This window comes from Blautia sp. An46, assembly GCF_002161645.1.
In the GTDB taxonomy this organism is placed as follows: Bacteria; Bacillota; Clostridia; order Lachnospirales; family Lachnospiraceae; genus Blautia; species Blautia ornithocaccae.
This window is the reverse complement of sequence record NZ_NFIF01000003.1, coordinates 57,672-173,014: the sequence shown is the minus strand read 5'-3', so window position 1 is coordinate 173,014 and position 115,343 is coordinate 57,672. Positions and strand designations below refer to the sequence as shown.

Genomic DNA, 115,343 nt, shown 5'->3' with positions numbered 1-115,343 from the left:
AGTTTACTTTACAGCTGAAGAAGCAAAAGCTGCTCACGAAGCAGGAGAAAGAGTTGTTCTGGTTCGTCTTGAGACATCTCCGGAAGATATCGAAGGTATGCATGCTTCCGAAGGTATCCTGACAGTCCGCGGCGGTATGACATCTCACGCAGCTGTTGTTGCCCGTGGTATGGGAACCTGCTGTGTATCCGGATGCGGCGAGATCAAGATCAACGAAGAAGAGAAATGGTTTACATTAGGCGGATATACTTTCCATGAAGGAGATTACATTTCCTTAGATGGTACAACAGGTAAGATCTACAAAGGCGATATCAAGACTGTAGAAGCTTCTGTAGGCGGAAACTTTGGCCGTATCATGAGATGGGCTGACCAGTTCCGTAAATTACAGGTTCGTACAAATGCCGATACACCTGCTGACACAGAGAACGCTGTTAAATTAGGCGCTGAAGGTATCGGACTTTGCCGTACAGAGCATATGTTCTTCAACGAAGACCGTATTCCGAAGATCCGTAAAATGATCCTTTCTGATACAGTAGAGCAGAGAGAAGAAGCTCTTAACGAGCTGATCCCATTCCAGAAAGAAGACTTCAAAGCTATGTACAAAGCTCTGAAGGGTCGTCCAATGACCGTTCGTTATCTGGATCCGCCTCTGCATGAGTTCGTTCCTACAGATCCTGATGATATTGCAGCTCTGGCAAAAGATATGGGTCTTACAGCAGAAGAAGTACAGGCTCGCTGCGACGAACTCCATGAGTTCAACCCAATGATGGGACATCGTGGATGCCGTCTGGCCGTAACATATCCAGAAATCGCTAAGATGCAGACAAGAGCTGTCATCGAAGCTGCTATCGAAGTAAAAGATGAAATGGGCTATGACATCGTTCCTGAGATCATGATCCCATTAGTAGGCGAGAAGAAAGAGCTGAAATATGTAAAAGATGTTGTAGTTGCTACAGCAGAAGAAGTTATGAAGGAAAAAGGCGAGTACATCAACTATCATGTTGGTACTATGATCGAGATTCCTCGTGCAGCTCTGACAGCAGATGAAATTGCTGAAGAAGCAGAATTCTTCTCCTTCGGTACAAACGACTTAACACAGATGACCTTCGGTTTCTCCCGTGACGACGCTGGTAAATTCTTAGGTTCTTACTATGAGAACAAGATTTACGAGTCTGACCCATTTGCAAAACTGGATCAGAAGGGTGTTGGCCAGCTGGTTAAGATGGCAGCAGAAAAAGGACGTTCTACAAACCCAACTCTGAAGATGGGTATCTGTGGAGAGCACGGCGGAGATCCTTCTTCCGTAGAGTTCTGCCACAAAGTAGGTCTGAATTATGTTTCCTGCTCACCATTCCGTGTGCCAATCGCAAGACTGGCAGCCGCACAGGCAGCACTGAACAACAAATAATTATTTATTGAATATTGTCCCGAAATAAAATCTGCCCTATCTCTGGCACATGTTGGAGATAGGGCATTTTTGAGTTGTCATATTATCTAAAAAACGTAAAAGATTTTTGAAAAAAAAGGCAAAATGTAAAAAATATATAATCGTGAAAAAAACAGATGAAAAATGTGGAAAAGGGGTGTATTATATAAAAAGAGTATGAACAAAATATTAAAGTTGTAATAAGGAGCCCTCTCCCGAATATATGTTCGGGGGGGGGGGGCAAATTTAGTTTTATGGAAAAGAATATTTTGATCTTAGCAACAACAGGCGGTTTTGTATATAAGTTTGAACTGGAAAATGTGAAAATCCTTCAAAGGCTGGGATATACCGTACATTACGCCGGGAACACTTATGACCAGCACTATTTTTTTGAAGATTCTGTTATCAAAAATACTGATATCCAGGTCCACCATATTGACATTGCAAGATCACCCTACATGCTGAAGAACAACCGGAAAGCATTCTGTCAATTAGTGGAGATTGTAAAGAAATATAAAATACAGGCAATTCATTGCCATACTCCTATGGGCGGCGTTCTGGGCAGACTTATTGGACGGTACTTCAGAGGGGACAAGCTCAGAGTTATTTATACAGCGCACGGGTTTCATTTTTATAAAGGAGCCCCGTTGATAAATAACTCTATTTATTTTGGGGTAGAAAAACTGCTGGCTCCTTATACAGATACTTTAATTGTGATTAATGAAGAAGATTATAGAAATGCCCGACGGTTCCGGCTGAAAAAGGGTGGAAAATGCTATAAAATCCCCGGGGTGGGGCTGGATATGGAACAGTTTTGCCCGATGGAGGAAAAGACCTGCATAGAACAGAGAAGGAAACTGGGGATAGACGAAAAGGATTTCTTCTTTGTTTCTGTAGGTGAACTGAATGAAAATAAGAATCAGGAAATTGTCCTAAAGACACTGCTGCAGATGAAAAAAGAAAACAAAGATATTTCTCATATGAAATACGGAATCTGTGGGGAAGGTTTTTATTTTGAAAGGATACAAAAAGAAATCCGGGAGTGGGGACTTGAAAAAAATGTAATGATGTACGGATATTGCACAGAAGTATGGAAAATCCTGGGATGTGCAGACGCTTCCGTATTTCCTTCCCGGAGGGAAGGACTGGGGATGGCAGGCCTGGAATCCTTGGCTATGGGGGTTCCGGTTATCGCCGCGGATAACAGAGGTACCAGAGAGTATATGGTACATGGGCAAAACGGTTACATATGCAGATGGGACAGCGCAGACGACTTTGCCCTGGCCATAGAAAAAATGAAAAATCTGACCCCGGAAGCAAAACAGAAGATGAAAACTTTCAGCAGAGATTCGGTAGAAAAATTTGAAAAATCGCATACCGGAGAAATTATGGAAAAGATATACAGAGACCTGGATAAACAGTTGGAGTGTGAAGGCGTATATGAAAAAACAAGATTATACAAGACATACGAAAAGGGAAATAAAGATCACTGTTATTATGGGAGTTTATAATCCGAAACAACCGGAATATCTCCTGCAGGCTGTGCAATCCATCATTGGGCAGACCTTTCAGGACTGGGAAATGTTGATCTATGATGATGGATCTGATAAAGAATACATACCGGTGATCCGGAAAGCAGCAGAGCTTGACCCCAGGATACGTTTGATCCGCTGCGAAAAGAATCATGGGCTTGCTTATGCTTTAAATCAGTGTATCAAGCAGGCAAAAGGTCAGTACATTGCCAGAATGGATGATGATGATATTTCAAAGCCGGAGCGCCTGGAAAAAATCTATGATTTTCTGGAGACCCACAGAGAGTATCAGTGGGCGGGGTCTAATTCCGACCTGATCGATGAAAAGGGCGTCTGGGGAAAGGGAAATATGCAGGAAATCCCCGGAAAAGAGGACTATCTTCCTTACTCCCCGTACATACATCCCAGCGTTGTGTTCCGAAAAAAAATCCTGGACAGATTAAAAGGATATAAAGTGGCTTCTGATACAATGCGTTGCGAAGATTATGAATTATTTATGCGGTTATACGAAAATGGCTATCGGGGTTATAATCTCCAGGAGCCTCTTTTTCAGTACCGGGAAGATGATAATGCTTATAAAAAAAGGAAATACTGTTACCGTATCAGGGAGATGAAGATTCGGTATCAGGGCTTTAAAAAGTTAGGAATTTTAAGTATCCGTACACTGCCCTATGTAGTCAAACCAGTGGTCACCGGATTGATTCCCCACAAGACTATAAAATATTTGAGAAAATATGGGAAAAGGGAAGCATATGTCCAAAGATCATGAAACTGTCAGACAAAGAAAATACACAGAAATCGTAGAAATGAGAGATACGGTATTCGGAGGGGTTGAGAACAGAGGGGGAAATATGCTGGAAAAAACAGTGGAAAATGTACTGGGACCGTCGATAAACAGCTTTATTATCTGGGTATTGCAGGAAAGCAGAAAAAACGGGATTCAAAGGCTATATTTCCTGGCCAGGGACGGATACTTGATGTATCAGTGTGCAAGGATATACTGCGAAAAGCAGCAGCTGCCCATAGAATGCAGATATTTAAGCTGCTCCAGGTACTCGGTGCGGATTCCCCTTTTTCATCTGGATATGGAAGAGGCGTTGGAATATGTCTGCAGAGGAGGGATAGATGTGACCCTGGATAAAATTCTGGACCGGGCAGGCCTGACTTGTCAGGAAAAAGCAATGGTGCTGGAATTGCTTCCTGCACCAAAAAAAAACAGGGGGATCATTCCCTATTCGGAGCTGTCCCAGGTAAGGGAAGTTCTGAAGAATTGTCAGTATTTTATGGATTGTATGTATCAACACTCGGTAGAGGCCTATCCGCTTTTAGAGGAATATTTAAAACAGGAGGGGCTGTTGGAAACGAAGAAATCAGCGTTGGTGGACAGTGGATGGGTAGGTTCGATGCAGAAAACATTGAACACCATCCTGGGAAGACTGGGGAGAAAGGAAAAACTTACCGGTTATTACTGGGGACTTTATGAACTTCCCCGGGGAGTAAAAAGAGAAGACTATTTTTGTTACTATTTCAGTCCGGAGAAAGGGCTGAAAGAAAAAGTCTATTTCAGCAACTGCCTTTTTGAGAGCATATTCAGCGCACCCCATGGCATGACCATCGGTTATGAGAAACTCAGGGGGAGGATTTTTCCTCGATACGGAGAGATTGATGAACAAAGACAGGAATTTATGATCTGGCTTAGTGAATACATCAGAGAATATACGAAAAAAGCGGTACGGGCCGTAACAGATCTATACCAGATCGATACGGTCAGATACAAGAAGATAGTAAAAGAACTGCTGCGGCTGTTTATGGGGTATCCTACAGCTTCGGAGGCGGAATTATTTGGAAGCCTGGAATTTTCAGATGACGTTCTGGATAATTCCAGACAGCAGGTGGCGGTAAAGATGACGGAACAGGAAATTAGGGGCAACCATGTCTGGAATAAAGCACTGACTATGCTGGGTATCAGGAAGGGATATATTAAAGAGAGCGCCTGGCTGGAGGGGAGCATAGCCCGGTTGGGGAAAAGAGAAAACTATCATTGGTTTATGTACCGAATGTATAAGTACCTACTTTATATAAGAAAGAAATACTATTATTTGAAAATGAGGGAAAAAGAATGACTAAGGCGGAAAGAAGAGAGCAAAGAAAACAATATCTGTTTGTGATTCATGAACTTGTGACAAGAGAAACAAAAAGAAAATATGCCCGTTCTAAATTGGGAATTTTGTGGAGTGTGTTGAACCCGCTGCTGTCTATGGCGGTGCTGTCCATGATTTTTTCCACGATTTTCAAAAGAAGTATTGAGAACTATCCGATTTATTATTTGACAGGTTTTATCATCTGGAATATGTTTACACTATCTACAACTACAGCTATGACAGCACTGGTAGATAATAAACAGCTTTTGATCAAAGTGAAACTTCCCATGCTGATTTTTCCGATTTCCAGGGTTCTGACAGCACTAGTGAATTTGGGATATTCTCTGATTGCTTATGGGGTGATGCTGGTAGTATTTCAGGTACGCCCTTCTGTCACTATGCTGTTTTTGCCTGTGGTAGTAATCTTTTTACTGTTTTTTGCTTTAGGGATTTCTTATATTCTGTCCGTAGCATATGTTTTTTTTGGCGATATTAAACACTTGTACTCTGTGATTGTAACACTTTGGATGTATTGTTCGGCTATTTTTTATCCGGTAGACGCTATTGACCCTTTGCTAAAAACAATCGTGGAACACAATCCGGTCTACAATTTTATTGCCTGTGCAAGAGATTGTATGATGTATCAGCGGCTTCCAAATTTTCTTGAAGGAACCCAGTTGGTTTTATGGGGAATCGGTATGTATATCGTAGGCTATATGATCTTTAAGAAATTTAGAAATAAAATCATGCAGGTGATATAAAATGAGAAAAATAACAGAAAATAGAAGATACAGAATAATTATATTGCTGCTTTTGGCCTTGATTTTTATTCCGGGCTTTCCAAGCCAGGTCTATGGAGCAGCGCAGGCTTCCTTCGGTTCAGAAAGCTACAGTCCACAGATTGGCCAGGATTTTCCTATGGGAATTTACATTATCGCAGATGAAACGTTTACATCTGGAGAAACAGAGGTCAGATATGATCCGGAAATTCTAGAATATATTTCCGGAGGAGAATTGACTGAAGAAGGGCTGGTGCATCTGTCCTATGTAAATATACAAGGTGGTAAGGGAAGACAGGACATACAGTTCAGACCTAAGACCGGAGGAAAAACAGAAGTTTATATTGAAAGCGCCCAAGCTCTTGGAACAGAGGGAAACCTTCTTGAAATGACAGATATGCAAAGGGTATCGGTGAATATTCCAATTCCGGAATCCTGCAGGCTTTCCGGGGCAAAGCTGAACGGAGAAGATATGAATTTCACAGATGATTCCCAGACTGAACTGTATGGAGAAGTATCGGGAAATATAGAGGAGGCGGAGATACAGGCTATCCCTGTCCAGGAAGAAGCCACAGTTACAGTTGAAAGTAAAAAGCTAGAAAAAGGGGAAAATCTTATAAAGATTTCTGTGACTGATACAGTCGGAAACCAGGCAATTTATAATGCAAGGATACTGCGTCAGGCACTGCCGGAATCATTGCCTAATGAAGAAGAAGAAACGAGAGCGGATATGACAGCAGAAGATCAAACGGATACAGAGGTTATTCATGAGATATCATTTCCGATAGAAAGGCTTTTTATTGTCGGAGGAATTTTTCTGCTTTTGGAGATTATAATCTGTGTGAGTCTTATCATACGGATTCGTAACAGGAGAAAGAAAAGAAGAAGACGCAGACAGAGAGAAGAACAAAGGAGACAGGAAGAGCGGAGAAAAAGCAAAGAAGAATCGATTAAAGAGGAAAAAAGAAAAGCAGAAGAGAAGGAAATGGCGGCGGCTGTTCAGAAAATCATAGAAGAAAAACAACAAGAGGAATCTGGAGAAGAAGAAAACTATGAAATCCAGGTAATAGATGTTACCATGACTTTCCGGATTATTCAGAATGCACCGTCCAGCGTAAAAGAGTATGTAATTAAGAAGATAAAAAAGGAAACCAAATACCGGGAATTTTCCGCATTGAAACATATAAGTTTTAATGTAAAAAAGGGTGAGGTTGTAGGTATTATCGGTACCAATGGTTCCGGAAAGAGTACGATTTTGAAGATTATTTCAGGTGCACTGGCGCCTACTTCCGGTGAAGTGAAAGTAGACAGACGAAAAATCCAGCTTCTGACTTTGGGAACCGGATTTGACTTTGAACTTACGGGAAGAGAAAATGTTTATTTAAACGGGGCAATCATTGGCTATACAAAAGAATATATAGATGAAAAATACGAAGATATCGTTAAATTTGCAGAACTAGAAGGATTTATGGATGAAAAGGTGAAGAACTATTCCTCCGGTATGGTGTCCAGACTGGGATTTGCTATTGCGACTATGCGGGATACACCGGAAATATTGATCTTAGATGAGGTGCTAAGTGTAGGAGATATGTTTTTCAGAAAGAAAAGCGAGGCAAGGATAAAAGAAATGATACATGGCGGTTCCACAGTGCTGATTGTTTCTCATTCTATGGACGTTATCCGCAAGAATTGCGACAAGGTAGTCTGGATTGAAAAGGGCGACCTGAAAATGATTGGAAAACCTGAAGAAGTATGTCCGGCATATGCAAAATTGAACGGATAAAAACAGAGGAAAGATTTGTTATGAAGCTTGGTGATAATATTTATAGTGTACTGGTCAATCAGGTACCGGGGATCAGGCGCAGATACCATAAATACAGAGATGGATTGACGGGGAAAGACAGAGCCCGTGCATGGGGATATTTACTGAAATTAAATCTGGAATATTATCTCCTTCAGAATAAGGAACTGAAAGAACCGACAGAAATGTACCCCGACAAAGGGAAGAAACTGTATACACAGGGAAGCGAGTCATCCCTGTCCAGGCGGGAAAAGCCGGCTGCATTGGCTGAAAAACTGGCTGCATATGATGTGATTTCTTTTGATGTATTTGATACATTACTGCTTCGCCCTTTTTCAAAACCTTCGGATCTGTTTTTTCTGGTAGGAGAAGAGCTGAATTATTTAGATTTTGAACGGATCCGTCGAGAGATGGAGTGGAAAACCAGAGAAAAAATCTGTCAAAAATATAAAACCAGAGAAGTTACTTTTCAGGAAATCTGGGAGGTAATGGAGAAAGAAACAGGAATCCCTGCTACATTCGGAAGCAATTTGGAATGGGAAACAGAAAGAAAATATTGTTTTGCTAATCCATATTTTACAGAAGTCTTTCGGGAACTGCAGAAATATAGAACAAAAATAGTGATCACTTCGGATATGTATCTGAGAAAAGAACAGATTCGGGAATTGTTGGACAAAAATGGATTTAAAGGAATTGAAGAAATCTTTGTATCTTGTGAATACAGAGCGTCTAAAGGAGCGGGTACACTCTATAGGTTCGTTAAAGAGAGAATGGGAAAAAATCTTTCTTATGTCCATGTGGGAGATAACCCATACTCTGATCAGAAAAAGGCGCAGGAAGCAGGATTTTTCGTGATACCCTATCAAAATGTTAATGAATTTGGAGAACGGTATCGTGCCGAAGAAATGTCGCCGGTTACAGGATCTCTGTACAGAGGGCTTGTAAATGCGCATCTGCATAATGGTTTAAAAGAATATTCTATAGAATATGAATTTGGGTTTCTATACGGAGGTCTGTTTGTTCTGGGATACTGTCAGTTTATCCATGAGTATGTGAAGATACATGGAATAGAAAAGATTTTATTTCTGGCGAGAGATGGGGATATCTTAAATCAGATGTATCAGAAGTTGTACCCGGAGGAAAGAGATAAATGCCGCTATGTATACTGGTCCAGACTGGCTGCTGCGAAAATGACGGCAGGATATTTTAAATATGACTATTTTCGCAGGTTCCTCTACCATAAAGTAAACCAATCATACAGTTTGGAGAATATTTTTAGGACTATGGAGTTGGAAGATATGTTCCCGGATTTTCTGCAAGGGCAGGAAAGTATGGACAGAGAAACAGAACTGACAGATAAAAATGTATCAATTATCAAAACTTATTTAATGAAAAACTGGAAGTGGGTTTTGGAACATTACAAAAGGCAGACAGAGGCCGGAGGCATTTATTATAAAGAAGTCCTTGGAGATAGTAGAAAGGCTGTGGCTGTAGACGTAGGCTGGGCAGGAAGCGGAGCTGTAGCATTGGATTATCTGGTAAACAAAGTGTGGAAGCTGGGATGCGATATTGTCGGCATTGTGGCCGGAACCAATACGGTACACAATGGTGCAGAGAGTAACGCCAGCGAATCTTTTCTTTATTCGGGAAAGATAGTCAGCTACTTGTTTTCTCAGAATAAAAATCGAGAGATGTGGAGAAATCATGACTTAAATAAAGGCCATAACATTATTGTAGAAATGTTGCTATGCTCGGAAAAGCCACCTTTTAAGGGATTCAAATTCGGAGAAAAATCTTTTGGAAAACCGGACATAGATAAGCAAGTGGTTTCTGATATTCAGGAAGGGATAAAGGCATTTATTGATTTATCAAAAAACTTAGGCTGGCAGATAGAGGGGGAAGATGTTAATGCGCTGTTTCGATTGATTTATGGAAATAAGAAGTATACAGAGCTGATAAAAGGAAAATCTGAATTTAATCCGAACATTTGATATGGAACTAGAGGAAAATCTGAATGTCTAAGAAGAAAAAGAAAGAAAAAATTTTACTTGTTTCCCATGAAATGTCTTATACCGGAGCCCCCAGGAGCCTGCTTAATATTGCAAAAGTTTTGCGAAACTCAGAAATTGAAGTTACTGTTTGGAGTCTTAAAGGGGGAGATTTTCAAAAAGAATTTGAAAAAGAAAAAATTCCTGTACAGATCATCGGGAACATCGAAGACTATGTATGTGAAATCACAAAATACGATTTAGCGATTTTGAATACTATTTTTACAGCAAAACTAGTGAAATATTTTCAGGAACGGGTCCGTACTATTCTATATATAAGGGAGGCCGAAAATATATCTCTATTGGTCAGAGACTGTAAAATAAGTATGGAAGATATCCGTAGTGCGAAAGAGGCTCTTTGTGTCAGCGAGTATGCCGAAAAATATATCATAGCTCATTGTAATCCTAGAAGTCTGACGGTCATCCGTAATTATGTGAAGGACGAATATGACGGAAGTTTGAATATAGTGCGAAACGGAAGGATCCACTATTTGCTTTCTGGAACATATGAATGGAGAAAAGGTTATGACAGAGCTATTGCGGCTTTTCTCAGTATGCCGGAGAAACTAAAAAAGATTACATATTTGCATATTGTGGGGAGGAAACCTGAGTGGGCGAGAAGATATTGGGAAACTTTAGAGAAATCATATGATGACCGGATTATTGACCATGGAGAAATAGCAGATGAAGAGAAAAGGATAGCGCTTTATCGCAAGATGAATGTGTTTGTAATTGCATCCCTGGATGAATCCTGCTCTCTGGTAGCTCTTGAGGGGGCTATGCTGGGCAAGGCATTGATCATGTCCGAAAATGTAGGAGCACAATATTTAGATGTTAAGAAAAAAGGAATATATCCTACAGATGATGTTGCTATGTTGTGCAGAAAAATGTGTGAACTGACCAGCAGAAGAGAATTGCTGATCCGGGGAATAGAGATGAGAAGAATGTACAAAAAAACTTCAACGGAAAAAATATATGTGGAAAAGCTATGGAAGATCATTAACGGAGGAGCTGTCAAATGAATCCCAAAGTATCTGTAATTATGCCGATATATAATGTGGAAAAATATCTCCAGCAAAGTTTATTAAGTGTTATACATCAGACTATGCGGGATATAGAGATTATTTGCATCAATGACGGTTCGACAGATTCCAGCGGAAAGATATTATCCTATTATTCGGAAAAGGATGACAGGATTAAAATTATTACCACTCCGAATAAGGGGTATGGACATGCCATGAATATAGGGCTGAGAGAGGCCAAAGGCGAATACATCGGGATTGTAGAACCGGACGATTATGTAGATACAAGAATGTTTGAGTATTTGTATGATACGGCAAAATTGCAGGGGACGGATATTGTAAAGGCGGATTTTTACAGGTTTAGCAGAGGGATACATGGGACTCAAAAATTTTTACAGCCAGTGGCAAACGATATAAGATTTTACCATAGGATTGTAATTCCTCAAAAAGAAAACGATTGTTTCCGGAATATAATGAATATCTGGTGCGGTATTTATAAAAGAGAATTTCTTGATTGCAATAATATATATTTTCATGAAACACCGGGAGCTTCTTTTCAGGACAACGGATTTTGGTTTAAGACTTTATGTTATTGTAAAAGACTTTACTATTTGGATATTCCGTTATATATGAATCGCAGAGATAATCCAGATTCGTCAGTTCACAATCCCGGGAATATTTACTGTTGTAATCAAGAGTATAAATTAATAAGGGAATTTCTAAGAAAGAATAAGAGATTAGAGGAAAAATTTTTAGAAGGCTATATGATAAAAAAATATGAAACCTATATGTTTAATATAGGAAGAATACGTGGAGAGCCTTTAAAAAAATATTTAAAAGATTTAAGCGAAGAGTGGAAAACAGACTATGAAAATGGTGACTTAACAGAGGAAGGGTTCACCCCATTTGAATGGAATGTCATAACCCAGATTATGAGAGAACCCGATAAGGCATATGACATATTTAGTGAAAAGAAGGACAAAGAAGAAGTAAATGTAAAGATACAAGATTTACAGTACCAAATAGATGAGATCAGAAAATCTCGTTCTTATAAGATTGGTATGCTGATAACATTTATTCCAAGAAAAATAAGAGAGATACGAAGTAAAGGAGAAAAGTAAAATGAAAGAGATGCGTCAGAAACAAGTTGAGGAGACAAGAAATAAAGTAAAAATTCATCAGTTAATTAATTTTGATAAAGATCCGGAACGAGAGGTAAAAGTATCGATCATTGTTCCTGTTTGTAACGTAGAGCAGTATCTTAGAGAATGTTTGGATAGTGCGATTAATCAGACACTTCAAGAAATAGAAATCATATGTGTCAATGATGGTTCAAAGGATAATTCATTACAGATTTTAGAGGAATATGCGGAAAAAGATACGAGGGTAAAAATTATTGATAAAGATAACGCAGGATATGGTCATGCTATGAATATCGGTATGGATATGGCCAGAGGGGAATATATCGGTATCTTAGAGAGTGATGATTATATTAAATTAGATATGTATGAAACTTTATATAATATTGCACATCAGGACTGTATAGATATGGTAAAAGCAGATTTTTATCGTTTTACTGTAGATGGAGAATATAGACATTTATATTATAATTTTTTGACTCCTAAACAAGAGTATTATAATCATATTTTAACTGGCGATAGGACAATTGATTTATTTAAATTTACTAATACATGGACAGGCATTTATAATGCTGATTTCTTGAGAGAGAATAACATTCGTCATCAAGAAACACCGGGAGCATCTTATCAGGACAATGGTTTTTGGTTTCAAACTACTATATGTGCAAAATCATTGTATTATCTTGACAGGCCATTCTATATGAACCGTAGAGATAATCCAAACTCTTCTATATATCAAAGAGAAAAAATGTTTATGGCCAATACGGAATACAAGTTTATTTATAATTTTATCGAAGAGCGCCCTGAACTAAAAGAAAAATATGCAAGATTTTATGCAATGAAAAAATTTGATAATTATTACTATAACTACCGCCAGATCTCTAAGGAATTAAAATTTGAGTACCTTACAAAATTTTCAGAGGAATTTAAAGAATTAGACCGAAAAAAGGAAATAGATAGAACGCTTTTTAGTAATGCAAGATATAAGACCTTAAGGAAAATTATAGATGCTCCGGAGGAATATTATGAGGAGACTAAAGATGAAACAGGTGTAGACTTTATGAGTACTTCAAATGATGTAGTACCTATTGTGTTTATCTGTGATAAAGGGTATGCAATTCCTACATCTACTGCGATTGCATCTATAGTAAAGGCAAAGCGCCGCAATACAAGATATAAAATAACAATCATAGCTGTTGGGCTTTCAGATTCAGATATCAGAAGATTTGCTGTGTATGAGAAATCAGATATTTCTTTTACTTTTATATCTGTTCAACCAGATGAGTTTGAAAAATTACATAAAACTGAAATTACAAATTACGGTGTTCCAACGACTGCATTGATAAAATTTTTACTGCCGGATTTGATGAAAGAATACTCAAAAGTAATTTATTTAGACGGTGATATTGTAGTAAAGAGAGATTTAAGCGCTTTATTTGCAGAAAATATCGAGGGGTATTATGCAGGTGTTGTGAGAGATATTCCTCAGGTCTTATATGAAAGACAGATATTTGGCGTTGAATATGGAAGAGATTATTTTAACTCTGGAATGATGCTTTTGAATATCCATTTAATGAGAGAAGATAATCTCACAGAAGTGTTAATAAGGACAAAACAAGAATTAGACAGCAGATTAATGGATCAGGATGTGTTTAATGAAGTATTTAAAGACAAGATGAGGCAGCTTCCAATTAAATATAATACTTTGTATGTTAACTTATATAGATCCAGAACCAGATATAATATAAGCCAAATTAATAACTTATATAAAACAAAATATACAAACCTAGAAAGTATCAGACGGGATAGTGCCATTATACATTATTGTTCAAAAGATAAGCCGTGGAAATATTATGATGTTCCTATGGCTGATATATGGCTGGAACATTTTTTAAGATCTTCGTATGGCGAAAAAACTCTGGTACGCCATTCTATACTGGATCAAAACGAAGAGATTGAATGTAATGGAAATATTTTATTTGAAGATGTAGAGAATCATGTTCCAGTGGTATTTTATTATACTTCAAGAAACACAAAAGAAATTTTAGCTAATATTAGTGAAATAAAGAAATTTGGTCGAAATAACGGAGTATTTTGCGATTTCTATATCTTAAAGAACGGTGACAATGGGTTGCCAATGTGTTTGTTTGAAAAATATATAGATACGGAGACTTCGATTAAAACTGTTGAGCTAAAGAATATGCTGGATAGGGATAGGGAATATAGTAGAAGCAGAAGGCTGCATGACAATTATTATCGTATGCTTATTCCTGAAATCTTGTGTCAGTATCCCAAAATAATATTTGTTGGTGATACGGTTGTTAAAGATGATATAGTAAATTATTTCTTAAATTACGAAATGAAAGCGGAAATTGGCTATATTAAAATGGAAGATAAGTCATTTTGGGATTCTCCGGTGGTATTTTATGATACCAGAAAATTTGTTTGCAATATTATCAAAATGAAATTTTTTGATGAATATAACGGCAATAAGAAGACTAGCGGGAAATTTGCATTGTCACTTTATAACATCATACCGAGAAGTGCTGCAGATACAATTGATACATACTACTTTGATATAGCTGAAACAAATAATAAGGCGGTTGAAGAACCAAATCAAAATGGTAATCTGCAATTGATGAAAAAAATAGTTAGTAGTATAGAAGAAAAAGACAACGAGTATATACGATTATTGGAAGAAAAAAATGAAAATTGTATGCGAGAAATTTATGACAAAGATCAATATATTCATCAATTAGAGTACGAATTAAAAGCAACCAGAACATCGTTCTCTTGTAGGCTAGGACTAGCGTTAACTGCAATACCAAGAAAAATTTTAGGAAAAAAATAATGTTTTGAAATCTAGTACACAGTTAAAATTTGATACTATAAACTTTTTATGTGAATAGGGAATTTCAATTCATATAAAAAGCCTAAAATACTTAAGTGTTATACGGAAAGGATATAATAATGATATGTACAATAGATATTCACGGAAGCTGTGTATCCCGAGATGTATTTCGAGATCAAGATGATATAAAGGTGAAAACTTATATTGCTAGAAATTCAATTATGTCAACACAATATCCACTAGTCAGAGAAAAATTTACAGATACTTCATCAAATAATTCACCATGGGAAAAACGAATGTTAGATATTGATTTTTCAAAATCTTTATTTAAGCATTTAGCAGATAATCACGGAGATTATTTGATGATTGATTTAATAGATGAAATTTTTGAATTAATAAAGGTGAGAACATTTGATGGAAAAGAGAGTGCAGTTACTAATTCACAAGTTCTTAAAAGATCAGACTATATGAAAATACTGGGTATAAAAAATATAGAAATTATTAATACTAGAAATTTTCATTTTTCAAAAATAATTGATGCAATTAAAAATTATTGCAAAAATATCATTGATATATATGGAGAAGAACATATTATAATTAATGAAGCATACCCTGTTGAGAAAATGATTGATAAAGATAGCAATGTCAAGTTTTTTGATGAGGAGAGAAGAAACAATGTAAAAAGAAATAGATATAAGTTAGAATTATACTACGCATTACTTGAATATGAAATGCCAAAGGCATTTGTAATTAAAATGCCAAAGGATATTTATGCAGACGAAAATCATAGGTGGGGTAAAGCGACAACACATTTTGAAGAAAGGTTTTATAGTGATGTCTATGAACAGACATTAAAGTTTATAAATCATAATAAGAATCATGCAGAAAAACATATAATTGATCCGGTAAAGTCTAAAAATTATGAAGATGACAAGCAATTGTTTGATGCAAGAGATATTAAGAATAAAAATATAATAATTTGGGGTGCACAAATATATTTTAAAGAAAATATTGAGAGGTTTAAAAAGAAATATAATAAAATTAAGTATATATTTCCTGATGGGCCTGTGGAGGCAGAGATTGGTAATCAGTATACAATTATTGAATCATTAGAGGATATAAAAAAGATAAATAATTGTGTTGTGATTATCGCAAAGGGTAAAACAGAAAATATTTCTAAAATTGCAGAAACCCTAATGCAATATGAAATACCGTATGATCATATGGATTTTTATATTCACAGTAATTTGAATATTAGATATTTAAAAGCATTGAAACATTATAATTATATTGATGAAAATAACAATAAATTTATTATACACCCTGATATTTCAGATAAATTGGTGTTGAATAGAATTTGCTGTAGCAATGCTAATTGTGCTATTGGGAATAATAAAATTCATAAACAGCTTTTTATACAATTAATGGGAGAAAGACCAGATATAAACATAGGAAAGGATAGTAGCTTTCTAGATGTGATTATTAATGTTTGCTCAAATGGTAAAGTAATAATTGGTGATGATAATATGTTTTCTCATGGTATAACTTTAGCGCAAAGTGATATGCATCATATATTTGACTTGCAAACTGGGAATAGAATTAATTATCCGAAAGACATTATTATCGGCAATCATGTTTGGGTAGGTCGTGAAGTGGAATTTTTAGGCGGAGCCAATATTGGGGATAACTGCGTAGTTGGAGCCAGAACAGTTACAAGCAGTAAATTCCCTAATAATGTAGTACTTGCGGGGTGTCCGGGAAAAATAATTCGTGAAGATATAATTTGGGCAAGAGATGATCTGAAAATTTATAATCATGATAATTACAAAGAAGCCGTTGATAAATTAGGTGAAAAATATATACATAAGGAGTTACCAGAATGAAAATTACAGTTGCAGGCACCGGATATGTAGGACTTTCTATAGCTACTTTACTTTCACAGAATAATGAAGTTTGTGCTATAGATATTATTCCGGAAAAAGTAGAGATGATCAATAATAAGAAGTCGCCTATAAAAGATGCAGAGATTGAGGAGTATCTACAGAATGAGCCATTAAATTTAATGGCTACATTAGATCCTGAGAAGGCTTATACAAATGCTGATTTTGTAGTGGTGGCGGCACCCACAAACTATGACAGCAAGCATAACTCTTTTGATACATCAGCGGTAGAAGCGGTGATTGATCTATCAATGAAATATAATCCTAACGCAACTATTGTCATAAAATCCACGGTTCCGGTAGGGTATACAAAAAAGATAAGAAAAAAATTCAATAATATAAAACTAATGTTCAGCCCAGAGTTTTTGCGAGAGGGTAAGGCTTTATATGATAATTTATACCCGTCACGTATTATCGTAGGAACTGATCTTCAGAATCAGTATTTGGCGGAGCGGGCTAGGTGTTTTGCAAATCTATTAGCAGAAGGTGCCAAAAAGGAGAATATTGATATTTTATACATGGGTTTTACAGAAGCTGAGGCTGTAAAACTATTTGCAAATACTTATCTGGCTTTGCGAGTAAGCTATTTTAACGAATTGGATACGTATGCTGAATTAAAAGGCTTAAATACACAGCAAATTATTCAAGGGGTATGTCTTGATCCACGGATTGGGAACTTTTATAATAATCCTTCCTTTGGATACGGTGGATACTGTTTGCCAAAGGATACGAAACAGCTTCGGGCAAACTATGCAGATGTTCCGGAAAATCTTATATCTGCTATTGTTGAATCAAACACGACTCGTAAAGATCACATCGCTCAAATGATCATTGAAAGAAAACCAACAATAGTAGGAATATTCCGATTAACAATGAAAGCAAATTCGGATAATTTCAGACAATCAGCCATTCAGGGAATCATGAAACGAATAAAAGCAAAAGGTATCAAAGTGGTTGTATATGAACCGGCTATGAGAGAAGACAGCTTTTTTAATTCAGTAGTAATCAGAGATTTAAATACATTTAAAGAAATTTCAGATGTTATTATAGCCAATCGTATGTCTGCAGACTTGGATGACGTCAAAGAAAAAATATATACAAGAGATTTGTTCTATAGAGACTAATTAAAAAAGAAAGAGAAAAACATATGAAATACGATTATCTAATAGTAGGAGCCGGACTCTTCGGTTCTGTATTTGCCTACGAGGCACATAAAAGAGGAAAGAGTTGTCTGGTCATTGACAAGCGTGACCATATTGCAGGAAATGTGTATTGTGAAGAGATTGAAGGGATCAATGTCCATAAATATGGAGCTCATATATTCCATACTTCCAATAAGAAAATATGGGAGTACATCAATCAATTTGCGGAATTTAATAATTATATAAATTCTCCTATTGCAGTGTACAAAGATGAGTTATATAATCTGCCTTTTAACATGAATACATTCAGTAAAATGTGGGGGATTAAGACTCCTCAGGAGGCGAAAGCAATCATTGCAAAACAGATTGAAGAGTTGCATATTACAGAGCCTAGAAATCTGGAAGAGCAGGCTTTGTCTCTGGCCGGAACGGATGTATATGAAAAGCTGATCAAGGGATACACAGAAAAGCAGTGGGGCCGCCCTTGCTCGGAGCTGCCTTCATTTATTATAAAGCGTCTTCCATTCCGCTTTACATATAATAATAATTATTTTAATGACCGCTATCAGGGAATCCCTATTGGCGGATATACAAAAATTGTGGGAAAAATGCTGGATGGTATCGAAGTGAAAACCGGAACGGATTATTTCCAGTTTAAGAAGGACAAACCAGATATTGCCCGCAAGATTGTGTTTACTGGTATGATTGATGAATATTTTGGCTATAGACTGGGAGCTCTGGAGTATCGTTCTGTACGATTTGAGACTGAAGTTTTAGATACGGATAACTATCAGGGAAACGCAGTGGTAAATTATACGGACAGAGAAATACCTTATACGAGGATTATAGAACATAAACACTTTGAGTTTGGAACCCAGGAAAAAACCGTCATTTCCAGGGAATATTCTTCAGAGTGGAAGGTGGGAATGGAGCCTTATTATCCAGTAAATAATGAACAGAACAACCAGCTTTTCGAAAAGTACAGAGAATTGGCTGAAAAAGAAAATAATGTTATTTTTGGTGGACGCTTGGGAAATTATAAATACTATGATATGGATAAAGTGATTGAATCAGCATTGGAGACAGTTGACAGAGAATTTCGATAAAAGAATTTAGGAGGAGCCACAAATGATAAATCCCATGACAGTGATGAAAATGCTCAATGAACGAAAACGGTTCATATCTAATCATCCGCACTTCTTTAATTTTTTTGTCAGTACCTTTGGCACGGGAATCAATGAGGATACGGAAATTGAATTGAGCATTAAGAGGCCAGGAGAAGAGAAAACATCTTCCAGGATTAAGATTAAAAAATCAGACTTAAAGTTGTTTGAAGAACTTCAGGAATTGATTAACTGAAAATACTCTTTTATAAAACTGGAAGCTATCCGCAGTTGGACCGTAAAGTCAGAGATTGTAGATGGGTTCCGGTTTTTATTATTGGATTTAGCCAGTTGAGGATATCTCTGGGGAAGAGGCAGGCTCTCTAGACATTATCCTGTTCCAGCAGGCGGCTGGTCAGCCGTTCAAGACCTTGAGACCTGCTGATGTACCTTATATATAAATATCTGCTGTATTTAAGAAAAAAATATTCCCCTTCCAGGAAGAACATCAAAGAGAAAGTTCAGGATGTTCTCCCGGAAAGGGAAAGTCTTTAAGAGAATTTATTTATCCTGGGCGCCTTTATGGGAAGCCTGGGATTTTTCTCCCTTGGGAAGAATGACATTTAAAAGAATAGCCACAATAGTAGCCAGAACAACCGGTGATGAACCGAAAATAGTAGTCACCCATCCAGGAAAAGCACTGAGGGATCCGGAAGCCTGTGTAACGCCCATTCCAAGAGCTACGGACAGACCTACAATAGAAGTATTTCGATAATTCATTTCCTGCTGCATGATCAGCTTGATCCCTGTCATAGCGATAGAAGCAAATACGGAAATCGTGGCGCCTCCAAGAACGCACTGAGGAATGGTGGTAAGGAGTGCAGAAAATTTCGGTACCAGTCCGGCAATGATCAGGACAAGAGCGGCAAGTCCCAGAACACAGCGGTTAATAACTTTGGTGGTAGTAACGATACCTACGTTCTGACTGTAGGTAGCTGTGGGAAGGCCGCCGAATACAGCGCCGATAATATTTTCAATACCATACATGACGATGCCCCCCTGGAGCTCTTTAGTAGTGGGCTCGCGATCCATACTGCCTACTGTAGTAGCAGATAAGTCTCCAATAGCCTGTATGGAATTAATAGCGAACAAAACGCCTATGGCGATACAGGCTGAAGGCTCAAAGCTGACGCCGAAATGGAATGGCTGAGGCAGCTGAAAAAATCCTGAAGAAGAAATTCCGGAGAAATCGATCATTCCGAAACATGCCGCCAGAGCATAGCCTGCGATAATACCGATAAGGATAGAGGCCAGCTTTAAAAAGCCTTTGGCAAAATGGTTCAGCCCTGTTACTACTGCCAGAGTAAAGAAGGCAACCAGCCAGTTCTGCCAGGAACCATAGTTTTCGCTGGAAGTTCCGCCGGCCATATAATTTACAGCTGTGGGATACAGAGAAAGGCCGATGGTGAAAACTACAGTACCGGTGATGATAGGCGGAAAGAGGACACGGATTTTCTTTACGGTAATGCCTACGATAATGGCTATGACACCGCCGACTATCTGAGCCCCCAGAATTGTGCCTACGTCAAATTCTCCGGCAATGGCCTGCATACTGGGAACATAGGCAAAACTGATTCCCATGATCACAGGAAGTTTTGCCCCTAACTGAAAATTTTTTCCCTTAATAATAGGAAAAAGCTGAAGCAGGGTACTAATGGCAGAGACAAACAGGGCAGCCTGAATAAGGATGACCCGGTCCTGGTCATTAAGACCGGCCACACCGGAAACGATGATGGCGGGAGTTACACACCCTACAATCATGGCAACTACGTGCTGAAGAGCCAGAGGAAGGGCCTGGGAAAAGCCAGGAACGCCGTCCAGCTCAAAGATAGAAGCTTTGGTTGACATAAGTGAATCCTCCTGGGTAATATGTAATTTTTAATACTTATACTACTTTACACAATTAGAACCGGCGTGTAAAGAGGAACCTGTCAAAAAGAGGGTTTGCTGTTTTTTCTTTACACCTGACGCCGTTTTCGTTATGATATAGGAAAGAAAATAAAGCTGAAAGGCGGTTAAAGAAATGGAAAATACAGAGATTCTGGCAATATACGGGAAAGATTATAAAGATATGACAAAGAAACTTCTGGAAGAGGCTTGTCTGGCCTCCAGGATACCAGATAAAGAATGCCGTATCGGCATAAAGCCCAATCTGGTGTCTCCTTCAGACCCTTCCCGGGGGGCTACCACTCATCCGGAAATCGTAGAGGGGATCATTGAATATCTTCAGGAACGTGGCTTCCATGATCTTGTTATGTTAGAAGGCTCCTGGGTGGGAGACAAGACAGAGGACACAGCCAGACTATGCGGATATTATGACCTCTCAGAGAAATACGGTGTAGACTTCCTGGATATGCAGAAAGACAGCTATGAAACCTATGACTGTGAAGGGATGGAACTGAAAATCTGCGATGAAGCAAAAAAGCTGGATTTTTTGATCAATGTGCCGGTAATGAAGGGACACTGCCAGACAAAGATTACCTGTGCGCTGAAAAATATGAAAGGATTGATCCCAAACTCCGAGAAACGCCGTTTCCATTCTATGGGACTGCACAAACCTATTGCCCATCTGGCTGTGGGAATACATCAGGACTTTATTGTAGTGGACAATATCTGCGGAGACTGGGATTTTGAAGATGGAGGAAATCCGGTAGTGATGAACCGGATTATGGCCGCTGCAGATCCGGTATTGTGTGACGCTTACGTGGCTCATCTTATGGGATATGATCTGGAAGAGATTCCCTATATCCAGATGGCAGCAGATCTGGGTGCAGGACTGGAGGACTGGGAACTGGCTGAGTTTCGGGAATTAAATCTTCCGAAGGAAAAGGCTGTGGTTCCCAAGGACAGAAAAATCGTGGAACTTCAGGATACTGTAGAAGAGGTAGAATCCTGCAGCGCCTGTTACGGATATCTGATACCGGCTCTTCAGCGTCTGAAGGAAGAGGGGCTGCTGAAAAATCTGAATGAGAAAATCTGCATCGGCCAGGGCTTCCGGGGAAAGACTGGAGAGCTGGGCATTGGACAGTGTACCAGAAAGTTCCGACACTTCCTGAAAGGCTGTCCGCCTACAGAAGAGGAAATCTATCAGTTCCTGAAAGAGTATATCCAATAGAAAAGAATTGGTTTGTATGACCAAAGTGTTACTAAAAAATGACAGATTTTGTCGGAAATGGTTGTTTTTTGCAGAAAATAGGATATAATTATATAAAAGTATGCTGTCAAGCCACCTGCAGTCCTGCAGATGGCTTGATGTTTGTAAAAAGGAAGGAGAAAAATTTGATATTTAACTCGCTGACATTTATTTTTCTTTGTTTTATTCCATGTATTCTATGTATACTGGTGGCGGAAAAGGCAGGGGGGCGTTTCCGTATACGGATCCAGAATGTGATACTTCTCCTCTTTTCTCTGCTGTTCTTTGCCTGGAGCGGAACTCAATACATAAAAGCTTTGATTTTCCTTATTGTCTTGAATTATGTTCTGGGACTTCTGGGAAAACGGTCCAGAGCCTTGCTGATCATAGGCGTGGTTTTGATTCTGGGCGTCTTATTCTATTATAAATATTTAAATCTGATCATCACTACCTATAATGATATTTTGCACAGAGATTTCTTTCTCTGGGAGATCATAGCACCTTTAGGAATTTCTTTCATTATCTTCCAGTGTATTTCTTATCTTATGGATTTATATCAGGGCAAGGCGCAGACCTGCAGAAATTTTCTGGATTTCGCCCTTTACATTTCCTTTTTTCCAAAACTTTCTCAGGGACCTATTGTGAAATATAAGGATATGGAGGCACAGCTGAAATACCGTACTATAACTTATGACAAGTTTCTCAGAGGACTGGAAAGATTTATTATGGGCCTTTCCAAAAAAGTATTGATCGCAGATATTTTAGGCCAGACATCCAGCAGCATCTTTTATAGTATGGGGATGGGGATGGATGCAGGAACTGCCTGGATTGCCCTTATCAGCTATTCTTTCGGCCTTTATATGGACTTCTCCGGATACTCAGATATGGCCATCGGCATGGCTGCTATGATGGGATTTGAATTTAAGGAGAATTTTAATTTCCCCTATCTCAGCACTTCAATAACCGAATTCTGGAGGAGATGGCATATGTCTCTGGGGGCATGGTTCCGGGAGTACCTTTATTTCCCTTTGGGCGGCAGCAGAAAAGGAAATGTATACCTGAATCTGTTTGTGGTATTTCTGGCAACTGGAATCTGGCACGGTGCAGCCTGGGTCTATCTTTTTTGGGGAGCCATGCACGGTGTCTGTGTAGTTGTGGAACGATACATTATGAAAAAAAGCTGGTATGAAAAAATACCGGTGTTCCTCCGATGGGCTGCAACCTTCTTTATTGTGAATATTGGCTGGATAACCTTTAATGTGACAAAATTTGATGAGTTCACAGAGTTTTTAGGATACCTGTTCGGTATGGGAACGCCCATTTCCTTTACAGGGCCGTTTTACCTGACACCTAGATTAGTGACTTTATGGGCAGTTGTAATACTGGGGACTCTGATTTTCAGCAGGAAAAAGGTCCAGGTACAGCTGATAAAGTGGAATGAAGAATCCCAGGTGTTTAATGGGATTAAATATGTATTCCTTCTGGGATGCCTGCTCCTTTGCTTTGTTACTTCCGTCTCTGAGGGCTATCAACCCTTTTTATACTTTCAGTTTTAGGAGGCCGGTGAATGAAAAAAATAAAAATATTGTTTTTGGGGATTTTATGCGTGGATCTGGTGCTGCCTCTTATATTTTTCAATTTTGAGAAGAATTATGCATCACCCATTGATAACCGAATGCTTACAGAGTGGGACCCTGCTGGTGGAGATGTAACTGAAATGGTGGAGTCCTATATCAATGATCGGATTGGATTCCGGACAGAGGCTATTGACGCATATACAGAACTGAATGATAAGGTGTTTGGCATGATGGTCCACCCTACTTACACTTATGGAAAAGACGGATATGTATTTTTTCAGATGTCTTACGAAAATCCAGACCCTGTATTTGTAGACCTTTTCTGCGCATTTCTGAGACAGGTTCAGGACTATTGCGAAGAGCGGGGTGTTCCTTTCATCTATTGTCTGAACCCTTCCAAGATCACCATATATCAGCAATATCTTCCCGATGGATATATTTATCAGGACAAGCTGAACCAGATGATTTATGAAAAGCTGGAAGAGTATGGGGTAAACTATATTACAAATGAATACCTGCTTAAGGAAAAAAGTGAAACAGAACAGGTATATAATGTCAAATACGATGCAGGTCATTGGAATGATTTAGGCGCCTTTTATGGCACCAACCATATTCTGGAAAAGGTTTCTGAATATTTTCCAAATGTACAGCCCAGAGATCTGTCAGAATTTGAAATAGGAACAGTCCATGAAGACAGTCTTTCAGTTTCTCATTTTGCCATTGATGAAGACGTGCCGGCCTTCTGGGATAAAAATCAGGGAAATATCCAGGACCTTACAGAAAATTACAGAAGTATGAAACTGGACCAGAATTATAATGCATTGTTCTGTCTTGCCAATCACAAAGAAGGGGCAGAGGAACTTCCCAGAGTCCTTGTTTTCCAGGGCAGCTATTATAACGAGAGAACCCAGTACATGCAGTCTGCTTTCCAGGAATATGACGCAGTGCATAACTATGAGAACTTTTTAGACTTTGACTATTATTTTAATATTTTCCAGCCGGATTGTGTAATTCTGGAGACAGCAGAGTATGCGACCAATGGAGCTTACTTTTCTTATGAAACTCTGGAGAATAAGGAACTGAATCCAAAACTTTTTGAAGATGAGTTTATCTCTCTTCAGGATGCAGACTATACAGTGACAGAAGAAGGCAGTCTGGTGACAGTTTCCCTGAATCTGGACGAGGCAGCAGAGAGAGGATACCTGATCATAGGAGACCGTCAGTTTGACTTTTCCATAGATCAGGAAGGCAATACTGCAGAATGTACCCTTGACGTCAGATATTTCCAGGAAGACCTGGCCCAGATATTTTTTCAATAACCTTGCTTTTACAGGAAAACAAGGTATAATGTATTTAAGTATGCGAAAAATTTCAGGAGATATTGAATCATGAAGATACCATTTTCACCACCGGATATCACGGAAGAAGAAATAAATGAGGTTATAGATACATTAAGAAGCGGCTGGATCACTACAGGACCAAAAACAAAAAAGTTTGAAGAAGAGATAGCCGGATTCTGCCATACAGAAAGAGCCGTATGTCTGAATTCCGCTACAGCCTCTCTGGAACTGTGCCTACGGATTCTGGGAATCGGTCCGGGAGATGAGGTGATCACAACTGCATATACCTATACTGCAAGCTGCAGCGTGATCTGCCATGTAGGCGCAACGCCGGTTCTGGTAGACACGATCCCAGGTTCCTATGATATGGACCCGGAGAAAGTCCGGGAAGCAGTTACAGAAAGGACTAAAGGGGTAATCTGCGTAGATCTTGGCGGAATCGTATATCCTTATTATGAAGAAATCTACAGGATCGCAGAGGAAAAGAAGAGTCTTTTTACGCCTTCCGGAGAAATACAGGAGGCTTTGGGCAGAATGGCTGTCTTGGCAGACGGGGCCCATGCCTTTGGGGCCAGCTATGATGGAAAAATGTGCGGAGAGATTGCAGATTTTACCAGTTTTTCCTTCCATGCAGTAAAGAATCTCACAACGGCTGAGGGAGGAGCTGCAGTATGGAAGAAAATTCCGGGAATCTCCAGTGATGATCTTTATAAAAGATTTATGGACTACTCTCTTCACGGACAGACCAAAGACGCCCTGGCAAAGACAAAGCCGGGAAGCTGGGAGTACGACATTGTAGCCCCCTATTATAAATACAATATGACGGATATCATGGCTTCTCTGGGGCTGGCTCAGTTTCGGAGATATCCGGCTCTGCTGAAGAGACGCAGGGAGATCATAGGAAGGTACAATGCAGGATTTAAAGATCTGGATATCCAGGTACTTGAGCACTATGGAGAAAAACATACTTCCAGCGGACATCTGTACTTGACCAGACTGCCTGGAAAGAGCAGAGAGCAGTGTAATATGGTCATTGAAAAAATGGCTGATGCAGGCATTGCCACCAATGTACACTATAAACCGCTGCCAATGATGACTGCTTATAAAAATCTGGGCTTTGATATAAAAGACTATCCAAATGCCTACCATATGTTTGAAAATGAGATTACTCTGCCCCTTCATACTTGCCTGACCGACGAACAGGTAGAGTATATCATAGAAAACTACAGAAAAATTGTCGAGGAGCTGTAAGCCATGTTGAAGGATTGGAACAGCCTTCCTGAATCAATGAAGAAGGAAGAGGTAAAAAAATATTATAGAGAACTTTCCAGGAAACGCCCGGCACTTGCTGCCAAGCGTTTTCTGGACGTGGTTATGGCACTTATCTTAACGGTTCTTTTGTCGCCCGTAATGCTTATACTTGCAATATGTATCAAGCTGGACAGCAAGGGGCCGGTTTTTTATCGCCAGGAGAGGATTACCCAGTATGGCAGGCCCTATCGGATCTTTAAGTTCCGTACAATGGTGGCTGACGCAGATAAAAAAGGTCCTTTGGTCACCAGAGGGGGAGACTCCCGGATCACCAGAATGGGAAGAAAACTGCGGAGCTGCCGTCTGGATGAGATTCCTCAGCTTTTCAATGTGCTGAAAGGGGAAATGAGTTTTGTGGGAACCAGGCCTGAGGTCCAGAAATATGTGGACAGCTATACGCCGGAAATGATGGCCACTCTTCTCCTTCCAGCAGGGATTACTTCCAGGACCAGCATTGCCTATAAAGATGAAGAGGCAGAAATTGACCGTTATAAAAAAGAAACGGGGAAAGAAACAGAAGAAATCTATATTCATTATATTCTGCCGGAAAAAATGAAGTATAATCTGGAGTATATCCGTTCTTTCAGTGTGCTGGGAGATCTGAAGATCATGATAGACACAGCCCTGGCAGTAATAAGATAGACAGGAGACAGTTATGAAGAAAAAAATAGCAGTAATTTCCATGGGAGTAAAGCTAAACGGTGAGAAAGGATACAGCCGTTTCCGCTATATCGGAGATTTTCTTTCAGATGCAGGATATCAGGTAGATCTGATCACCACCACATTTCAGCACTGGGAGAAAGCTCAGCGGGATATAGATGCCATTAAGAAAGAAGACTACAAATTTCAGCTGAAATTTATCTATGAACCGGGATATAGGAAAAACATAGATTTAAGGAGAATACGCAGTCACAGCATTGCGGCAAAAAATCTTACAAAACTTCTGGAAAAAGAAGGAGACTATGACCTGATCTATTGTGAGATACCGCCTAATGATGTTGCCCTGGCAGCGGCAGAATATGCAAAAAAGAAGGGAATACCCTTTGTACCTGATGTAAACGATCTGTGGCCGGAAGCCATGAGGATGGTCCTGGATATTCCTGTGGTCAGCGATATCCTGTTTTATCCTCTCCAGAGAGATGCAGAAAAGGTATATTCTCTGGTGTCCGGCATTATTGGAACTTCCGACGAATACAGGGACAGACCTTTAAAAAATCAGAAGCTGGATGTTCCCAGAAAAACTGTTTATGTGGGAAATGAAATTGCAGAGTTTGACAGAGGCGTGGAAAAATACGGACCGGAAATCCAGAAACCAGAAGGAGAGTTCTGGGTCTCCTATGCAGGAACCATCGGTACCAGCTATGATATCCGCACTATGGTGCTGGCAGGCAAGGAGCTTCTGGACCGGGGAATGTCTCAGATCAAATTCAAGATTCTGGGAGGGGGCCCCTTGAAAGATGAACTGGAAAATCTGGCAAAAGAACAGGGCTGTGTCAATGTAGAGTTTGTGGGATACGCTCCGTATCCTAAAATGGCAGCCTATCTTGCCAAGTCCGACATTCTGGTGAACTCCTTTGTAAAAAAGGCGCCTCAGAGTATTGTAACAAAAATCGGCGACTATCTGGCAGCAGGAAAGCCAATGATCAATACCTGTATGAGTCCGGAATTCCGCCAAAAGGTGGAAAATGACGGGTTCGGCATCAATATTCTGCCGGAGGATGTGAAAATCCTGGCAGATGCCATTGCAGAACTCTATGAAGACAGAGACGGCTGCAGGATTATGGGAGAGAAGGCCAGAAAGATTGCAGAAGAACAGTTTGACAGACCGGAATCCTATAAGAAGATAATTGAGTTGATCGAGGAGCTGACTTGATATGGACAGACCATTTTTTACAGTTGTTATGCCGGCCTATGGAGTGGAAAAATATCTGAAAAAAGCAGTGGACAGCATCCGGAGCCAGACTTTTGGAGACTGGGAGCTGATCATTGTGGAAGATGGATCTCCAGACCGGACAGGGGAGCTGGCAGACCGTCTGGCAGGGAAGGATTCCCGGATACGAGTAGTTCATCATGAGAAGAACAAAGGTCTCAGTGAAGCCAGAAATACCGGAATCCGTCAGGCAAAAGGAAAATACATCTGGTTTATGGATCCGGATGATTCTGTAGAAGAAAGCCTTCTTCAGGAGGTCCAGGGGGCTCTGGAGGAAAATCCGGCCCGTTTGACAGTGTTTGGACATGTGGAAGAGTATTATGAGAAAGATGGCAGCTTTTCCTATGCCCATCCGGTAAAGCCCAGGAGACGGCTCTGCAGAAATCAGGGGGAAGTCCGGAAAGAAATCCTTCCTCTGGAGCAGGAGACCCTTTATGGATATGCCTGGAATAAAATTTACGATTTAGACTATATCCGTGAAAAAAAGCTGAGCTATGAAACTGTTCGGCTGATCGAGGATATTGTATTTAATATTCAATACTGTATGGATATTGACACTATGAATCTGTTGGACATTACCCCCTATCACTATGCAAAAAGGATGGAGGGAAGTCTGACTACGAAATTTGTGTCTGATTATTATCCCCTTCACAGGAGAAGAATCGCCATGCTCTATGAGCAGCAGAAATACTGGGGACTGGATAACCGGGAAAGCTGCTCTGTGCTGGGCAGTCTGTATGGGAGATATATCCTTTCCGCTTTGGAGAGGAACTGTGATAAACGGGCAGAAATGAATCATGGAGACAGGAAAAAGTTTTGCCGGGAGATCTTTGCAGATCCTCTTTTTAAAAGGCTGATACCGGCAGCGGAGGCCAGAGACAGCAGAGCCTTAAAACTGGCACTCACCTGTATGAAGGCAAAATCTGTATTTTTGTGTCTTGCCTTTGGAAGGGCAGTCCATCTGGTAAGAGGAAGCCTTCCGATGTTGTATTCAAAAGTAAAGTCTCAGAGATGATAAGATTCTTATGCCGGCAGAAAAAACCGGCAGGACAATAGAAAAATCAAGCAAGAAAGAGCAGGTAAACGAGATGAAAAAATATGATTATGTATTAGTGGGAAGCGGTCTGTTTTCAGGGGTCTTTGCCTATCATGCGGTAAAGGCAGGAAAAAAATGTCTGGTAATCGAAAAAAGAGATACTGTAGGCGGAAACCTGTACTGCGAAGATATGGAAGGCATTCATGTGCATAAATATGGAGCTCATATTTTTCACACCAGCAACCGTAAAGTATGGCAGTTTGTGAACTCTCTGGTGGAATTTAACCGTTATACCAACTCTCCAGTGGCAAATTTCCATGGAGAAATGTACAATATGCCTTTTAATATGAATACTTTCAGCAAAATGTGGAATATCAGCACTCCGGCAGAAGCAAAGGCTATTATAGAGAAACAGAAAGCCAGCATACAGGGGGAACCTAAAAACCTGGAAGAGCAGGCCATCAGTCTGGTAGGAGAAGATATTTACAAAAAACTGGTGAAAGGCTATACAGAAAAACAGTGGGGAAGAGACTGTAAAGATCTGCCGGCATTCATTATCAAAAGACTGCCTGTGAGATTCACCTATGACAACAATTACTTTAACGACCTGTATCAGGGAATCCCTATCGGAGGCTATAATGTGCTTATCGAGAAACTTTTTGAAGGCTGCGATATAGAGACTGGCGTGGATTTCAACGAAAACAGGGAAAAATATAAGGAACTGGGAGAAAAAATCCTTTATACAGGAACCATTGATTCTTTCTACGATTACTGTTTTGGCAAACTGGAATACAGAAGCCTGAAATTCGAGACAGAAGTGCTGGATGAGGAAAATTATCAGGGTGTAGCAGTAGTAAACTACACAGACAGAGAAACTCCTTATACAAGAATCATTGAGCACAAACATTTTGAATTTGGAACTCAGCCGAAAACGGTCATCACCAGAGAATATCCGGCAGACTGGCAGGAGGGTATGGAGCCTTACTATCCAATCAATGACGAAAGAAATCAGAACCTGTACCAGCAGTATAAGGAACTGGCAGATAAAGAGGAGAATGTCCTCTTCGGCGGAAGGCTGGCAGAGTATAAATATTATGACATGGATAAAGTAATTGAATCCGCCTTTAAGCTGGTAGAAAAGGAATTATAAGGAGATGCTGATCCATGAAAATAATAAAAAAGGAATATGTAAAGGTCCTGGAATGGGCATTTAAAATTGCATACCTTCTTTTAGGCGTGGCTACCTTTAATGCATTTCTATATGACTCCCCAGTACAGCCTTTTCTGGTAGATGCATGTCTGGTGCTGGGAGGGCTTACCCTCCTGGGAAGACTGGCATTTTTTAAGGACTATTGGAAGACGCCATATTGGATCATTCTTGGACTATTTTGCGTGGCTTTTCTGCTTTCAATGATCATGAACAGAGAATACGGTGCTTTTTTTGCAGACTTTAAATGGCTGATATGGACGGGGATGCTGTTTTTTCTGCTGTATGTCTGCGATACAAAACGTGAGAAGGAATCTTATAAAAAGGAATTTACAGTACTGTCCCATATATTGATCATTTACAGCGCCATAGCATCCGTGGCGGGAATCTGGCTGATGGCAAACCTTTATCACGGAAGCTGGTGGTCCTCTAATGATGAACTGATGCAGGCGGGATTTCATTGGGGACGATTGTGGGGCGTTTATACAGATCCCAATTATGGAGGAGTATTTACTGTAGTAGCCGTTCTGATGTGTGTGTACTTTGTAAAGAACAGAAAAAAATGGCTGAAGATCCCATATATTCTGATTATTGCAGCAGACTATTTATATATAGTATTCTGTGATTCCAGAACAGCAGAAGTAGGTATGGTCCTGGCAGCAGGATTCTGGCTTATTTATACAGGCGTGCAGAAAAAAGCGGGAAAGAAAACCATAGCATATATTTTGATCGCGTGTGTCTTTGCGGGAGTTTTTGTAGGCGGAACTTCTGTCATAAAATCTCAATATAATGACAGGATACAGCAGGAGATCCAGAAACAAGACGCTCAGAACAAAGCAAATACAAATACAAATGCCAATTCCAACTCCAGCTCTAACAAGCAAAAGTCCAAGACTTCTATGGAAGAGCAGAAAGTGGGAAGACAGGCGGAACTAGAAAAAGATGTGACCAATGGAAGACTTGCATTATGGGCCAGCGGAATAGAAGTCTGGAAGACAAAACCGATTTTCGGAACAGGATACAATTCTTTTCTGCCATATGCTAATCAGGAACTGCCAGAGACTTATGCAGTCAATAACCCTCAGGGAGACTATGTAAGCCTTCATAATGAATATCTGGATATCCTGGTGTACCACGGTGTATTAGGAGCCGCTGTATTTCTGGCATTTATGGCAGCTGTAATCTGGCGCTGGCTAAAAACTTTCCGGAGCATTGCCGAAGAGGACAGAGATTATATTGGAGTGCTTTCTGCATGCTGTATAGTGATCGCCACAGCGATGCTGTTTTTGCTGGAAGGACTACATACAAACTCACCGGGAACATTTATTTTATGGACTTTCCTGGGATATCTGATGCATTACAGCTATAAAAGCAGAGAAACGAAAGCATAAGAAGAAAGGCAGGGAGCAGGGATGAAAAAGATACTTGCAGGATTTATCATGGATGGACACGGAGGAGGTGTGGACAACTACCTCTTGAACTTTCTTGAAAATACAGCCTCTGAAGATGTGACCATAGATTTTCTCACAAATGAAATTGACAAAGATTTGGAAAAGTTTCTTGGCGAGTATCATTCCCGGCTCTTTGCTATTGCAAATTTAAAGCATCCTGTAAAACAATTCCGGCAGGTCTGCCGGATCATAGAGGAAGGGCAGTACGATATGGTGTATCTAAATGTATCAACTGCCATTGACTGTGTGGCTGCCTGGGCAGCAAAAAAGAAAAAAGTAAGAAGGATACTGGTTCACAGCCATTCCAGCGGAAATGACTGTGAAAATACAGTGAAACGAATCGTTTTTAATTTGATACATTATATCTGCCGCCTTTTTTTCTACAGGGCGGTTACAGAATATTACGGCTGTTCCAAGAAAGCGGGACTTTGGCTTTTTCCTAAGAAGATTGTAGAGTCCCAGCGCTTTCAGACAATTTTTAATGCTGTGAATCTGGATGAATATACCTTTGATTCTCAGATCAGAGACGAGGTAAGAAAAGAACTTAAGTTAGAAAATAAATTTGTAGTGGGACATGTGGGAAGTTTTTCCTATGCAAAAAATCACTACTTTTTGATTCATATATTTGAAGAAATACGGAAGAGAAATCCTGATGCTGTTTTGCTTTTAGCAGGTGATGGAGTACGCTTTGAGAGCGTCAAGAAACTGGTAAAGGAAAAAGGCCTTGAAGAATCTGTAAGAATCTTAGGGTTCCGGAAAGACGTAAGCAGACTGTTTCAGGGAATAGACTTTTTCCTTCTGCCTTCATGTTTTGAGGGGCTTCCAACGGTAAGCATAGAAGCACAGTGCACCGGACTGCCCTGCCTGATGAGCGAAAACATTACGGATGAAGCAAAGATAACCAGTGACTGCTGGTTTTTACCACTGAAAAAGTCTCCGGAAGAATGGGCAGAGTTTGTGCTGGCTCATAGAAAAGAAAACAGGACACAGATACAGTGGATAGGAAGAAAAGAAAACTACAGTCTAAAAGAACTGAAAAAACAACAGCGGGATTTGATCATGAGATAGGAGCGGAGAAATGAAACTGGCAAGTATAGTAGTACCGGTGTATAATATAGAAAGCTATATAGAGAAATGTATAGAAAGCCTGATCAGCCAAACCTATGAAAATATAGAGATCATACTGGTGGATGACGGCGCAACAGATAACAGTGGAAAAATATGCGATTTTTACGCCCAAAAGGATTCCAGGATCCGAGTGCTCCATAAGGAAAACGGAGGCCTCAGTGACGCCAGAAATAAAGGGGCTCAGGAATCCAGAGGGGAATACCTTTTTTTTGTAGACGGAGATGATACAGTTTCGCCGGTTCTCGTGGAGAAAGCAGTGGAAAAGTGTGAAGAAATCCATGGAGATATGGTAATCTTTGACTTTGAATCTGTGGAAGAAGACACAGGAAGAAGAGACAGGTATAATTTTCAGCTGCCGGAGGACAAAGCCTTTACACTTTCAGAACTTCCGGAACTGCTTTTGAAAACTCCCGCTGCCTGGTGCCGGATGTATAAAAAGAGTTTCTGGGAACAGTCCCAAATCCGCTATCCGGAAAAAATCCACTATGAAGATCTGGCGACTACGCCTCGAATGATTTATCAGGCGGAGAGCATTGGATATGTGGGAGAGGAGCCTCTCTATTATTATATGATCCGGCAGGGCTCAATTATGAGAAGTAATGATTTTGAAAGAAGCTATAAAGACAGGACTTATGTCCTGGACTTTATTAAAAGCTATTATCAGGAGCACCAGGCTGACAGAAAATTCTGCAAAGAACTGGAGTTCATTTTCTTTGAACATGGCTACTTTGTTCCATCTAAAGAAATTATTCTGGAAAATCCCAAAAGTCCCTGGCTGAAAAACTTTGAGGACTATGTTAAGAAAAATTATCCGGGATTTCTGAAAAATCCTTATATTAGAAATTTATCGACAAAAGACAAAATCCTACTAACACTTATGAAAAGAAGAATGTATTCTGCAATGAATATGCTTTCCGGGGCACGGAAGAAAAAAGACTTACTGAAGCAAAAGGACAGGAGATAGATTATGGAAAAAATACTTACCGTTACGATACCTTCCTATAACGTGGAAAAATATCTGAAACAGACACTGGATTCTTTTCTGGCAGAGGAAATCCTGGAAGAAATAGAGGTGCTGATCGTAGACGACGGCTCCAAAGATGGCACTGCGGCCATTGGAAAAGAATATGAAAGAAAATATCCGGGAACTTTTCGGGTTATTTCTAAGGAAAACGGAGGACACGGCTCGACCATTAACAGAGGAATCCAGGAGGCAAAAGGCCGATATTTCAAAGTAGTAGACGGAGATGACTGGGTAAATACTGCAGATTTTATAAAACTGGTTAAAGCCTTAAAGACATGCACCGCAGAATATGTAGTGACCAACTATTATGAAGTCAATGATAAGACCGGGGAGAAAACACCAAGAGAATATAAAGAACTGGGAAAGAAAAAAATCTGGAAATTTGAAGAAGCCGCTTCAGTGACACAGATTGGCATGCATCCCCTGGTCATTAAGACAGAAATATTAAAAAAGAACCAGATTCGACTGGACGAGCACTGTTTTTATGTAGATGTGGAATATATTTTATATCCGGTTCCCTATGTCAATACAGTAGAATTTTTGGATCTGTATGTATACATGTACCGCCTGGCTGTAACCACCCAGAGTGTCAGTATCCAGGGATATCAGAAACATATAGATAATCACATAACGGTTATTTTCCATCTTACAGAGTTTTTTAACCAATACGCCAAGACCGGAACTCCGGAAAAAGTAGAGTATATTGGAAAACGTATCGCCCAGATGGTAGGAGATCAGATTACGATCTTTGTAAGTTTCCCTGAGACAGATATATCTATTAAAAAGAAATTTATAGACTTTGACAGAAAATTAAAAGAGCTAAGCCCGGAAATATATCGCCGCTCCGGAGAGGAGAGCGGTTCTCTGCGGCTGTTCCGGAAAACCGGATTCCGGGGATATAAATGGATCGTAAAAATGTGCAGGAAAAGAAACCATATAGGAGAGGAGTAGAAGATGAAGACACATTCAATTAAATTTAACTTTGTTATGAATGCGCTGCTGACGATTTCTTCTGTGATCTTTCCGATTATCACATTTCCATATATATCGCGAGTATTAGGGGTAAGTGGAAGCGGAAACGTAGCAGCGGCGATATCAACGATATCCTATTTTACCATGTTTGCTTCTCTTGGAGTACCTACTTATGGAATCCGCGCCTGTGCAAAAGTTCGCGATGATAAAGAAAAGCTGTCGCAGACAGTACAGGAACTTGTAATTATCAATGCGGTCACTACAGCTATCATATATTTAGTGTTCTTTATCAGTTTGGCCGTAGTACCTAAATTTAATGCTCAAAAAGAATTGCTGATTGTTGTCAGCATTTCTATTTTATTGAATACTATGGGAATACAGTGGTTATATAACGCCCTGGAACAATACAGTTATATAACTATCTGCTCTCTGACGTTTAAGTTTTTAGGAATGGTACTGATGTTTGCAATGATACATTCCCCCGATGATTATTTGAAATATGGTGTGATCAGTGCCCTTTCCAGTTACGGTTCAGGTATTCTAAACTTTATTAATATGAGAAAATATGTGTCTTTGAAGAAGACAGGAATGTATGATTTTAAAAGACACTTTAAACCGCTATTTACTTTTTTCTTTATGTCTGCGGCTACCAGTATTTATTTAAACCTGGATATGGTAATGCTCTGGCTGATGAAAACAGACTGGGATACGGGGATTTATAATGCTGCAATAAAGATTAAAACAGTACTGGTAAATTTGGTTACATCCTTGGGTACCGTATTGCTGCCAAGAATGTCCTTCTATATAGAAAAGGGAGAAAAAGAGGCTTTCCGTCATACAGTGACAAAAGCTTTTCGGTTTGTTCTGGTGGCTGCAAGCGGACTGATGGTCTACTTTATGATTTTTGCCAAGGAGTCTATTTTGATTCTGTCAGGAAAAGACTTCCTTCCCGCAGTAGTACCCATGCAGCTGTTAATGACTACATTGCTGCTGATCGGATTGTCTAATACTACAGGAATGCAGATATTGACGCCAATGGGGCAGGAAGATAAAGTGCTTAAATCTATCATTGCAGGAGCAATCGTAGATTTTGTTTTGAATCTTTTCCTGATTCCAAGGTATGCATCTTCTGGAGCAGCTTTTGCAACTGTAATGGCAGAATTGATTGTGGTTGTTGTACAGTTTGTTTACTTGAAAGATATTTTGCGTGGTTTGATAAAAGATATAAATTTTGGAAAGATAACCGTAGCTCTAGCATGTGCAGCATGTGCAGCACTGGTATTCCAGCATATGACCAGTTTCCCAGCACTTGTAACTATGATAATAGCAGTTGTTATTTTCTTTGGAATCTATGGGGGACTGCTTCTGCTCATGAGGGAGCCGCTGGCAATAGAAATATTAAATATGGGGTTGAATATCCTTCGAAGGAAAAAATAACAGGAGGTTCATGATTATGTACCAGACAGGAAAAAACAGCTGGTGGAAGCACTGGGATTTTATGCTGCTGGACTTATTGTGCTTTCAGATAGCCTATATTGTTGCTTTTATGCTGAGACATGGAATTATCCTGCCTTATAGATGGGAAGAATATCGGGACATGGGTGTCATGATTGTATTAGTAGAATTCTGTGTCGGTTTTTTCCTGGAAAATTATAGAGATGTTTTGAAAAGAGGCTATTTTGAAGAAGCTAAAAAAACAATGCTGCAAGTCACAGTTACAATAATTGTAGTATTTACCTGTCTTTTTTTTGCTAAGTCGTCAGAAATATTTTCTAGGGCAGTCTTTATCCAGACCTGGATACTTGCGGCTATTTTTACCTGGGGAGTAAGATGTCTGTGGAAATTACATATCCGAAAGAAAATGGTTGAAGGCATTGGTCTTCAAAAACTGGTTATTGTATCCACAGCTGAGAGAGCAGAAAAAATAATCAGCAAAATGGAAAAAAATGAATATAAAGATTATTCTGTGGCGGGTGTCATTTTACTGGAATCTTCTAACAGAAAAAATATTTCAGGAATTCCCGTAATTGCCTGTGAGGAAAATGCAGTGGAAGTCCTCCAAAAAGATGTGGTGGATCAGGTGTTTATCGATGGAGAAGAGAGAGACCCGCTGATCAGTCAGATACTTCATGCATGCGCAGAAATGGGAATTACGACACATTATAATCTGGGGATAGACTTCAGACCTTCAGGAAAAGCTATTGTAGAAAATTTTTCAGGCTATATTGTTATGACTTCCAGCATAAAATTTGCCGATACAAGACAATTATTTGTTAAAAGATTCATGGATATACTGGGAGGAATCGTAGGAATCCTATTAACAGGAGTACTGACTGTTATTTTTGGACCGATTATTTATATTCAAAGTCCTGGTCCTATTTTCTTTTCTCAGGAGCGAGTGGGAAAGAACGGCAGAACCTTCCGGATTTATAAATTCCGTTCTATGTATCCTGATGCAGAAGAACGAAAAAAAGAATTGATGAAAAAAAATAAGATGCAGGGATTCATGTTTAAGATGGACAATGATCCCAGAATCATTCCTATCGGAAGATTTATGCGAAAAACATCACTGGATGAGTTCCCTCAGTTTTTTAATATTTTAAAAGGAGATATGAGCCTTGTAGGAACCAGGCCTCCTACTTTGGATGAATATAAACAGTATGAGATACACCATAAGGTTCGTCTGGCTGCAAAACCAGGGCTTACTGGCTTGTGGCAGGTGAGCGGACGAAGCGATATTGTAGATTTTGAAGAAGTGGTGGCTTTGGACAAAAAATATATTGAAGAATGGAATATCGGGATGGATCTGAGAATACTGTGCCAGACCATTAAAGTGGTTATCACAGGAAAAGGTTCTGTATAATAACGGGAATGGAGAAAAAGATGAAGAAAAAAAGAAGTGTATTTATTATAGGCTCAAAAGGAATACCGGCTAAATATGGAGGCTTTGAGTCTTTCGTGGAAAATCTTACAAAATATAGAAAAGATGAGAATATCCAATATTTTGTTTCCTGTATTCCAACAAAGGAAGAATTTGAAAAAGGACCAAAAAAATATAAACATAACCAGGCCAACTGTTTTTATGTGACACCAAGAAATATCGGCCCGGCGAGAGCCGTTGTCCATGACCTGGAGGCACTCAGCTTTTGTATAAAATACATTCAAAAAAAGGGCATTGAACAGCCAATCGTATATATTTTGGCCTGCCGAATAGGACCATTTATCCATTATTATAAGAAAAAACTGGAAGCGCTTGGAGGAACTTTGTATGTGAATCCTGACGGACATGAATGGAAAAGGGCAAAATGGAGTCTGCCAGTGAGAAAATACTGGAAAATCTCAGAACGGTATATGGTAAAGCATGCGGACCTTCTTGTGTGTGACAGCAAGAATATTGAGAAGTACATCCAGCAGGACTATGCTAAATATTCTCCTAATACTACCTTTATCGCATATGGCTCAGAAACAAAAAAATCTATTTTGTCAGATACTGATGAGAAATGGCTTTCCTGGTGCCAAGAGAAGGGAGTTCGGCCAAAGGAGTACTACCTTGTAGTAGGCAGATTTGTTCCAGAAAATAATTATGAGACAATGGTAAAAGAATTTATGAAATCTGCTTCAAAAAAAGACTTTGTGATTATTACAGGTGTGGATAATAATAAGTTTTATGAGAATCTTATGCAGGAGACACAGTTTCAAAATGATAAACGGATCAAATTCGTGGGAACCGTTTATGACAGTGAACTCTTGAAAAAAATTCGTGAAAATGCCTATGGATATTTTCATGGACATGAAGTCGGGGGAACGAATCCCAGTCTGCTGGAGGCTCTGGGCAGTACGGATTTGAATCTGCTTCTGAATGTGGGATTTAACAGAGAAGTGGGAGAAGACGCAGCCCTTTATTGGGATAAAACTCCAGGCAGTCTTTCTGGATTGATAGATCAGGCAGATAAATTGGATAAATCAGAAATAGATGTACTGGGAGAAAAAGCGAAACGCCGTATTGAGCAGGAATACAGTTGGGATATTATTGTGGAAAAATATGAATATATATTTAAGAGGCAGTGGGAAAATTGAAAGTTTTAGTTGTGCATAACCTCCATCGGAGCGGATCAGCCAGTGGCGATGACCAGGTTTTTAAAAATGAGACCAGATTACTGGAAGATAATGGCATATCTGTAGTAAGGTATACGGTTATAAACGATAAATTTGACCAGGCAGGGATTCTTGGAAAAATATCCATGACAGGCGGAATGCTGTGGTCTTTTAAAAACTATAAAAAAATAGCAGAGATTATAAAAAAAGAGAAGCCAGATATTATGCATGTCCATACTTTTTTTCCTCTGCTTTCTCCATCCATTCTTTATGCGGCTAAAAAGAATGGGGTTAAAGTCGTGGCAACGCTTCATGACACTAGATTCATATGCCCCTGCGCCACATCATTGCGCGACAATAAAATCTGTAATCTCTGCGGTGACGGAAAATATTTTCGCATGGCCCGGTATGGGTGTTTTAAAGGATCCAGGCTTATGTCAGTCATTGTAGCCTTTATTTTTAAGTATCACCGTTTCCGCCGCTCTTTTTATAAGAATATTGATAAATATATCTGTCTCAATGACCAGCAGATAAAGCTTTTGAAAAAGACTGGTTATTCTGAAGGAAAGATTGTAAAAAAGTATAATTTTGTGGCTGACGGGGCGGCTCAAAGCAGCCGTGATCTGAAGGAATATTCACTTCCTCCCAGATTTGCGGTCTTTTATGGGAGAATCGGCGAAGAAAAAGGTATCCGAGTTCTTCAGGAGGCTTGGGAAAATCTTCCAGACATTCCATTAGTTGTCATGGGAGGCGGACCCCTGGAAAAAGAATTCTCAGATTGGGCAAAAAATAGAAAAAATATTTATTATCTGGGCTATGTTCCCCATGAAAAATGTATGGCAATAGCCCAAAAAGCAGAGTTTGCTTTAATGCCTTCAATCTGGTATGAAGGCTGTTCTATGGTGGCTATTGAGACAGAAAGTCTGGGAATCCCTCTTATTGCTACAGATATTGGTTTTTTAAGAGAGGCAGTCAGGGAGGGATATAATGGACTTAAGTTTCCATTAGGAGATGCGGAGAAACTTCAGGAGGCAGCCAAAAAACTTTGGCAGAACCAGGACGCAGCGAGACTTATGGGAAAACATGCGAGAGAAGACTATGAAGAAAAATACAGACCGGAAGATAATCTAAGACAGCTTCTCGAAATATATCAGGAAGTCATAAATTGAGGTATTAACAAATGGAATTGATCAGTGTGATCGTCCCGGTGTTTAACGGGGCGCCTTACTTATCCAGATGTATCGACAGCGTTTTGAAACAGACCTATGAAAACCTGCAGATACTGATTATAGACGATGGCTCGGAGGATGACTCTCTTAACATTGCCAGGGAGTATGAAAGAAAAGACAAAAGGATCCGGGTATTCCATCAGGCAAACCAGGGTGTATCTTCTGCTAGAAATAAGGGGATTCAAAATGCAGATGGAGATTATCTTGTATTCATTGACGGAGATGACTATATTGCTGATAATATGATTGAGACATTATATTTGGATATAACCAAAACTCCGACAGCTCAGGTAGCAATCTGCAATTATGAGAGTGACAGGACCGACAGTAGTACGGATACAAACCGGACGGAAGTCTTGGATCAGGAAGAAGCTGCATCCAGATTGTTTTTCAGGAGTTCCTATCAGGGATTTCTGTGCAACAAAATGTTTAAGACGGAAATTATCAGGAAACATCATCTGAGTCTCAATCCTAAAATTACCATATGTGAAGATCTGCTCTTTTGCTTTCAATATTTTATGTATATAGAAAAGGCAGTATACAACAGTCAGGTACTGTATTTTTATACAGATACAGGTACAGGTGCCACCAGAACAGATCGATTTAATGCAAAAAGATATACAATGCTGGATTCCTTTAGCGAAATTGAAGAGTTCTGGGAAAAGCATCCAGTCTCTGAAAAAGTAAAGAGGCACGCTTATAACTACCTGGCGACTGTTTGTATGCTGCTTTTTAAAATGACAGTTAAATATTCTGAAGAGGCTGGGAAGGCACCTATGAAAAGAATTTTTCAATCATTGAAAAAAACCAGCTGGAAATATCTTTTTTCAGAATGGCAGCTAAAATTTAAAGTGGCTTATGTACCTTTAAAGATAATAAGTAGTTTCCGAAAGTGATCATGAAATATGAAAGAAAAAACATTAGTATTGATTCTGGACAGAAATGAGTACAGAGAAAAAGAAGATGAAATCAGGAGACAGCTTGGAGAGATTTATAGAAACATAGAATTTTTTTACACCACTTATGAAACCAAGCTGATCCGCCGTGTAAGGAAGTGGAAATTTGTTGGAAAGGCTCTGCAGCATATTTTATATTGGGGACTTTCCTATAAGTTTGCCAGGGAAATTTACAAAAGTGCAGCAAACAAAGATGTTTTGAGTATTAATCCTATTGTTGCTATCTTTCTGGGCATAAAGAATAAACAGAGAAAATTTGGCTTGACAATGTGTGGCTTTCTGTTTGAACCAAAGAACAATAAAATTTACTACAATTTAAGAAAAAAATTTACGCAGAAAGCTATGGAAGGCATGGACAGAATAGTTGTATACGGATCCAAAGAAGTGGAGTATTACAGCAGACTGTTTAATAGAAGCAGTAAGTTTGTCTTTGTCCCTTTTGGAATGGATTACTTTGAAAATAAGGAATACAAGGGAAAGCTGCCAGAAAAGTATCTGTTTTCAGGAGGAGGGAGCAACAGGGACTACCATACACTCTTGGAAGCGTATAAGAGAATAGAAAGACAAAATAAGCAGCCTTTGTATATCGCAACAAATCCTTTATTAATTCCAGAGAGCACCCCAAAAGGTGTAACCGTATTATCTGATGTAGTTGTAGAAAATTTTGGCACAGTCCTTGGAAAAGCAGACTGCCTTATCCTTTCTCTTAAAGATACGATTTTATCTGCAGGGCACATGGTAATGCTTCAGGCTTTGGCACAAGATGTACCAGTGATCGTTAACCGGATACATGCAGTGGAAGACTATGTAACAGATAAAGAAGTGCTGTTTTTCAAAAGCGGGGATCCCGAAGACCTGGCAGAAAAAATAGAGCTGTTTTTGTCAAAACAATGGGTGCCGGAGAAGACCAGAGAACTATATGAGAAGGAATACACATTTTCAGCAATGCTGAAAAGAATCATCAGCCTTAAATAAAGAGGAAAATTTATGATAAAGCTATTGATATTGACAAGCTCCTTTGCTATGGGAGGAACAGAAGCTGCACTGAATTCTTTACTGAATAAGCTAGATAAAGAGAAGTATGAGGTTATAGTTCTTTCAATTACAGAGGAAGGACCTATGTTAGATGGCGTACCAGACTGGGTAACCCTTAGACAACTGAATTTTTCTGATCCTAAGTACAGGATTTTTGTCAGCGGGAGAAAAGAAAAGACAGATAATATGAAAGTCCTTTTGGCAAAAGTACAAAAAAAATTCTGGTATCAGATATATAAAGAAAGTGCGGAACATAATCTGTTTTACGAAAAGATAATGGAATTTACAGAGGAGGACCCTGAGGAATATGATTTAATGCTGGATTTTCATGGATACGGATATTTTCTTACAGCCTATGGAGCAAAAAAAGTGAGAGCTAAGAAAAAAGCTATGTGGATCCATGATGAAAATGTATGGTGGCTCTATAAAATAGCCAGCTTTCTGCCGGAATATGATCAGATTTTTTGTGTGTCAAAGGCTGTTCGGGACAGTTTCATTAACAAGTATCCACAATATCAGGCTAATACACAGGTGTTCTACAATTTAACTGATACAGAGCGCATCCGAAGGAAGGCAGAAGAACCTTTTCATGATGAAAGATATACCGGGGATCTGAAGCTTTTAACCATTGGAAGAATGGAGAATCAAAAAGGCTATGATATCGGACTGGCGGCAGCAGAAATCCTTAAAAAAAGAGGACTTAGGTTTCAATGGTTTTTTATGGGAGATGGAAATCTACGGGAATGGATACAGAAAGAAATCAGGGATAAAAATCTGGAAGACTGTGTCATATTACTGGGAAAATGTAAAAATCCATATCCTTATATAAGGAACTGTGACTACTATATCCAGCCATCCAGACATGAGGGATATGCTACTACGATCTTAGAAGCCAGAGTTTTGAAAAAGATCATAGTTGCTTCAGACATACCCAGCAACAGAGAACAGATCATAAACGGCGTTAATGGATATCTGGAACAACTTGATGGACAGGCTTTTGCAGACAGGATCCAACGGCTTATCCAAGACCCTGAGGAAAACAAAAAGATAGTAGAGAATCTAGAGAATGAAAAAATAGATTTTACAGGGGAAATTGCTAAATTAGAAAATTTATTAGGGTAAGAAAATGAGAAAAATACTATTACACTTGGCTATTGGGGAGGATTATCATGCAGGCTCTAAGGCTATGAAAGACTGCGAAGAAATCCTCCAGAAAAAAGGATATCAGCTTCTGGACATAAGACATCGTGATGGAAAACAGGGAATTACGGGAAAAATAAAAAATGAAACTCAGTTTCTAAAATTCTTTTCTCTTAAGAAAGATGATATCTTCGTTATACAGCATCCACAGTATATTGGAAGCAGATACATGAAGTGGGTAGAGCTGGCAAAGAAAATAAAGAAATTCAAACTTATTTATATTATTCATGATCTGGAATCCCTTCGGAAAATGTTCCAGGACTGGGCGGAAATATTTGAAAAAATAGATGGCGGTATGATCAGGACTGCAGACAGTATGATCGTCCATAATCCCAAAATGATGGAATATCTGGCAGATGAGAGAGGGGTTTCTCCAGAAAAAATGGTTAATCTGGGCATCTTTGATTATTTGACCAAGGAGCCTTTACTTCCCTTAAGAGAAAATCAGACCGATGTTGTTGTGGCAGGAAATCTGAAGCCAGAAAAATCAGGTTATATTTATAATCTCATAAGAGAAAATCCACAATTAAAGATAAATCTTTATGGAGTGGGGTTTGTAAAGCCCGAAGGAAAGGCCTATGATACCTCTTATAAAGGAGCTTTTCCAGCAGATGTTCTTCCCGGAAAATTGGAAGGAAAATACGGACTTGTCTGGGATGGAGCAGATACAGAAAGCTGTACAGGGACAACAGGAGAATATTTAAAATATAACAATCCCCATAAGGTTTCATTGTATATTGCCTCTGGTCTTCCAGTTATTATTTGGCGCAAAGCAGCTCTTGCTGATTTTGTTATGGAGAATAAAATTGGAATTGCTGTGGACAGTTTACAGAATTTAAAAGATGTGCTAAGTAAAATAACGGAACAGGACTATGCTGTTATGAAAAAAAATGCAGAGGAAATGTCAGAGCTTGTGAGAAAGGGCGCTTATATGGCAGCAGCAATAGAAAAAGCGGAAGGAATCATAAGAAATCATTGATGAGGGGATGAATATGTTTGATATGATGAAAAGGAAGAACGCAGAAGATATATTAGAAATATTGTATTTACTGGCATTTGCTGTCTATATAGGATTTTTTTTCCTGGGAACAACAATGTTTCAAATTGAGTGGCCGAATTTTTTCTATACGGACCTGAGAACTGTGATAGCAGCACTTATTCTGGTCAGGGCTGCATACAGCAAACAATATAAAATCTGGGAAGTTGCAGTAATCCTGGGACTTTATATTTTATTTTCAATGGCGTCTTCCAGAAATGGATATGAAGAATATATGTATCTTCTGATACTCATTATAGGAGCCAGAGGAATCTCTTTTAAAAAGCTGATAAAAGTTTATGCTGCTGTTACAGCAGTGCTGCTCATAATAACAATTGCGGCAGCATTATCAGGATATATTGAAAACCTGACTTATTATCAAGAAGGAAGAAGAACACGATATGCTTTTGGGATCAATTATCCTACAGATTTCTCAGCAATTCTTTTCTACCTGATCTTAGCTTGGTTCTATATCCGAGGGAAAAAATTGAAGTATATAGAGCTGGGAATCGCAGGTCTTCTGGGGATTTTTGTATATTGGTTCTGTGACGCAAGAATGAATACCATTTGTATTATAGGAGCAAGCTTGGTATTCGCCGTGCATAAATTTTTTTCAAAAAAGGCAGAAAAAAAACAGAAAGAATATAGGATATGCAAGCCGATCAGTATGCTGCTGATATTATCTGGGATTTTATGCAGTCTTGTAATGACTGGACTTACTATGCTGTATTCCCCTAATAATCCAATTATAGCTTTTATCGATAATGCACTTAGCAGCCGTCTCAGACTGGGGCACAAAGGCATTGATATCTATTGCTTTACATTATGGGGACAGAACATTCCTATGATCGGGCTGGGAAGTACTACAAAAGACGTGGACTTTTATTTCTTCCTGGACAGTTCCTATATATATAATCTGCTGCAGTTTGGATTGCTGATAGCAGTTTTGCTGCTGGCTGCATGGACAATGATTTCAGGGAAAGCCTACATAAAGAAAGAATGGGAACTTTTGCTTATTCTGGCTATCATAGCTGTTCAATGTATGGTGGAACATCATATGGTAAGTGTAGCCTTTAACCCATTTTGGATGGCATTGTTAGGGGAATTATCAGTGGAAACTACAAAAGGAAAAAAGGTAAAGCGAGGTTCTATATGAATGCAAATGTTTTGAAAATAAAATATAGAGAAAATAAATTTATTGTAAATACAATGATTCTCGCTGTTATACTTATAGGGCTTTTGGCAGGTAGTGTTGCATTTTTTAGATTGTACAGTGGGAGGAACGAGCTGGTTACAGATGTCCAGACAGCAGAACTACAAAGGGAAGCTACATTGGAACAGATACAGGACCCTCAAAATCTGATCCACTATTTTTTTAAGGCAGTAGATGAGGAAAATCTGGATATGGCCCTGCGGGCCTGCCCTGTTGATGAAATAGGCTTAGGAATAGATACCCAGATGGTGATAGAAAATATGGGCGAATTTTCTCCTGTCTCAACAGTTGCGCCTTCAAAGCAATACCGAGAGTATTTTCCTCTGACATCAGCGGAACTAACTTCCAGGTATACAGAAAATATACTGGCATTTATAGATGCATATCAGAAATATGATGGGCTACAGATAAAAAAAATCGGTTATGTTTATCCGGAGAAGCAGATGGCCTCTGAAAATATGCTCAGATATCAGACTATATGTGATACCATTAGTGCAGATGCGGTGTGCGAGGTAGCTGTACTTCTGGAATATCAGGGAAAAGATTATCTGGCCGGTTTCACACTTGTAAGCTATTATGGAGGCTGGAAGCTGCTGTCTTTTTCTTCAGAGCTGACAGAGACAACAGAGGATGTACTTATCAGAGAGATTACAGATCAGGAAGCGCAAGCTATATATAATGATGCAGGTGCAGAAGAGCTGGAAGAAGAGCTGAGTGATACACTGGGAGACGAAGAAAAAGAAGAGCGTCAGGACAGCCAAGAGATTGCAGAAATGATCGAAAATGGAGAAGCACTGCTTCCGGCGAATTATTTCGTGGTAAATTTGGCTTACGGAGAAAGTCCTCAGGACTTAATGGAGCAGGTAACAAAATATATTGAAAAGGGAAACCTCCAGGCTTTTATGAACTATTATGTTACAGATAAAGTCGAGGCAGGAGAAAGAGTAAGCAGTGAAAAACTGACGCAGCAGGGAAATGTGGCGGAAAATATCCAAACTTTGTATTTTGCATTACTCAACGAAGGAGTAATGGATAAAGGATCTTTGGAGACACTTGGAAAAACATCCCAGGATATTGTGGAAGAACAGAATCCGGGAAATATGTTTTATTTAGACCTGATGAAAGTAGTTTACAGCGAAGAGAATAGCTTATGCCGGTCATTTTTCTGGTATGGGGGAAACATCTACGAGGTGGATTTTGTGTTGCAAGAATCAGAAGGAGGATGGCAGATACAAGAAATGACAGATGTATCCCAAGTAAGTCAGAAAGAATATGACAGTGCAGAATAAATTTGATGCATAAAGCGGCCATAACAGCAGTATGAAATTTATATTTTCAATACAGGTGTTATGGCTGCTTTTTGGTATTATTCAGTTTGGGTGTACTGGCTCAATTCACTGTCAGAAGGAACAAATAGCTGGAAACCATTTCCATTGGCAATCGAGGTGTACTTGGAGGTGTCAATGGAATCGGCCAAAAGGTGAACAACATAATAATCTCCTGATAAATCCTCCAACTGGTCATAAGTGATTTTTTCAAAGGATTTATCCGGTAGCATAAATTGTATCCTTTCAGCGTGCCAATTTTCACTGGAGTAATTTTCATTGTAAATGAAATAGACAGGATAGCCTTCATCGGTATCTTTAATCGCATTGGCAATATTTACAAGCTCAGAACAGCCTCTTTGAAAACTGATCAAAGAATTATCCACAACATTTTTGGCAGACAGAATCCAGAAAACCAAAACTGGAAGGAAAACAATAATCTTTAAAAATCCCTTTTTAAAGAAAGAGGAAAGACAAAGAACAGCTCCTAAAAGTATGGGGATAAGTAAAGCATATCGTACCATAAAGATTTGGTTTTCCGTATCAAAAAACAAGCTGGTTCCTACACTCATAGGCGCCAGATACTCTGATCCCTGATGGAGATAAGACCTAATGCTCAGTGCACATATAAACATAACAGCAGATATCAGAAGAAACCATTTCCAGGAGGATTTATGGGTAAATACGAAGATAATTCCCAGCAGCAGAAAGGGACCTATTAAAAATTCTGCATATCTGCCGTATAAAATTGCATCAATTCTAAGAGTACCTACGGTAAATACGGCATTAATCCCTAACGTAAAGAACAGCGACAGCAAAAGGAAAAAGGCAGGTAAAGACAAAGGAGCTTTTTCCCTAAATCCTTTGATTATATGCCGAAAGCAGAAAATGATACCATATCCAGCCAGACCACAAGAAGAAACTAATAAATAGAAAAATTTTCCTATGAATCCCTTTACAGCATATAAAAATGTTTCTGCATCAGTCAGAATAGCTATTATTTTATTAATCTGACCGGAATATTCATTAGCACCTGGCGCAGAAGTAGTTACTACTGACCAGACACTGGCTTTGAAATCTGCTTTTACAAGAAGCGCGACACCTGCGCATAATAATAAAGGTATGAAAAAGCTTAATAGCTGTTTTAAAGAAACCTTTTTTAAACAAAAGAAAATAAGGAGAGTGACGGCTAATGCTAGAACAACTCCCAGGGTTCTTTGGTGAACGACATAAAGAAACATTGCTGCTGTGGAACAGAAGAAAAAATAATATAGATTTCCTTTCTGAACCATATTTAATAAAAGAAAAATCAAAAGCCAGAAAAAAAGATATAAAATCCCTTCTGTCCAGGTAACATGGGCCTGTAATAGATTGTTGCAGTATAAGGCCGGGATGAGACAAAGTATGGCAGTGATACTTTTAGAAATTTTTTTAAAGGCCATATTACAGCATTTAAAAGATAGTAAATAGCTGACAATGTAAAAAATGACATTTAAAAGGAGACCACATTGATAGGACAAGGTGGGGTCCTTTAATAAAAAAAACGGGAAAAGAAAGAGGCTGTATCCATAAGAGTAGTAGGGGGACATAGAAACCACCCCGGACCAGTCATAACCAAAAATATGAGCAGCATTGGCCCAGTATCCGAACTCATCGTTTAGAATAGAAGGCAGTACTAACTCACGGATCCTATAGATTGAGAAGATGGCAATGAGGATGGAACCCATAGTCAGAAGAATATAAGACAATGAAGAAGGGCCGTATTTGTTTTTTTGCATAGAAAACCTCCAAAAACAATTCATACTTCCCAAATAATAGCATAGAAAAAAGAATTACACAAACAAATTTAAGATATATACATAATATGACGGTTTTTATACAAAAAAGTTAACAAGGGTAGATTTTTGGTAGTTGATATGATAATATGAAACAATGCGAAGAATACTAAAAACAGGAGAATAGAGGAAAAGAAAGATGAAGATAGCAGTAGCGGGGACCGGATATGTTGGATTAGTTACAGGAGTATGTCTGGCACATAAAGGACACCAGGTTACTTGTGTGGATATTAATGAAGAAAAGGTAGCTATGATGAGCAGGGGAGAATCTCCTATTTATGAACCAGGGCTGCCGGAATTAATGAAAGAAAGCATGGAGAGTTTATGCTTTACTACAGACTATAGAACTGCATATAGGGATGCAGAAGTTATTTTTATTGGCGTGGGAACTCCGGAAAAGTCCGATGGTTCAGCTAATCTTGCTTATGTCTATGAAGCTGCAAAACAAATTGCGCAGTCTGTTGAGAGAGACTGTGTAGTAGTCTTAAAATCAACAGTTCCTATCGGAACTAACGACAAAATTGAATCTTACATCCATGATAAGCAAGTAAATGACGTAAAAATATATGTGGCTTCAAATCCAGAATTTTTATCACAGGGCACAGCGGTACGTGACACACTGTGTGCTTCCAGGATTGTTATCGGTGTAACAGAGGATCATCCTGCAGAAATATTAAAAAAGGTATATGAAAATTTTGATGCTCCGAAGCTGGTAGTAGCCCGTAGAAGTGCCGAGATGATCAAATATGCTTCCAATGATTTTCTGGCGTTGAAAATTTCCTATATCAATGAGGTGGCAAATCTTTGTGAAACAGTGGGAGCGAATATTGAAGAAGTAACAGAAGGGATGGGATTTGACGAGAGAATCGGAAAGAAGTTCCTGAGAGCTGGAATTGGATACGGAGGTTCTTGTTTCCCGAAAGATACCAAGGCATTAAATTGGCTGGCAAACTTTAATGACAATGAAATTCGTACGATTCGGGCAGCAATTGAAGTGAACGAGAATCAGAAATTCAAGCTGGTGAAAAAGGCAAAGAAATATTATGGGGATTTTCTGTTCCTGAATGTGGCGGTACTGGGCTGTACCTTTAAGCCAGGCACAGACGACCTGCGGGAAGCCCCATCTTTAGTGAACGTACCACTGCTTATGGAAGATGGGGCACACGTACGTGTGTGGGATCCTGTAGGGGAAGAGAATTTCAAGAAGCTTTTTCCTAAAAAAATACAGTATTGTTCCAGTATAGAGGAGGCAATCAGTGGAGCAGATATTTGCCTGATCCTGACAGAGTGGGATGAAGTGAAAAACTTTGATATAAGAAAGTATGAGACACTTATGAAAAAGCCAATAGTGCTGGATGGACGAAATTGCTATCGTTTAGAAGACTTTGAAAATACAAAAATCACATATGATTCTATTGGAAGAAAAACTATTAATCCGGAATTGTATATCGGAAAATAGAGAAAGGGAGAAATAAAGAAACTATGAAGCTGATAATTCAAATTCCATGTTATAACGAGGCGGAGACACTGGAAATAGCACTGAATGATCTGCCAAAACATATTGATGGTATTGATGTGATTGAATATTTGATTATTAACGATGGAAGTACAGATAATACTGTAGAAGTGGCCAGAAACTGGGGAGTTAATTACATCGTGAACTTCCGAAACAATAAGGGACTTGCCAGAGGTTTCATGGCAGGTCTCGATGCATGTCTCAGAAATGGTGCGGATATTATCGTAAATACAGATGCGGACAATCAGTACTGTGGCGCAGATATAGAAAAGCTGGTACAGCCAATCCTGAGAGGAGAAGCAGGTATGGTGGTAGGAGAAAGACCTATTGACCAAACAGAGCATTTTTCACCTTTAAAGAAAAAGCTGCAGCATCTTGGCAGCTGGGTAGTAAGAAAGGCATCTAAAACAGATATTCCAGATGCGCCAAGCGGATTCCGGGCTTATAGCAGAAGTACTGCTATGAGGATGAATGTTATTAATGAGTATACATACACATTGGAGACGATTGTTCAGGCGGGAAGAAATAAAATGGCGATTACTTCTGTTCCTATACGGACTAATCCAGAGCTGAGGAAGTCAAGGCTGTTTCACAGTATGTTTGGATATGTGAAGAAATCTATGCTTACTATTGCACGGGCATTTATGATGTATAAACCATTAGCTTTCTTTTCTGCATTTGCTGCAGTATTTAGTATTGCAGGAGTGGCTATTGGAATCAGATATCTTTATTTTATGACAATTGGCCAGGGAAATGGGCATGTTCCGTCATTGATATTGGCGAGTATGCTGATTATTATTGGAGTCTTGGCAGGAGTAATCGCGTGTCTTGGCGATGTTATTGCAGCAAATCGTAAGCTACTCCAAGAAATTCAGTTTGAACTAAGAAAAATGGACTATGGAAAAGGCCATGAAGAATTGAAAAATGAACTGGAAGAGAATCAAGCAAAATCAAAGGGAATTATCTACGATGAAGAACGAAGCGAGATTGCGTGAGAATATTAAAGGTAAGAGAATTTTATACTTAGCAACTAAAAATTCTGATTACATCCGTGTCAGTCAGGAAATTGATATGGCTAAAGAGTTGGGGAAAAGCGTTGAAGTTATCGCTTTTCCTGATAAAAAATATCTCACCCGTATTCTTAAAGTATATGCAAAATTATTAGCTACGGACATAAAACAATATGATGTTGTAATTGTTGGATTTATGGCGCAAATGATTTTACCAGTGTTTATGTGGAAATTACGCAAGAAGGTCATTATAACAGATTTTTTTATTTCTATTTATGATACATTGGTCTTTGATAGAAAAAAATTAAAAGAAAATTCTTTGCCTGCTAAGGTATGCAAATGGATAGATAAGTTAACAATTAAAGAATCAACATATTTAGTATCAGATACTAAAACACATGGACAATATTTTGTCGAAGAGTTAGGGGCAAAAATAGATAAAATATATGTTTGCTATCTTAAAGCGGATAAAAAAATATATTACCCTAGAGTTTTAGAAAAGCCCGAACAATACCGAGATCAATATCTAGTGCTTTATTTTGGATCCATTCTTCCTGTTCAAGGTGTAGATATAGTAATGGAGACTATTAAAAGTATGGAAAATGTTAAAGATGTTCATTTTATCATTATCGGACCTATTGGGGAAAAGATAGAAAAAGCAAATACGGACAATGTTACATATATTAATTGGTTGCCACAAGAAAAATTGGCAGAATACATTGCTTTTAGTGATTTGTGTCTTGCGGGACATTTTTCTAATACAGTGAATAAAGCAAGAAGAACGATACCAGGAAAAGCATATATTTATCAGGCAATGGGGAAGAAGATGATATTAGGGGATAGCCCGGCTAACAGAGAATTATTTAGAGAAGATAAAGACTTTTTATTTGTTTCGCTAGGCTGTTCTCAAGAACTTCGAAAGGGAATATTAGTAGAAGCCTCTAGGTGGAGAAATGATAAAAATGAATGATTTAATATCAGTAATTATTCCAGTATATAATGTAGCACCATATGTTGATAGGTGTATAGAATCAGTAATAAAACAAACGTATACAAATATAGAGATTTTGTTAATTGATGATGGGTCCACTGATGAAAGCGGACAAATTTGTGATCGATATCAAAAAGTGGATAAACGTATTCAGGTATATCATAAAAAGAACGGAGGATTATCTGACGCTCGAAATTATGGTATTGATAGAGCTTCTGGAAAATATATTACGTTTATAGATAGCGATGATTATGTTTCAAAACAATACGTATTTTATTTATATACAATGATAAAAAAATACGATGCTGACTTATCTATTTGTGCATACAAGGAATCTCGACAGGATAACTATGAATTTTGCGATAACAGAAACATAGAGGAGTGTATTGATCAAAAAGAAGCGTTTACTAGATATTGCTATCAAAACCAGATAGCTCAAAATGCTTGGGGAAAACTTTACGCAAAATTTATTTTTCATGAACTAAGATATCCATTAAAAAAGCTTTATGAAGATGAAGCTATTTTTTACAAGGTTTTGGATCAATGTAAAAAAATAGTAGTGGGAAGTGGAGCGCATTATTTGTACTATAAAAGAAATGATGGAATCATAAGGGGGAAATTTGTGGACCAAAAATATGATTATGTTAATAGTACAAAAGAAGTAGTGAATTATATCAAAAAAAAGTATCCTGATATATATGTGGGGGCACTTTCAAAGCTGCTTTGGAGTTGTTTACATATCTGGGTTCAAATTCCTAATAAGAATATTTCTCCACAAGCATATAAAGAAATACAGTATCTAATAAAAAAATATAGAAGAGTGGTGCTGAAGGATCCAATGGTGAGAAAGAAAAATAAGATTTTACTTTTATCTACATTATTAGGTCATTGGCCTATTCGAATGGTTTATTGCATGAAGAGATAGTAATTTGAGGAAAGATAATGATAGAGATTAGCTTTATAATACCAGTATATAATGTAGAACTTTATATAGAAAAATGTTTATCTGAATTTCGAAAAATAAAGAATCAGAATTGCGAATTTATTATTGTAAATGATGGGTCTCAGGATTCAACCATAGATATATGTGAAAAATATGTTCGCTCAGATAAAAGATTTAGGCTCATTAATAAAGTTAATGAAGGTGTTTCTGTTGCGAGAAATATCGGATTGAAGAATGCCAAAGGAAATTGGATTTGCTTTTGTGATGGTGATGATTGGATAACGGAAAAATTTGGCGATTATCTTTTTAGCATTCTTGATAATGATTTTGATGTTATATGTTTCGGAACAAAAAAAGTTTATAGTGAAAAAGAAAATGGGGATTTTCCTTTTGAGAATAATAGTTCAATTTTAGAGGAAGAGGATATTAAGTTCCTCCGTATGGGGCTATTAAATGTAGATTTGAAAAAATTTATTAATTATAGTGGAAAATCTATAAAATTTGTATCCGTATGGGGAAAACTATTTAACCATAGACTGATTAGCCAGAATAATGTGTACTTCGAGCCGGAGGTAGTTTGGGCAGAAGATTTGCTATTTGTATTCGATGCTTTTCGATATGCAAAAAAAATTTTATGCGTAGATGTTGCAGGTTATAATTATAGAATACAGAGCCAATCTGCAATGAATTCTTTTAAAGAAGGAAAGCGATACCAAATGCTCAAAATGGTAAGACATTTATTTAAAAAAATAGAAAGTAATAATGAACAAGAATTTTTAGAGTGTGCTTACTTGTGTGGTATAAAACAATTTTTATATGCTTTAAAATTAGATATATGTAATAGTAAAAATAGAAATCAATATAATATTCGCAAAAAAGAATTTATTGAGTTAAAGCATGACGAATATTTTGATATATGTTTTAGCAATGGAGACTTGAATAACTTTAGATTTGAAGTAAAAATGATGTCTGAGTTATGTAAATATAATCTATTTTGGATTATAGATGTTTTATTTTTGATTAAAGAAAAAAAGAATCAAAATAAAATGCAATAAATTTTGTGTTAAAGATAGGTTGGAATTATATGAGGGACTATTTGGTTTTTAGCTATTCTCATGATTTTATTATGGGAGGTATAGAGTCTTATGCAATAAGAATGTTTAAATGGGCTTTTAATAATGATGTTGAGTCTGTACTACTGCTTCGAGATAAAAGCGAATTACATTACAATTGGGATAAGATCTTAAAAGAGTTGAATGTGACGATAGCTTTTTTTTCGGCAAATGTATTTAATAATAGCCTTTACAATACTCAAGGAGATAGAATAGTATTAGAAAAAAATTGCCGATATACTTTTATTGCAGCCGATATACACTGCTTTATTAAAATATTTAATATAAGGAAAAAAAATAATATTTGTAGTTATAGCAGTCAGATACTGTATATATTCCATCCATATTCAGTATTAGCATCAAAAAAAAATATTTTAAATTATCCGTATGAGTTTTTTATGAAAAAAGTGAAGAATAGAGGCCTCATATTTATGGATGAGGAAACAGCACTTGCATATAAAAAGAAGTATAAGGCCGATGTACAAAAAGATGCAATTGTTCGGCTGGGGATGGAAATTCCACAGCTTAAGGAAGACTATATTGAAAGCAGAATTCAAAGAAAAAAAGACGAAATTAATATTTTAACAATAACGCGTATGGAATTTCCTTTTAAAGGATATGTTTTAGGACTTATTGAGGATTTTCATAAATTAAAGCAATTGTATACAAACCTTAAACTAATAATTATTGGAAATGGCCCTAATGTAGATATAGTAAAAGAAAAGATAAATGAGTTGCCAGATAATGTAAAAGAGGACATTTTTCTTATAGGCGAAGTGGCATATGAGGAATTGCATGAATATTTTAGAAAAAGCTATATATATGTTGGGATGGGGACTACATTATTAGATGCATCTCTTACTGGCTTAGTCAGTGTAATTGCAACGGATTTTCAAATGGAAAACAAAACAGTAGGGCTATTTTCAGAAGAATACTATAATTTAGGTGGTAACCCATACCTTTGTGAAAATAAGAGCTTTACTTTTGAAGAGGTATTAAAAGATATATTGAATTGGAGTGAGGAAACGTATTTTAAACAGGCTCATTGTGTTTTTGATATTGTTGATAAATATTATAATATAGAAGAGGTTATGATACAAATACTTTCATATGAGAAAGATAATGTTCAATTGCCGAAAGTTAAAGGACCTCTTTTATCTGTATATGATGCCTTATTGGCATATATTCAGATATACCAATTTAAGCATAAATAATTTTGAATATATAGAAAGGGTTTATTAAAATGGAGATAACCAAATATACGTTTCCGATACATGGAGATGATCGAGGACAACTAGTTGCAATAGAAGAAATGAAGGATATACCTTTTAAGATTAAAAGAGTTTATTATATGTATGATACGGGAACGCTAGTAAGTAGAGGCCACCATGCGCATAAGTGCTTAGAACAAATACTAATTTGTGTACATGGATCTTGTAAAATATTATTGGATGATGGAAATGACAAAGAAACACTAGTATTAGATAAGCCGTATGAAGGATTATATATTGCTAATGATATATGGCGTGAAATGTTTGATTTTTCAGAAGATGCGGTCTTACTAGTTTTAGCATCGCAATATTATGACGAAAATGACTACATACGTGATTATGAAAAGTTTTTAGAGTATTGTGGGAGGGTGAGATAAAGGGTGAAATTATGGAAAACTATCAATAATGAAATAAAATTAACAATCCTTTGCATTCTAGCTATATTATTTATTGCAGCAATATATATTCCTAATGCTAAAATTCCTGGAACAACAGTAGATGAATTTGGATACTTATTTAATGCGGCGACATTAGTTGGATGGGATTGGAAAGAGCTTATGCAATACCATCCGTATTACGGAATGGGGATGGGGATTTTATGGTTTCCTCTATTTTGGCTTTTATATAAAACACCAGAAGTTTTATACCAATCAATAGTATGTTTAAATTTTGTCTTTATTATCTTTAGCTTTTGTTTATCAAAATATTGTTCAAAGAAACTGTTTCCAAAATGGAAAAATGAACTAAGGGTTCTTGCATGTTTTGCTATAACATTTTATCCAAGCAACTTTTTTTATTCACAAGCTGCACTATCTGAAACTTTCTTATATTTTTTATTCTGGTTACTGGTTGCTTTAATAATTAAAACATTAGAGTCTCAAAGAGTAATTTGGGCTTTTTTATTAGGAATCATAGCCTCTTATATGGTTTTAGTACATTTAAGAACAATAGGTATTGCTGTATGTGTTGGTTGTTTAATACTTTTCCTTGGAATTAAAAAAATTATATCATGGAAAAAAGTTCTTGTATTCATGGCAATTTGTGTTATAGGAATCATTATATGGTATTCTATGAAACAGTTGTATTTTGCTAATCTTGGTGGAAAGAATGATATCAATACAATAAATACCGAAATATCCATATTGGGAATGATTTATAGTATGCTTTTTAATATTCCTACGTTAGTTAAGGGAATTTTAGGTAGGTTTTTTTATTTTTTTGTATCGGGCAATATATTTTTTATGTTTGGATTTGGAATACTTATTCGTGATACATATTTTTACTTTTTTAGAAAAGACATTGCTAAAAAAGAACAAACCAGAGGAATTATAGCTGTATTTTTACTGGTTACGTTTTTTATTAATTTGGTTGCATTTTCTACACAGACTCTTCATGATATTACACGTGTAGATATGGCTGTCTATGGCAGATATTTAGACAATATGATAGGCCCTATTTTACTTTTTGGCATATATTTTGTAACTACTAAAAAAAATTGGAAGAAAAATATTAGTGTTTATATTTTATTTGTTATTCTATTATTGCCAATTGTTTTGTATAGAATGGAAGAAGCAGAGACCAGTACTTTTGCTATTGATAGTGCTGTTGCATTTGGCGCCTTTTTCAAATATGACACGAGTCAATATTCTATATATCTATCTTTGCTAAAACTGGTCCTTATAGTGATTTTATTTGCATTAGCTATATATTTCATATGCAGATTTTTTTCTAAATATAAGAAACTTAATTGTAGGATAGTAAGTGGAATATATATATGTTTGCTAATGTTCTATTGGGGATATCTTGGATATGGTTCTATAACTCAATACAATGCAGAAAGAAGTAACATATATACAGCATATGAAAATATAAAAGATGTAGTAGAAAAAGAAGAATGTTCGGATTTAATATACATTAGGCATACTGATCTGTATGGTACAAAAGCTAAATATCTTCAATTTTTATTATCAGATATATCTATTCAAGTTGTAAATTATGAAGACTTTTTAATAAATGATATACAAGAAAATACATTAATTATATGTAATGCAGGCGATGATATTAGCCCTATTTTAGGAGATGATTATCATAAAGTGTGGGATGAAACATTAGACATTTATAGTTTGAATTAGTATAAACGAAAATAATAATATGAGGTGGAATACATGAAGGTACCATTTGTATCATTTGAAAAAATGCATTCGGAAATCAAAGAAGAGATATTTAACAAATTTCAGGAGGTATATGATAAGAACTGGTTCATTCAAGGTGAAGAAGATGCAGCTTTTGAGAATGAATTTGCTGAGTTTTGTGGAACTCAATACTGCGTTGGATGTGGGACAGGATTAGATGCGATTTTTTTAATATTAAAAGCTATGGGCATTGGTCCTGGGGATGAAGTAATAGTACCATCTAATACGTTTATTGCAACTGCATTAGCTGTTTCATATGCAGGTGCAACTCCCGTTTTGGTAGAGCCTAAAATTGACACATGTACGATTGATCCTGCTAAAATTGAAGAGAAAATTACAGACAAAACTAGGGCAATTATTGCAGTACATTTATATGGACGTGCGGCTGAAATGGATGAGATTACAGCTATTGCGGATAAATATAATTTGAAAGTGCTTGAGGATGCTGCTCAGGCCCACGGAGCACTGTATAAAGGCAGGAAAGTTGGTTCTCTGGGTTATGCGGCGGCATTTAGCTTTTATCCAGGAAAAAATTTAGGAGCATTAGGCGATGGTGGAGCAGTTACAACAAATGATGCGGAATTAGCAGAAAAAATAAGGATGCTTGGTAACTATGGCTCAAAAATCAAATATCATCATGAATATCAGGGAAATAATTCCAGACTGGATGAGATGCAGGCAGCTTTCTTAAGAATTAAATTAAAAAATCTGGAAAAATGGAATAAAGATAGAAATAGAATTGCAGATAAGTATTTGAAAGAGATTAATAATCCTTTTATAACAACCCCTTTACCATGTGATGAGGAGCACTATAATGTATGGCATTTGTTTGTTGTACAATCAGATGAAAGAGATGCGTTGGAACAATATCTAAATAATAAAGGAATTGGAACTACAAAACACTATCCGATTCCGATACATAAACAAAAAGCATATAGTCACGAGACGCTTTCCAAAGAGTCTCTGCCGGTGGCAGAAAAATTAGCTTCCTCTGTATTGAGTATTCCTATGTATTATGGAATGACAGACGAAGAAATTGACTATGTAATCGAAACCTTAAATAGATTTAGAGTCTAGGAGGAAAAGTTATGCTGCGCAGGTTAAAAGAAAAAGATGTTCCTTATATGCTTGAATGGATGCATGATCCAGATATTAACAGTATATTTAGTGTGGATTTTGCATCTTTTACAGAAAAAATGGCACGAGAATTTGTAGAGCAGAGTTTTTGTGCAGAAAATCAGCATTTTGCAGTTGTAAATAATCAGGACGAATATCAGGGAACTATAAGTTTAAAGAATATTTCAGGGAAAGACCATAATGCTGAATATGCAGTCGTTTTTCGGAAGCAAGCACATGGCACGGGTATTTCCAGTGTGGCGACAAAAGAAATTTTGGAGTATGCATTTAATGATTTAAAGTTAGAGCGTGTTTACTTGAATGTGTTAGAAGAAAATCACCGAGCAAGAGCATTTTATAAAAAAATGGGCTTTATAGAAGAAGGGATTTTTAGAAAGCATAAATGTATTAATGGGAAATTCCAAGATTTATATTGGTTTGGAATACTGAAAGAGTCTTTTATAAATAAGGATTGATCGAATGAGTCGTTTTAAACTTTTTTTGGAAAATATATTGGTATACGGACTTGGAGGGGTAATTAGTAAAGCAGTTCCCTTGTTAATGCTGCCGATTATTACACGTTTAATGCCGGATACATTCTACTTCGGACTGAACGATATATCTACAACGATAGTTTCTTTTGGCTCTGCTATTGCAGTAATGGGAATGTATGATGCTATGTTTCGGCTATTTTTTGACAGTGAAGACGAAGCGTATAGAAAAACGATTTGTTCTACAACCTTAGCATTTACAATGGGGTTGTCTATTCTGGTATTTTGTATATTGATAATATTTAGAGAAACATGGGCTCAAATATTTTTTTCAGACAGAAAGTATACAAATCTTTTGGTGTTGTCTGCAATGAGTATTCTGATAGGAGCGACCAATTCAATAGTATCAGCACCTACGAGGATGAGAAACCAAAGAAAGGTATTTCTTGTAACAAATACTCTTAGCCCTATTATATCGTATGCTATTTCAATACCACTTTTAGTCAAAGGGATGTATGTGATAGCACTTCCTTTAGCGGCGGTTGTATCGGCATTAACTATAGAAATAATATTTGCAATATTAAATCACAGTTGGTTTTCAATTAAACGCGTAAACTTTTCATATCTCAGACCTTTACTGGCAATAGCGATACCATTGTTCCCTAATTTTTTAGTATACTGGGTTTTCAATTCTTGCGACCGATTGATGATTTCTCAAATGCTTGGAATGGATTATAATGGTATTTATGCTATCGGAGGAAAAGTGGGACAAGTCAGTCAGTTGATTTATACTGCTTTTGCAGGAGGGTGGCAGTTTTTTGCTTTCTCAACCATGAAGGATAAGGATCAGGTTGATATGACCTCTCATATTTTTGAATATTTAGCAGCGATTGCATTCGGAGCAGGAATATTGATGGCAGCGTGCAGTAAGACAATTTTTAGAATCCTTTTTACCGGTGATTACGTTCAAGGATATACAGTGGCACCATACTTGTTTCTAGCACCACTTATGCTTATGCTTTTCCAGGTTATCGTTAATCAGTTTATCGTAATTAAAAAAACATGGTATAATTTATTGGCGTTAGTTATTGGAGCCTTGGTTAATGTGGTACTTAATTATATTTTAATTCCTTTAATTGGAATAGAAGGTGCTGCTATAGGTACTTTAGTGGGATATATAGTTTCAATTGTGATTACTGCAACAATACTAATAAGAATGGGATTGCTAAGAATAAGCTATAAATTCTATGTTTTGTCCTTTAGCCTTCTTGCATATTTCTTATTATGGAGATTTGCAATGAGGGATTTATTGTTGATTCCTTTAGCTATAGCAATTTTTATATTAGTTGAGTATTGCTTTTTATTTAGAAAGGATATAAAGCAATTAATTAAGAATAAGTGATGAAATAAAAATATTTGTTTTATCGATTAGGGGGAGAGCTGGTGATAAGAAGAAATAAAATAGTTTTGGCTATTTTGAGTTTAATAATGTTAATTTCTATTAGCTTATTGTCGTCAAAAGCTATACATGCGGCAACACCTCAGGTAACTTACCAGACCCACGTCCAAGACTACGGCTGGCAGGATTGGCGTTCTGACGGAGCTATGAGCGGTACATCTGGAGAATGCAAACGTTTGGAAGGAATTCGCATACAACTTTCTAACCAGCAGTACTCAGGAGGAATTGAGTATCAGACACATGTACAGGACTATGGTTGGCAGGGATATGTAGGAAATGGCGCAGTAGCAGGAACCACAGGAGAATGTAAAAGACTGGAAGCTATTCAGATTCGCCTTACAGGAGAAATGGCTGAACACTATGATGTGTACTATAGGGTACATGCAGAGGAATTTGGCTGGCTGGCATGGACAAAGAATGGCAAGAGCGCCGGAACTTCTGGATTCAGCTATCGCTTGGAAGGCATAGAAATACGAATAATCCCTAAAGGCGACCCGGCTCCGGGGAATACATATGGCTCATATAAACAGCCAAGCCTGCAGTATACCACTCATGTACAGGACTACGGTTGGCAGGCATCAGCTTCAGATGATCAGCTCAGTGGAACTTCCGGTGAGGGAAAACGTTTGGAGGGCATAAAGATTCAGTTAGTGAACCAAAAGTATTCTGGTGGGATTGAATATCGGACCCATGTGCAGGAAGATGGATGGCAGGGATTTGTCAGCGATGGAGAGCTGGCAGGTACTTCCGGAGAATGTAAACGTCTGGAGGCTATACAAATTCGTCTGACCGGGGATATATCCAATTATTTGGATGTGTATTATCGGGTCCATGTTCAGAATATCGGCTGGCAGGACTGGGTGAAAAATGGGGAGACTGCAGGAACGGAAGGTCTCAGTTACCGATTGGAAGCTATAGAAATCAAACTGGTTTCTAAAGGAAATGAGCCATGGATCACCAGCCTGGAAGCTTCTCAAAGTAGTTCCCAGATTATTGTAGTGTCAGCTTATAATATCAATTATGCGACGGTTACTATGTATACCAAATATGGAAGCAGCTGGAGTGAAAATTTCTCTGTAACAGGAAGATTAGGCTCCCAGGGAATCCAAAAGGAAAAAGAGGGAGATAAAAAGACTCCGTCAGGTATTTATGCGCTGCATACTCCATTTGGAATAAAAGCGGACCCTGGATGTCCTCAGGGATATCTACAGGTTAATAAAAACCATTATTGGAGTGGAGAGCCAGAGCAATATTATAATAAATTGGTAGATGCTTCTGTTGCTCCGGACTATCGGCAAGGCGGCGGAGAACACTTGATTGATTATCCTGGTGTTTATAATTATTGTGTTGCTGTAGATTATAATCCGGAATGTATCGTAGGAAAAGGCAGTGCGATTTTTCTACACTGTCAGGGAGCAGGTACTACGGCAGGCTGTATTTCTATTCCGGAAAGTAATATGATCACGGTGCTTCAAAATCTAAGAAGTGATGCAAAGATTATCATTGATTATGAAGCTAATCTTGGTCTATATTAAGCACAAATAAAGAAAAGGAAAAAAGATGAAGAAAAAGAGAATCAAAAAACTAATAGCTATGCTTACCCTGACCGGATTTATGGCGGGAAGCGTTGTACTGGGTCCTGTTCAGGGGTATGCAGCAGTATCAGAGGCAAATGATAATTCAACCGATACGGCAGAAAGTATTGATGAGAGTCAGTTAAAGGAAAACAGCTGGCGTTATAAAGACGGTGAAAGAATTTATGAAGAAGGGCCGGGCGTGTTTTCAAGATCAGCTGTATCAAATGCTTGGGAGAAAGTAAACGGTCAGTATGTGAACAGCAGAGGAGAAGTCATTGAAGGGGCTACTCTGAAGGGAATTGATGTAAGTGAGCATAATGGTAAAATTGACTGGGCAAAAGTAAAGGCAGACGGAATAGACTTTGCAATTATCAGATGCGGATATGGACAGGATCAGACCAATCAGGATGATGATACATGGGAATATAATGTATCAGAGTGTGAGCGCTTGGGAATACCATATGGTGTATATCTGTATTCTTACGCGACTTCACCGGATCGTGCCCAGGGAGAAGCGGAACATGTGCTGCGTCTTTTAGAGGGGCATAATCCTTCTTATCCAGTTTACTACGATTTGGAAGAGAATTCACAATTAAATATGACAAAAGCGCAGCTAGGGCAGCTTGCTGCAAATTTTTGCAATATCATATCCAATGCCGGTTATGAAGTAGGTATTTACTCAAATACAAACTGGTGGACAAACTACCTGACAGACAGTGCTTTTAATAATCCCAACTGGTCAAAATGGGTGGCGCAGTATAATTACAGATGTACATATACTGGCTCTTATGATATCTGGCAATGTTCATCTACAGGCAAGGTGGACGGAATCACTGGTAATGTAGATCTTAACTTCTTTATTGATAAGAATAATACAGGGGTATACAGTAATCCAAGAGTAAGCTATCAGTCTTATGTAGAAGGTATCGGCTGGCAGTCCAGCGTTCAGGATGGAAACATCAGCGGAACAGAAGGCAAGTCCAGACAGCTTGAAGGGATGATGATCTCTTTACAGAGACAGGGAAATATCAGCGGAAATATTGAATATCGCTCCCATCTGCAGAGCAGCGGCTGGGAATCTTCATGGAAGAAGAACGGTGAAGCCAGCGGTGCAGCTGGCGAGGGAAGGCGTATAGAAGCAATTCAGATTCGTCTGACCGGAGACATGGCCAATCAATATGATATTTATTATCGAGTACATGCACAGGATTATGGCTGGCTTGGATGGACAAAAAATGGGCTGTCTGCAGGAAGTACAGGCTGCAGCAAATATATTCAGGCAGTGCAGGTGAAACTGGTAGCTAAGGGAGGAAGTGCTCCAGGTTCTATGGAGAATTCCTATAGAGAGCCGGCTATACAATATACTACCCACGTACAGGATTATGGCTGGCAGGAATATGTAGTAGATGGCGCTATGGCTGGTACTTCAGGAGAAAGCAAGAGACTGGAAGGAATTCGGATACAGCTTGCAAATCAGAAATATTCTGGCGGAATTCGTTACAGCACCCATGTCCAGGACTACGGCTGGCAGGGATTTGTAGAAAATAACCAGACTGCAGGAACTACGGGAGAGTTAAAACGCTTGGAGGCCATTAAGATTGAATTGACCGGAGATATGGCCAATCACTATGATATATATTATCGTGTACATGCACAGACTTTCGGCTGGCTTGGCTGGGCGAAAAATGGAGAAGAGGCAGGTACCAGCGGCTATTCTTACAGGTTGGAAGGAATCCAGATTCAGCTGGTAGAAAAAGGAGGCGCAGCGCCGGGAAGTACGGAAGGCGCTTATCGTCAGCCGAATTTACAGTATAGCACGCAAGTGCAGGACTATGGCTGGCAAACTTATGTAACCGATGGACAGATGGCCGGAACCTCAGGAGAAAGCAAAAGATTAGAAGGAATCAGAATACGGCTTGCAAATCAGCAGTATTCCGGCAGCATCCAATATCGTACCCATGTCCAGGACTATGGCTGGCAGAACTTTGTGGGAAATGATGCAATATCGGGAACTGTTGGAGAAATGAAGCGCCTGGAAGCTATCCAAATTGAATTGACTGGAGACATGGCAAATCATTTTGATATTTATTATCGGGTACATGCAGAAACCTACGGCTGGCTTGGCTGGGCGAAAAATGGAGAAGAAGCAGGTACCAGCGGTTTGTCTAAGAGATTGGAAGGCATAGAAATCCAGCTTGTAGCAAAAGGCGCGTCAGCGCCAGGAAGTACGGCAAATGCTTATGTGACACAATAATTAAGGAACAGATGCCCTGGAATTGGAGATATAATATCTTCGATTCTTAGGGCATTTTTATGAAATTTAGAAGATAAGAGATAATTATAGCGACAGGAAAGCCAGATTATATCTTGCAATTTGTATGCCTTTTTCATACAATGAAATTATTCGGTATTGAAATTTGTAGGTAATCTAAGATAAGGGAGGCGCTGTTTTGGAAAATATTTATATTTCAAATTTGAAAATAGATCATGTGAGACATCTGAACAATATTACGATACCCCTATCGAGGGAAAAAATAAAACATTTAATTTTTACAGGAAAAAATGGAAGTGGAAAAACCAGTGTTTTAGAAGCATTGTCTGGCCATTTAAATGAATTAGTAATTTCTGATAATCAGAAGCTTTATGAAGATAATTTACAGTTTTTTGAAAAAAGATTAAAGGAACTACAGGCGTGTGGAGAAAAAAATGCAGAGCTTCTGGAAGCAGAGAAAAATGTTGAATATTATACCAAAGAATTAGAGCGTATGAAAAACGGGGTATCCCTGGAATTTAATCAACCGTCAAATGTTTTGAGATACTACTTTGAAAAAGGGGAACTTATCCTGGCTTACTATAAAGCAGACAGAATATTCAAAGCGGATGCCCCCAAGCATGTGGAAAAGGTAGAGTTAAAAGATAATTATGCTTTATCAGAAACTCCCAGAGAAGTATTTGCAAAATATCTGTTGGATCTGAAAGTAACAGAAGCCCTAGCTAGGAATAACGGAAAGGTTGAAAAAGCAAATGAGATCAAATCCTGGTTCGATAAATTTCAAGATTTGCTGAGAAAGGTTTTTGATGATCCTTCTTTGAAATTAGTTTTCGAAGAGGATACATTCTCCTTTTATATTCAAGAGAAAGACAAGGAACCTTTTAGCATCAATGAAATGTCCAGCGGTTTCGCAGCAGTGCTGGATATTGTATTAGATATTATTGTCCGTATGGAAAAGAAAACGAAAAGGACATTTAATTTTACTATACCTGGGATAGTATTAGTAGATGAAATAGAAACACATCTTCATCTTGAACTGCAGAAAAACGTCTTAGGACTATTAACAACAATATTCCCTAATATACAATTTATTATGTCCACACACTCTCCTTTTATATTAAACAGTATTGAGAACGCAGTGATATATGATTTAGAAAAAAAGATTTTAGTGGAAAATGGACTGTCGGATGTTCCATATGGAGGTATCGTAGAAGGATATTTTAATGCAAGTGAAATGTCTGCAACTCTGGAAAAAAAGTTTGAAAGATATAAAGAATTAGTAAATAAGAAAGATCTGACAGATGATGATTTTGAAGAAATTACAGAATTAGAGATGTTTTTAGATGAAATTCCAGATTATTTAGCTTTAAATTTAACAACAGAATATCAGCGGCTGAAAATGGAACTTGAAAACAGGGAGGATATCTGATGGTAAAAATAGAAAGATCCTTTCCGGCACCTGAATCTTTAGCGGTTGAGGCTAAAAAATTATCTGGCAGTTACTCAAAACCAGATGTAATTGAAAAATTGAAAGCGGATTTTCATAATAAATGCTATATTTGTGAGCTTAAAGATTTACAAGATCCAGAAGTAGAGCACTTATTGCCGCATAAAAATGGAAAGTACCCGGAGAGAAAATTTGATTGGAACAATCTTTTCTGGGTTTGCGGGCACTGTAACAAAGTGAAAAATCAGGAAAAATATGATGAGGGAATTATGGACTGCTGTAAACAGGATCCTGAGATGTATATTAATTTTGAACTGCAGGCCCGAGACGTTTGTGTAAAGGCTAAAGACTCCGGTGATCAGACTGCTGTGCTGACAGCTTCACTCATTCAGGAAGTATTTAATATTAAAAATACAGGAATGCGAACATATAAAAGTGACATGAGATTTCAGGAATTAAATAAAGAAATGAATGTTTTATATGATAATCTGGAAGAGATGAAACGGCATCCAGATTCCAGAATCGTATTACGAAAGTTAAAGGCTTTGCTTAGAAGGGAGTCAAAATTTGCAGCTTTTAAGAGAAATTACATAAGAGACAATGCTCAGCAATTTCCACAGTTATTAGATTATCTGGTCTGATATGCTGTCCATAATGCAGATGCATGAAAAAGGCTATATTTCGAGATTTATAAATGTATTTCTTCCGTCAGCCTATGTGGGCTGGCGGTATTTGTGCATCTGAGATTTTGAAGATGATAGAAAGGTGCAAATAATTGAAAACAAGGTGGAGAAGAAAAATGCATAGAGAGAAAAATGTACACTTCAGATATTACGGTATACCAGCAGTTATTATGTTGATCAGCGTTATTATCCTTATAGCATTTTTTAGTGAAAAGGTATTTCCTTTTGGTGACAAGATACTGATCTATAATGATATGCAATATCAGTATTTAGATTTTTTTATTTGGTTTCGGAATATGCTTCATGGAGAAGACTCATTGCTGTATTCTTTCAATATGGGGATGGGAGGCAGTACGATTACTTTACTGGCATATTATCTTGCATCACCCCTCAATATTCTAAGCTATTTTGTTGAGCCGGAACATATGGCAGAATTTCTCACATTACTGATCCCTTTAAAACTAATATTATGCGGTATTATGGCATACATATACTTAGAAAAAAGATTTGCAGTGCTGCCGTTTTTTGAAGTCATCATGGCAGTAAGTTATGGCCTTATGGGCTATAATGTTCTTCAATGTACAAATATTATGTGGCTGGATGGAGTTATGACATTGCCATTGATCGCTTTGGGGATTTATAGACTTGTATGGGAAAGAAAGTCTGCCGTCTATTTCTTTGCTCTTGCTTACGGGATAATTTCAAATTGGTATATTGGATATATGCTTTGCATTTTTGCAGTCATATATCTGATATTTGAACTGGTCCTTTTTTATGGAGATAAACGTGCGCTGGATTTAAAACATTTGATAAAGAAAGTTATTGGATTTGGGATAGATTCAATTCTGGCTGTAGGGGCTTCCTGTTTTCTGTTTCTTCCCCAGACATTGCAGATGAGCAGAAATGGAGAGGGATTTGACTTCTCTATTTTTACCCCAATTTTCGGGTTTTCTTTTTTAGACGGCTTTAGAGATTTGTTTTTGGAGGGGGACAAACTTACATGGAGTGAAATGAGCCCGCCCATTTATATAGGAAGCTTTGTACTGATCCTGGTAGTTTTATTCTTTTTATCTGAAAAAGTAAGTCTGCTGAAAAAATCCTTAGGAGCATTTTTTCTATTGGGAATGATGTTTGTGTTCTGTTTTAGACCTTTGAATTATATTTTTACAGCCTTTAAAATTCCATCTTCCCATACTTACAGATATGCATTTATATTTTCCTTTTTTATGATTGTGGTTGCTGCCATGTGCTTAGCAGAAATCTATGAACATTTGGGGGATAATATAAAAAAAGGGCTTTTGATTCTTTTGACAGGGCTATGTTTGCTTGATTATGTTAAGCCATACTCTAATAGAGAGATGGCGTATCTAAGCGGAATTATTGTATTTCTCATTGGTGCGGCATTGATAATGCTGGATACGAAAAGAAAAAGAATGTGTGTTTTTGCATTCGCTATCATAATATGCTGCAACATTACTGAGTTTTCACAAAAACTCCAAATGGAATTTTCTACCTATACAAATAGCAAAGAAGCGTATGCCAATTACAATGAAACAATACAAACATCTGTAAATACGATAAAAGAAAATGACAGTAGTTTCTACCGCATAGATAAAACCTTTACTCGCCCAGTTAGTGGAGGCTGTAATAATGAGTCTATGGCGTTTGGATACAGCAGCATATCAAATTATAGTTCTGCTAATAATGTAAAAGCTGCACAGCTGATGAAAAATATAGGATATACAGGTGATACGACGCTGGTAACTTATACACCGATTTTGGCCATGGATGCATTAATGGGAGTAAAATATATTTATTCGGATAAAGATATTCCAGGCTGCAATCTAGTTGGAAATACAGAAGCGGATGGTATGGGGATCTACGAAAATCCATATGCGCTGTCCTTAGCTTATGAAATTGCAGATGCAGCTGAGACAGTTGAATTTGGTACCAATGCCTTGGAAAATCAGGAACTTTTATATGAAACAATCTTAGGAAAGGAGATAGAGCTTTATAGCTGGGGAGAAAATACTGTAAAAGATTCAGATTATAACAGCTACATCGAATGGAATGTTGCGGTCAACAAAAGTGGTCCCCTATATGTGTATTTTTCAAATGGACAAGACGGAATGACTCTGTATGTGAATGGAGAATATATATCGAGTAATACATGGTATAACAATCAAGTTGAATATTTGGGAAATTATCAGCAGGGCGATGTAGTCACAGTGAGAATAGAGACTGGCGGGCATGCATTTGCTGAAGATTATGGTATTCATACGGGTACTTTAAACATGAACGTTTTTGAAGAGGCTATTCAAAAGCTGAAAACGAATGGGCTGGATATTACCAGTATGGAAGATGGATTAATTTCTGCCGTATCAGACAGCAGTGACGAAAGGGAAATCCTTTTGACAATTCCATATGAAGAAGGATGGACCATAGAGATAAACGGTGAATCTCAAACTTATCATAAAGCATTGGATGCTTTTATCGGAATTGAGATACCGAAGGGAAAATGTGAGATCGAGATGCATTATACGGTTCCTGGACTAAAACTAGGATTCATTATTACATTGATAAGCCTTCTAGTCTTTTTGGGAAAAAGAAAAATAGGCATATTTAAAGCAGATAAGGAGAAGATTGCTGAACAGGTGGAATCTGCGAAAAGACTTGAATAAAAGAATATCGAATGATATAGTTATTATGAATTTTTAGTGTGAATAGAAAAGAGAAAGATTATGTTATCTATTGTATTACCATCTTATAATGAATCGGGCAACATCAAAAATGCCTACATAGAAATTAAAAAGGTCTTATCACAGGCTAAAATTCCCTTTGAGCTTGTCTATGTTAATGACGGCTCAAAAGATGATACATGGACCAGGATTGAAGAAATAATAGAACAGGGAAAAGCGGAACTGGAGCAGAGCCGGGTAAAGGGAGTAAGCTTTTCCAGAAACTTTGGCAAGGAGGCGGCTATACTGGCTGGGCTTGCCAACGCCTCCGGAGAGGCTTGTGTAGTGATGGACTGTGATATGCAGCATCCCCCGGAAACTCTTGTGGAAATGTATCGTTTATGGCAGGAGGGATATGAAGTTGTAGAAGGAGTGAAGCGGACTAGAGGAAAAGAAAGCCTGGTTTATAAATCCAGTGCAAAACTTTTTTACCGTTTAATGACAAAGGCAACGGGAATTGACATGTCCAGAGCTTCTGATTTCAAGCTGATGGACAGGAAAGTAGTAAAAAGTATTCTTAGTATGCCGGAGAGAAATATGTTCTTCCGCGGCTTGTCATCCTGGGTGGGCTATAAGAAAACAGAAGTGGAATTTGATGTAAGAGAAAGAGAGTTCGGTACATCTAAGTGGTCTAAATGGTCGCTGGTAAAATATGCAGTAAAAAATATCGCGGCTTTTTCTACCGTACCTATGCAGTTTGTGACTGTTGCAGGCGGACTGACCTTCATAGGAGCCTTAATTTTAGGAATACAGACTTTGATAAGATATTTTACTGGACATGCAGTGCAGGGATTTACCACAGTGATTTTGCTGCTTCTGATCATTGGCAGTGTGATCATGACAAGCCTGGGAATTATGGGCTATTATCTGGCAAAGATTTATGAAGAGGTAAAGCGGAGACCGGTTTATATCATCTCTGAGGTAAAGGAGAGCTGAATACATGGAACCCTTGAAAGAAGAAAGATATAAAAAAATCCGGATACTAATATTGTTTCTGCTGATGAACCTGTGTTTTTATGGTATTTTTTCCGTGGAGCATTTTGCAGCAGATACTTATGTTTCTGAAAATGTGGGCTGGGCAGATACAGCAGCGTTATATTTTAGTAATGGACGCTGGCTGATGACTCTGATCTGCCTGTTTTCTGGTTTTTTTCATATCAGTTTTGCGGTGGAGAAGACCCTTTCCTGGGCTATGGCCATTATTTTTCTGTCTCTGGCAGAGCTTGTAATATATGGATTGCTGAAAAAAAGGACCAGGATTGAGGAAAAATATAATTTGTCTTGGCTGCTAATGATCTTTTCCTCTTTCATGATGATTTCTAACTTGTTTGTCCTTGAATACTTTATCTTTCCAGAGTATACAGGTGCTATCTGCTTGGGAATTTTTTTCAACATTCTTGAAGTAAAGTTCGTGTTGAAATTTCTGGAAGGGGGAATCTGGAAAAGCTTTGTTTTAGGGGTTTTTCTTGGCACAATAGGAATGATGGGGCATCAGGGGGCCTTTGGAATTACAGCGGTATTGCTGATTTTGCTGGCAAAAGATACCTTTGCAAATGTGAAGATGTTTGTAAAAAATACAGTTGTGATCGGCGGAGCATATCTTATTCCCTGTGTGGCAAATGTGATTTTGACAAAGCTGGCAGGTTCCGCTCGTGTAGCGGGAAAACTGCAGATTCTGGAGTCTTTAAAGGCTGCTGTAGGGCAGATAGCTGATCTGCTGATGACTACGGCTAATTTCATGCCTAAATATGTATATTTTGTTATGTGCATAATTGCAGGAGGGGCAGTTTTAGTTTTGGTCATTATGAAGAAAGATATAAAAAGACTGCTCCATGTATTTTATGTGGCTGTAGTTTTTTTACTGGCGGTAATTTCACCTTTTCTGATGACGGAAGCTGTGTATATCAGTGTGGTGCCAAGAACAGTATATGTTATGGGAGCCGGTATGGGAATCATTTTGATTCTGTATTTACTGCTGGAAGATAAAAGCAGGATCAGAATTTATGCGGCAGCCGGTTATGCGGTGTTGTTTCTTGGGATACAATATTTTAACACTTGTCAGATGGAGACAAGTCACTATGTCTCGGTAGGCATTGACTACTATGATGTAAATTATATTGCTCAGCAAGTCTGGATTTATGAAAATGACACAGGCAATCAGATTAACAGAATATGCATCTATACTGATGACTGCCCTCTGGGAATTTATTATGGGCTCACCGGATACGGTGCGATTAATGAAAGGGTTATGTCTAATACCTGGGCGGCCGGCAATGTGTACAAACGTTTTACGGGTACAGATTATATAATAGAGGAAGGAGATCCTCAGGTATACGAGCAGTATTTTAAAGGAAAAAACTGGCATTATTTAGATGATGAACAGATTGTATTTATTGGGGATACGCTCCATTTATGTTTATACTAAAAGGGAACTGCACCATGGAAAAAATTATATTTGCAGAGAAACCAATGTACGGGAGAGAGAAAGATGATAAAGAAGTTACTGAAATTTATTGATATCACAACAATTAAATTTTTAATGGTAGGAGTGATCAACACTCTGGTGGGAACCGGCCTGATGTTTATCCTGTATAATGTCTTTTCCGTAAACTACTGGATTTCTTCTGCGTCTAATTATATTGTGGGAAGTATTGTCAGTTATTTTCTGAACAAGTATTTTACTTTCCAGAACAAAGAAAAATCCTGGAGACAGATCCTGTCTTTTGTGGTAAATATTACCATCTGCTATCTGATAGCCTATGGAGCAGCGAAACCTGCAGTATCCTGGATATTCAGCGGATTTAACGAGAAGATACAGGGAAATCTGTCCATGCTGGCCGGAATGTGCCTTTTCGTAGTCCTGAATTATTTAGGGCAGAGGCTGTTTGTCTTTAGAAAGAAAAGTGAATAGTATATGAGAAATCCAGAAAGACATTTTGTTTTTCTGGATTCTGTATATTAGAAATAAAGTATTTTGATTATGAATTTAGAATTGCTAAAGAGAAGAAAAATACAGACTGAGAGGTAGAATAGTGAAAGAAAAGCCCATATTATATATGATCATTCCCTGTTATAACGAAGAATCTGTACTTCCTATCACAGCGCCCATGTTTCTCCAAAAGTTGGAACAGCTTGAAAAAGATGGGAAAATCCATGAGGACAGCCGTATATTATTTGTGAATGACGGCAGTAAAGACAGGACATGGGAGATTATCAAAGAATTATCAGAAAAGGATATCCGGTATCAGGGGATTGCCCAGAGCAGGAACAGAGGACATCAGAATGCGGTGCTGGCAGGACTGATGGAGGCAAAAGACCAGGCAGATATAACGATTTCCATTGATTGCGACGGACAGGATGATATAAATGCCATGGATAAAATGGTAGACGCTTATCTGGACGGAGCAGAGGTGGTTTACGGTGTGCGAAGTAAAAGAGATACCGATACTTTCTTTAAGAGATTTACAGCAGAGAGTTTCTATCATTTGATGAATTGGATGGGGGCGGAAGTTGTCTTTAATCATGCAGACTATCGGCTGGTATCTTCAAAGGTACTGGAGGCTTTCTCTGACTTTAAGGAAGTCAATATTTTCTTGAGAGGAATGTTTCCTTTGGTTGGATTTAAAAGCACCAGTGTCTACTATGAACGCCGAGAGAGGATAGCGGGGGAAAGCCATTATCCGCTAAAGAAGATGCTGGCTTTGGCCTTTGATGGAATTACCAGCCTCAGCATTAAACCTATCCGGCTGATCACAGGGCTGGGGGCTGTAATTTCCGGACTGGGATTTTTGGCGATCATCTGGGCTATTGTTATGCAGGTCCTGGGACATACGGTAGCGGGCTGGGCAAGCCTGGTGTGCATTGTGGCATTTCTGGGCGGTATACAGCTTTTGTCTCTAGGTGTCATCGGCGAATATATTGGCAAGATATATTTAGAAACAAAAGCCAGACCCAGATATATTATCAGCGAAAGAACTTCTGATGAAAAAAGGAATCGAAAAGAGTCATGAAAAAGAGAGAGAAAATTGGAAATATTTTGGAGAATTGCGGAAGCTGGATTTTTGGAGCTCTGTTTTTGATCATTTTGCTTCTTGTACTTTTAGCAGCAGGGAATATAGACTATGCATATAAAGCAGAATTTGCTCTTCCAAATTTTATATATCTTTTGCTGGGACTGCTGATATGGACTGGCGTAAGATTTCTGGAAGGATACTGTCCCAGGAGCATAAAAAAGTATTGGACAGAAAATTCAGAAAAGCTTATCCGGATAGGAACTGTCCTGTTTTTTGTTTTTCTGGTTTATATTGTATATAATTATTATTTTATTACAGGATGGGATGCCGGATTGCTGACCGACACTGCTTATCAGATTTCAGCAGGCCAGTCTTTTGACAGCAGTACCTATGAAAGCTACTACTTTTCTATCTATCCTAATAATATACTGTTGATTTTTATTTTTTCTAAGATCATGGAACTGGGAAGTTTGTTTGGGATTTTAGACGCCTGGACAGGCATTATGGGAATACTGACAGTGCAGTGCCTTATTTCTGCTCTCACTGGTTTACTGGTATATAAAACAGCTTTGCTTTGGAGCAGCTCTTTAAGAATGGCCTGGAATACCTGGGGAATGTATGTGTTGATCGTAGGTGTATCTCCATGGGTGTCCATTCCGTATTCGGATTCTATGGGTCTTATCTTTCCGGTCTTATTTCTGTATCTTTATTTTTTGACACAAAATGGACGTATGATCTGGCTGAAATGTCTGTGTATGGCAGCAGTAGCTGTGCTGGGCTATAAAATAAAGCCTCAGCTGGCGATCATAGCTATCGCAGCAGTGATCATCCTTTGTCTGAACCTTTTGAAAGGGAAAGTTAAAAGGCCAGGATGGAAGCCTGTAGCAGGTACTCTGGCGGGGGCCTTCATTATGTTTCTGGGATGCCAGCTTGCAGTATCTTCGATACCTATAGAGCTGGATAAAGAGGAGGCTTTCGGACCGGCTCACTTTGTAATGATGGGGTTAAATCCTGAAACAAATGGAGGATTCTTAGAAGGAGATGTAGAGTATACTTACAGTCAGCCTGCAGATGAGCGGACTCAGGCAGATATAGAAATGATCCGGCAAAGATTGGAGGATTATGGTCCCGTAGGCCTTTTGGGACATCTGGAAAAGAAGCTTCTGTCTAATTATGGAGACGGAACTTGGGCCTGGGGTGCAGAAGGCGGTTTTTATACGGAGATTCTGGAAAATAAAAATCAGGGCATGTCTCCTTTTTTAAAGTCTGTGTATTATTACGATGGAGAGCGGTATACCTATTTCTGCAGCTATTCTCAGATGGTCTGGATGCTGTTGCTGGCAGGCTGTTTTCTTGCCTTTGTATTTCGAAAAAAAGACTGGGGCAGGAAGGGATTTATCATTATGCTGGCCCTTGTAGGGCTGACCCTTTTTGAACTGATATTTGAGGCGAGGGCCCGGTACCTTTACTGCTATGTGCCTTTATACCTTCTTCTTGGAAGCTGGGGGCTGGAGCAGGTTTATCAGTTTATGAGAATTAAGATCAAAGGGAGAATAGAACATGGGAAAGAGGAGAAGTAAATGGATATTGCCGCTGCTGGTATTTGGAGCTGTAGTAGGGATTTTTATTCTAATACAGGCTTTCAGCGGCCTTTATCCCTTTGGTGAAAAATCCAACCTGCTTTGGGACCAGGATGTCCAGTATGTAGATTTCTTTGCTTTTTACAAAGATGTACTGACAGGAAAGGCAGATATCGGATATTCTTTTTCAAAATCAGCAGGAGGGTCTCTGGTGGCACTGCTTGGCTATTATCTGGGCTGCCCCCTGAATCTTCTGGTGATATTTTTTGAAAAAGAACATCTGCCCCTGTTCATTTTTCTGCTGACCGCTGTAAAGCTGGGATTATGCGGAGTTACTGCAAACCTGTATTTTTCCAGAAGATTTCCCGGGCTTTCCCTGGGAATGAGGGGAATGCTTTCTGTGGCTTACGGGCTTATGCAGTACAATATGCGCCAGTCATCAAATATTATGTGGCTGGACGGTGTGATACTTTTGCCTCTTTTACTGCTGGCTGTTTATGAATTCATTGAATATGGGAAAAAGGCCGGGCTTTTCCTGGCAGTATTGTTTTCCATAGCTATTAATTGGTATACCGGCTATATGACGGGGCTTTTTGCCGTGATTTATTTTCTTTACGAAAGGATTTTGAAGTGTGAAAATTTCCGGGGAAAGGAAATAAAGAAATTTTTCATCGACGGACTCCTGTGCGGAGGAACTATGGTGGCAGGACTTCTGGGAAGCTGCTTTATTTTCTGGCCGGTGGTAAAAGGACTTCAAAATGGAAAAGAGGTCTTTGACCCTTCTATTTTTCAGTATGCTGCCCATGGCTCTTTTCTTGATGTGTTTCAGGGATTTGCTGTAGGAGGACTGGTTCCCACAGTCTCTTTGTACTGTGGACTGATCTTTCTGGGCTTTTTCTTCTACTATTTTCTGTCTGGGAGAAGAACCTTTAAAGAAAAAATTGTATCAGCATTGGTGGTACTGCTGATGTTTGCCAGCTGCTGGCTGGTACCCCTTGACTGTATCTGGAGCGGTTTCCGGCAGGTACAGAGCTTTGCTTTCCGTTATGGTTTTGTAGTAACGTTCCTGGTGCTGCATCTGGCAGCCAGAGGAGCGGAAGACTATGAAAGGGAGCAGAAAAACTGGAAAATGATCAGTATATTTCTGCTTTGCATGGCAGGGACAGGATATTTTTCTTTTAAAAATGGCTATGATGGGAAGGTATTTGGAGCCACGATAGGGTTCTTAGTTCTCTATTTGCTGCTTTTTATTCTTGTGAAAAAGTTCTCATTTACGAAGAACCTGATACCTCTATTCCTGGCAGTAGAGCTTTTAGTAAATGGTGTACTTACTTTTACTGTGAATTACGGAGAAAACGGATCCGTATCTGATTATCAGAACTATGTTCTTAACGAGGAAAAGCTGGTAGAACAGGTGAAGGACAGGGAAGAAGACTTGTTTTACCGTATGGATACTCTGGAGAAAAGAAATGATAACGGAACAAGATTGTCTGCCTATTTAAACGAGGCAATGGTATATGGATACCGCAGTCTTTCCCATTATTCTTCTGCTTATGATACAGATGTGAACAGAATGCTGTATGATCTGGGGTATTCTTCGGAGCTGGTCTTAGGAGGAATGGACGAAGCTATCCTGCCTTCCGACTCTTTATTTGGGGTAAAATATTTACTGTCAGAAAAAGATGTGCCTGGCTATATAAAGTTGGAAGATATGGATGAGTATAATGGAAAGGCGGTATATTATAATCCTTTTGCGCTGGGGATTGGTATGGAAACAGAGGATACTGTTTTCGAGAATGCAGAATCTTTGGATCCTTTTGCATTCCAGAACCAGTTTTTCTCAAATATCCTGGGCAGAGACGTAGAGATTTTTAAAAGAGCAGATGATTCTATGACGATTGAAAATAATTCTCTGAATTTTGTGATCCAGGGCCAGGAAGGAAGGAATATGCTGTATGGCTATGTTGATTCCTGGATACCGAATCTGCAGCTGTATATTGACGGAGAATATCGCTGCGACTATGCAGCCTGGCTAGGATATAAGGTGTTTTATATAGGAAATGAAAATGAGCCCCATAGGATTTCTCTGACCAATTATACAGGTACAGACCAGGAAGTATTCCCATATTTTTATTATCTAGATCAGGAGGTTTTTGAAGAGGTCATAGAGGAGCTGCAGAAGAAAGAGCTCCAGTTGGAAGACTTCGAAGACGGCTATGTAAGCGGCAGCTATATATCTGATGAAGAGGGCTGGATGCTGCTGACCATACCCTATGACGGAGGCTGGGATGCCTATGTCAATGGAGAAAGGGTAGAAGTCCTTGGAGGCGCAAATGCCTTGACTGTGATTCCTATAGAGGAAGGAGAAAACCAGATAGAGTTGGAGTACCATGTTCCAGGCGTAAAAGAAGGATGGGTATTGACTGTGGCAGGGATATGTCTGTTTCTGGTATTGTGCAGAATTTCTACTAAGAAGAGAAGTTGAATTCTTTTGAGAATGGGATTATAACTTGCAATTCATACAGTTATCACGTACAATGACTGTGTGAGACTATGTATACAGACTAACTTTCAACATGTATAAGGGGGAATATAAATGAAATTCAAAAAAGTTATGCTGATCACTGCAGCTTTTGTTCTTGCAGGTTCCATGGCAGCCTGCAGCCATAAGGACGATACACAACAGAGCCAGAATGAGACTGCTCAGACCGAAAAATCCTCACAGGGAGAGACGGAAGATGATCAGGGGGCAGTACAGGGTTCTGCAGTAGAGCCTCAGGAAGAGATTCCTGCTAATCAGAACCTTCTTACAGGAGTACCGGACCTGACAGACGGGGCCATAGGAAAACGGCCGGTAGCTGTTATGGTCAATAATGTTTCTTACGCAATGCCTCAGTATGGCGTAGGACAGGCAGATATTATTTTTGAAATTCCTGTTGAGGGAGATGCTACCAGATTTATGGCTCTTTACGGCGATTATACCCAGGTGCCTCAAATTTGCCCCATCCGCAGCTGCCGTTATTATTTCCCGGCTCTTTCCCAGGGATTTGATGCATTCTATGTAAACTGGGGAATTGATGATACTATGGCGGACTATCTGGAAGCTTTGAATATGGACCAGATTGAAGGGATTACCAATACCGGCGGACTTTTCGGCAGGGACCAGGACAGGCTGAATCAGGGATATTCTCTGGAACATACAGGATATTTTGACGGAACAAAGCTGGTTTCTTATATTGAGTCTCAGGGCCTGAGGACAGACCTGAATGAGGACAAGAAGGGGCCTGCTTTCCAGTTCAACGGCCTGGAGGAACAGCTCAAGCCAGAGGGCAGTGACTGTACCAGCGTACAGATTAACTTCGGCGCGCAGTCTTCACAGTTTACTTATGATGCAGAGAATAAGGTTTATTTGAAGCAGATCAATGGCGATGCCCAGGTAGATGGAAAAACCGGAGAACAGCTGGCCTTTACTAATGTATTTGTATTGGAAACAGATATTTCTGTGAGAGACAGTGTGGGACATAAAGAGATTGACTGGGATGGAGGAACAGATTCTGTAGGATATTATGTATCCAATGGAGGCGTTCAGAAAATTACTTGGTCTAAGGACTACAATAATGAAAGTTCCTACCTGAGATTTTACGATGAGTCCGGTCAGGAGATTTCCATTAACAGAGGAAAAAGCTATATTGCGTTAAATTACAAAAATCAGGCTGTTTTTCAGTAAGTGAGAGAACAGGGGCTGACGCATCAAGTGCGCCAGCCCCTGTTTAAAAAAATGCTCATATGGAAATATCTTTCTTGCTCGATAAAGATGTTCAAGTATTGCTGCTTTTTCTTAAGCTGGATTTTAGGCTTTTCATGGTTTCCAGAATAATCTGTTTCTCCTGAGGGGTACAGTCATCCAGGAGTTCTTTAATTTCCTGGTCCAGAATAACAGAGGAAGCAGTATTATATCCACATACCAGTTCATCTACGGATACATGGAGCGCATTAGCAATATCAAGAAGACATTGTACGCTGAGCTTGGTCTTTCCTGTTTCAATATGACTGATATGCTGGACAGAATAGTCTGTTTCTTCCCCTAACATCTGCTGCGTCATTTTCTGTTTTTCACGATATTCTTTGATTCTTGAGCCAATCCTTGAGTAGTCCATACTATACGCTCCTGAAAAATTTTATATATTATATGCATAAATTCTGTGAATAATAAATGGAGTAAACAGATAAATTATGCAAGGAGTTTAAAAAACTATAAATATTATGAATTTTTTATATATCCATTTAAGAGAGAAATAGATTCTTCTGTAATCTTGTTTATGGAAGTGGTATAATGGACTCATCAATTGCGACAAAGGAGAATGACAGGATATGGTGCAAAAAAAACAGGAAATTACCTATAGGGAACTTAGAAAAGAGGACTATAGACAGATGGAAAGAATCCTGGGAGATACCTGGGGATTCAGCCGTAGATGTAAAGATCAGAAAGTGGTAAGGCTGTTGGAAAAATCTTATTGGGCAAGTCTGCTTACTCAGGAAAATTTTGCCAGAGTGGCCCTCATAAATGGAAAGCCTGTGGGAGTGGTTCTGGCAAGAAAAGAAGGAAAAGGACGAAAAAATTTTACTATGAATTTTCGTGGACTTTTCTATGGGATACGCCTTGGACTCAGCCAGGAAGGACGGAGCAATCTGAAGCTTTTCAGGGAACTGAACCGCCAGAACCGGCAAATGTTTAAAGAACAGGGAGAAAAGTTTGATGGTGAGCTGATCTATTTAAATATTCTCAGGAGCAAAAAAGGAAAAGGTATGGGAACTCAACTTTGGGAAGATGCGAAAGCATTTATCAAAGAAAATGGAGGCAAGAATTTCTTTTTCTTTACAGATACAACCTGTGACTATAAATTTTATGAGAAAAAAGGATGTCAGAGGATCTGTGCCTCTGAGAAGATTGTGGATATAAACGGCCAGAGAAAGCATCTGGAAATGTTTATTTATAAATATGAATTATAATTGCCGATAAGGCAGGAGGATGAATCTTATGGAGAAGTGGTCAAGGTTTAATTATCAGCCATGTCTGCCCCTTGGAAAAGAGGGTGCAAGAGTGACAGGATGCAGGGAGCATATTGAATTGTCGAGAAAGGCAGCAGGAGAGGGAATGGTGCTGCTGAAAAATGAAGGATCTCTGCTTCCCTTCTGTAAAGGACAGAAACTGGCAGTTTTTGGAAAGGCTGCAGTGGACTATGTAAAGGGCGGCGGAGGAAGCGGAGACGTGACCGTGGCTTATACCAGAAATCTTATGGAAGGTCTGAGGATTAAGGAGCAGGAAGGAAAAGTGGAGGTTTTCTGGCCTGCTGCAGGGTATTATGAAAAGGAAATTCAGGCTCAGTATGCAAAGGGCTACTGTCCGGGAATGACTCTGGAGCCGGAAGTTCCGGAAGAGCTGCTGGGACAGGCCAGAGCTTTTACAGATACGGCTGTAGTGACAATCTGCCGGTATTCTGGAGAAGGCTGGGACAGAAAGAGTATTGCAGATAAAGCTTTTGCAGGAGGAGATCAGTCTCTTGCAAGACTTTCTGCCAGCATTTTTGAGAACGGTGATTTTTGTCTGACCGAAGCAGAAAAGCAGATGGTGGAGAAAGTGAAAAAGACCTTCCCTTATGTAGCAGTAGTACTGAATGTAGGCGGTATGATCGACACTTCCTGGTTTAAGGAAGATAAAAGTCTTTCCGCTGTGCTTATGGCATGGCAGGGGGGCATCGAGGGAGGATTGGCAGCTGCGGACATCCTTTGCGGAGACGTAAATCCTTCTGGAAAACTGACGGACACCTTTGCGCAAACCCTGGAAGACTATCCATCTTCTGAGGGATTCCATGAGTCTCTGGACTATGTGAATTATGAGGAAGATGTCTATGTGGGATACCGGTATTTTGAATCTTTCTCACAGGCGAAAGCAAAAGTCATTTATCCTTTTGGATATGGCCTTTCCTATACGGAGTTTGAAATCTGTACAAAGAACATTTCCGTAGAGAATGACCAGGTACGTGTTAAAGCAGAGGTTACAAATTTAGGGCTTCGCCCAGGAAAAGAAGTGGTCCAGGTATATTATAGCGCACCTCAGGGAAAACTTGGCAAACCGGCTCTGGAGCTGGGAGCTTTTCAGAAAACCCGTCTGCTGGCAGCAGGAGAGACCCAGACTATGATCCTGACATTTTCAGTATCGGATATGGCTTCTTTTGATGACCTGGGAAAAGTCAGCAAGTCAGCCTATGTTCTAGAAGGGGGAAGTTATAGCTTTTATGTGGGAAATTCTGCAGAGAATCTGGAAAAGTGGAGAGAAGACTGGGTACTGAACGGAGACCGTATTGTCAGCCAGCTGACCAGTAAATCTGCTCCATATAAACTGCCAAAACGTCTTACCGGGGACGGATCTTATGAGATGCTTCCGGAAAGAGAACAGATTCAGGAACCTCTGGGACTTCCAAAGCAGGATATGGACCGCTTAGAAGGAATGGAACCTGCAGACAGGGGCTATGGACAGATGCTGCGGGAAGAAATAGAAAAATCCGGAAAACATATGCTTTCAGAAGTAGCAGAGGGAAAGATTACTCTGGATACATTTATGGAACAGTTGTCTGATGAAGATCTGGCTCATCTTCTGGGCGGTCAGCCAAATACCGGTGTAGCGAATACCTACGGTATGGGAAATCTGAGAGAGTATGGTATTCCCAATGTGATGACGGCAGACGGTCCTGCAGGACTGCGGATCAGGCCTCAGTGCCGCGTGTATACCACAGCCTGGCCCTGTGCCACGATGCTGGCCTGCACCTGGAATACAGAGCTGGTAGAACAAGTCGGAGCAGCAGGAGCAAGTGAGGTAAAGGAAAACAACATCGGAATCTGGCTGACACCGGCTATGAATATTCACAGAAGCCCTCTCTGCGGAAGAAACTTTGAATATTATTCAGAAGATCCTCTGGTAGCAGGAAAAATGGGAGCAGCTATGGTACGTGGCATCCAGTCTCAGCATGTGGCTGCATCTGTAAAACATTTTGCCTGCAATAATAAGGAATCAAACCGTAAAGACAGTGATTCCAGAGTCTCAGAAAGAGCTTTAAGAGAGATTTATCTGAAAGGTTTTGAAATCGTGGTAAAAGAGTCTGATCCCTGGACCATTATGTCTTCTTACAATCTGGTCAATGGACACAGGGCTTCTGAAAGCTGGGATCTGCTTACCGGAATCCTGAGAGAAGAATGGGGATTTAAGGGAATTGTTACCACAGACTGGTGGACCAGAGGAGAACATTATAAAGAAGCAAAAGCGGGAAATGATATCAAAATGGGCTGCGGTTATCCTGACAGACTGCTTATGGCCATGGAAAGAGAACTGATCACAAGGGAGGAAATAGCCATCTGCGCCAGAAGAATCCTGGAGATGATTTTGAAACTGGCACACTGACAGAAGCGGAATCAGTCTTTTCAAGCCGGCAGAGAAATGATAAAATAAAAATACATATATTTGTATGAATATGAATAGGGGAGGAGAGACTCATGAATAACTATGTAATTACATGCTGCTCTACTGCAGATATGCCAGCCTCTTATTTTGAGGAAAAAAAGGTTCCTTATGCCTGCTTTCATTTCCTTCTTGACGGAAAGGAATATCCGGATGATCTGGGGAAATCAATTTCTTTTCCAGACTTTTATCGGATGATCGCAGATGGAGCTCAGCCCACTACGGCTCAGGTCAATACGGAGCAATATATAAACCTGTTTGAGCCAATCCTGAAAGAGGGGAAGGATATAATGCACCTGACGCTGTCCAGCGGTATTTCCGGCACGATTAATTCTGCTAATATGGCGAAGGTCCAGATGGAGGAAAAATATCCGGACAGAAAAGTCGTGATAATTGATTCCTTAGCTGCTTCTTCCGGTTTTGGACTTCTTCTGGATAAGGCCCTGGAAAATCAGGAGAAGGGTATGAGCCTGGAAGAAAATGTTCAGTGGATTGAGGAGAATAAAAACAAGCTTCATCATTGGTTTTTCTCTACAGACCTTACCAGCTTTATCCGGGGAGGAAGGATTTCCAAAGTTTCCGGTTTTCTGGGACAGGCTCTGAATATCTGTCCTCTGATGAATGTAAATAACGAAGGGAAGTTGATCCCCAGAAATAAATACAGGGGAAAGAAACAGGTCATTCGTGAGATGGTTAAGAGAATGGAAGAACATGCCCAGGGTGGTCTGGAGTATAGTGGCAAGTGCTATATCTCCAATTCTGCATGTATGGAGGACGCCAGAAAAGTGGCAGATATGGTAGAAGAGAAATTCCCAAATCTTAACGGAAAAGTGTTGATCAATAGTATTGGAACTGTAATCGGAACTCATACAGGACCGGGAACTGTAGCGCTGTTTTTCTGGGGAGATGAGAGAACAGAATAATCTATTTGGCTAATTGTACGTTTTATAATTTTCTATAAGCGATTACAGCAAATGTAAAAGGCATCATTCAAAATTTTTTATTCTGAATGATGCCTTTTAACGTATTTCGTTATCCATTGGCGGATACCTCTTTTCGTATTTTTCGATTTCAAATGTTCTTTAAATTTCTGGTGGTCCGTACCGTCCTTTCTTTAAAATTATGAGTAGTAATTTAATCTTTTGGTGGTATCAGTCCTTTCTGTTTTTTTCTTTTGATTTATTTTATGGTTAAATTATAACAGCCTATTTCGGATATGTCAATAATAAAAATAGAAAATTTTAAATAAAATATATTATAAACAGTTTTAAATGGTGATAAATCTTAAAAAATCTGAAAATTTTTAACAAAAGAAAACCAGATGAAAACTCAGAAAATAAAAAGCTTCATCTGGCTTTGCTGTTTCTATTTAGAAGATTACTCCACTTTTACTCGACTGTTAAATTTATCAAGAGCAAGAGCGACGAGGATTCCTATAATAATACATACTCCGTTGACCAGAGCTGTTCCAGGGGATGTAAATCCAGAAAACGGAATGATCATGACTGTAGCGGCAATGACAATACCGATGATTCCGTGAAAGGCGATGGAATAGTAATTGTCAAATAAGGCGTTCACCGCTTTTGCCAAGCAGATCACAGTTACCAGAGCTCCGATACCGCCGGGGATCAATATTCCCATATCGAAGTGTCCGATTCCGTCAATAAAAGGCGTATACAGACCCAGAGGCATGAGAAGGGTAGAAAAACTCATTCCCGGTGCGATTATGCTGAGGGCCAGGCAAAATCCACAGAAGAGATACCAGAAGAAATTTGGGGCAACTTCTATGGAAGTCATCTGAAGACCGATGAGCAGGGTAAAGATAACACACATACATACTGCCATAGAGATGTAAGAACCTTTGCTGCGTCCCTGTTCTCCTGCTTCGCGGAACAGAGAAGGAAGCATTCCTGTAATCAGTCCGATAAAAACACACACGGAAGGATCCGGATATTTTTCCAGGAAAAAGGACAGGATATTAGCCACTCCCAGAAAGCCGATGACTCCGCCGATAATAACGGGAATTAATTTGGGTACATGGGTTTTAAAGTTTTTAAAGGGATTGGATAAAAGTTCCATGATGGGCTTGTAGATACCAAAGATTACGCTTAAAACACCTCCAGAAATGCCGGGAAGTACAGCACCAAGCCCGATCAGCGCTCCCTGCAGTACACGAAAAATGAACTGTAGAGGAGTCATTTTGCTGTTTTGATTCTTATTCATATTTTACTGATCCTTTCTGAATTCTATTTCAAATTATTCCAGACCTTATTATTTATACTATCTTTTCTCCTGTTTTTCAAGTAAAAACAAATATATTCCTGTTTATTGCCTGGAAAAATAAATCATGATATACTACCCTCAGTGTAGGAGGCGTTTGGCCCCTTGTACACTGAGGATAACCAAGGAGCAGCCGACAGCCGCCAAAGGAATAGAAAGGTTCTTTTGTATACGGAGGGGACAGTTACATAGGAAAAGGAGACAAAAACATATGGAAATATTAGAGAGAAATGCACCCTGCTGGTGCGGCAGCGGAAAGAAATATAAAAAGTGCCATGAGGCTTTTGATGAAAAACTGAAGATGTATGAGAATAAAGGAGTGCTTATTCCTTCTCATGAGATCATTAAAACTCCGTCACAGATTGAGAAAATCAGAGAAAGTGCAAAAATCAATATAGCGGTACTGGATTATGTAGCTGAGCATATCCAGCCAGGGGTCACCACCCAGGAAATTGATGATTGGGTGTATAAGATCACCACAGAGGCAGGAGGAATCCCTGCGCCTCTGGATTATGAAGGCTATCCGAAGAGTGTGTGTACCTCCATTAATGACCAGGTGTGCCATGGAATACCCTCAGAAGATGTGACGCTCAAAGAGGGAGATATTGTAAACGTAGATGTATCTACGATATTGGACGGTTATTTTTCAGATTCTTCCCGTATGTTCTGCATCGGGGATGTGGGAACGGAGAAACAGCGTCTGGTGGATGTGACCAAGGAGTGTGTGGAAAAAGGACTGGAGCAGGTAAAGCCCTGGGGATTTCTGGGAGATATGAGTCAGGCTGTCTATGACCATGCTCACGCTAATGGCTATTCTGTAGTCCGGGAGATCGGAGGACACGGAATAGGTCTGGAATTCCATGAAGATCCCTGGGTAGGATATATTGGAAAGGCAGGTACGGGCATGCTTTTGGCTCCCGGCATGATCTTTACTATTGAGCCTATGATCAATATGGGAGGCCATGAGATTTTTGTAGACGACAGCGACGGCTGGACAGTGTACACAGAAGACGGCAAACCTTCTGCCCAGTGGGAGATTATGGTACTGGTAACAGAAGATGGATACGAGGTTCTGGCTTATTAATGAAAACCCTGGAACTGATTTTAGATGAAGACACTGCTTTTCAGCCTCTGGACTATGTGCTGAAAAAGCATCTGGGGCTGACAAAAAGACAGATCAGTCAGGCAAAATTCCGGGAAAAAGGAATCTGCATAAACGGAGAGAAACAGCGGATTTCATATGTGGGAAGGCCTGGAGAAATTTTGACAGTATGTCTGGAGGAGCAGGAGACAGACTGTGGAAAAGTGATGCCTCTGGATGGGGAGCTGGAAATCCTTTATGAGGATGAGGACATTCTGGCAGTAAATAAGCCTCCGGGAATAGCCTGTCATCCGGGGCGGGGACACTATAGGGATTCCCTAGGGAACCTGGCGGCAGGTCTTTTTGAAAAAAGAGGAGAGCCCCGGCCTGTAAGGATTATAGGGCGGCTGGACAGAGATACCTCCGGAGTGGTGATACTGGCCAAGAATCAGACTGCCGGGGCAAGACTGGGAGAGCAGAAGGAAAAAGGAATTTTCCAGAAGGAGTATCTGGGAATTGTCAAAGGACGGCTGGAAAATCACGAGGGAAGAATCCAGGAGCCCATAGGAAAAATCCCTGGGGAAAAAATGAAAATGCAGGTGGATGCCAGGGGAAAAAGGGCAGACACCCGTTATGAAGTACGGGAGTTCCTGGACAATGCTACAGTAACTGCCTGGGAAATTTATACAGGAAGAACCCATCAGATCCGGGTGCATATGGCCTGGCTGGGGCATCCTCTTCTGGGAGATATGCTCTACGGAGATGGGGAAAATCCTTATTTTTCAGGCCTGGCGCTCCATTGCCGGAGAGCAGTATTCTGCCAGCCCTTTACCGGGGAGAAGATAGAAGTCCTGGCATCTCCACACCATTGGGGCAGGATTGAAAACCCAAAAAGGAGTCTCTGAATTGAAGAAGGATGTAAAGAAACTGGTGGAGCTTCAGATTAACGGAGAAAATATCCAGATAGAGAAAAAGAAAATAAAAAATATGTATCTGCGTATTTCACCAGCCAACGGAGAAATACGGGTTTCCGCCCCTGAGAGGATGTCTGTAAAAACTGTGGAAGGGTTTGTCAGAGAAAAATGGAACTGGATTATGGATACCAGAAAAAAACTGGAGAAAAACAGGGCTGCCTGGGCTGAGGAGGAGCTTTCTGAGGAAGAGCGGAAGCGGCAGAAGGAACTATACAGAAAGCAGCTTGCGGAAATACTTCCTGAAGTAATCCGGAAGTGTGAACAGATTACAGGACTTCACGCCAGAGAATGGCGGCTGAGAGATATGAAAACCCGGTGGGGAAGCTGCAATACAGTAAAGAAAAGGATATGGCTGAACATTCAGCTGGCAGCCTGTCCAAGAGAATGTCTGGAATATGTGGTGACCCATGAGCTGGTCCATTTACTGGTGCCAGGACATGGAAAGGAGTTCTGGGCATATATGGACCGTTTTTTTCCTGACTGGAAAAGGGTAAGAAGAGAACTGAATGGAAGATAGACGCAGTGGCAAAAAAGGCTTTGCTTTAATTAGGATAGGAAAGAAATATGGAAAGACAGGAGATGAGAGAATGAGTAACGCAATTGTAACATTGAAAAAGGGTGAGGGAAGAGCGTTGAAAGCAGGGGGCCCCTGGATTTATGACAATGAGATTGAGAGCATTATGGGAAGCTTTGAAAATGGAGATATTGTGCTGGTCCATGACTTTGATGGCTTTCCTATGGGAAAAGGATTTATTAACATGAATTCCAAAATCCGCATCCGGATGATGACAAGAAGAACAGATGTGGAGATTGACAGAGAGTTTCTGAAAACACGGGTGAAAGATGCCTGGGAGTATAGGAAAAAGACCGTAGATACCAGCAGCTGCAGGATTATTTTTGGAGAGGCAGATTTTCTTCCCGGCCTTGTAGTGGACAAGTTTTCTCAGGTACTGGTGGTCCAGTCCCTTGCCCTTGGCATTGACCGGATGAAGGAGACCATTGTAGAAGTCTTAAAAGAAGTACTGGCAGAAGACGGAATACAGATTCAGGGAGTTTACGAGCGGAGCGATGCCAAGGTCAGGGCCCAGGAAGGGATGGAACGTGTAAAGGGATTTATCGGAGAGCCTTTCGATACTCTGGTGGAGATCGAGGAAAACGGAGTAAAATATCAGGTGGATGTTAAAGATGGTCAGAAAACCGGATTTTTCCTGGACCAGAAATATAACCGTCTGGCAATCCAGAAGCTCTGCAAAGGTGCCAGAGTCCTGGACTGCTTTACTCATACAGGTTCCTTTGCCCTGAATGCGGGAATTGCCGGAGCTGCAGAAGTGACAGGAGTAGATGCCTCTGAACTGGCAGTTCATCAGGCGGGAGAAAATGCAAAGCTCAATGGATTGGAAGACAGGGTGAAATTTATCTGTGAAGATGTTTTTGAGCTTCTTCCTGAGCTGGAGAAAAAGGGAGAGAAATATGATATGGTGATCCTGGACCCACCGGCCTTTACCAAGTCCAGGAATTCTATCAAAAATGCAGTACGGGGATACCGGGAGATCAATCTGCGGGCTATGAAGCTGGTGAAGGACAGAGGATTCCTGGCCACCTGTTCCTGCTCCCATTTCATGGATTATGAGCTGTTTACCCAGACCATCGGTCAGGCAGCCAGAAATGCCCATAAGCGTCTGCGCCAGGTAGAGTTCAGGACCCAGGCAGCGGATCATCCGATTTTGTGGGGAGCGGGGGATTCTTACTATCTGAAGTTTTATATTTTCCAGGTGTGTGAGGAGTAGCACAAGGAATTTTGAAGAAGCTGTAAAATTGTCAGTATTGAGGATATTCATTTTCTCACAAAAATTATTGACTTTTTCTGACATAGATGTTATGTTTTAAGTGCTTATATGACTGACGGAAGTGGAAATGACCACGGGGAGTATAAGCGAGAGAAGCCGACCGTCTGGGCAGAATGCTCGGATAGTGGGCTTTTTTCATTGTTATAGTTATTATATATCTGTAAAGGAGAGAAATTCATGAAGATGCTGTCATTGTCAGAAGAACTGAAAAATAATGCATACCCGGGAAGAGGTATCGTGCTGGGGAAGACCCCGGATGGAAAGAAAGCTGTGGCTGCTTATTTTATTATGGGAAGAAGCGCCAACAGCAGAAACCGTGTGTTTGTAGAGGATGGAGAAGGTATCCGTACCCAGGCTTTTGACCCTTCAAAAATGGAAGACCCCAGCCTGATCATTTACGCTCCTGTTCGTGTACTTGGGAATAAAACAATTGTTACAAACGGTGACCAGACAGATACTATTTACGAGGGTATGGACAAGCAGATGACATTTGAGCAGTCTTTAAGGAGCCGTGAATTTGAGCCTGACGGACCAAACTACACCCCTAGAATTTCAGGAATTATGCATATTGAAAACGGACATTATAATTATGCTATGTCTATTTTAAAAAGCAATAATGGGGATCCGAAATCTTGCTGCAGATTTACCTATGCTTATGAGAATCCGATAGACGGAGAAGGTCGTTTTATCCATACTTATATGCATGACGGCAATCCTCTGCCAAGCTTTGAAGGAGAGCCGAAAGCAGTGGGGATTTCCGGTGATATTGACGCCTTTACAAAGGAGGTCTGGGAGAGCCTGAATGAGGAAAATAAGGTGTCTCTGTTTGTTCGGTTTATTGACATTGAGACAGGAAAATATGAAACCAGGATCGTGAATAAAAATAATTAATATATCAGAGAAATACTCTGGACAGCAATAATGCAGATAATGGAAAGGAAGTTAGAATATGAAAGAATTAGCGCTGAAATACGGATGTAATCCAAACCAGAAACCATCTAAGATCTATATGGCAGACGGCTCTGACCTGCCTATCAAGGTTCTCAGCGGAAAGCCGGGATACATTAATTTCCTGGACGCTTTTAACGGCTGGCAGCTTGTAAGAGATTTAAAGAAAGCAACAGGACTTCCGGCAGCTACATCCTTTAAGCATGTGTCTCCGGCAGGCGCTGCTGTGGGACTGCCCCTTACAGAGACGCTGGCAAAAATCTACTGGGTTAATGATATGGACTGGAAAAACTTTTCACCTCTTGCCTGCGCTTATGCAAGGGCCAGAGGGGCTGACCGTATGTCTTCTTTTGGAGATTTTATCGCTCTTTCTGACGTGTGCGACAGAGATACGGCTATGCTGATCAAGAGAGAGGTTTCTGACGGCGTCATCGCTCCGGGATATACCCAGGATGCACTGGATATTCTTGCTCTAAAGAAAAAGGGCAATTACAATGTCATTGAGATTGATCCGGATTTTGTACCGGCACCTCTGGAACATAAGGAAGTTTACGGCGTTACTTTTGAACAGGGACGTCAGGAACTGGCTATTGACGATGCGCTGATTTCTAACATTGTCACAGAGAACAAAGAGCTGACAGAAGAAGCCAGGAGGGATATGAAGATTTCTCTGATCATCCTGAAATATACCCAGTCCAATTCTGTATGCTATGTAAAAGACGGCCAGGCAATTGGCGTAGGAGCAGGACAGCAGTCTCGTGTACACTGTACACGTCTGGCAGGACAGAAGGCAGATAACTGGTGGCTGAGACAGTGCCCGAAGGTATTGGAACTGCCTTTTAAAGATACCATCAGCCGTGCTGAGAGGGATAATGCCATTGATGTGTATATCGGCGAGGAGTATATGGATGTACTGGCTGACGGTCAGTGGGAGAAAACCTTTACAGAGAAGCCAGAGGTATTTACAAGAGAAGAAAAGAGAGCATGGCTGGATAAGATGACAGAGGTTACTCTGGGTTCTGACGCTTTCTTCCCCTTCTCAGACAATATTGAGAGAGCGCATAAGAGCGGGGTTAAATATGTGGCGGAACCAGGTGGTTCTGTTCGTGATGATGCAGTGATTGAAACCTGCAATAAATATGATATGGTAATGGCGTTCACCGGAATACGTCTGTTCCATCACTAAAAATCATTGGGGGGTTTTTAGGAAAGTAAAAGGCCATTTCTGACAAGAAATATCCAGATAAATTGTCAATTTTTTCATGGAAAATGTCAGGAAATTTACTTGAAGTATGGAAAAGCGGGGATTATAATTAGGCTATCATTACGACTAGAGAATTGGTGAGACTGTCCGGGAAAAAGGGCGGTCTCACAAAACAGGAGGTATGGATTATGGAAGGCAAAATGAAAGTGGCGGTAATGACCGACATTCAGAAGATCGAATTTGAAGAGAGGCCAATTCCGGTGCCGAAGGATGATGAAGTGCTGGTAAAACTGGATTATGTGGGAATCTGCGGTTCCGATCTTCATTACTATGAAACAGGGGCTATTGGGGATTTTGTTGTGGAGCCGCCTTTTGTTCTGGGCCATGAGCCTGGAGGAGTGGTAGTGGAAGTAGGTAAAGATGTAAAGCATCTTCAGGTTGGCGACAGAGTTGCTCTGGAACCGGGAAAAACCTGCGGACATTGTGAATTCTGCAAAGAGGGCAAGTATAATCTCTGCCCTGATGTAGTCTTTTTCGCAACGCCTCCGGTGGATGGTGTGTTTCAGGAGTATGTTGCTCATGAGGCAGCGTTGTGCTTTAAACTTCCAGACAACGTAAGCACCCTGGAGGGCGCTCTTATAGAGCCTCTGGCTGTAGGATTTCATGCAGCTATTCAGGGAGATGCGCATCTGGGGCAGAAGGCTGTAGTTATGGGTGCCGGCTGTATCGGCCTTGTGTCTATGATGGCCCTGAAAGCCAGAGGAGTCAGCGAAGTTTATGTGGTAGATGTGATGGATAAACGTCTGGACAAGGCTATGGAACTGGGAGCAACCGGTGTTATCAATGGAATGAAAGAAGATGTTGCAGCAAAAGTCCGGAAGCTTACAGATGGAAAAGGAACAGATTTGGTCATTGAGACTGCTGGTTCTGAAATCACTTCCAGACAGGCAATCGAGATTGCGAAAAATGGTTCTACCATAGTATTTGTAGGTTACAGCAAGAGCGGAGAAGTTACTCTGCCTATGAGTGTTGCATTGAATAAGGAGCTGACTTTTAAGACTGTATTCCGTTATAGAAATATTTATCCTATGGCAATCCAGGCAGTGGCTGATGGAAAGGTAAATCTGAAAGGTATTGTTACAAAGGAATATCCTCTGGATCAGGCAGATATTGCCATGGATGAATCCATTAAGAATAAGGCAGATATTGTGAAGGCTGTTATCAGAATTCACGACTGAGCTGTAAATTAAAGAGAAGTTACATAAGGAGAGCAGGCATTTTTTCTGGATTTCAGAAAAGATGTCTGCCTTTTTATGCCTTAAAAGCAGAGCTTCAGCAGTGGAATACACGGGGCAGATTGCTGCAGGAGGCTATGTAAAGTTTCGGATTCTGCATTGACAATGCCTCTCAGTTTGGTATACTTTGAAAGTGGCAGAGGATATTCTCTGCCGGATATTATACAGAAAGATAGGAGAATGAGATATGAGCATCAGAATCGGAATTTTAGGATACGGGAATCTGGGCAGAGGCGTAGAGTGTGCGATTAAGCATAACCCGGATTTAGAACTGAAAGCAGTTTTTACACGGAGAGACCCTGCTTCTGTAAAAATTCTTACAGAGACGGCAAAGGTTTATCATGTAGACGAGGCTGTTAATATGAAAGATGACATTGACGTGATGATCCTCTGTGGAGGAAGTGCTACAGACCTTCCTGTACAGACTCCTGAATTTGCGAAATATTTTAATGTAGTGGACAGTTTTGATACCCATGCAAAAATCCCGGAGCATTTTGAAGCAGTAGATAAGGCTGCAAAGGAAAGTGGAAAAACAGCTCTGATTTCTGCAGGATGGGACCCAGGAATGTTTTCATTGAACCGCCTGTATGCCAACGCTATCATGCCTACTGGAAAGGACTATACTTTCTGGGGTAAAGGAGTAAGCCAGGGGCATTCTGACGCAGTCAGAAGGATCGAAGGCGTTATCGACGCCAGACAGTATACCATTCCTGTGGAAAAAGCATTGGAAGCTGTAAGAAACGGTGAGAATCCGGAACTGACTACAAGAGAAAAACATACCAGAGAGGTATTTGTGGTAGCAAAAGAAGGGGCTGACAAGGCAAGAATTGAGAATGAGATCAAGACTATGCCAAATTATTTTGATGAGTATGATACCACTGTACACTTTATTTCAGAAGAGGAAATGAAGAGAGACCATGCAGGACTTCCTCACGGAGGATTTGTGATCCGTACAGGAAAGACAGGATGGGATGACGAGCATAATCATGTCATCGAGTACAGCCTGAAACTGGATTCCAATCCGGAATTCACATCTTCTGTTATTGCTGCTTATGCAAGGGCTGTATATCGCCTGAATAAAGAAGGACAGACAGGCTGCAAGACAGTATTTGATATTGCACCAGTATATTTAAGTGCGCAGTCCCCTGAGGAACTTCGCGCCCATATGCTTTAAGAGAAGGTTATGAAGAAAAATGTGAATTCGAAAATAGACCCCAAAAGAGAAGTAAAAAGGCTTATCTTTGGTCTTATAAGCGCAGCGATCATGGCTGTGAATATTAAAACTTTTGTACAGGCCGGCGGCTTATATCCGGGAGGATTTAACGGAGTCACCAGACTGATTCAGACAGTTTTTGACCAGTTTTTGGGAATCCCTCTTCCTTTTGCTCCGGTGAGTCTGCTTTTGAATGCAGTTCCGGCGATTATAGGCTTTAAGGCGATAGGAAAGAAATTTACCTTAAATACCAGTCTGATTATTGTAGTAACCAGTGTTTTGACAGATATTGTGCCTTCAGTTCCAATCACTCAGGATATTTTGCTGATCAGTATCTTTGGCGGACTGATAAATGGAGCTGCCATCAGCCTGGCGCTGATAGGAGGAACCTCTACAGGCGGGACAGATTTTATTGCTGTATATTTTGCAGAGAAAAAGAATAAGGACGTGTGGAATTATATCCTTATGGGAAATGGAGTAGTTCTGCTTCTGGCGGGTATGCTTTTTGGATGGGACAAGGCTCTTTACTCCATTATTTTCCAGTTTACTTCTACTCAGACCATCCATCTGCTGTATCAGGCCTACAATAAAGTAACACTGTTTATAGTTACGGATAGTCCCAAAGCAGTATACGATGCCATTTATGAAGTGACCAATCACAGTGCTACGGAATTTTCTGCCACGGGTATGTATTCCAATGAAGGAAGAAAAATGATCTACTCCGTAGTTTCCAGTACAGAGGCAAAGGTGCTTATAAGAAAGGTCATGCTGGCAGACCCCCATGCATTTGTAAATGTAGTAAAGACAGATATACTTATGGGACGGTTTTACCAGAAAGAAAACTATTAGCAGGGCCGGGACAGGAGAGGATTTCCTGTTTGTGACGGTTATAACCAGGTTTGTAGGGAACTGCTAGGAAAAAGAAACCACCAGTTTTGATGGAAAATTCTCAAAGAGAAGGCCATCAAAACTGGTGGTTTGCTTATTTATGGCAATGTGAAAAGTATGGGGACTATTGCTTATTTCCCATTAAAGCAGTAAGTACATACCTTACATGGCTCTATGCCGATAGAAGCCAGCAGGTCGTCCAGACGGTGGAAGTGAAGAGTTGTAAAGTTCAGTTCTTTTTCAATATCTTCCAGCATCTCTTTGTAATTCTGGGAATCCGGATCTGCATAGGTATCCAGAACCTCCCGGCTGACATTGTCTCCTTCCCTTTTGGCAATGATCCGTCTGGTGATCAGATCCATCTCGGATTTAGAACGAGAGAAATTCAGGAAGGGACAGCCAAAGAGCAGAGGCGGGCAGGCCGGACGGATGTGGACTTCCTTGGCTCCGCTGTTATATAAAAATTCTGTAGTTTCCCGAAGCTGTGTTCCACGGACAATGGAGTCGTCGATGAGCAGCAGGCTCTTGTTTTTGATCAGAGCTTCTACAGGAATCAGCTTCATTCTGGCGATCAGGTTCCTCTGTTCCTGTCTGGAAGGCATGAAGGAACGGGGCCAGGTTGGTGTATATTTGATAAATGGGCGGGAGAATGGGATTCCGGATTCATTGGCATAGCCAATGGCATGGGCGGTTCCAGAGTCCGGTACGCCGGCTACCAGGTCAGGCTTTACATGTTCTCTCAGGGAATCTCTCTGAGCCAGTCTCTTTCCACATTCATAGCGCATGTTTTCTACATTTACCCCCTCATAGGTAGAGGTAGGATAGCCGTAATATACCCACAGGAAAGAACAGATTTTCATTTCATTTAAGGGTTCTGAGAGTGTCTGCACAGACTCAGGGGTAAGAAAGACAATCTCACCGGGACCTAATTCCCTTAAGGTCTCATATCCCAGATTCAGATAAGCAAAACTCTCAAAAGAGGCACAGTGGGCACCATCTTTTTCTCCAATGACCAGAGGGGTGCGTCCCATACGATCTCTGGCTGCATAGATTCCTTCAGGAGTCAGAACCAGCAGGGTTAAAGAACCCTCTACTTTTTCCTGAGCATAGCGGATTCCCTCGGTGATACTGGCCTGCTGATTGATGAGAGAGGCTACCATCTCTGTAGGGTTGATGCTTCCGCCGCTCATCTCCAGAAAATGTGTACAGCCGTTTTTATAAGACAAATCTACCAGCTCGTCCATGTTGTTGATCTTTCCTACTGTGGTAATAGCAAAGCTGCCTAAATGGGACTGTACCAGGAGGGGCTGGGGTTCTGTATCTGAGATACAGCCAATACCTGAGTTGCCTTCCAGTTCATCCAGGTCTCCGTCAAATTTTGTACGGAACGGGGTATTCTCGATATTGTGAATGGAGCGGGAGAAGCCGTCTTTGCCGTATACGGCCATACCGCCTCTTCTGGTGCCTAAATGAGAATGATAGTCAGTTCCGAAAAATAAGTCCAAAGTACAGCTGGACTTTGATGTTACTCCAAAAATTCCACCCATGGTTGTTCTCCTTTTCTACTACAGATTTAAAGCAGCAGTACAACGGCTGGGGAAACCAGAGTTACGGTCTGGCCAATGGCGCCGGGAAAACTGCTGCGATTAAAGTCTACCCCTTATTATATACAGGAATTTCCGGATTCGTAAAGACGTTTATGAAAAGTTTTTTCCTTCGCAACAGAGAAAAAATAGTGTATAATGGGGAAAAAGCTGTGCAAACAGACAATGAAAAAGGAGAAAAGAATGAAATTTATTTCGTGGAATGTAAACGGGCTCCGTGCCTGTGTGCAGAAGGGATTTATTGAATATTTTCAGGAGGCGGATGCAGATTTCTTCTGCCTCCAGGAGACAAAGCTTCAGGAAGGACAGATTGATTTTGCTCCGGAAGGATACCACTGTTACTGGAATTATGCAGTGCGGAAAGGGTATTCCGGAACGGCCATTTTTACCAAAAAGGAGCCTGTGTCGGTCACTTATGGTATTGGAATAGAGGAGCATGACCAGGAGGGGCGTGTGATCACTCTGGAATATCCGGATTTCTATATGGTTACGGTATATACTCCAAATTCCCAGAACGAGCTGGCAAGACTGGACTACCGGATGAAGTGGGAAGACGACTTCAGGGCATATTTAAAAGGGCTGGATGAGAAAAAGCCCGTGGTCATGTGCGGAGACCTGAATGTGGCTCATAAAGAGATTGACTTGAAAAATCCTAAAACTAATCGTCACAATGCAGGATTTACAGACGAGGAGAGAGGAAAATTCACAGAATTTCTGGAGGCTGGATTTACAGATACTTTCCGGTATTTTTACCCGGAAGAGACCGGGATCTATTCCTGGTGGTCCTATCGGTTTAAGGCCAGGGAGAAAAATGCAGGGTGGCGTATTGATTATTTCTGTGTGTCCAAAAGACTGGAGGAAAAGCTGATCTCAGCGGGGATCCATACGGAGATTTTCGGCTCAGACCACTGCCCGGTAGAGGTACAGATTGATTTAAAGGGAGAATAGACAGCCGGCAGAGAACCGGAAGACAATGGAAAAGCCATATGGGAATTCAAGACGAGACGAGGTAAAAGCAGATGGAAGAGAAGATAAAACTGACCCAGTATTCCAAAAGCGCCGGATGTGCGGCAAAACTGGAGCCTAAGATCCTGCAGGAAGTAGTGGGAAAATTGCCGAAATTTCAGGATGAAAACCTGTTGGTGGGAGTGGAAACTTCAGATGACGGAGCTGTGTACAAAATTTCGGAGGACCTGGCTATGATACAGACCCTGGACTTTTTTCCCCCTATGGCAGACGATCCCTATGTATTCGGTCAGATTGCGGCAGCCAATGCCCTCAGCGATATCTATGCTATGGGAGGGGATCCCAGACTGGCTCTGAATATTGTGGCCTATCCAAACTGTCTGGGCAGCGAAGTCCTGGGCGAAATCCTGGCAGGAGGAGCTGACAAAGTAAAAGAAGCGGGAGCTGTTCTGGCAGGGGGTCATTCAATTAATGACGAGGAACCCAAGTATGGCATGAGTGTCACTGGATTTGTTCATCCGGACAGAATCTGGAAAAACGCTGGAGCTCAGCCGGGAGACCTGCTGATCCTTACCAAAGCCTTAGGAGCAGGTATCCTGAATACTGCTGTGAAGGCAGACCTGGCCTCACCGGAAGAGAAAAAAGCAGTACAGGAAAGTATGACATATCTGAATAAGACAGCTATGGAAGTTTTTCGCCAGTTTCCCATTCACTGCTGTACAGATGTGACCGGTTTTTCCTTGGCAGGCCATGGCCTGGAGATTGCCAAAGCCAGCCAGGTGAGCCTGGAGATTTTTACAGATAAGCTGCCCCTATTGCCTGGAGCTTTGGATTACGCTTCCATGGGGCTGGTGCCGGAAGGAACTTATCGAAATAAAGCCTATCAGAAAGAAGAGACTTTTCTTGAACCGGAGATTTCCGAAGCTATGGAAGATCTGCTTTTCGACCCCCAGACCTCCGGCGGGCTTCTTGCCGCTGTGGCTTTTGAAGATGGAGAGAAACTTCTGGAAGCTTTGAAAGAAGGGGGGCTTGTGACTCCGGCGGCAGTTATCGGCAGGGTGGAAGAAAGAAAAGAACATTTTATTTACTTCAGGAGAAAGAAATGATTTATCTGGATAATGCAGCCACAACTTTATATAAGCCAGAGACAGTGCGAAGGGCAGTTTATGAGGCTATGGGGACGGTGGGAAACAGTGGAAGGGGAGCCTGGGGGCCTGCCCTTTCCGCTTCCAGGCTGGTATATTCTGTCCGGGAAAAAGCAGCAGAGTTTTTCGGAGCCTGGGGAGGTGAGTCGGTAGCTTTTACTTCTAACGCCACAGAGGCCCTGAATATTGCCATTGAGGGCCTGGTGAAAAAGGGAGATCATGTGATCACTACCCAGGCAGAGCACAATTCTGTGCTGCGGCCTTTGTACAGGAAAGAAAAAGAAGGAGCAGAACTGACCATACTTCCTGCTGACGAAAAAGGAAATTTTTCTCTGGCAGATATGGAAAAGGCGTTTCGCCAGAATACCACTGCGGTAATCTGTACCCACGCCTCCAATGTTACCGGAAATCTTTTCCCGGCAGAGGAGATTGGAAAACTGTGCAGGAGACACGGCCTTCTGTTTATCCTGGATGCTTCTCAAAGTGCAGGGGAGGCCTTTATTGATATGCAGAGCATGCATATCGATGTTTTGTGTTTTACCGGACATAAGGGACTCATGGGGCCCCAGGGTACCGGAGGGATCTGTGTGGACCCTCAGGTGAAGATCCCGCCCTTTAAAACTGGCGGCAGCGGGATCCTGTCTTTTGACCGGGAGCATCCGGACTGCATGCCTGAGGCTCTGGAAGCAGGGACTTTGAACATTCATGGTCTTGCAGGTCTGGGAGCAGCTTTTGATTATCTCAGGGAGACTGGATTGGAGAAAATCATAGAGCATGAGAAAAGGCTGGCAAAGCTTTTCTATGAAGAAGTAAAGGACATAGAAGGGGTGAAGGTCTATGGAGATTTTTCCACTGGAGAGAGGACCCCGGTAGTGTCTCTCAATGTGGCGGGATATGCTTCAAAAGAGGCAGGAGAGATTCTGGCCGGAGGATATCAGATTGCCACCAGGGCAGGCGTCCACTGCGCCCCTCTGATCCATGAGGCTCTGGGGACCAGGGAAAGAGGGACCCTGCGGTTTTCTTTTTCCTGGTTTAATACAGAGGAAGAAATCCATAAGGTAGCTCTGGCAGTAAGGGAGATTGGCCAAGAGTGGAAATACGAGGAGTGAGAAGCTGTGGAAAAAGTGATCTTTCATATTGATGTGAACAGTGCCTATTTATCCTGGGAGGCAGTGTACCGCCTCCGGGAACAGGGAGGGTCAGTAGATTTAAGGGAGATTCCCTGTGCTGTAGGTGGAGATAAATCTAAGAGACACGGGATCATTCTGGCAAAATCCCTGGCTGCCAAGGCTTGCGGTGTGCGTACAGGAGAGCCTCTTACCGAGGCTTTAAAGAAATGCCCCGGTCTTACAGTTGTGCCTGCTCATCATAGCCTGTATCGGCAGTATTCTAAAAAGTTCATGGATATTTTAAGAGAGTATACTCCAGACGTACAGCAGTACAGTATTGATGAGGCCTTTATGGATATGAGCGGAATGGAGAAGATCATCGGAGACCCGGTGGCTTTTGCCCACAAGCTGAAAAACAGGATCAGCCGGGAACTGGGATTTACAGTAAACGTAGGCGTCTCATCAAACAAATATCTGGCAAAGATGGCCTCGGATTTTGAAAAACCGGATAAGGTCCATACCTTGTTTCCGGAGGAAATCCCAACAAAGATGTGGCCTCTGCCGGTGTCTGATCTGATTTTTGTGGGACGTTCTACCCAGGAAGCTCTTCACAAACTGGGAATTTATACCATTGGCCAGCTTGCCGCTACAGATGTGGAGATCCTGCGCCACCATCTGAAAAAGCAGGGAGAGACTATATGGGAATTTGCCAACGGCAGAGATTCTTCATTAGTTGAGCCTGTGCCTGAGGGAAATAAAATGTACGGCAACAGTACCACAGTGGCCTTTGACATTACTGACGAGGATACGGCCAGAATGGTCCTCCTGTCTCTTAGCGAGACGGTAGCTTCCCGGCTTCGGGAGGATGGCCAGAAAGCCCAGATGGTATCTGTGTCTATCCGCAATACAGATATGAAGACTGTATCTCACCAGAAAGTCATGCCTGCGGCTACGGATATTACAGAAGAAATCTATGAGGCAGCCTGCCAGCTTTTTGAAGAGCTCTGGGATCAGAGTCCTATCCGGCTTCTGGGAGTACAGACGGGAAAGCTGTCTTCCGAGAGTCAGGGACGGCAGATGAGCCTTTTTGATAATACAGATTATGAAAAAATGGAACGGATGGACCAGGCAGTAGATAAAATCCGGAAAAAGTATGGAAAGAATGCTATTATGCGGGCTTCTTTTTTAGATAACAAAAAAGTGGACCATATGACAGGAGGGCATCCTGACGGAGGACAGGTAAACCTGAAGACTTTGAAAGAAAGAAAAAAATAGATGCTGTCCCATTCATCAAAATCGAGAATATTTATACATTTTATTGCTCAGTCTGCACAGCCTTGAGCCTATGGTCTTAAAGCTGTATTCGACAAATTTGCATAAAATGTATAAATATTCCTGAAATATGTTTAATGGGACATCCCCTCGTTTATCGCTGAGCGTAGAGCAGGCGCTTTACGTCGGGTACTGCTGAGAGGATTGGATAGAGGATCAGTGAAATGATCAGTCCGCTGACACCCTGAATGATGTTGGCAGGAATGCTGGCGGCTGCTCCTATTCCGTAGAGCACATATTCAAAGAGGAAATATCCTCCTGCCACTAAAACAATATCGATAATACCTCCCAGGACAACACCGGCGATCCGGCCTTTAGGGGATACGGCGGCTTTCCGGTATGCCAGGGCAGCCAGAAGGGCCACAAGACCTTTGACAAGGAAGGTTATGGGAACATAGGTGAGATACCCTCCCAGAAGGTCAGACATACAGGAACCGATGCCGGCAGCCAGAAATCCGTATACCGGCCCCAGAATGACGCCGGAAAGAATCACAATGGCATCGCCGGGGTGGATATAGCCTCCGGTTCCCGGGGTGGGAATACGGATGGACATGGTAGCAGCACATGTCAAAGCTGCAAAAAGAGCAGCCAGAATAATCTTTTTTGTCTGGTTTTTCATAGACAGTCACTCCTTTTCTTTTTGGTTTTCTATACTATAAAGGAAAACTGGCTATATTAAAATAGCCAGTTTTAAAAAGAATGACCAGTCCAGTTAAAAACTGCCCCATGAAACAGAAACTCAGGATAGTTCTATTTCATGGGGCAGCTGCGTAAAATGGCTCTTTTATTCCTGCGAGTAACGAGCCAAGCGGGCATGCTTGCATGTCCATTTGGCGACTACCGAAAAGTAAGGGAATCATTGGTCATAGAGTCAATGATAGCCAGTGACTCTACCCGGATACCCTGTTCACGAAGACGGTCTCCTCCGTGCTGAAATCCTTTTTCAATAACAATTCCGGCGCCTTCCAGAACAGCTCCGGAATTTTTTACAATGTCAATAAGTCCCATAAGGGCACAGCCATTAGCCAGAAAGTCGTCAATGATCAGTACATGGTCTTCCGGTCCCAGATATTTTTTTGAGAGAATTACGTCATAGACTTTTTTGTGGGTGAAGGATTCTACTTTCGTACAGTACATTTCCCCGTCCAGATTCAGGCTCTGAGCCTTTTTGGCAAAAACCACCGGAACGTTAAAATATTGTGCCACAATACAGGCAATGCCGATGCCGGAAGCCTCAATGGTGAGGATCTTGTTGATAGGAGCGTCTGCAAAGATCCGTTTAAACTCCTTTCCTAATTCGTTGATAAACGGAATGTCCATCTGGTGATTTAAAAAACTGTCTACCTTTAAAACATTTCCGGGCTTTACAACCCCGTCTTTTAGAATACGCTCTTTCAAAAGCTCCATCTTTTGATTCCTCCCTGTTTATGATAAATAATATCTTATCTGATATAACAATCGGATATGATTTCTATTATAATACGGCATAATGAAAAGCTTGGCAATTTATTTTTTCGATTTTTGTAAAAAAATAGCGGGAAATCTGGAAATATGGCGATTTTATGTTACAATAGTAGAAATTGGACTCATTAAGTCTATATACAGGAGGAAAACTATGGCAGAATATGAAGTGATCCGGGAGATGTTTAATCTCTGTCCCGGAAATCAGATGCGGGATATTTTTATAGAAGAAGTAGAACTTCCTGAGGGGGCAGATCTGGAGGCTTTTGTGAGAAACAAGTTTAAAGCAGAGGAAGAGCTGAAGATTGAGAGGACGGATAAAGAAGACGGATCCGTGGTCTTTGACGTGATGACGGCATCTATCCACCAGAGATATACTATTTCCAGGTTTTAGATAACGATTCTAAGCTGTGTGGCTGAATAGTTTACGATCCGTAAAACTTTTGCCCTTTGCTTTTTGGAATGGGTTTGCTATAATAAGAAAAGTGCCAGATTGGAGGAAAGACTATTGGAGAAACAGGAAAAAACACATACCCATATGCTGGATGATGGGAGAGTGCTAGAACACAGCCATGAGCCGGGGCATAGCCATTCTCATACCCATACGCACACAAAGGCTGTGCTGAACCGCCTTTCCCGTGCCATCGGGCATCTGGAATCCATACGCCGTATGGTGGAAGAGGGCAGGGACTGCAGCGAAGTTTTGATCCAGCTTTCCGCTGTGAAAGCTGCCATTAACAATACGGGGAAAGTAATCCTTCAGGACCATATCGAGCACTGCATCGTTGATGCGGTAGAGAGCGGAGATCATGAAGCTCTGGAGGAACTGAATAAAGCCATTGACCGTTTCATGAAATAAAATACCGGCCAGGGCGGAAAGGAAGAAACATGAGCGAAGAAAAGAAACAATGTGACAGTACAAGCTGCGACAAGGAGAGCTGCGCAGGATGCAGCCACGCAAAGGGAGGCGGGATTCCCAAGGAAAAATTAAATGAGCACTCCCACATAAAAAAGGTGATCGGAGTCATCAGCGGAAAGGGAGGCGTGGGAAAATCCTTTGTCACCGCTTCTCTTGCTAATGAGATGGCTTTTCAGGGCTATAAGGTAGGAATCATGGATGCAGATATCACCGGTCCTTCTATTCCCAGAATGTATGGGCTGAAGGGCTCTGCTGTGGCAGATGAAAGAGGAATTTATCCTATGATCACGGGAAATGATATTGAGGTTATGTCTGTAAATCTGTTATTGCCTCAGGAGGATGCCCCTGTGATCTGGAGAGGACCGATCCTGGCAAATATGGTAAAACAGTTCTGGACCGATGTGGTCTGGGGAGATCTGGACTATCTCTTTGTAGATATGCCTCCGGGAACCGGCGATGTGCCTCTTACCGTATTCCAGTCTCTTCCTATTGACGGAATTGTTATCGTATCTTCTCCTCAGGACCTGGTACAGATGATCGTTAAGAAAGCTTACAACATGGCGAAGATGATGAATGTACCCGTATTGGGCCTGGTGGAAAATTACAGCTATGTGAAATGTCCGGACTGCGGCAAAGAAATCTATGTATTTGGCGAGAGCAAGGTCGAAGAGGCTGCCAAAGAGGTGGAAGTACCGGTGATCGGCAAGATGCCTCTGGATCCGGAAATGGCTAAAGCTGTGGATGCAGGAGCCTTTGCGGCAGTATTGAACACATACCTGGGAGGCGCCGGAGAGTACCTTCCCCAGGTATAAAAATGGGGAAATAGTTACCAAAATTATAAAATATGGACCAGACTACACTTAGACAGGAGTGAGGTCTGGTCTTTTTATGCAAAAGAAAATTATGTGAATATTTCTAAAAAAATTTCTGAAGTTTCACACAATCTGTGGGTAATCACTAAAAATCCCGGCACAGTGGAAGGATTTTGGCAGAGCCAGGATCCTGTTGGAATTTGTTGACAAATGGTCGGACCAGTGTCATAATACCTGTAATCCAGAGAACACCTGCAGATCAATACCCTGAGGGGTACACAGGCTGTCTGGAGAAGTAAATGTGGTTTCTGACTGCTTTAAGAAAGGAATGGTAGTATGGTAGAGCGCCAGATTAAGCTGACTGCAAAGGAAGATGTGAAAGAGTTTGTTAATGAGGCCAGCAAATGCGACTTCGATATTGACATTTTTTACAACAGAGTAGTTATTGACGCAAAATCAATATTGGGTGTATTAAGCATGGATCTGACTCGAGTCCTGACTGTAAGATGCAACGGAGAGGATGAGAGATTTAATAACTTTTTGAATAAATATGCAGTAGCGCAGTAAGTTAAAAAAGTATAGGATTTATAAGACGGGAGGCTCCGGAAAAGAGGGCTTTTGCGGCTGGGAATACAGGACGCAGAAGGCATCTTTTCCGGAGTCTTTCGCTGTATCCGGCAGTTTGGCTCTTTGTACATGAAGAGTATTGTGGTAAAATAAGCATATGGACAAGAAAGAAAAAGAAATCATTAAAATATCTGTTCGGAGCCTGGTGGAGTTTATACTCCGGAAAGGGGATCTGGACAACCGAAGAAGCGCAGCCTTTGACCGGGAAGCCATGTTAAAGGGCGGAAAAATCCACAGAAAGATACAAAAGCAGATGAAAGCTTCTTACAGACCGGAGGTTTCTCTGAAATGGGAGCAGGAATACGAAGACTTTATCATCCTGGTGGAGGGAAGAGCCGACGGGATCATTGAGGAGGAAGACAGAACAGCCATTGATGAGATCAAAGGGGTATATATGGATCTGAACTATTTGGAGGAACCAGTAGAGGTCCATAAGGCCCAGGCCATGTGCTATGCCTATATCTATGGAACACAGACCGGCAGGGAAAAAATCCAGGTACAGATGACCTACTGCCAGATGGAAAGTGAGGAGATCAAGCGCTTTACGGAGGATTTTACCATAGAAAAACTGAAAAAATGGTTTGGGGATCTGATGGGAGAATATTATAAGTGGGCCAGATTCCAGTATGACCGGCGGATCCTGAGAAAAAATTCCATGGAGGGCCTGGAGTTTCCCTATCCTTACCGGGAGGGACAGCGAGAATTGGTATCAGGGGTATATCATACTATTACTTCCGGCAGACAGCTTTTTATCCAGGCGCCTACCGGTATCGGAAAGACCATGGCCGCAGTCTTCCCTGCTGTCCGGGCAGTGGGACAGGGCTATGGAGATAAGATCTTTTACCTGACAGCAAAAACCATTACCCGGACTGTAGCCCAGGAGGCTTTTGCCCTTTTGCAGGAACGGGGACTGTCTTACAAAACACTGACCATTACCGCAAAGGAAAAGCTGTGCTTCTTGGAGGAGCCGGACTGCAATCCTGAGAAGTGTCCTTATGCCAAAGGACATTTTGACCGGGTGAACCAGGCGGTGTTTGAACTGCTGACAGAAAGAGACACGTATTTTCGAGAGGAACTGCTGACCCAGGCTGAGAAATACCAGGTCTGTCCTTATGAAATGTGTCTGGATACGGCCACCTGGGTGGATGGGATAATCTGCGATTACAATTATGTATTTGACCCCAAGGTCCATCTGAAAAGATTCTTCGGAGACGGGGTGAAGGGAGATTATATTTTCCTCATTGATGAAGCCCACAATCTGGTGGACCGGGGAAGAAAGATGTACAGCGCTACTCTGTGCAAGGAAGAGCTCCTGGAAACTGCAAGGACAGTAAAAGGACACAGTGTGAAGCTGTACCGGATCCTGAACAGGTGCAATAAGCTGATGCTGGAGTATAAAAGAGAGTGCGACACTTACCAGGTCCTGGAAAATATCGGAGGACTTTCTCTCCAGCTTTTGAATCTTCTGAGTGAAATGGAAAATTTCCTGGAACAGGACCATGAGGAAAAGGTACAGAAGGCTGTCCTGGATTTTTCTTTTGTGATCCGGCATTTTTTGAATATGTATGACCTCACCGATGAAAACTATGTGATCTATACTCACTATGGTGAAGGCGGTGAATTTCTCCTTACCCTTTTCTGCGTTAATCCCAGAAAAAATCTTCAGGAGTGTCTGAACAAAGGAAGAAGCACAGTCTTTTTCTCCGGTACATTTCTGCCCCTGCCTTATTATCGCTCTCTTTTCAGCACCCGGGATGACGACTATGCCATCTATGCCGCTTCTCCTTTTCCACGGGAGAATCTGAAACTGATGGTGGCCAGAGACGTAAGCAGCAAGTACACCAGGCGGGACCAGGAAGAATACAGAAAGATTGCAGAATATATTTTTCAGATGATCAAGGGAAAAAAAGGAAATTACCTTGTATTTCTCCCTTCTTATCGGATGCTGGAAGATATTTACGAAGTTTTTCAGGAGAGGATCCGTCAGGAGAATTTTCAGGTAAACTGTCTTTTGCAGAGCAGCGGCATGTCCGAAGCTGACCGTGAGGAATTCCTGGAGGCTTTCGAGGAAGAAGGGGAGATTTCTCTTGCCGGCTTCTGCGTTATGGGCGGAATCTTTTCCGAAGGCATTGACCTGACGGGAAAACGTCTGATCGGAGCTGCAGTGGTAGGTACCGGACTTCCCCAGGTGGGAAGTGAGCGGGAAATCCTGAAAGACTATTATGATAAAAAGGAGAAAATGGGATTTGACTATGCCTACCGCTATCCTGGGATGAATAAGGTCCTCCAGGCAGCGGGAAGGGTAATCCGTACAAAAGAGGACCGGGGCGTGGTGCTTCTTTTAGATGAGCGTTTTCTTCAGAGAGCCTACCGGGATCTGTTTCCCTGGGAGTGGAGAGGATATGAGGTGTGTACAGTGGCTCAGGCAGGAGAGAGGATCTGGAGATTCTGGGAAGAGGGATGAGGGATTCGAACCCTCATCGCTTATAAAAAAACTTGCCTCTCTTCCAGGCAGGGCTTATAATATTGGAGAAAAGTTTCAGAAGAAAGGATGGAGCGGATATGGAAATCGTAAGTACAAAGAATGCACCGGGCGCTATCGGCCCTTATTCACAGGCAATCATTTTAAACGGAGTGGTGTATACTTCCGGACAGGTGCCTTTAAGCCCTGAAACAGGAGAAGTAGTTGGAACTACTATTGAAGAGCAGGCAGAACAGGTAATGAAGAATCTGGGAGCTGTTCTGGAGGCAGCAGGCAGCAGCTATGAGAAAACCGTGAAGACAACCTGTTTCCTGGCTGATATGAATGACTTTGCAGCCTTTAACGAGGTTTACGGAAAATATTTTACAGGAAAACCGGCCAGATCCTGTGTGGCTGTAAAAACTCTGCCGAAAAATGTGCTTTGTGAGGTGGAGGCTGTTGCGGCAGTTGAATAAATAGGAAACCAAAACGCTCTTAGCTGTGGATAAAAAACCATATCTAAGGGCGTTTTTTTCGCAGAAATGCTATAGGAGATAAGAATTCATGAGATTAAAAAATGTATTGATCGTTGTAAAAAATATTGAAAGATCGAAAAAGTTTTATCATGACTTGTTTGGCCTTGAAGTGGTACTGGACAATGAGGGGAATATGATCTTGACAGAAGGTCTTGTGCTTCAGGAGGAAAACATCTGGAGGGAGTTTCTGAAAAAGGATGTTATTCCAGAAAGTCATTCCTGTGAATTATATTTTGAGGAACGTGATATAGAGGGATTTGTAGAAAAACTTGAAAAGCTGTATCCTTCCGTTAAATATGTCAACAGGCTTATGACACACAGTTGGGGACAGAAAGTAATCCGCTTTTATGATCTGGACGGAAATCTGATTGAAGTAGGGACGCCGATGTAAGATGATGAGAAAAGGGGCTGTCGCATTAGTCATATGTCAGGAATATTTATACATTTTATGCGAATTTGTCGAGCATAGCTTTGAGACCATAGGCTCAAAGCGGCACAGACTGAGCAATAAAATGTATAAATATTCTCGATTTTGATTAATGCGACAGCTCCTTCCATAATATCGTGAAAATAAGGCAGGGTAGAGTATTGATATTTTCGTGAAAATTCCCGTGGATGTAGAGGTGTGGTTCCGTTGATATGATTGATGTATGTATCCACATAATCGTTTTCTTTGAACGTGCAGTTCCGGTAAACATGAATGCATTTTTGTGTCCGATAGACGAGCGAAACGGAACACAAATAAAGTAATCATCATGGGAATCAATTAACAAGCAGGTATAAGGACGTCCATGTTTGTGCATCAGTTCAGGATATGTAGCAGGAGGATAGGCCTGGGTAAATTTGGATGATAGGAGTGATAGTTCTGAATCAAATTCCATTTTTCAATACCTTTCAACATAAAAAGCGAGGTCAACTAGTTGAAGTCAACCTCGCCGGAATTCCACTTCGCTCGGTCAATTTTTATTTTACCGATGTGTCAGAACCGTCACACATCATCTTCACTCGGTCAGTTTTTATTTTACCGACGAGTCAGAACCGTCACTCGTCATCATTTAGCGAAGGAAAGAAGGAAGTTCTTCTTTCACTTATATTATATGTGAAAGAGATCTTTTTATCAAGAGGAATAAAGCAGAATTAAAAAAATTTTGTGACAAGTTTTCAGGCTGGTTTCTGATGCTTTAAAAGAGACATCAGAACCAGCAGGCACACAGGAAAGAGAATGGCAGTGAAGATCCCCAGGTTCATTTTTCCTGTGAACTGGGAGATGATCCCTACCACTCCGGGACCTGCAGAACATCCTACGTCTCCGGCCAGAGCGAACATGGCGTACATAAAGGTGCCGCCGCCTTTCAGATAAGTGGCGCCCAGAGAGAAGGTTCCGGGCCACATCAGTCCCACGGAAAAACCGCAGATGGCACAGCCAGCCAGGGCCAGAAGGGGAATGGGGGACAGAGAGGTGATCAGATAGCCAAGAATACACAGAAGGCTGGCAGACTTCAGGGATCTGATCAGATTCAGTCCTTCTCCTTTCATGCCATAAAGGAAACGGCTGAGGCCCATAAAGAAAGCAAAGGAGCAGGGACCTAACAGGTCTCCCAGGGTTTTGGATACTTTCAGTCCGTCTTCTGCAAACATAGAAGACCACTGGCTGACGCCCTGCTCCGAGGCTCCGGCGCAGATCATGGCAAAAAACAGGATCCAGAAGACCTTTATTCGGAAAATGCTTTTGGGAAGTCTGGTCTTCTCATCGTCTCCGGGAACGGCATAAATAGGCACTTTCGTAAATGCGAAGAAAGTAAACAGAGGGACCAGCGCCCACAGAGGGGGAAGGAACCGCCAGTTTTCAATTCCAGCCAGGGTAAAGTATAAGGTGGATAAAAGCACCACGGCCATATGACCCCAACAGTAGAAGGAGTGGAGCATGCTCATCCGGGCAGCCTTATTGGTTCCCGGACAGGCCTCTACCATGGGGCTTACGATCACTTCCAGGATTCCTCCGCCTATGGCGTTGAAGATCATACAGATCAGGATTCCAGGGTAGGGATCCATAATAAAAGGAAGATAATAAAAACCGGTAAGACCGATGATGGTTACCAGAAAAGAACAGAGAGCTGCTTTTCGGTATCCGGTGCGTTTGATCACTTCCGGGGATATAAAGTCCACCAGGATCTGAATACAGAAATTCACAGTGATCAGAAGACTGATCTTGTCCAGTGAAATGTCGAATTCTCTGTTAAAAGTAAGAAATAACAAAGGCGGCAGATTATTGACAATGGCCTGGGTCACATATCCCAGGTAACAGCTGTAGACGGTATGTTTTGCCTGTAGTTTCATATGATGTAATCTCCTGTGTATGTAGTTTATGCAGTGCAAATGGGGCCCAAAGGGAAGGCTTTTCTGCACCTGAGGACAGATGGCGGAAAGTTATTCCGGCATGCCTGCTTCCGGAAATAAATAGTGAAGGAATTTTTCCGCTCCCGGAGAGGAGGAGAGCTGGGAATTGTGAGCAAGCACCAACTGCCTTTTAGGAATAGTCTCCTGAACCTCCAGTTTGTAAAAATCTTCTCTCTGGTGAGCCAGAACAAAATCCGGTACCACGGTGATTCCCAGGCCGATCCGGGCCAGGTCCAAAAGAAGGTCGTTGCTGGACAGCTCTGCCTCAGGGGAGAGAGAAAGGCCGTGACGGACAAAAAGCTGATGAAAGAATTCGCTGGTAGTGCTGGATTTTTCCAGCATAAGAATGGGATACTCTGTCAGCTGAGACAGGGAAAGCTTTTTTCCTTCCAAGGCAAAATAATTCTTTCCTGCTACAAAGATATCCTGAAATTCTCGAATCTCATACCAGGTTTCCCGGCTGGTAAGATGGGTATTGGGGGCATTGACCACAATAAAATCTACCTTATTGTTCTGGAGAAGAGAGACACAGTCTCCAGAGGTAGCATTGGTGACTTTTATGCGGATATTGGGGTATTCCCGGTGGAACCGCTGAAAGTAGGGGACCAGGAAATAGCGGCAGATGGTGTCGCTGGCGCCAATCCGAAGGGGAGCCTCCACAGATGGGGAGTTGAGAAGCTGATTTTCCCCTTCATAGAGCAGATTTACTGCCGGCTCCACGTGACGGAGCAGGGCCTCCCCTTCAGGAGTCAGGGCCACCTTTTTGGTGTTCCGCAGAAACAGAGGATGTCCCAGCTTCTGCTCAAGAGATTTAATGGACTGGCTCACTGCTGACTGGGAAATATAGAGCTGCCTGGAGGCCTGAGAAAAGCTCAGAGTAGTGGCAACATAATAAAATACCTTGTATAGTTCAAAGCTGATATCCATAAAGGGCCCTTTCCTTTCTTTAATCATCAATTCTCCTGCTGTGCAGTAAATTTCCGGTCTATGTCTGGGCAGGTCTGCAAATGCTAAGAGATACTATATAGGGAATGATTTCAGGTGTCAACTTGTTTTTTTTACATATAAATGCAATATTTTGACAATCTTTATTGATGAGTATGACTTATAAAAAATATTAGTCATATTAATTTTACTTATAATGTGAATTGTGATAAACTGAGTCCATAGAGTGCTATACAAATGTTATTGCCCCAGGGGCAGAAAGGAGCTTACATGAGCGAAGTAAGGCGTGTCTATGTAGAGAAAAAACCGGATTTTGCGGTAAAGGCCAAAGAGCTGAGACATGAGATTAAAAGTTATCTGGGAATCGGAGACGTTACCGGCGTCCGTGTGCTGATCCGGTACGATGTGGAAAATATTTCTGATGAGGTATTTGAGAAGGCCTGCACCTGTGTATTTTCTGAGCCGCCTGTAGATGATTTATATAAGGAAACCTTTGAAGCAGCAGAGGGCTCCAGGATTTTTTCTGTGGAGTATCTGCCGGGACAGTTCGATCAGAGAGCGGATTCTGCAGTACAGTGTATCCAGTTCCTGAAAGAAGATGAACAGCCCATCATCCGTTCTGCTACTACCTATGTAATTGAGGGAAATGTTTCCGATGAAGAGCTGGAGGCTATTAAGAATCACTGCATTAACCCGGTAGATTCCAGAGAAGCAGAGGCAGTAAAGCCGGAGACTCTGGTGACCAAGTTTGACGAGCCGGAAGATGTAAAGATCTTTGAAGGATTTGCAGAAATGAAAGAGGAGGCCTTAAAAGAGCTTTATACTTCTCTGAATCTGGCTATGACCTTCAAGGATTTCCTCCATATTCAGAACTATTTTAAGACAGAAGAAAAGAGAGATCCTTCCATGACGGAAATCCGGGTGCTGGATACCTACTGGTCCGATCACTGCCGTCATACCACCTTCTCTACAGAGCTGAAAAATGTAGAGTTCGGAGAAGGAGACTATAAAGAGCCTATTGTAAAAACCTATGAGAAATATCTGGCAGACCGCCAGGTGATCTATAAAGACAGAGATGACAAATTTGTCTGCCTGATGGATCTGGCTTTGATGGCCATGAAGAAATTAAAGGCAGAAGGCAAGCTTCAGGATCAGGAAGAATCTGAAGAGATCAACGCCTGCTCTATTGTAGTTCCTGTAGACGTAGATGGAAAGGAAGAGGAGTGGCTCATCAACTTTAAGAATGAGACACACAACCATCCTACAGAGATCGAGCCTTTCGGAGGCGCAGCTACCTGTCTTGGCGGAGCTATCCGTGACCCGCTGTCCGGACGTACCTATGTATATCAGGCTATGCGTGTGACCGGCGCAGCAGATCCTACCGTATCTGTGAAAGATACCATGAAGGGAAAACTTCCTCAGAAAAAGCTGGTCAGAGGAGCTGCAGAAGGATATTCTTCCTATGGAAACCAGATCGGTCTGGCTACCGGTTATGTAAAAGAAATCTATCATCCGAATTATGTAGCAAAACGTATGGAGATCGGCGCTGTTATGGGAGCTGCTCCAAGAAGAGCCGTTATCCGTGAAACCTCAGATCCAGGAGATATCATCATCCTTCTGGGAGGACGTACAGGCCGTGACGGCTGCGGCGGAGCTACCGGTTCTTCCAAAGTCCATACAGAGGAATCTATTGAGACCTGCGGCGCAGAAGTACAGAAAGGAAATGCTCCTACTGAGAGAAAAATCCAGAGACTGTTCCGCAGAGAAGAAGTCAGCAAGATTATTAAGAAGTGCAACGATTTCGGTGCAGGGGGCGTGTCTGTTGCCATCGGCGAACTGGCAGCAGGTCTGAAGATCGATCTGGACAAGGTGCCGAAGAAATATGCCGGCCTGGATGGTACAGAAATTGCTATTTCTGAGTCTCAGGAACGTATGGCAGTAGTGATAGATCCCAAAGATGTAGATACCTTCCTTGGCTATGCCCAGGAGGAAAACCTTGAGGCTGTACCTGTGGCTGTTGTTACAGAGAGTCCCAGACTGGTGATGAACTGGAGAGGAAATACGATTGTAGATCTGTCCAGAGCATTCCTGGATACTAATGGCGCTCATCAGGAGACTGATGTATATGTAGAGGTTCCTAACAAAGAAGGAAATGTTTTAGACAGGGCTTCTGATATCGGAGATGTGAAAAAGAAATGGCTGGATACACTTTCAGACCTGAACACCTGCTCCCAGAAGGGACTGGTGGAGATGTTTGACGGCTCTATCGGTGCAGGAAGCGTATTTATGCCTTATGGCGGAAAATATCAGCTTACAGAAACCCAGACCATGGTTGCAAAAGTTCCGGTCCAGAACGGCAAGACCGAGACTGTTACTATGATGAGCTATGGCTTTGATCCTTATCTGTCAAGCTGGAGTCCTTATCACGGAGCTGTTTACGCTGTGACAGAATCTGTGGCAAGAATCGTAGCTTCCGGCGGAGATTACAGCAAGATCCGCTTTACCTTCCAGGAATATTTCCGGAGAATGACCGAAGATCCTCACCGCTGGAGTCAGCCTTTCGCTGCTCTTCTGGGAGCTTATGCGGCACAGCTTGGCTTTGGACTTCCTTCTATCGGCGGCAAGGACTCTATGTCAGGAACCTTTAATGATATCGATGTACCGCCTACTCTGGTATCCTTTGCTGTGGACGTGGCAAAAGAAAAAGATATTATCACACCGGAGCTGAAGAAAACAGGAAGCAAGCTGGTATGGCTGAGAATGCCCAAAGCTGCCTATGACCTTCCGGATTTTGAGGCCCTGAAGGAACAGTATGGTAAATTCAGAGAAGACGTTCAGGCAGGAAGAATCCTCTCTGCATATGCTCTGGACCGTCATGGCATTGCCGCCGCTGTTTCCAAAATGGCTTTTGGTAATCAGAAAGGCGTGAAGATTGAACATAATGTAGATGAGAGAGACCTGTTCTCACCTGGATTTGGAGATATTATCTGTGAAGTGGCAGATGGAAAGGTAGGAGAACTGGCCATTACCTATACTGTGATCGGTGAAGTGACAGATACCGCCTGCCTGGAATATAAAGATATGAAGATCACCATGGCAGAAGCTCTGGAAACCTGGAAAGCGCCTTTGGAGAAAGTCTTTAAGACACGTTCCGGCTCTGAAACAGATGATGCTACCAAAAGTATGGATAAGGGTCTCTATGACACCAAGGACGTACACATCTGTTCCCACAAAATCGCTCAGCCCACAGTGTTCATTCCTGTATTCCCGGGAACCAACTGCGAGTACGACAGCACAAAGGCATTTGAAAGAGCGGGAGCAAAGGTTATTACCAAGGTATTCAAGAATCTGGATGCGGAGCACATCCGTGATTCCGTGGAAGTCTTTGAAAAAGCCATTGACCAGGCACAGATGATCATGTTCCCAGGCGGATTCTCCGCCGGTGACGAGCCTGATGGATCTGCCAAGTTCTTTGCGACAGCTTTCCAGAATGCAAAGATCAAAGAAGCAGTTATGCGTCTGTTAAATGAGAGAGATGGACTGGCTCTTGGTATCTGCAACGGCTTCCAGGCCCTGATCAAGCTGGGACTGGTTCCCTACGGTGAGATCATGGGACAGACAGAAGAATCTCCTACACTGACCTTTAATACCATTGGACGTCATATTTCCAAGATGGTTTACACCAAAGTGGTGACAAACAAATCCCCATGGCTGTTAAAGGCAGAGCTTGGAAAAGTTTACACCAATCCGGCTTCCCACGGTGAAGGACGGTTCGTAGCTAACGAAGAATGGCTGAAGAAACTCTTTGAGAACGGCCAGGTGGCTACTCAGTACTGCGACCTGAATGGAAACATTACTATGGACGAAGAATGGAATGTAAACGGTTCCTACTGTGCTATCGAAGGAATCACCAGCCCTGACGGACGTGTTCTGGGTAAGATGGCTCATTCCGAAAGAAGAGGCGACGGCGTAGCCATTAATATCTACGGAGAGCAGGACATGAAGATCTTCGAGTCCGGAGTGGAGTATTTCAAATAAGATATTGCTGAAGAGAAAGTAACTTAATGACAGTTAGATAAGCGAGCAGCAGAAAACGGGTAAGAGGCTAAAAGATTCTTGCCCGTTTTTCTATATATTAATGAAGAGTTTTGCTGTCCGTTGTCTATATAGAATGGAATAAGGTAAAATTAATAGAGGCTTACTATGGAACATTTTGGTGTAACTGTACGTTCTGGAAAATATGGCCTAGAACTAACAAGGGAAAAGTATGCATTTATCAATAATAAATCTTCTTTTAACAAAAGCCCATATTTAGTTATAAGAGATGCTTATACTGATGAAACTGGGAAATATTATAC

93 protein-coding genes and 1 riboswitch (2 of these 94 cut by a window edge) are annotated in these 115,343 nt (G+C 40.5%); of the genes, 84 read left to right on the top strand and 9 right to left on the bottom strand.

All coding sequences use genetic code 11. The features are described from left to right. The 14 genes from ppdK to B5G00_RS04050 form a co-directional block, all read left to right on the top strand. On the top strand, positions 1-1,408 hold the 3' portion of the coding sequence (ppdK, locus tag B5G00_RS04115; protein ID WP_087268922.1) for a pyruvate, phosphate dikinase. The gene continues 1,217 nt to the left of window position 1, outside the view; 1,408 of the gene's 2,625 nt are visible here — the last part of the coding sequence; the start codon falls outside the window, past its left edge; its stop codon occupies positions 1,406-1,408. A 272-nt stretch (positions 1,409-1,680) separates the two neighbouring features. After that, positions 1,681-2,937 (top strand): glycosyltransferase family 4 protein, encoded by a 1,257-nt coding sequence (locus tag B5G00_RS04110; RefSeq protein ID WP_087268918.1) that lies wholly within the window; start codon positions 1,681-1,683, stop codon positions 2,935-2,937. Continuing rightward, positions 2,867-3,727 carry a glycosyltransferase gene (locus tag B5G00_RS04105; protein WP_242971277.1) on the top strand — a complete coding sequence of 287 codons (861 nt, stop codon included), beginning with the start codon at positions 2,867-2,869 and terminating at the stop codon, positions 3,725-3,727. Before B5G00_RS04110 ends, B5G00_RS04105 begins: the two co-directional genes overlap by 71 nt. Beyond that, positions 3,711-5,081, top strand: a complete 1,371-nt coding sequence (locus tag B5G00_RS04100) for a hypothetical protein (RefSeq protein ID WP_087268912.1) — start codon at positions 3,711-3,713, stop codon at positions 5,079-5,081. The genes B5G00_RS04105 and B5G00_RS04100 overlap by 17 nt, the downstream gene beginning before the upstream one ends. After that, positions 5,078-5,860, top strand: a complete 783-nt coding sequence (locus tag B5G00_RS04095) for an ABC transporter permease (RefSeq protein WP_087268909.1) — start codon at positions 5,078-5,080, stop codon at positions 5,858-5,860. Before B5G00_RS04100 ends, B5G00_RS04095 begins: the two co-directional genes overlap by 4 nt. Before the next feature lies 1 nt (position 5,861). Then, positions 5,862-7,661, top strand: coding sequence for an ABC transporter ATP-binding protein (locus B5G00_RS19585; protein WP_330396310.1), 1,800 nt, complete (start codon positions 5,862-5,864; stop codon positions 7,659-7,661). A 20-nt stretch (positions 7,662-7,681) separates the two neighbouring features. Beyond that, positions 7,682-9,670 carry a hypothetical protein gene (locus tag B5G00_RS04085; RefSeq protein WP_140403113.1) on the top strand — a complete coding sequence of 663 codons (1,989 nt, stop codon included), beginning with the start codon at positions 7,682-7,684 and terminating at the stop codon, positions 9,668-9,670. A gap of 23 nt (positions 9,671-9,693) precedes the next feature. Next, the gene (locus B5G00_RS04080; RefSeq protein ID WP_087268904.1) at positions 9,694-10,749 is read left to right on the top strand and encodes a glycosyltransferase family 4 protein; all 1,056 of its coding nucleotides are present in this window, start codon (positions 9,694-9,696) and stop codon (positions 10,747-10,749) included. Then, positions 10,746-11,870 (top strand): glycosyltransferase family 2 protein, encoded by a 1,125-nt coding sequence (locus B5G00_RS04075; protein WP_087268901.1) that lies wholly within the window; start codon positions 10,746-10,748, stop codon positions 11,868-11,870. Before B5G00_RS04080 ends, B5G00_RS04075 begins: the two co-directional genes overlap by 4 nt. 1 nt (position 11,871) lies before the next feature. Then, positions 11,872-14,739: a glycosyltransferase gene (locus B5G00_RS04070; RefSeq protein WP_087268898.1), complete on the top strand. Its 2,868-nt coding sequence runs from the start codon at positions 11,872-11,874 to the stop codon at positions 14,737-14,739. Positions 14,740-14,858: 119 nt separating this feature from the next. Beyond that, positions 14,859-16,622 carry a DUF6270 domain-containing protein gene (locus B5G00_RS18590; protein WP_162613480.1) on the top strand — a complete coding sequence of 588 codons (1,764 nt, stop codon included), beginning with the start codon at positions 14,859-14,861 and terminating at the stop codon, positions 16,620-16,622. After that, a complete protein-coding gene (locus B5G00_RS04060; RefSeq protein ID WP_087268895.1) occupies positions 16,619-17,803 on the top strand; it encodes a nucleotide sugar dehydrogenase in 1,185 nt (394 codons plus the stop codon). Before B5G00_RS18590 ends, B5G00_RS04060 begins: the two co-directional genes overlap by 4 nt. Before the next feature lie 23 nt (positions 17,804-17,826). Beyond that, the gene (glf, locus tag B5G00_RS04055; protein ID WP_087268892.1) at positions 17,827-18,927 is read left to right on the top strand and encodes a UDP-galactopyranose mutase; all 1,101 of its coding nucleotides are present in this window, start codon (positions 17,827-17,829) and stop codon (positions 18,925-18,927) included. A gap of 22 nt (positions 18,928-18,949) precedes the next feature. Next, positions 18,950-19,180 (top strand): hypothetical protein, encoded by a 231-nt coding sequence (locus tag B5G00_RS04050; protein WP_087268889.1) that lies wholly within the window; start codon positions 18,950-18,952, stop codon positions 19,178-19,180. 305 nt (positions 19,181-19,485) lie between these two features. Here B5G00_RS04050 and B5G00_RS04045 read toward each other — a convergent pair whose 3' ends face one another. Beyond that, positions 19,486-20,832 carry a uracil-xanthine permease family protein gene (locus B5G00_RS04045; protein WP_087268887.1) on the bottom strand — a complete coding sequence of 449 codons (1,347 nt, stop codon included), beginning with the start codon at positions 20,830-20,832 and terminating at the stop codon, positions 19,486-19,488. 175 nt (positions 20,833-21,007) lie between these two features. On the opposite strand from B5G00_RS04045, the gene B5G00_RS04040 reads away from it, so the two are divergent. From B5G00_RS04040 to B5G00_RS03935, 22 genes are all read left to right on the top strand, one after another. Then, the gene (locus tag B5G00_RS04040) at positions 21,008-22,099 is read left to right on the top strand and encodes a DUF362 domain-containing protein (protein ID WP_087268884.1); all 1,092 of its coding nucleotides are present in this window, start codon (positions 21,008-21,010) and stop codon (positions 22,097-22,099) included. 164 nt (positions 22,100-22,263) lie between these two features. Then, positions 22,264-23,673 carry an MBOAT family O-acyltransferase gene (locus B5G00_RS04035; protein ID WP_162613479.1) on the top strand — a complete coding sequence of 470 codons (1,410 nt, stop codon included), beginning with the start codon at positions 22,264-22,266 and terminating at the stop codon, positions 23,671-23,673. An 11-nt stretch (positions 23,674-23,684) separates the two neighbouring features. Beyond that, positions 23,685-25,013 (top strand): alginate O-acetyltransferase AlgX-related protein, encoded by a 1,329-nt coding sequence (locus tag B5G00_RS04030; RefSeq protein ID WP_087268877.1) that lies wholly within the window; start codon positions 23,685-23,687, stop codon positions 25,011-25,013. 69 nt (positions 25,014-25,082) lie between these two features. Then, positions 25,083-26,285, top strand: coding sequence for a DegT/DnrJ/EryC1/StrS family aminotransferase (locus B5G00_RS04025; RefSeq protein WP_087268874.1), 1,203 nt, complete (start codon positions 25,083-25,085; stop codon positions 26,283-26,285). Positions 26,286-26,288: 3 nt separating this feature from the next. Then, positions 26,289-26,987: a sugar transferase gene (locus B5G00_RS04020; protein ID WP_087268871.1), complete on the top strand. Its 699-nt coding sequence runs from the start codon at positions 26,289-26,291 to the stop codon at positions 26,985-26,987. 13 nt (positions 26,988-27,000) lie between these two features. Then, positions 27,001-28,218, top strand: a complete 1,218-nt coding sequence (locus B5G00_RS04015; RefSeq protein ID WP_087268868.1) for a glycosyltransferase family 4 protein — start codon at positions 27,001-27,003, stop codon at positions 28,216-28,218. 1 nt (position 28,219) lies between these two features. Then, positions 28,220-29,290, top strand: a complete 1,071-nt coding sequence (locus B5G00_RS04010) for a glycosyltransferase family 2 protein (RefSeq protein WP_087268865.1) — start codon at positions 28,220-28,222, stop codon at positions 29,288-29,290. A 73-nt stretch (positions 29,291-29,363) separates the two neighbouring features. Beyond that, positions 29,364-30,461 (top strand): UDP-galactopyranose mutase, encoded by a 1,098-nt coding sequence (gene glf, locus B5G00_RS04005; protein ID WP_087269148.1) that lies wholly within the window; start codon positions 29,364-29,366, stop codon positions 30,459-30,461. 14 nt (positions 30,462-30,475) lie between these two features. Then, positions 30,476-31,909 (top strand): O-antigen ligase family protein, encoded by a 1,434-nt coding sequence (locus B5G00_RS04000; protein WP_087268862.1) that lies wholly within the window; start codon positions 30,476-30,478, stop codon positions 31,907-31,909. 21 nt (positions 31,910-31,930) lie between these two features. Further along, positions 31,931-33,037, top strand: coding sequence for a glycosyltransferase (locus tag B5G00_RS03995; protein ID WP_087268859.1), 1,107 nt, complete (start codon positions 31,931-31,933; stop codon positions 33,035-33,037). A gap of 10 nt (positions 33,038-33,047) precedes the next feature. Then, the gene (locus B5G00_RS03990) at positions 33,048-34,061 is read left to right on the top strand and encodes a glycosyltransferase family 2 protein (protein WP_087268856.1); all 1,014 of its coding nucleotides are present in this window, start codon (positions 33,048-33,050) and stop codon (positions 34,059-34,061) included. Positions 34,062-34,064: 3 nt separating this feature from the next. Continuing rightward, positions 34,065-35,072, top strand: coding sequence for a glycosyltransferase family 2 protein (locus B5G00_RS03985; RefSeq protein ID WP_087268853.1), 1,008 nt, complete (start codon positions 34,065-34,067; stop codon positions 35,070-35,072). A 3-nt stretch (positions 35,073-35,075) separates the two neighbouring features. After that, positions 35,076-36,530, top strand: coding sequence for a flippase (locus tag B5G00_RS03980; protein ID WP_087268851.1), 1,455 nt, complete (start codon positions 35,076-35,078; stop codon positions 36,528-36,530). A gap of 16 nt (positions 36,531-36,546) precedes the next feature. After that, complete coding sequence (locus B5G00_RS03975) at positions 36,547-37,956, top strand: sugar transferase (RefSeq protein WP_087268848.1); 1,410 nt, start codon at positions 36,547-36,549, stop codon at positions 37,954-37,956. 20 nt (positions 37,957-37,976) lie between these two features. Further along, a complete protein-coding gene (gene cps2T / locus B5G00_RS03970; RefSeq protein WP_242971276.1) occupies positions 37,977-39,170 on the top strand; it encodes a beta 1-4 rhamnosyltransferase Cps2T in 1,194 nt (397 codons plus the stop codon). Further along, on the top strand, positions 39,167-40,357 hold the full coding sequence (locus B5G00_RS03965) for a glycosyltransferase family 4 protein (protein WP_087268843.1): 1,191 nt from the start codon (positions 39,167-39,169) through the stop codon (positions 40,355-40,357). Before cps2T ends, B5G00_RS03965 begins: the two co-directional genes overlap by 4 nt. An 11-nt stretch (positions 40,358-40,368) precedes the next feature. Then, positions 40,369-41,313 carry a glycosyltransferase family 2 protein gene (locus B5G00_RS03960; protein WP_087268840.1) on the top strand — a complete coding sequence of 315 codons (945 nt, stop codon included), beginning with the start codon at positions 40,369-40,371 and terminating at the stop codon, positions 41,311-41,313. Positions 41,314-41,322: 9 nt separating this feature from the next. Next, positions 41,323-42,348, top strand: a complete 1,026-nt coding sequence (locus B5G00_RS03955) for a glycosyltransferase (protein WP_087268837.1) — start codon at positions 41,323-41,325, stop codon at positions 42,346-42,348. A 12-nt stretch (positions 42,349-42,360) separates the two neighbouring features. Beyond that, positions 42,361-43,530 (top strand): glycosyltransferase, encoded by a 1,170-nt coding sequence (locus B5G00_RS03950; RefSeq protein WP_087268833.1) that lies wholly within the window; start codon positions 42,361-42,363, stop codon positions 43,528-43,530. A gap of 4 nt (positions 43,531-43,534) precedes the next feature. Then, positions 43,535-44,587: a hypothetical protein gene (locus tag B5G00_RS03945; RefSeq protein ID WP_140403111.1), complete on the top strand. Its 1,053-nt coding sequence runs from the start codon at positions 43,535-43,537 to the stop codon at positions 44,585-44,587. Between the two features lie 13 nt (positions 44,588-44,600). After that, positions 44,601-45,800, top strand: a complete 1,200-nt coding sequence (locus B5G00_RS03940; protein ID WP_087268828.1) for a hypothetical protein — start codon at positions 44,601-44,603, stop codon at positions 45,798-45,800. A gap of 176 nt (positions 45,801-45,976) precedes the next feature. Next, positions 45,977-47,146, top strand: a complete 1,170-nt coding sequence (locus B5G00_RS03935) for a hypothetical protein (RefSeq protein ID WP_162613478.1) — start codon at positions 45,977-45,979, stop codon at positions 47,144-47,146. A 77-nt stretch (positions 47,147-47,223) separates the two neighbouring features. Here the strand turns inward: B5G00_RS03935 and B5G00_RS03930 are convergent, their stop codons facing one another. Next, complete coding sequence (locus tag B5G00_RS03930; protein ID WP_087268822.1) at positions 47,224-48,960, bottom strand: hypothetical protein; 1,737 nt, start codon at positions 48,958-48,960, stop codon at positions 47,224-47,226. A gap of 196 nt (positions 48,961-49,156) precedes the next feature. On the opposite strand from B5G00_RS03930, the gene B5G00_RS03925 reads away from it, so the two are divergent. From B5G00_RS03925 to B5G00_RS03815, 23 genes are all read left to right on the top strand, one after another. Continuing rightward, positions 49,157-50,476, top strand: coding sequence for a UDP-glucose dehydrogenase family protein (locus tag B5G00_RS03925; RefSeq protein ID WP_087268819.1), 1,320 nt, complete (start codon positions 49,157-49,159; stop codon positions 50,474-50,476). A gap of 23 nt (positions 50,477-50,499) precedes the next feature. Continuing rightward, the gene (locus tag B5G00_RS03920; RefSeq protein WP_087268815.1) at positions 50,500-51,528 is read left to right on the top strand and encodes a glycosyltransferase family 2 protein; all 1,029 of its coding nucleotides are present in this window, start codon (positions 50,500-50,502) and stop codon (positions 51,526-51,528) included. Further along, positions 51,503-52,513, top strand: a complete 1,011-nt coding sequence (locus B5G00_RS03915) for a glycosyltransferase (protein ID WP_087268812.1) — start codon at positions 51,503-51,505, stop codon at positions 52,511-52,513. Before B5G00_RS03920 ends, B5G00_RS03915 begins: the two co-directional genes overlap by 26 nt. Beyond that, positions 52,506-53,459: a glycosyltransferase family 2 protein gene (locus B5G00_RS03910; RefSeq protein WP_162613477.1), complete on the top strand. Its 954-nt coding sequence runs from the start codon at positions 52,506-52,508 to the stop codon at positions 53,457-53,459. Before B5G00_RS03915 ends, B5G00_RS03910 begins: the two co-directional genes overlap by 8 nt. A 17-nt stretch (positions 53,460-53,476) precedes the next feature. Then, positions 53,477-54,532, top strand: coding sequence for a glycosyltransferase (locus B5G00_RS03905; RefSeq protein WP_087268806.1), 1,056 nt, complete (start codon positions 53,477-53,479; stop codon positions 54,530-54,532). A gap of 29 nt (positions 54,533-54,561) precedes the next feature. Then, positions 54,562-55,803, top strand: a complete 1,242-nt coding sequence (locus tag B5G00_RS03900; RefSeq protein WP_087268803.1) for a glycosyltransferase — start codon at positions 54,562-54,564, stop codon at positions 55,801-55,803. A gap of 29 nt (positions 55,804-55,832) precedes the next feature. Further along, positions 55,833-56,237, top strand: coding sequence for a sugar 3,4-ketoisomerase (locus tag B5G00_RS03895; RefSeq protein WP_087268799.1), 405 nt, complete (start codon positions 55,833-55,835; stop codon positions 56,235-56,237). A 3-nt stretch (positions 56,238-56,240) separates the two neighbouring features. Continuing rightward, positions 56,241-57,992, top strand: a complete 1,752-nt coding sequence (locus B5G00_RS03890) for a hypothetical protein (RefSeq protein WP_087268796.1) — start codon at positions 56,241-56,243, stop codon at positions 57,990-57,992. Positions 57,993-58,025: 33 nt separating this feature from the next. Then, positions 58,026-59,129: a DegT/DnrJ/EryC1/StrS family aminotransferase gene (locus B5G00_RS03885; protein WP_087268794.1), complete on the top strand. Its 1,104-nt coding sequence runs from the start codon at positions 58,026-58,028 to the stop codon at positions 59,127-59,129. A gap of 11 nt (positions 59,130-59,140) precedes the next feature. After that, positions 59,141-59,644 carry a GNAT family N-acetyltransferase gene (locus B5G00_RS03880; protein WP_087268791.1) on the top strand — a complete coding sequence of 168 codons (504 nt, stop codon included), beginning with the start codon at positions 59,141-59,143 and terminating at the stop codon, positions 59,642-59,644. Between the two features lie 4 nt (positions 59,645-59,648). Continuing rightward, entirely contained in the window at positions 59,649-61,061 is a 1,413-nt protein-coding gene (locus B5G00_RS03875) for a lipopolysaccharide biosynthesis protein (RefSeq protein WP_087268788.1), read from the top strand. Between the two features lie 86 nt (positions 61,062-61,147). Continuing rightward, on the top strand, positions 61,148-62,653 hold the full coding sequence (locus tag B5G00_RS03870) for a L,D-transpeptidase family protein (protein ID WP_087268784.1): 1,506 nt from the start codon (positions 61,148-61,150) through the stop codon (positions 62,651-62,653). A gap of 25 nt (positions 62,654-62,678) precedes the next feature. Further along, positions 62,679-64,949: a GH25 family lysozyme gene (locus B5G00_RS03865; protein ID WP_087268781.1), complete on the top strand. Its 2,271-nt coding sequence runs from the start codon at positions 62,679-62,681 to the stop codon at positions 64,947-64,949. 196 nt (positions 64,950-65,145) lie between these two features. Beyond that, positions 65,146-66,396: an AAA family ATPase gene (locus B5G00_RS03860; RefSeq protein ID WP_087268778.1), complete on the top strand. Its 1,251-nt coding sequence runs from the start codon at positions 65,146-65,148 to the stop codon at positions 66,394-66,396. Then, positions 66,396-67,055 (top strand): hypothetical protein, encoded by a 660-nt coding sequence (locus B5G00_RS19240; protein WP_087268775.1) that lies wholly within the window; start codon positions 66,396-66,398, stop codon positions 67,053-67,055. Before B5G00_RS03860 ends, B5G00_RS19240 begins: the two co-directional genes overlap by 1 nt. 158 nt (positions 67,056-67,213) lie before the next feature. Continuing rightward, entirely contained in the window at positions 67,214-69,778 is a 2,565-nt protein-coding gene (locus B5G00_RS03850; protein WP_087268772.1) for a YfhO family protein, read from the top strand. A gap of 60 nt (positions 69,779-69,838) precedes the next feature. Beyond that, the gene (locus B5G00_RS03845; RefSeq protein ID WP_087268769.1) at positions 69,839-70,771 is read left to right on the top strand and encodes a glycosyltransferase family 2 protein; all 933 of its coding nucleotides are present in this window, start codon (positions 69,839-69,841) and stop codon (positions 70,769-70,771) included. Positions 70,772-70,775: 4 nt separating this feature from the next. After that, a complete protein-coding gene (locus B5G00_RS03840; RefSeq protein WP_087268766.1) occupies positions 70,776-72,260 on the top strand; it encodes a glucosyltransferase domain-containing protein in 1,485 nt (494 codons plus the stop codon). Positions 72,261-72,323: 63 nt separating this feature from the next. Continuing rightward, the gene (locus B5G00_RS03835; protein WP_087268763.1) at positions 72,324-72,746 is read left to right on the top strand and encodes a GtrA family protein; all 423 of its coding nucleotides are present in this window, start codon (positions 72,324-72,326) and stop codon (positions 72,744-72,746) included. A gap of 145 nt (positions 72,747-72,891) precedes the next feature. Beyond that, positions 72,892-73,845: a glycosyltransferase family 2 protein gene (locus B5G00_RS03830; protein WP_087269145.1), complete on the top strand. Its 954-nt coding sequence runs from the start codon at positions 72,892-72,894 to the stop codon at positions 73,843-73,845. After that, on the top strand, positions 73,842-75,428 hold the full coding sequence (locus B5G00_RS03825) for a hypothetical protein (RefSeq protein WP_087268760.1): 1,587 nt from the start codon (positions 73,842-73,844) through the stop codon (positions 75,426-75,428). The genes B5G00_RS03830 and B5G00_RS03825 overlap by 4 nt, the downstream gene beginning before the upstream one ends. Then, positions 75,409-77,913 carry a YfhO family protein gene (locus tag B5G00_RS03820; RefSeq protein WP_087268757.1) on the top strand — a complete coding sequence of 835 codons (2,505 nt, stop codon included), beginning with the start codon at positions 75,409-75,411 and terminating at the stop codon, positions 77,911-77,913. The genes B5G00_RS03825 and B5G00_RS03820 overlap by 20 nt, the downstream gene beginning before the upstream one ends. A 111-nt stretch (positions 77,914-78,024) precedes the next feature. Then, the gene (locus B5G00_RS03815) at positions 78,025-79,155 is read left to right on the top strand and encodes a DUF3048 domain-containing protein (protein ID WP_087268754.1); all 1,131 of its coding nucleotides are present in this window, start codon (positions 78,025-78,027) and stop codon (positions 79,153-79,155) included. Between the two features lie 91 nt (positions 79,156-79,246). On the opposite strand, the gene B5G00_RS03810 is transcribed toward B5G00_RS03815, so the two are convergent. Continuing rightward, positions 79,247-79,585 carry a helix-turn-helix domain-containing protein gene (locus tag B5G00_RS03810; RefSeq protein ID WP_087268751.1) on the bottom strand — a complete coding sequence of 113 codons (339 nt, stop codon included), beginning with the start codon at positions 79,583-79,585 and terminating at the stop codon, positions 79,247-79,249. A gap of 214 nt (positions 79,586-79,799) precedes the next feature. Here B5G00_RS03810 and B5G00_RS03805 point away from each other — a divergent pair, with 214 nt between their 5' ends. The 3 genes from B5G00_RS03805 (at position 79,800) to B5G00_RS03795 (ending at position 83,864) form a co-directional block, all read left to right on the top strand. Next, positions 79,800-80,438 (top strand): GNAT family N-acetyltransferase, encoded by a 639-nt coding sequence (locus tag B5G00_RS03805; protein ID WP_087268747.1) that lies wholly within the window; start codon positions 79,800-79,802, stop codon positions 80,436-80,438. 28 nt (positions 80,439-80,466) lie between these two features. Then, entirely contained in the window at positions 80,467-82,884 is a 2,418-nt protein-coding gene (locus B5G00_RS03800) for a glycoside hydrolase family 3 protein (protein WP_087268744.1), read from the top strand. Between the two features lie 92 nt (positions 82,885-82,976). Next, the gene (locus B5G00_RS03795) at positions 82,977-83,864 is read left to right on the top strand and encodes a DegV family protein (RefSeq protein ID WP_164496683.1); all 888 of its coding nucleotides are present in this window, start codon (positions 82,977-82,979) and stop codon (positions 83,862-83,864) included. A gap of 454 nt (positions 83,865-84,318) precedes the next feature. Here the strand turns inward: B5G00_RS03795 and B5G00_RS03790 are convergent, their stop codons facing one another. Beyond that, on the bottom strand, positions 84,319-85,164 hold the full coding sequence (locus B5G00_RS03790) for a DUF368 domain-containing protein (protein WP_087268740.1): 846 nt from the start codon (positions 85,162-85,164) through the stop codon (positions 84,319-84,321). A gap of 268 nt (positions 85,165-85,432) precedes the next feature. Between B5G00_RS03790 and B5G00_RS03785 the strand changes: the two genes are divergently transcribed. The 9 genes from B5G00_RS03785 to B5G00_RS03745 all read left to right on the top strand — a co-directional run bounded on the left by B5G00_RS03785 (position 85,433) and on the right by B5G00_RS03745 (position 94,632). Further along, entirely contained in the window at positions 85,433-86,305 is an 873-nt protein-coding gene (locus B5G00_RS03785) for a methionyl aminopeptidase (protein WP_087268736.1), read from the top strand. Continuing rightward, positions 86,305-87,207 carry an RluA family pseudouridine synthase gene (locus B5G00_RS03780; RefSeq protein ID WP_087268733.1) on the top strand — a complete coding sequence of 301 codons (903 nt, stop codon included), beginning with the start codon at positions 86,305-86,307 and terminating at the stop codon, positions 87,205-87,207. Before B5G00_RS03785 ends, B5G00_RS03780 begins: the two co-directional genes overlap by 1 nt. Position 87,208: 1 nt before the next feature. After that, the gene (locus B5G00_RS03775; RefSeq protein WP_087268730.1) at positions 87,209-87,793 is read left to right on the top strand and encodes a M48 family metallopeptidase; all 585 of its coding nucleotides are present in this window, start codon (positions 87,209-87,211) and stop codon (positions 87,791-87,793) included. Between the two features lie 70 nt (positions 87,794-87,863). Then, a complete protein-coding gene (locus tag B5G00_RS03770) occupies positions 87,864-89,063 on the top strand; it encodes a class I SAM-dependent rRNA methyltransferase (protein WP_087269139.1) in 1,200 nt (399 codons plus the stop codon). Between the two features lie 98 nt (positions 89,064-89,161). Next, a riboswitch (ZMP/ZTP riboswitch) is annotated at positions 89,162-89,240 on the top strand. A gap of 60 nt (positions 89,241-89,300) precedes the next feature. Further along, on the top strand, positions 89,301-90,014 hold the full coding sequence (locus B5G00_RS03765) for an IMP cyclohydrolase (RefSeq protein ID WP_087268727.1): 714 nt from the start codon (positions 89,301-89,303) through the stop codon (positions 90,012-90,014). 58 nt (positions 90,015-90,072) lie between these two features. Beyond that, positions 90,073-91,257, top strand: coding sequence for a phosphoribosylaminoimidazolecarboxamide formyltransferase (locus B5G00_RS03760; RefSeq protein ID WP_087268724.1), 1,185 nt, complete (start codon positions 90,073-90,075; stop codon positions 91,255-91,257). 206 nt (positions 91,258-91,463) lie between these two features. Further along, positions 91,464-92,513: an NAD(P)-dependent alcohol dehydrogenase gene (locus tag B5G00_RS03755; protein ID WP_087268721.1), complete on the top strand. Its 1,050-nt coding sequence runs from the start codon at positions 91,464-91,466 to the stop codon at positions 92,511-92,513. Between the two features lie 244 nt (positions 92,514-92,757). After that, a complete protein-coding gene (locus B5G00_RS03750; RefSeq protein ID WP_087268718.1) occupies positions 92,758-93,744 on the top strand; it encodes a diaminopimelate dehydrogenase in 987 nt (328 codons plus the stop codon). A gap of 9 nt (positions 93,745-93,753) precedes the next feature. Beyond that, the gene (locus tag B5G00_RS03745) at positions 93,754-94,632 is read left to right on the top strand and encodes a YitT family protein (protein ID WP_087268716.1); all 879 of its coding nucleotides are present in this window, start codon (positions 93,754-93,756) and stop codon (positions 94,630-94,632) included. A 170-nt stretch (positions 94,633-94,802) separates the two neighbouring features. Here the strand turns inward: B5G00_RS03745 and B5G00_RS03740 are convergent, their stop codons facing one another. Next, on the bottom strand, positions 94,803-96,218 hold the full coding sequence (locus B5G00_RS03740) for an amidophosphoribosyltransferase (protein WP_087268713.1): 1,416 nt from the start codon (positions 96,216-96,218) through the stop codon (positions 94,803-94,805). 240 nt (positions 96,219-96,458) lie between these two features. Between B5G00_RS03740 and B5G00_RS03730 the strand changes: the two genes are divergently transcribed. The 4 genes from B5G00_RS03730 to B5G00_RS03715 all read left to right on the top strand — a co-directional run bounded on the left by B5G00_RS03730 (position 96,459) and on the right by B5G00_RS03715 (position 100,770). Further along, positions 96,459-97,223 (top strand): exodeoxyribonuclease III, encoded by a 765-nt coding sequence (locus B5G00_RS03730; protein WP_087268708.1) that lies wholly within the window; start codon positions 96,459-96,461, stop codon positions 97,221-97,223. Between the two features lie 71 nt (positions 97,224-97,294). Continuing rightward, a complete protein-coding gene (gene selD / locus B5G00_RS03725) occupies positions 97,295-98,347 on the top strand; it encodes a selenide, water dikinase SelD (RefSeq protein WP_087268705.1) in 1,053 nt (350 codons plus the stop codon). After that, positions 98,344-99,495 (top strand): aminotransferase class V-fold PLP-dependent enzyme, encoded by a 1,152-nt coding sequence (locus B5G00_RS03720; protein WP_087268701.1) that lies wholly within the window; start codon positions 98,344-98,346, stop codon positions 99,493-99,495. The genes selD and B5G00_RS03720 overlap by 4 nt, the downstream gene beginning before the upstream one ends. A 6-nt stretch (positions 99,496-99,501) precedes the next feature. Further along, positions 99,502-100,770, top strand: a complete 1,269-nt coding sequence (locus B5G00_RS03715) for a DNA polymerase Y family protein (protein ID WP_087268699.1) — start codon at positions 99,502-99,504, stop codon at positions 100,768-100,770. A gap of 151 nt (positions 100,771-100,921) precedes the next feature. Here the strand turns inward: B5G00_RS03715 and B5G00_RS03710 are convergent, their stop codons facing one another. Both B5G00_RS03710 and B5G00_RS03705 read right to left on the bottom strand, forming a co-directional pair. Then, positions 100,922-101,446, bottom strand: a complete 525-nt coding sequence (locus tag B5G00_RS03710) for an ECF transporter S component (protein WP_087268695.1) — start codon at positions 101,444-101,446, stop codon at positions 100,922-100,924. A 218-nt stretch (positions 101,447-101,664) separates the two neighbouring features. Further along, on the bottom strand, positions 101,665-102,234 hold the full coding sequence (locus B5G00_RS03705) for a xanthine phosphoribosyltransferase (protein ID WP_087268692.1): 570 nt from the start codon (positions 102,232-102,234) through the stop codon (positions 101,665-101,667). Positions 102,235-102,442: 208 nt separating this feature from the next. Here B5G00_RS03705 and B5G00_RS03700 point away from each other — a divergent pair, with 208 nt between their 5' ends. The 7 genes from B5G00_RS03700 (at position 102,443) to B5G00_RS03670 (ending at position 108,034) form a co-directional block, all read left to right on the top strand. Beyond that, positions 102,443-102,682, top strand: coding sequence for a hypothetical protein (locus tag B5G00_RS03700; protein ID WP_087268689.1), 240 nt, complete (start codon positions 102,443-102,445; stop codon positions 102,680-102,682). Between the two features lie 144 nt (positions 102,683-102,826). Further along, complete coding sequence (locus B5G00_RS03695) at positions 102,827-103,147, top strand: metal-sensing transcriptional repressor (protein ID WP_087269136.1); 321 nt, start codon at positions 102,827-102,829, stop codon at positions 103,145-103,147. A 29-nt stretch (positions 103,148-103,176) separates the two neighbouring features. Continuing rightward, positions 103,177-104,019 carry an Mrp/NBP35 family ATP-binding protein gene (locus B5G00_RS03690; protein WP_087268686.1) on the top strand — a complete coding sequence of 281 codons (843 nt, stop codon included), beginning with the start codon at positions 103,177-103,179 and terminating at the stop codon, positions 104,017-104,019. Between the two features lie 336 nt (positions 104,020-104,355). Further along, positions 104,356-104,586 carry an HPr family phosphocarrier protein gene (locus B5G00_RS03685; RefSeq protein WP_087268683.1) on the top strand — a complete coding sequence of 77 codons (231 nt, stop codon included), beginning with the start codon at positions 104,356-104,358 and terminating at the stop codon, positions 104,584-104,586. A 157-nt stretch (positions 104,587-104,743) separates the two neighbouring features. Further along, positions 104,744-107,110, top strand: a complete 2,367-nt coding sequence (locus B5G00_RS03680; RefSeq protein WP_087268680.1) for an ATP-dependent DNA helicase — start codon at positions 104,744-104,746, stop codon at positions 107,108-107,110. 98 nt (positions 107,111-107,208) lie between these two features. Next, positions 107,209-107,583 (top strand): RidA family protein, encoded by a 375-nt coding sequence (locus B5G00_RS03675; protein WP_087269134.1) that lies wholly within the window; start codon positions 107,209-107,211, stop codon positions 107,581-107,583. A gap of 88 nt (positions 107,584-107,671) precedes the next feature. Beyond that, the gene (locus B5G00_RS03670) at positions 107,672-108,034 is read left to right on the top strand and encodes a VOC family protein (RefSeq protein ID WP_087268677.1); all 363 of its coding nucleotides are present in this window, start codon (positions 107,672-107,674) and stop codon (positions 108,032-108,034) included. 770 nt (positions 108,035-108,804) lie between these two features. Here the strand turns inward: B5G00_RS03670 and B5G00_RS03660 are convergent. Together B5G00_RS03660 and B5G00_RS03655 are read right to left on the bottom strand one after the other, a co-directional pair. Beyond that, positions 108,805-109,980, bottom strand: coding sequence for an MFS transporter (locus B5G00_RS03660; protein ID WP_087268670.1), 1,176 nt, complete (start codon positions 109,978-109,980; stop codon positions 108,805-108,807). Positions 109,981-110,070: 90 nt separating this feature from the next. Continuing rightward, the gene (locus B5G00_RS03655) at positions 110,071-110,967 is read right to left on the bottom strand and encodes a LysR family transcriptional regulator (RefSeq protein WP_087269131.1); all 897 of its coding nucleotides are present in this window, start codon (positions 110,965-110,967) and stop codon (positions 110,071-110,073) included. A gap of 288 nt (positions 110,968-111,255) precedes the next feature. On the opposite strand from B5G00_RS03655, the gene B5G00_RS03650 reads away from it, so the two are divergent. Then, on the top strand, positions 111,256-115,023 hold the full coding sequence (locus tag B5G00_RS03650; protein WP_087268667.1) for a phosphoribosylformylglycinamidine synthase: 3,768 nt from the start codon (positions 111,256-111,258) through the stop codon (positions 115,021-115,023). A 165-nt stretch (positions 115,024-115,188) separates the two neighbouring features. Further along, positions 115,189-115,343: the beginning of a hypothetical protein gene (locus B5G00_RS03645; RefSeq protein WP_087268664.1), read on the top strand. Its footprint extends 193 nt past the window's final position; the window shows 155 of its 348 coding nt (coding positions 1-155); the start codon lies at positions 115,189-115,191; its stop codon lies beyond the right edge, outside the window.

Excerpts from the sequence above, each read along its gene's own strand:
- B5G00_RS04110 (WP_087268918.1), top strand. The coding sequence starts at position 1,681 with ATGGAAAAGAATATTTTGATCTTAGCAACAACAGGCGGTTTTGTATAT.
- B5G00_RS04105 (WP_242971277.1), top strand. The coding sequence starts at position 2,867 with ATGAAAAAACAAGATTATACAAGACATACGAAAAGGGAAATAAAGATC.
- B5G00_RS04100 (WP_087268912.1), top strand. The coding sequence starts at position 3,711 with ATGTCCAAAGATCATGAAACTGTCAGACAAAGAAAATACACAGAAATC.
- B5G00_RS04095 (WP_087268909.1), top strand. The coding sequence starts at position 5,078 with ATGACTAAGGCGGAAAGAAGAGAGCAAAGAAAACAATATCTGTTTGTG.
- B5G00_RS19585 (WP_330396310.1), top strand. The coding sequence starts at position 5,862 with ATGAGAAAAATAACAGAAAATAGAAGATACAGAATAATTATATTGCTG.
- B5G00_RS04085 (WP_140403113.1), top strand. The coding sequence starts at position 7,682 with ATGAAGCTTGGTGATAATATTTATAGTGTACTGGTCAATCAGGTACCG.
- B5G00_RS04080 (WP_087268904.1), top strand. The coding sequence starts at position 9,694 with ATGTCTAAGAAGAAAAAGAAAGAAAAAATTTTACTTGTTTCCCATGAA.
- B5G00_RS04075 (WP_087268901.1), top strand. The coding sequence starts at position 10,746 with ATGAATCCCAAAGTATCTGTAATTATGCCGATATATAATGTGGAAAAA.
- B5G00_RS04070 (WP_087268898.1), top strand. The coding sequence starts at position 11,872 with ATGAAAGAGATGCGTCAGAAACAAGTTGAGGAGACAAGAAATAAAGTA.
- B5G00_RS18590 (WP_162613480.1), top strand. The coding sequence starts at position 14,859 with ATGATATGTACAATAGATATTCACGGAAGCTGTGTATCCCGAGATGTA.
- B5G00_RS04060 (WP_087268895.1), top strand. The coding sequence starts at position 16,619 with ATGAAAATTACAGTTGCAGGCACCGGATATGTAGGACTTTCTATAGCT.
- glf (WP_087268892.1), top strand. The coding sequence starts at position 17,827 with ATGAAATACGATTATCTAATAGTAGGAGCCGGACTCTTCGGTTCTGTA.
- B5G00_RS04050 (WP_087268889.1), top strand. The coding sequence starts at position 18,950 with ATGATAAATCCCATGACAGTGATGAAAATGCTCAATGAACGAAAACGG.
- B5G00_RS04045 (WP_087268887.1), bottom strand. The coding sequence starts at position 20,832 with ATGTCAACCAAAGCTTCTATCTTTGAGCTGGACGGCGTTCCTGGCTTT.
- B5G00_RS04040 (WP_087268884.1), top strand. The coding sequence starts at position 21,008 with ATGGAAAATACAGAGATTCTGGCAATATACGGGAAAGATTATAAAGAT.
- B5G00_RS04030 (WP_087268877.1), top strand. The coding sequence starts at position 23,685 with ATGAAAAAAATAAAAATATTGTTTTTGGGGATTTTATGCGTGGATCTG.
- B5G00_RS04025 (WP_087268874.1), top strand. The coding sequence starts at position 25,083 with ATGAAGATACCATTTTCACCACCGGATATCACGGAAGAAGAAATAAAT.
- B5G00_RS04020 (WP_087268871.1), top strand. The coding sequence starts at position 26,289 with ATGTTGAAGGATTGGAACAGCCTTCCTGAATCAATGAAGAAGGAAGAG.
- B5G00_RS04015 (WP_087268868.1), top strand. The coding sequence starts at position 27,001 with ATGAAGAAAAAAATAGCAGTAATTTCCATGGGAGTAAAGCTAAACGGT.
- B5G00_RS04010 (WP_087268865.1), top strand. The coding sequence starts at position 28,220 with ATGGACAGACCATTTTTTACAGTTGTTATGCCGGCCTATGGAGTGGAA.
- glf (WP_087269148.1), top strand. The coding sequence starts at position 29,364 with ATGAAAAAATATGATTATGTATTAGTGGGAAGCGGTCTGTTTTCAGGG.
- B5G00_RS04000 (WP_087268862.1), top strand. The coding sequence starts at position 30,476 with ATGAAAATAATAAAAAAGGAATATGTAAAGGTCCTGGAATGGGCATTT.
- B5G00_RS03995 (WP_087268859.1), top strand. The coding sequence starts at position 31,931 with ATGAAAAAGATACTTGCAGGATTTATCATGGATGGACACGGAGGAGGT.
- B5G00_RS03990 (WP_087268856.1), top strand. The coding sequence starts at position 33,048 with ATGAAACTGGCAAGTATAGTAGTACCGGTGTATAATATAGAAAGCTAT.
- B5G00_RS03985 (WP_087268853.1), top strand. The coding sequence starts at position 34,065 with ATGGAAAAAATACTTACCGTTACGATACCTTCCTATAACGTGGAAAAA.
- B5G00_RS03980 (WP_087268851.1), top strand. The coding sequence starts at position 35,076 with ATGAAGACACATTCAATTAAATTTAACTTTGTTATGAATGCGCTGCTG.
- B5G00_RS03975 (WP_087268848.1), top strand. The coding sequence starts at position 36,547 with ATGTACCAGACAGGAAAAAACAGCTGGTGGAAGCACTGGGATTTTATG.
- cps2T (WP_242971276.1), top strand. The coding sequence starts at position 37,977 with ATGAAGAAAAAAAGAAGTGTATTTATTATAGGCTCAAAAGGAATACCG.
- B5G00_RS03960 (WP_087268840.1), top strand. The coding sequence starts at position 40,369 with ATGGAATTGATCAGTGTGATCGTCCCGGTGTTTAACGGGGCGCCTTAC.
- B5G00_RS03955 (WP_087268837.1), top strand. The coding sequence starts at position 41,323 with ATGAAAGAAAAAACATTAGTATTGATTCTGGACAGAAATGAGTACAGA.
- B5G00_RS03950 (WP_087268833.1), top strand. The coding sequence starts at position 42,361 with ATGATAAAGCTATTGATATTGACAAGCTCCTTTGCTATGGGAGGAACA.
- B5G00_RS03945 (WP_140403111.1), top strand. The coding sequence starts at position 43,535 with ATGAGAAAAATACTATTACACTTGGCTATTGGGGAGGATTATCATGCA.
- B5G00_RS03940 (WP_087268828.1), top strand. The coding sequence starts at position 44,601 with ATGTTTGATATGATGAAAAGGAAGAACGCAGAAGATATATTAGAAATA.
- B5G00_RS03930 (WP_087268822.1), bottom strand. The coding sequence starts at position 48,960 with ATGCAAAAAAACAAATACGGCCCTTCTTCATTGTCTTATATTCTTCTG.
- B5G00_RS03925 (WP_087268819.1), top strand. The coding sequence starts at position 49,157 with ATGAAGATAGCAGTAGCGGGGACCGGATATGTTGGATTAGTTACAGGA.
- B5G00_RS03920 (WP_087268815.1), top strand. The coding sequence starts at position 50,500 with ATGAAGCTGATAATTCAAATTCCATGTTATAACGAGGCGGAGACACTG.
- B5G00_RS03915 (WP_087268812.1), top strand. The coding sequence starts at position 51,503 with ATGAAGAACGAAGCGAGATTGCGTGAGAATATTAAAGGTAAGAGAATT.
- B5G00_RS03910 (WP_162613477.1), top strand. The coding sequence starts at position 52,506 with ATGAATGATTTAATATCAGTAATTATTCCAGTATATAATGTAGCACCA.
- B5G00_RS03905 (WP_087268806.1), top strand. The coding sequence starts at position 53,477 with ATGATAGAGATTAGCTTTATAATACCAGTATATAATGTAGAACTTTAT.
- B5G00_RS03900 (WP_087268803.1), top strand. The coding sequence starts at position 54,562 with ATGAGGGACTATTTGGTTTTTAGCTATTCTCATGATTTTATTATGGGA.
- B5G00_RS03895 (WP_087268799.1), top strand. The coding sequence starts at position 55,833 with ATGGAGATAACCAAATATACGTTTCCGATACATGGAGATGATCGAGGA.
- B5G00_RS03885 (WP_087268794.1), top strand. The coding sequence starts at position 58,026 with ATGAAGGTACCATTTGTATCATTTGAAAAAATGCATTCGGAAATCAAA.
- B5G00_RS03880 (WP_087268791.1), top strand. The coding sequence starts at position 59,141 with ATGCTGCGCAGGTTAAAAGAAAAAGATGTTCCTTATATGCTTGAATGG.
- B5G00_RS03875 (WP_087268788.1), top strand. The coding sequence starts at position 59,649 with ATGAGTCGTTTTAAACTTTTTTTGGAAAATATATTGGTATACGGACTT.
- B5G00_RS03870 (WP_087268784.1), top strand. The coding sequence starts at position 61,148 with ATGTTAATTTCTATTAGCTTATTGTCGTCAAAAGCTATACATGCGGCA.
- B5G00_RS03865 (WP_087268781.1), top strand. The coding sequence starts at position 62,679 with ATGAAGAAAAAGAGAATCAAAAAACTAATAGCTATGCTTACCCTGACC.
- B5G00_RS19240 (WP_087268775.1), top strand. The coding sequence starts at position 66,396 with ATGGTAAAAATAGAAAGATCCTTTCCGGCACCTGAATCTTTAGCGGTT.
- B5G00_RS03850 (WP_087268772.1), top strand. The coding sequence starts at position 67,214 with ATGCATAGAGAGAAAAATGTACACTTCAGATATTACGGTATACCAGCA.
- B5G00_RS03845 (WP_087268769.1), top strand. The coding sequence starts at position 69,839 with ATGTTATCTATTGTATTACCATCTTATAATGAATCGGGCAACATCAAA.
- B5G00_RS03840 (WP_087268766.1), top strand. The coding sequence starts at position 70,776 with ATGGAACCCTTGAAAGAAGAAAGATATAAAAAAATCCGGATACTAATA.
- B5G00_RS03835 (WP_087268763.1), top strand. The coding sequence starts at position 72,324 with ATGATAAAGAAGTTACTGAAATTTATTGATATCACAACAATTAAATTT.
- B5G00_RS03830 (WP_087269145.1), top strand. The coding sequence starts at position 72,892 with ATGATCATTCCCTGTTATAACGAAGAATCTGTACTTCCTATCACAGCG.
- B5G00_RS03825 (WP_087268760.1), top strand. The coding sequence starts at position 73,842 with ATGAAAAAGAGAGAGAAAATTGGAAATATTTTGGAGAATTGCGGAAGC.
- B5G00_RS03820 (WP_087268757.1), top strand. The coding sequence starts at position 75,409 with ATGGGAAAGAGGAGAAGTAAATGGATATTGCCGCTGCTGGTATTTGGA.
- B5G00_RS03815 (WP_087268754.1), top strand. The coding sequence starts at position 78,025 with ATGAAATTCAAAAAAGTTATGCTGATCACTGCAGCTTTTGTTCTTGCA.
- B5G00_RS03810 (WP_087268751.1), bottom strand. The coding sequence starts at position 79,585 with ATGGACTACTCAAGGATTGGCTCAAGAATCAAAGAATATCGTGAAAAA.
- B5G00_RS03805 (WP_087268747.1), top strand. The coding sequence starts at position 79,800 with ATGGTGCAAAAAAAACAGGAAATTACCTATAGGGAACTTAGAAAAGAG.
- B5G00_RS03800 (WP_087268744.1), top strand. The coding sequence starts at position 80,467 with ATGGAGAAGTGGTCAAGGTTTAATTATCAGCCATGTCTGCCCCTTGGA.
- B5G00_RS03795 (WP_164496683.1), top strand. The coding sequence starts at position 82,977 with ATGAATAACTATGTAATTACATGCTGCTCTACTGCAGATATGCCAGCC.
- B5G00_RS03790 (WP_087268740.1), bottom strand. The coding sequence starts at position 85,164 with ATGAATAAGAATCAAAACAGCAAAATGACTCCTCTACAGTTCATTTTT.
- B5G00_RS03785 (WP_087268736.1), top strand. The coding sequence starts at position 85,433 with ATGGAAATATTAGAGAGAAATGCACCCTGCTGGTGCGGCAGCGGAAAG.
- B5G00_RS03780 (WP_087268733.1), top strand. The coding sequence starts at position 86,305 with ATGAAAACCCTGGAACTGATTTTAGATGAAGACACTGCTTTTCAGCCT.
- B5G00_RS03770 (WP_087269139.1), top strand. The coding sequence starts at position 87,864 with ATGAGTAACGCAATTGTAACATTGAAAAAGGGTGAGGGAAGAGCGTTG.
- B5G00_RS03765 (WP_087268727.1), top strand. The coding sequence starts at position 89,301 with ATGAAGATGCTGTCATTGTCAGAAGAACTGAAAAATAATGCATACCCG.
- B5G00_RS03760 (WP_087268724.1), top strand. The coding sequence starts at position 90,073 with ATGAAAGAATTAGCGCTGAAATACGGATGTAATCCAAACCAGAAACCA.
- B5G00_RS03755 (WP_087268721.1), top strand. The coding sequence starts at position 91,464 with ATGGAAGGCAAAATGAAAGTGGCGGTAATGACCGACATTCAGAAGATC.
- B5G00_RS03750 (WP_087268718.1), top strand. The coding sequence starts at position 92,758 with ATGAGCATCAGAATCGGAATTTTAGGATACGGGAATCTGGGCAGAGGC.
- B5G00_RS03745 (WP_087268716.1), top strand. The coding sequence starts at position 93,754 with ATGAAGAAAAATGTGAATTCGAAAATAGACCCCAAAAGAGAAGTAAAA.
- B5G00_RS03740 (WP_087268713.1), bottom strand. The coding sequence starts at position 96,218 with ATGGGTGGAATTTTTGGAGTAACATCAAAGTCCAGCTGTACTTTGGAC.
- B5G00_RS03730 (WP_087268708.1), top strand. The coding sequence starts at position 96,459 with ATGAAATTTATTTCGTGGAATGTAAACGGGCTCCGTGCCTGTGTGCAG.
- selD (WP_087268705.1), top strand. The coding sequence starts at position 97,295 with ATGGAAGAGAAGATAAAACTGACCCAGTATTCCAAAAGCGCCGGATGT.
- B5G00_RS03720 (WP_087268701.1), top strand. The coding sequence starts at position 98,344 with ATGATTTATCTGGATAATGCAGCCACAACTTTATATAAGCCAGAGACA.
- B5G00_RS03710 (WP_087268695.1), bottom strand. The coding sequence starts at position 101,446 with ATGAAAAACCAGACAAAAAAGATTATTCTGGCTGCTCTTTTTGCAGCT.
- B5G00_RS03705 (WP_087268692.1), bottom strand. The coding sequence starts at position 102,234 with ATGGAGCTTTTGAAAGAGCGTATTCTAAAAGACGGGGTTGTAAAGCCC.
- B5G00_RS03700 (WP_087268689.1), top strand. The coding sequence starts at position 102,443 with ATGGCAGAATATGAAGTGATCCGGGAGATGTTTAATCTCTGTCCCGGA.
- B5G00_RS03695 (WP_087269136.1), top strand. The coding sequence starts at position 102,827 with ATGCTGGATGATGGGAGAGTGCTAGAACACAGCCATGAGCCGGGGCAT.
- B5G00_RS03690 (WP_087268686.1), top strand. The coding sequence starts at position 103,177 with ATGAGCGAAGAAAAGAAACAATGTGACAGTACAAGCTGCGACAAGGAG.
- B5G00_RS03685 (WP_087268683.1), top strand. The coding sequence starts at position 104,356 with ATGGTAGAGCGCCAGATTAAGCTGACTGCAAAGGAAGATGTGAAAGAG.
- B5G00_RS03680 (WP_087268680.1), top strand. The coding sequence starts at position 104,744 with ATGGACAAGAAAGAAAAAGAAATCATTAAAATATCTGTTCGGAGCCTG.
- B5G00_RS03675 (WP_087269134.1), top strand. The coding sequence starts at position 107,209 with ATGGAAATCGTAAGTACAAAGAATGCACCGGGCGCTATCGGCCCTTAT.
- B5G00_RS03670 (WP_087268677.1), top strand. The coding sequence starts at position 107,672 with ATGAGATTAAAAAATGTATTGATCGTTGTAAAAAATATTGAAAGATCG.
- B5G00_RS03660 (WP_087268670.1), bottom strand. The coding sequence starts at position 109,980 with ATGAAACTACAGGCAAAACATACCGTCTACAGCTGTTACCTGGGATAT.
- B5G00_RS03655 (WP_087269131.1), bottom strand. The coding sequence starts at position 110,967 with ATGGATATCAGCTTTGAACTATACAAGGTATTTTATTATGTTGCCACT.
- B5G00_RS03650 (WP_087268667.1), top strand. The coding sequence starts at position 111,256 with ATGAGCGAAGTAAGGCGTGTCTATGTAGAGAAAAAACCGGATTTTGCG.